The organism is Streptomyces sp. NPDC045967 (assembly GCF_056430495.1).
The window spans coordinates 115343-230685 of record NZ_JBWKLE010000010.1 but is presented as its reverse complement, the minus strand read 5'-3'; the positions used below and the strand labels follow the sequence as shown (position 1 = coordinate 230685).

Genomic DNA, 115343 nt, shown 5'->3' with positions numbered 1-115343 from the left:
CGCGCACACCGCCGCCGTCGGCGGACCGGCGCTGGTCCTCCCGGCCGAGGAGATCTTCTCCGACGACGGCGGGCGGCCGTACCTGCCCCGGATCCCGGCGGAGGTCGCCGAGGAGATCACCCCCGACTCCCTCGCCTACATCCTGTTCACCTCCGGGTCCACGGGCGCGCCGAAGGGCGTGGCGATGCCGCACCGCTCCCTGGCCCACCTGGTCGCCTGGCAGAACGGCGTACCCACCGGGGTCGTCGGCGGGGTCACCGCCCAGTACGCCCCCTTGAGTTTCGACGTCTCCTTCCAGGAGATCTTCTCGACCCTGGCGGGCGGCGGCACCCTGCTGCTGCTCTCCGAGGACGAGCGCCGCGACATGCCCGCCCTGCTCCGGCTGCTCGACCGCGCGGGCGTGGAGCGGATCTGCCTGCCGTACGTCGCGCTCCAGCAGCTGGCCGAGACCGCCGACGCGCTCGGGCTGGTCCCGCGCTCGCTGCGGGCCCTGCTGTCCTCCGGGGAGCAGCTGCGCGTCACCGACGAGATACGCCGGCTGTGCGCGGCGCTGCCGGGGGTGATCCTGGAGAACCAGTACGGGCCGACCGAGTCGCACGTGGTGACCGCGTACACGATGCAGGGCGATCCGGCCGGGTTCCCCGCCCTGCCGCCCATCGGCCGGGCCGTCGCGGGCTCGGCCGTCCACGTCCTGGACGACCGGCTGCGGCCGGTGCCGGCCGGGGTGCGCGGCGAGCTGTACCTGTCGGGTGCCTGCCTGGCGGAGGGCTACGTCGGCCGCCCCGATCTGACCGACGAGCGGTTCGTCCCGCACCCGTCCGCCGAGGCCGCCGCCGCGGGGCTGCGCCTGTACCGCACGGGCGACCTGGGATTCGTGCTGCCGAGCGGTGACGTGGTGTGCCTGGGCCGGGCCGACGCGCAGGTCAAGGTGCGCGGCTACCGGGTGGAGCCGGCCGAGGTGGAGCTGGCCATCACCCGCTTCTCCGCCGGCCATCCGGGCATCGCGGAGGCGGCGGTCGTCGCCCGCCGCCGGGAGGGCAACGACTCCTTCCTGGCGGCGTTCCTGACGGGCGACCCCGACGGCGCGGACCTCACGCTGCTGCGCAAGCAGCTGCGGACGGTACTGCCCGACTACATGATGCCCTCGCACTTCGAGTGGCTGGCGGCGCTGCCGCTGACGCCCAGCGGCAAGCGCGACGACAAGGCGCTGCGCGCCGCCCCGCTCAGCTCCGGGGCCGCCGCCGACGCCGCCGCGGCTCCGCGCGACGCGTACGAGGAGACGCTGGTGGAGATCGTCGGCGATCTGCTCCAGCTGCCCGCGCCGGGGGTGCACGACAACATCTTCGACCTCGGTGCGACCTCGCTGACGGCGATGCGCCTGGTGGTGCAGATCGAGCAGGCGTACGGGATCAGCGTTCCGCTCTCGGAGTTCGTGTCGGCGCCGACGGTGGCGGAACTGGCCGCGAGGTTGCGCTCGGGCGAGGCGATGACCGCCTTCGACCCGCTGGTGGCCATCCGTCCGGACGGCTCCAAACGCCCGATGTTCTTCGTCCACCCGATGGGCGGGAACGTGCTCTGCTACATCCGGTTCGCCAAGTACCTGGAGGAGGACCAGCCGTTCTACGCCCTCCAGGCGGCGGGCGGCGATCCCGGGACCGAACCGCTGCGCAGCGTCGAGGAGATCGCGGCCAGTTACATCGAGGCGATGCGCCGGGTGCAGCCGAGCGGCCCGTACGTCGTCGGCGGCTGGTCGTTCGGCGGGTTCGTGGCCTTCGAGATCGCCCGGCAGCTGCGGGCGGCCGGCGAGGAGATCGCCCGGCTGGTGCTGCTGGACACCACCGCCCTCAATCCGGGCCGGCGCCTGACCACGGACGACGAGGCGCTGCTGGGCTGGTTCTTCTGGGAGTTGCTGTGGCTGCGGCGCGGGGGCGACTCCCCGCTGGAGCTGATCCCGGACGGGCTGACGACGCTCGAGGAGAAGTTCGACTTCATCGCCCGGCTCGCCATCGAGGAGGGCGTCCTGCCCGCGGGGAGCACCGGGGCGGTCGTGCGACGCCTGTTCCACGTCTACGAGGCCAACTGGAAGGCGGCGTTCGCCTACCGGCCCGAGGTCGTGGATCAGGACATGGTCCTGATCCACGCCGCGGAGCCGCTGCCCGGGGTCCTCAACTCGATGCACACGGCCATCGAGAGCATGCACGCGGACCCGAGCAACGGCTGGGGCGAGCGCACCAGCGGCACGCTCGAGGTCGTGGACGTACCCGGCGACCACCTCACGATCATGGAGGAGCCGTACGTGGCCCACATGGTCCGGGTCGTCACCGAACTGATCGGACAGTGAGATGACACGCATGACGAACCGCAGGAAGGCCCTGGTGATCGGTGCGGGGATCGGCGGCCTGACCGCCGCCGTCGCCCTGCGCGAGGCGGGCCTGGACGTCGAGGTATACGAGCGGGCGGGCGAACTGCGCGCGGCGGGCTCCGGCCTGTCGGTGATGAGCAACGCCGTCGGCGCGCTGAACTCGCTGAACGTCGGCATCGACCTGGAGAAGCGCGGGGAGGCCCTGCGTTCCTACCACGTCAGGACGTCCTCGGGCCGGCTGATCCGCGAGTTCCCCTTCCCCGAGATCATCGGCAGGCTGGGCGTGCCCAGTGTGCTGATCACCAGAGCGGACCTCCAGCAGTCCCTGCTGGAGGCGGCCGAGGGCATCCCGCTCCACCTCGGCGCGGCGGCCACCGGCTTCGAGACGGAAGGGGTGCCGGGCGGCGGCGTGCGGGTGGCGTTCGAGGACGGGACCACCGCCGAGGGGGACGTGCTGATCGGGGCCGACGGGTTCAACTCCGTGGTCCGCAGGCAGCTGGTGGGTCCGGAGGACTCGCAGGACAGCGGCTACATCTGCTGGCTCGCGGTGGTCCCGTTCTCCCACCCGCGCTTCACGCCGGGCTCGGTCACCCACTTCTGGGGCAGCGGCAGACGGTTCGGACTGGTGGACATGGGCGCGGGCCGGCTGTACTGGTGGGGCACGAAGAACATGCCGGCCGAGCTCTCGAAGGGCTGGAAGGGCGGCAAGGCCGAGGTCCTGCACGCCTACGAGGGGTGGGCCGAGGAGGTGCGGCAGGCGATCCTGGCCACCCCGGAGGAGTCGATCATCGCCGTGCCCTCCCGGGACCGGGCGTTCCTGGAGCGCTGGGGCCGGGGGCCGGTGACCCTGCTGGGGGACGCCGCGCACCCGATGCTGACCAGTCTGGGCCAGGGCTCGGGCATGGCGATCGAGGACGCCGTGGTGCTCGGGCGGGCCCTGAAGGACGCGGCGGACCTGCCGCGGGCCCTGCGCCGGTACGAGGACGAGCGCCGTGAGCGGACCCGGGGGATGGTGGCCGCCTCGCGCGGCATCAGCACCTTCGAGCAGTCCGAGGACCCGTTCCGCCGGCCGGTGCGGGACGCGTACTTCCGCTTCATGCCCCGGGGCCGGCTCACCCGCACCCTGGAGGACGCCCTCACGTTTCCGGCGGTGGCCGGATGAGCGCCCCCGACTCCCGTGGGAGATTCCCCGTGCCGATCGCTTCGCACCGCTCCGCCCTGTCGCCGCGCGGCAGGTCCGTCCTGGTGACCGGGGCCTCGTCCGGCCTCGGCCGGGTGTGCGCCCTGCAGCTGGAGGAGGCGGGCTTCCGGGTGTTCGCCGGCGTCCGCAAGGAGGCCGACGCCACGGCGCTCGCCGAGGCGGGCGCGCACGGGCGGATCGTCCCGGTGCTGATCGACGTGACCGATGAGAAGTCGGTGGCCGCGGCGGCCGAACGGGTCGCGTCCGAGGTCGGAGAGGACGGCTTGTGGGGGCTGGTGAACAACGCGGGCATCTGCGTCTCGGCCCCGCTGGAGTGCGTCTCGCCGCAGCGGCTGCGCGAGCAACTGGACACCAACGTGGTCGGGCAGCTGGCGGTCACCCAGGCGTTCCTGCCGCTGCTGCGGCGCACCCGCGGCCGGGTGGTCAACGTGACCTCGGGCCTGGGCAGCGTGGCGATCCCCTTCCTCGGGGCCTACGCGGCGGCGCAGTTCGCCAAGGAGGCGCTGACGGACGTCCTGCGGCGGGAGCTGGCCCCGCAGGGGGTGGACGTCGCCCTGGTGCAGCCCGGGGCCATCATGACGCCCATCTGGGGCAAGGTCTCCGACGTGGCGCGGGCCGCCATGGACGGTGTGCCGGAGCAGCTCGCGGAGCTGTACCGCATCCCCTTCAACCGGTTCCTGCACCAGAACGAGGGGCAGGCGCGGGAGAGTCCCACCCGTCCGGAGGACTTCGCGCGGACCGTCCGCCAGGCCCTGACGGCACGGCGGCCCCGGACCCGCTACCGGGTGGGCCCGGACGCCCGGAAGGTGAGCGTGCTCGCGCGGGTGCTGCCCGACACGGCGCTCGACCGGTATCTGCGGCCGATCACCGAGTAGCCGCGGCGGCCGGCGGACGCCGGCCCGAGTAATGGGTGCGGCCGGGGTGGAGGCCGTACAGAACAAGCCAGTTGGCATGCCCGCCGGGAGGCGGCGAGCGGTGGTATCGCGCCAGATGGTGGCCGATAACGGCAGGGAGTGCGCGATACGCACCTCGCCCCACTGCGACCCGTCTGCCCGGCGGGCGTGCCCAACACCCCGGATCCCGGCCCGATTTCGGCCGCCTCCCCCACCGGCCGACTGCCCGTCGTACCACCCCCTCGCCGCCCGGCGGTGTGAACGGCTCGTCACATCATCCGATGACCTGACTCCGCCGTGGGTGCGAACCAGCCGAACTAGCGTGATCACCGAGGCTTTCCGGACTCGGCGATCCCGGACCGGACCGACCCCTACGTTCGACGAAGGATGAGGACCATGGCGCACACCGTGCGGCCGCCCGTTTCCGCAACCCGCGCCGACGGCGGCGCGTTGACCCGATTCACCGCCCGGCACGGCAGCACCCTGGAACGGGCCCGCGAGGTGGTCCGCACCCGCGAGCACTGGTCGCCGTACCCGGAGGACCCCGACGACCCGCACTACGGCCCGGGGGCGAGAACCGCCGGCGAGGCCGCCTTCCGGCGGCTCCTCGGCCGGCCGTTCGACCTCGGACAGCCCGGCCGCGACGGCAGCGTGGGCCCGGCCCCCGAAGACGGCGGCGAGCGCTCCCCCTACGGCGGCTCCCTGGACATCTCCTACCCGCACTGCGACCCCGACGTCCTGCTGACCGCCATGGGGGCCGCCCTGCCCGTCTGGCGGGACGCGGGCCCCGAGGCGCGTGCGGCGGTCTGCGCCGAGATCCTCCACCGGATCAACGCCCGCAGCTCCGAGTTCGCGTACGCGGCCGTGCACACCAGCGGCCACAACTTCCTGATGGCCTTCCACGCCGGGGCCGTCCACGCCCAGGACCGCGGGCTCGAGGCGGTGGCCTGCGCCCTCGCGGAGCAGACCCGGCTGCCGGCCGCCCCGCTCTGGCGCAAGCCCCGGGGCGACGGCCGGACGATCACCCTGGCCAAGACCTTCCGCACGGTGCCCCGGGGCATCTCCCTGGTCATCGCCAACAGCGTCTTCCCCACCTGGAACAGCTACCCGGCCCTCTTCGCCTCACTGGCCACCGGCAACCCCGTCCTGGTCAAACCGCACCCGGCAGCCGTGCTGCCCCTCGCCCTCACCGTCCGGACCGCCCGCGAGGTGCTGACCGAGGCCGGCTTCCCGGCCGACCTGGTGTGCCTGGCGGCCGAACGCCCCGGCGAGGGCCTGGCCCGCGACCTCGCCACCCGCCCCGAGGTCCGCCTCGTCGACTACGCGGGCGGCACCGCCTTCGGCGACTGGCTGACGGACAACGCCCGCCAGGCCCGCGTCTTCACCTCCGGTTCCGCCGTCAACACCCTGCTGGTCGAGTCCACCGGCGACTACCGCGACATGCTCGCCAACCTCGCCTTCTCGGTCTCCCTCTACAGCGGGCAGCTGTGCACCAGCCCGCAGAACGTGCTGATCCCCAGGGACGGCATCAGCACCGACGAGGGACACCGGACGTACGAGGAGGTCGTCGCCGACCTCGGGACGGCACTGGCCGCCCTGCTCGCCGACGACACCGCGGCCGCCGGCATCCTGGGCGCGCTCCTGGGGCCCGCGGTCCTGGAGCGGCTCGAACGGGTGGGGGCGGGGCAGGCCGGGCCCGTGGCCGTCCCCTCCCGCGCGGTATGCGACCCCGCGCACCCGGAGGCGGTGATCCGCACCCCCGCCGTGGTGACCCTCGACGCGAACCGGGCCGCCGACCGGGAGGTGCTGCTCGGGGAATGGCTCGGCCCCGTGGTCTTCGCCGTCGCCGTGGACTCCGTCGCCGACGCGGTCGCGCTGGTCTCCCGTACCACCCGTGAGTGCGGCGCGCTGTCCGTGGGGCTGTACTCCACGTCACCGCAGGTGGAGGCGGCGATGGAGGAAGCCTGCGCCGAGGCCGGGGTGATGCTGTCGATGAACCTCATGGGCGACTGGTACATCTCCCAGTCGGCCGTCTACTCCGATCTGCACGGCACGGGGATGAACCCTTCGGGAAACGCGGTCCTCTGCGACGCAGCGTTCGTGTCCGCGCGCTTCCACACCGTCGGCGTACGCCGCTACGGCGGCGCGATATGAACAGCACCCTCACCCACATGCCGCTGCGCGGGCGCGAGCGGGAGCTGCGGATCATCCGGGAGGTGCTGGAGTACGGACGGCGCTCGGGCCCCGCCGTCCTGTCGATCGAGGGGATGCCCGGCATCGGCAAGACCCGGCTGCTGCGGGAAGCCGCCCTCCTCGCCGACGGCTTGGGCTACCTGGGGCACCACCCCGATCGGTGGGGCGATCCCCGCCGTCCCCGGCGGGGATCCGCTCCGGCCCGGCACACCCTCGGCCGGCCCGGCCGCTGCCACGCCCCGACGGGGCCCGTACTCGTCCTGGTCGACGACACCCGCCGGAGCGTGGACGGGCCGCCCCGGATGCCCTTCACGCCCCGTGAGCGGGCCGGCGGCGACCCGGTGGTCTGGCTGGTGGCCCACCGGCCCGGCGAGGGGCCACCCCTGCCGGCCGGCCTCACCGGCCGCAGCGAGCGGTTGGTGCTGGGCCCGCTGGGCCCCTCCCCCTCGCTGGGCCTCGCCCGCGACCTGCTGGGCGCGCCGCCCTCCCCGGCCCTGGTCCGGCTCCTCGACCAGGCCGGCGGGCACCCTCGGCTGCTGATCGAGCTGCTCACCGGACTCCAGGAGGAAGGCTCCGTGGAGACGGCGGGCGGGGAAGTCCGCCTGCTGACCGCCCGGCTCCCCGCCCGCCTGTCCACCCGGGTACGGGCCACCCTGGAGCGCTTCTCCCCCGGCTGCCGCCAACTGCTGTGCGTGGCGTCGCTGCTGGGCTGCGAGGTCGTCTACGAGGACCTGGCGCTGATGCTGCGCACGTCGGTGTCCGCCCTGCTCCCGGCCCTGGAGGAGGTGGAGGCCACCGGCGTGGTGCGCGGTGACGGCGGTCGGGCGGTCTTCTCCAATCCGCTGCTGCGCCGGCTCATCGCGGACTCCATGCCCGACTCGCTGCGCCTGTCGCTCCAGCGGGAGGCGGCGGCGCTGCGCGCCACGGCGGGGCTCGCGGAGGCGCCGGCCGCCGGCCCGGAACTGAGCGAGCAGCAGCGGGTGCTGGTGGGGCTGGTGCGCGACGGCCTCACCAACCAGCAGATCGCCCGGCGCCTCGCGCTGTCCCCGCACACCGTCAACTACCACCTGCGCAAGCTGTTCAAGACCTACGGGGTGAGCTCGCGGATCGACCTGCTGACGGCGGCCGAGCACCTGGACCCCGCCGGCCGGGCCGCCCGCGCCCGCCAGAACTGACCACCGACCCACCGCACCCCACCACCAACGCACCGCACCGCACCGCACCGCACCGACCGTGGAGATCCGTACCCGTGACCGTGACCGCTCCCGACCTCGTCCTGGCCGGTACCTGGCCCCGCCCCGACACCCCGCCCCCGGCCCGGCGTTCCGGCTGGCTGCGGGACGCCCTGCACGCCGAACCCGACGACGGGCGCTCTCCGCAGCTGCTGGACGAGGTGCGCTGCGACGTCCTGGTCGTGGGCGGCGGTTTCACCGGTCTGTGGACCGCCCTGGAGATCCTGCGTCGGGCCCCGGGCACGGACATCGTGCTGATCGAGGCCGACGTGTGCGGCGGCGGGGCCAGCGGCGCCAACGCCGGTTTCCTGATGCCGATGTGGGCCCGCTTCAGCAGCCTCGTCGCGATCGGCGGGTACGAGGAGGCCCGCCGCCTGGGCGAGGCCTCCGCCCGGGCCGTCGACGACATCCTCGCCTTCACCGAGACCCACGGCATCGACGTCGGGTACACGCGCGGCCCGTGGCTGTGGGCCGCCTCCTCACCGGCCCAGCGCGGGGCGTGGGACCAGACCCTGGAAGACCTGCGGCGGGCCGGTACGCAGCCGCTGCAGGAGGTGTCCGCCGCCGAGTCGCGGCGGGCGGTCGGCACCCGCAACCACTTCGGCGGGGTCCTCGACCCGGGCTGCGCCACGCTCCAGCCCGCCGCACTGACCCGCGGGATGCGCCGGGTGGCGATCGACGCGGGTGTCCGCCTCCACGAGCGCACCCCGCTGACCGCCCTGCGCAGCGCCTCCGGCGGCGCCACCACCGCCCACACCCCCTACGGGCGGGTGCACGCGGAGCGGGTCGTACTGGCCGTCAACGCCTGGGCCGGGCAACTGGAGGACCTGGGCCGCCGGATGGTCACGGTGGCCAGTGACACCGTCCTGACCGAACCCGTTCCGGAACTGCTCGCGGACCTCGGCTGGGACGGGCGCACCTCGGTCTGCGACTCCCGCCGCAGGCTGAACTACTACCGCACGACCCCGGACGGCCGGCTGCTCTTCGGTAAGGGCGGTTCCGGCGTGGCCTTCGGTTCGAGCGGCGCGGACACCCTGTGGGGCGGCCCGCTGCGGCCGGCGGAGCTGCGGCGCCAGCTCACCCGGCTCTTCCCCGAACTCGCCGGCGCGCCGGTGGCCGCCGCCTGGACCGCGCCCGTGGAGTACTCGACCACCTCACTGCCCTTCGCCGGATGGCTGAAGTCCGTACCGGGGGTCTGCTACGCCACGGGCTACTCCGGCGACGGGGTCGGTCCCTCCCGGCTGATGGCCAAGGTGCTGGCCTCCCTCGTGCTGGGCACCAAGGACGAATGGTCGGGCTCCGCCTTCACCCGCCCGCCGGGCGGCTGGATCCCTCCGGAACCGGTCCGCTACCCGGGAGCCCGGCTCGTCATCCCGGCGCTGCGCGCGGTGGAGCACCGCGAGGACCGCGGCCTGGGCGTACCGGCCCTGGTGAAGCGGCTGGCGTCGGTCGACCCGTCGAACTTCCGCCGGTGACCGCGCCCCCGCCAGGACAAGCGGGGTCCCGGCTTCCTGGGTAGCGTGGAGAAGGACGCGCCGGACCACCGCGGGCAGGTCGCACCGGCGGCGCGTTCTGCCGGAGGCGTCCCGGACCGGACCCGCAGGGGGCGCCGCCCGCGGTGGCCTCCCGTCCCCGTCCTCTGCGCCGCACGCGCGCCCGGGCCCGGCAGTCGCGTCCCACCTCTCCGTGCAAGGAGGCGCCCGCGCATGTCCAGGCCACCCCCGCCACCGCCGCCGCCCCCGTCGCCCCCCGGCCCCGACCCCCGGCGGGGACCGAGCGCACGGACGGGGCCGCCAGGCGGCCCTCCTCCCGGCTGGGGCCCTCCGCCCGGCTCGGCCCCACCGCCGGGCTGGGGCGCGCCGCCCCCACCCCAGCTCCCGCCCCCGTCGGCGTCCCAGCAGACGAACGTGCTGGCCGTCGTGGCGTTCATCATGGCGATCGTCTGCGCGATACCGCTGGTCCCGCTGATCCTCGGCGTCCTCGCCCTCCGGCAGATCCGCGAACGCGACGAAAGGGGCCGGGGCTTGGCCATCGCGGCCATCGTCATCCACGCCGCGACCCTCCTGCTCTTCGCGCTCGCCCTGGGCCTGGGATCCACCGGGGTGCTGGACGACGCCCCGAAGCGCGACGCGAGCGGCCGGGTCACCGCACCGGGGTCCGCAGGACTGGAGGACATCCGCGAGGGGGACTGCTTCGACACGGACGACGACCTGACCCGCTACGACGACGAGAACGGCACCGACGCCACTCCCTCACTGCGCATCCTGCCCTGCGACCAGCCCCACAAGGGCGAGGTGTACGCGGTCTTCGAGCTGGACGACGGCCCGTACCCCGGTGAGGAGCAGATCGTCTCCCTCGCCGGCGAGAGGTGCGGCGAGACCGCGATCACCGACTACACGGGCCCCGAGACGCCGACCTCCTGGCGCTTGAGTTCGTACTACTACTTCCCGTCGACCGGCACCTGGTCCACCGACCACCGCCAGGTGGTCTGCTTCCTGGGCGACCCCGACGGCGGCACGACCACCGGCCCCCTGCGCACCCCGGCCCCCTGACCCGCGCGAGACGGCGATCCGGGCCGAGCGGGACGTGGCGCGACGGCCTGATCCGGAAGACACGCCCTATCCGTGGGCCGGGAGTAGGCCGCGCAGGGGCCAGGAGGTGTCGATCACCGCGTCCGGGGTGCCCTGGCGGCGGAGGTAGGACTGGAAGTCCCGGGCCCAGCGGGCGTGCCAGCTGCCCTGACGGGCGTGCAGGTCGGCCGGGGTGAGGGCGGCGACCTCGGGATGGCGTGCGGCTATCGCGCGGGCGACCTCGACCGCGGCCAGGGCGTCCGCACCGGCGTCGTGCGCGGCGTCGAGGGTGACTCCGTACACCCCGCAGACCGCCTCGAGGGTGCGCTTGCCGCGCCGGTAGCGGTCGACGGCCCGGTCGATGGTCAGCGGGTCCACCACCGGCCCGGTCGCCGTCCCGCCCAGCCGGTCGGCCAGCGACGGCAGCCCGTGCCGGGCCAGTTCCGCGGAGAGCAGGGTCAGGTCGAAGGCCGCGTTGTAGGCGACGACCACAGCGCCCCCGCGCCAGTGCGCTACCAGGGCCTCGGCCACCTCCTCGGCGACGTCCCGCACCGGGCGGCCCTCCGCGACGGCCCGTTCCGTGCTGATCCCGTGGATCGCCGCGGCCCCCGCCGGAATCGGTATCCCCGGATCCGCGAGCCAGCCGCGCCGCTCGCCCACCTCCCCGCCCCGCACCTCGACCAGCGCCGCCGTCACGATCCGCGACTCCCCCGGCTCCGTGCCGGTCGTCTCCAGGTCGAATCCGATCAGCACACCGCCGTGCCAGTCCCCCATCACGCGCCCTTCCCCCCGTACACCTTCGGTCAACGGCTTTCAGCCTGTCACGGGCCACTGACAGGCCGGCCGCCGGGTCGCGACGGGGCCACGGCACGGGCACGGCGCGGCCCGGCGCCGGGGCGACCCGGCACGGCGCGCGGGCGGCGGCGCGGGCGGCGTCACGACACCGGCCGGGAGTCCTCCCACACCGATTCGAACTCCTCGCGGTAGGTCGTGAACAGGCCGTGGTCGGCGTCCTTGGGCACGCCCCGCCCGCCGCCGCGCAGCACCAGGACGGGCGACTCCATGCCGCGCGCCCGGCGCAGGTAGGACTGGACCACGGCGATCCCCGAGGACTGGCCCTCCACCAGGTAGGCGGTGAAGCGGGGGGTTTCGTCGAAGACGTGGATCTCGAAGCGCGAGGGGTCCCGCAGGCCCGCCCGGACCCGGCGGACGTGCAGGATGTTCATTTCCACCGAGCGGCTCAGCTCGCCCTTGCGCAGCCCGAGCTCCCGCTCGCGCCGTTTGACCGCGCTGCTCGCCGGGTTCAGGAACAGCAGCCGCACCCGGCAGCCGGCCTCGGTGAGCCGGACGAGTCTTCGGCCGGAGAAGTTCTGGACCAGCAGGTTGAGGCCTATGCCGATGGCGTCGAGCCGCCGCGCGCCGCCGAACAGGTCCTCGGCGGGGAGCTGGCGCTGCAGGCGCACCCGGTCGGGGTGGACCGAGATGACGTCCGCGTACCGGTCGCCCACCAGGTCCTCGACGGCGTCGATCGGCAGCCGGTCGGCCGACGGGCTGCCCGAGCCGCCGCCCAGCACCTCCAGCAGCCGCGCCGAGGCCCGTTCCGCCTGTTCCAGGACCGCCCGTGACAGCGCCCGGTTGCGGGAGACGACGTTGCGGGTGACCTCCAGCTCGTCCAGGGCGAGCTCGATCTCGCGCCGGTCGTCGAAGTAGGGCTCGAAGCAAGGCCAGTGCTGCACCATCAGCTCCCGCAGCTGCGGGAGCGTCAGGAAGCTGAGCACGTTGTCGTCGGCCGGGTCGAGCAGGTAGCCCTTGCGCCGGCTGACCTCGCGCACGGCCACCGCCCGCTGCACCCACTCCTGCCCGGCGGGGCCGGCGGCCGCGACCACCCAGTCGTCCCCGGCGTGCACCGGCTCGTAGACCGGCCGCAGCACCGCACCCACCACCGACCGCAGCCGCTGCTCGATGAGGTTCAGCCAGATGTACGCACGGCCGGCCCGCTGGGCCCGGGTGCGGACCTCGCTCCAGGCCTCCGCGCTCCAGTCGAGCTCGGCCCCGGCCGGGGCGCCCTCGGCCGCCTGCGGGGCGAGCGACACCGCCCCGGCCGCGACCCCCGCCGACGGCGCGTCCGCGGGGCCGCCCTCGTGACCGCTGTCACCAGGGGGCAGCTCCAGACCTCCCGAGCTCACCCGTGCACCGCCTTCTGCGTCTGGACGCCCGTCTCCAGTGATCACGGAAGGGTACTCCGCGCGCACGGCCCGGTGCAGCCCGATGGCCCGTACACACGCTGCCGGTTGACCCATTATCCGATGCCCACACAGTCGTCCCACCCGCATATCAGCTCGGTGGGTCACCCGGAGGGACCGACCCAAGTCCACGCGTGAGGCCCCTCTTTCGGGGAAGATCTGGCAGTGGCGCGGTCCAGCCGGATCAGCCGGAGCAGGATGGGAAGAGTTGTTGGCTATGCAGGTCTGGCCGGGACAGGCGTATCCGCTCGGTGCCACGTACGACGGCGCCGGGACCAACTTCGCGGTCTACTCCGAGGCCGCCCGACGCATCGAACTGTGCCTGCTCCACGACGACGGCTCGGAGACCGCCGTGGAGCTGCGCGAGACGGACGCCTTCGTCCGGCACGCCTACCTGCCGGGCATCATGCCCGGCCAGCGCTACGGGTTCCGCGTGCACGGCCCCTACGAGCCCGACCGGGGCCGCCGCTGCAACGCGGCGAAGCTGCTGCTCGACCCGTACGCGCGGGCCATCAGCGGCCAGGTGAACTGGAACGAGGCGGTGTACGGCTACCACTTCGGCCGGCCCGACTCGCGCAACGACCTGGACTCCGCCCCGCACACCATGACCTCCGTCGTGGTGAACCCCTACTTCGACTGGGCCAACGACCGGCCACCGCGCCACGAGTACCACCACACCGTGCTCTACGAGGCCCATGTGAAGGGCCTGACGATGAGCCACCCCGAATTGCCCGAGGAACTGCGCGGCACGTACGGGGCACTGGCGCATCCGGCGGTCATCGGGCACCTGACCAAGCTCGGGGTGACGGCGCTGGAACTGATGCCGGTGCACCAGTTCGTCAACGACCACCGGCTGGTCAACGACGGGCTGAGCAACTACTGGGGCTACAACACCATCGGCTTCTTCGCCCCGCACAACGGCTACGCCTCGGGCGACCGCGGCCAGCAGGTGCTGGAGTTCAAGTCGGCGGTGCGGGCGCTGCACGAGGCGGGCATCGAGGTGATCCTCGACGTGGTGTACAACCACACCGCCGAGGGCAACCACCTCGGCCCGACGCTGTCCTTCCGCGGCCTGGACAACGCCTCGTACTACCGGCTGACCGAGGACCAGCGCCACTACATGGACACCACGGGCACCGGCAACTCGCTGCTGATGCGCTCCCCGCACGTACTCCAGCTGATCATGGACTCGCTGCGGTACTGGGTGACCGAGATGCACGTGGACGGCTTCCGCTTCGACCTGGCGGCGACGCTGGCCCGCCAGTTCCACGAGGTGGACCGGCTGTCCTCGTTCTTCGACCTGGTGCAGCAGGACCCGGTGGTCAGCCAGGTGAAGCTGATCGCCGAGCCCTGGGACCTGGGCGAGGGCGGCTACCAGGTGGGCAACTTCCCGCCCCTGTGGACGGAGTGGAACGGCAAGTACCGGGACACCGTGCGGGACCTGTGGCGCGGGCAGCCCCGCACGCTGGCGGAGTTCGCGGGACGGCTGACCGGCTCCTCGGACCTCTACCAGGACGACGGGCGGCGGCCCCTGGCCTCGATCAACTTCACCACCTGCCACGACGGGTTCACCCTGAACGACCTCGTCTCCTACAACGAGAAGCACAACGAGGCGAACCGGGAGGGCAACCGGGACGGCGAGACCCACAACCGGTCGTGGAACTGCGGGGTGGAGGGGCCGACCGAGGACCCCGAGGTGCTGGAGCTGCGCGAGCGCCAGATGCGCAACTTCACGGCCACGCTGATGCTGTCCCAGGGCGTGCCGATGCTCAGCCACGGTGACGAGTTCGGCCGCACGCAGGGCGGCAACAACAACGCCTACTGCCAGGACAACGAACTGTCCTGGGTGCGCTGGCCCGAGCCCGGCAAGCCGGCGCCCGCGCTGCTGGACTTCACCCGGCAGATGGTGTGGCTGCGCCGCGACCACCCGGTGTTCCGGCGGCGCCGCTTCTTCCACGGGCGGCCGGTCGAGGGGACGCACGACGAGCTCTCCGACATCGCCTGGTTCACCCCGCACGGCGAGCAGATGCGGGCCCGTGACTGGCAGGCGCAGCATGCCCGGGCGCTCACGGTGTTCCTCAACGGGGAGGCGATCTCGGAGCCCGGAACCCGCGGGGAGCGGATCACCGACGACTCGTTCCTGCTGATGTTCAACGCGGGCGCCGAGCCGCAGGAGTTCACCGTCCCGCCGGGGCACGGGACGCAGTGGCGGCTGGTGGTGGACACGGCCCGACCGGACGTACTGCCACCCGGCACCGGGCCGCAGTTCGCGGCGGGTGACCGGGTGGCGCTGACGGGCCGGTGCCTGGTGGTGCTTCAGCGCCCGGCGTAGGCGGAGCCGCCGCCCGCGGGCGCGGGGGCGGCGGGCCGGGCCGCGAGCGGGGCCCCGCCGTGGGTGCGGGTCTCCGGCACCCGGGTGAGGAGGGCGAGGGTCAGGCAGAGCGCGGCGGCCCCCACGGCCACGGCGAAGGCGGCGGCGGGCCCGTGGGTCTCGGCGAGCCGCCCGGCGAGCGGCAGCGCGAGGGCCTGCCCGGCGACCAGGGAGCTGGCGGCGAAGGCCGTCGACTCGGCGAGCCGGGCGGGCTCCACGACCCGCTCGGTGAGGGCGAACGCGGTGATCAGGTGCGGGGCGTAGGCGGCGCCGAGGACGGTGACGACGAGGTACAGCGGCCACAGGCTGCCGGTGAAGAGCAGCGGTACGGAGAGCACCAGCGCGGCGGCCGTGGCCGCCCGCCAGCGCAGCCGCAGTCCGAAGCGGGCGGGCAGGGCGCCGAGCAGGATCCCGACGACGGCGCTGACGACGCCCATGGCGGCATAGACCACGGCGGCCTGCTCGGGAACGCCGAGGCGCATGGTGAGCGCGGCGATCCCGGCCTGGCAGGCGCCGAACATGGCGCCCTGGAGGGCGAGGGAGGCGCGGACGGCGTGCACCACGCGCGGCTGCCGGGCGACCGGGCGGCCCTCGGCGCGGGCGGGTGCGGGTCGCCCGGCCGTGACGGCGGCGGTCGGGTGCAGTGCGAAGGCGGTGCCGAAGACGACCACGAGACCGGCGGCGCCGGAGAGCGCGACCGCCGGGTGCGCGACGATCGCGGCCAGTCCGACGAAGGCCGGGCCCAGCACGAAGGAGACTTCGTCGAGCGTGCCCTCGAGCGAGTGGACGGCGCCGACCACGCCCTCGTCGGACCCGGCGCGGCGCGCGAGGGCCACGGAGCGGGTCCGGGCGAGCGGTCCGATCAGCGGGATGGAGGCGCCCGCGACCGCCGCGACGGCGGCGAGCGGGAGGGTGGCGAGGTGGCCCAGCGCCCCGGCCACCAGGGCGCCGGTCGCGACGGCGTTGACCGCGGCGGCGATCAGGACGACGGGCCGCTGGCCGCGGCGGTCGGCGAGCCGGCCGAGGACGGGTCCGAAGACCACCTGGCCGGCGGAGAGGGTGCCGCCGACGATGGCGCCGGTGGCGATCGAGCCGCTGGTCTGGGCGACGAGCAGCACGCTGCCGAACTGGGACATCGCGACGGGCAGGCGGGCGAAGAAGGAGACGAACGGGAGAAGGGGCCCGGTCAGGGCGATGACTCTTCGATAGGTGTTGACGGTTCCGACCACTCGAGCAACGCTAACGCGCCGCAGTCACTCGTATGCATTGGGTCATGGCACGGAATCCGGCAGGCTGGGTACGTACGTTCTCATGAGCCTGCCGCGGACACCCAGCCAGTCGGAATCTGATGTTCCGACACCTGCCACTCCGACGTCGACCTACCGCCTCCAGCTGAATCCCGAGTTCCCCTTCCCGGCGGCCGAGGCGGCCGTGCCGTACCTCGCCTCCCTCGGCGTGTCGCACCTGCACCTGTCCCCCGTGCTGGAGGCCGTGCCCGGATCGGGGCACGGGTACGACGTCACCGACCACTCCCGGGTGCGCGAGGAGCTGGGCGGCGAACCGGGCCTGCGGTCCCTGGCCGCCGCCGCCCGGGCGCACGGACTGGGCCTGGTGCTCGACATCGTGCCGAACCACATGGCGGTGCCGACGCCGCTGCGGCTCAACCGGCCGCTGTGGGAGGTCCTGCGGGAGGGCCCGGACTCGCCGTTCGCCCGCTGGTTCGACATCGACTGGGAGGCGGGCGGCGGACAGGTCGTGCTGCCGGTCCTGGCCGGTCCGGCGGAGACCTGCGAGCTGAAGGCCGACGGGGAGGTGCTGCGCTACGAGGAGCAGGAGTTCCCGCTGCGCGAGGGGACCGCCGGGCTGGAGCTGCCCGAGCTGCTGGCCGCGCAGTGGTACCGGCCGGCCTGGTGGCGGGAGGCGCGGACCGCGCTGAACTACCGCCGCTTCTTCACCATCTCGGAGCTGATCGGCGTCCGGGTGGAGGATCCGGAGGTGTTCACGGCCACGCACGCCAAGGTGCTGGAGCTGGTCCGGGACGGGGTGGCGCAGGGGCTGCGCGTCGACCACGTGGACGGCCTGGCGGACCCGGAGGGGTACCTGCGGCGGCTGCGGGCCGCGGCGGGGCCGCACTGCTGGGTGGTGGTGGAGAAGATCCTGGCCCGGGACGAGCAGCTGCCGACCGGCTGGCCGGTGGCGGGCACCACCGGGTACGACGCGCTGCACCGGGTCGACGGGGTGTTCACCGACCCGGACGGCGCGGCGGAACTCGCCGGTCAGTTCCGAGAGTTCACCGGGACGCCCGAGTGGGAGCGGGTGGCGGAGGCGTGCGCGCGGGAGGTGCTGACCGGTGACCTCGGCTCGGAGCTGGCCACCCTGGAGCGCTGGGCCGGCCTTGAACTCGCTGCCGCCGTGCGCGAATTGCTGATCGCCTATCCGGTCTACCGGCCGTACCCCGGCGACCCCGAACCCGATCCGCGGGCCGTGGCACGGGCGGCCGCGGTGGCCGGTGCGGAGGCAGTGGAGGGCGTACGGGAACTGCTGCTGCGGGATCCCGCGTTCGCCGCCCGCTTCGCCCAGACCTCCGCCGCGCTGCGGGCGAAGTCCCTGGAGGACCGGGCCTTCTACCGGTACGCGCCGCTTCTGTCGGCCACCGAGGTCGGCGGGGAGCCCGGACAGCCGGCGGTCTCGCCCGAGGAGTTCCACGCGTACTGCGCCCGCCTGGAACGGGAGTGGCCGCACTCGGGGACCGTGCTGTCCACGCACGACACCAAGCGCAGCGCGGACGTCCGGGCCAGGATCTCGGTGCTCTCCCAGGCGCCGGAGCCGATGGACGGGGCGGCGGCCGGTCCGGATCCGGCCCTGGCCTGGACGGCCCGGCAGACCGCGCTGGGGCTGGGCGAGGTGCCGCAGGCCGTGCCCCGGTTGGCCGGGGCGCTGCTCAAGGGGGTCCGGGAGGCGGCCCTGCGGACCAGCTGGATGGAGCCGGACGAGGCGTACGAGGCGGCGGTGGCGGAGTACGTCCCGCGGCCGCTGGACCTGCCGCCGGAGCTGGCGGAGGCGGCCCGGGCCAACGTACTGGGCATGGCGCTGCTGCACCTGGCGATGCCGGGGGTGCCGGAGGTGTACCAGGGCGCGGAGACGGAGTACCGGGCCCTGGTCGATCCGGACAACCGGCGTCCGGCCGTCTTCCCGCGGGAGGCGCTGGCCCGGCTCGACGCGGGGGGCGCCGCGGACGGCCCGGCCGAGGAGAAGCTGGCGCTCACGGCCGCGGTGCTGAGGTTGCGGCGGGACCGGCCGGAGCTCTTCACCGGGTACGCCCCGCTGGCGGCGCGGGGGCCGGCGGCGGACCACTGCCTGGCCTTCCGCCGCTCCCCCGGCCTGCTGGTGGTGGCCACGCGGCTCGCCCACCGCCTGGCCCTCGCGGGCGGCTGGCGCGGGACCGTCCTGCCGCTGCCTCCGGGCCGCTGGGTGCCGCCGGCGGGGGGCGGGCCGTACGAGGGGGAGGTGGCCCTCCCCCTCCTCCTGTCCACCTCCCCGGCCGTCGCCCTCGTCCGCGCCTGACGCCCCCTCGGGCTTCGTCTCCCCGCAGGAGCCGGAGCCCCGCGGGGCGGCGGGTGGGGGTGGGCCGGGGTCGTGACGCGCACGGGGTCGAGCGCGGCGCACCCCCCGGGGCTCCGCCCCGCACCCCGCGCCTCAAACGCCGGCGCGGCTGAATTTGCCCCGCCGCCACTCACGTACGCCACCCGCCCAGGGGCGGAGGCCGGCGGGGCGGGGCCGGGGGGCAGAGCCCAGGGGCGGAAGGGGCGGGGGCAGGGGGCGGAGCAAGGGCGGACCCGAGGCGCGAGGCGAGGGGTCAGGGAGCAGGGCCCAGGGGCACAGGGGCGGGAGCCCAGGGGCGGAGCAGGCCCAGGGGCGGAGCAGGGGCGCTAGGGGTCAGGGGCGGAGCCGGAGCGGAGCCGAGCCAGGACGGGGCCCGGGGGCGGGGCCGGGGGCGAGGGGCCAGGGGAATTGTGTGGGTTGGGCAGCAGTACCGGTGGGGTCGCGCGGGCATGGCATCCCTTGTGAATCTCCTCCGCGACGCCCGCTACCCCACACCGCACGAGCTCGCCCTCGCCGCACAGGCCCTCGCGGACGAGCACCCCGCCTCGGCCCGCCTGCGCCGGGCCGGCACCTCGCGGGCCGGGCAGCCCCTCTGGCTGCTCTCCCTCGCGGCCATCGGCGAGACCCGCCGGGAGGTCCTCGTCGTGGCCGGGGCACACGCCAACGAACCCGTCGGCGGGGCCACCGTCCTCTCCCTCGCCCGGCGCCTCCTGCGCGAGCCCGGGCCCCGCACCGGCTGCGGCTGGCACTTCCTGCTCTGCGCCGACCCCGACGGCGCCGACCTGCACCGCACGCCGCGGCCCTGCTCGCTCCTCGACTACCACCGGCACTTCTTCCGGCCCCCCGGCCCCGAACAGCCCGAGTGGGCGCCCTCTTTACTGCCCCCCGACCGGCTGCCGCCCGAGACCCTGGCCCTGACCGCGCTCATCGACGAGCTGCGGCCCGTCCTGCAGGTCTCGCTGCACGCCACCGACCTCGGCGGCTCCTGGGTCCAGCTCACCCGGGACATCACCGGCCTCGCCGAGCCCTTCGGCAGGTCCGCCGCCGAGCTGCGCATCCCGGTGGAGAACGGGGCCTCGGACGCCGCCGGCTGGCCCTCCCCCGGCCCCGGGATCTTCGTGATCCCGCAGCCGGGCAGCGAGGCCGCCGGGGCCTCGCACCCCGAGGACACCCGGCTCAGCACCTGGTTCCACGCCCACCGCTACGCCGGCACCACCGCGATCGTCGAAGTCCCCATGTGGGCCTCGGACCTGGTGGACGACCCCACCCCGCACCCCGACCCGCGCGGGGCCCTGGCGCTGCTGGCCGCGCGGCTCGGCGCCGACACCGCACGCGTGACGGCCGTACGGGACGGGCTCCGCCGCGACCCGCTGCCTCATGACGATCCGGCCGCGGCGCCCCTGCTGCGCGCGGTGGACTGGACGCTCGCGCTGATCCCGCGGATCACCGCCGAGTGGGCGGGCGACGGGGCTCCCACCGAGGCCACCGCGGCGTACGTCGCCAGCATCGACGCCTTCGGACGGCGCCTGTCACTGCGCGCCGCCGCGATGCTGCTGCGGGTGCTGCGCACCCAGGGCCACCCCTCGGCGCCCGCACTGGACCGGCTGGTCACGGCCTGGTGCGCGGACTTCGCGGCCCGCTTCCACGCCCGCTGGGTGCCGGTCGGCAGCCAGGTGGAACACCAGTCCCGGACCGTCCTGGCCGCCTACGAACGCCTCACCGCCCCGTAGGCGCCGTCGCCGGAGCGCCCCCGGAGGCGTCCACCGGCAGGGCGTACCGGCGCTTGGGCCGGCCGGTGGCGCCGAGCCGGTCGTAGAACCGGATCGGCGTCCACCGGCAGGGCGTACCGGCGCTTGGGCCGGCCGGTGGCGCCGAGCCGGTCGTAGAACCGGATCGCGCCCTCGTTCCAGTCCGGGGTCTGCCACTGGACCTCGCCGAGCCCGAGCTCACGGGCCAGCTCCCGCACGGCGTGCACCAGGGCGGCGCCCAGCCCGTGGCCGCGGGCGTCCTCGGCGAGGTAAAGGCAGTCCATGTGCAGGTAGTGGCCGGCGTCCCAGAAGGAGAACTCGGCCGAGCAGGCGGCGTACCCGGCGACCTCGCCGTCCGGGGCCAGCGCGAGGAGCGCCCAGACCCGGGCGTCCTCGGCGAACAGCTGCGGCCCGAGCCGCTCGGCGAGGCCCGGCGGCCGCGGCGCCGACTTCTCGTGGGCGATGTGCTCGTGCACGAGCTCGACCAGCCGGGGCAGGTCATCGGGGCGGGCGCGGCGCACGGCGGGCAGGTGGTCCATGGCCCCACCCTGCACCACGGCGCGGTGGCGGGCACCGGGTGGGACGGGGGTTCAGCTCGACGACAGCCGGAAGGTCATCTTCCCGAAGCCGACCTGGTCGCCGTCCCGCACCACGGCGGAGCCGGTCACCCGGCGCCCGTTGACGGTGGTCCCGTTGGTGGAGCCGAGGTCCTTGAGCACCCACACCCCGTCGCGCAGGCTCAGCTCCGCGTGCGCCCGGGAGACGGTCTCGTGGCTGAGCCGCAGCCCGTTGCCCGGGTCGCGGCCGATCCGCAGGCCCCCGGCGGCGGGGTGCGGCAGCAGCAGCTTGGGCAGCTTCTCCGCGGCCCAGGCCCGCCGGACCCCGACCGAGACGGCGGACACCCGCCCGACCCAGCCGAACAGCCGACGGGTCCAGGGGCTTTCGGAGCCCTCCCGCGTCTGGAGGTCGGCGGTGAGGACGGCGAGGTCCTCGGAGCGGCGGGCCACCAGGGCGAGTTCCATCCGGCGCAGGAACGTGTCATGGGACAGCTTCCCGAGGGCGGCACCCTCCCTGAGCTGGCCGAGCGCCCGGTCGCGCTCGGCGTCGGAGAGCCGCGGCACGGGGTAGGCGGGGAACTCGAAACTCGACGTCACAGGGTGATTGTCGGCCCGTCGGGGCCGGAGTGTCCAGAACTCCCCCGCCGAGCCCGGAATGATGGGCAGGATACGCATGCTGGCAGCGCCGCAGACGAGGGGAACGTCCGTGCAGTTCGAGGTGTGGGCACCGCTGACGGGTCGGGTCGCCGTGCGACTCGACGACGCGACGTACGAGATGGCGCGCGATCCGGAGCGCGACGGCTGGTGGATCGTCCAGGCGCCGGCCGCCGACGGGAGCCGGTACGGGTTCCTGTTGGACGGCGAGGCGGTCCCGCGGCCCGACCCGCGCGGCCGGCGGCTGCCGGACGGCCCCGACGGCCTGTCGGCGGTGGTCGACTTCGCGCTCCTGCCCCGGCCGGGTGCGGGCCCGCGCACCCGGCTGCAGGACGCGGTCCTCTACGAACTGCACGTCGGCACCTTCACCCCCGAGGGCACCTTCGACGCCGCGGCCGCCCGCCTGGACCACCTCACCGGCCTCGGCGTCACGCACGTGGAGCTCATGCCGGTCTGCCCGTTCCCCGGCCGGCACGGCTGGGGGTACGACGGGGTCGCCCCCTGGGCGGTGCACGAGCCGTACGGCGGCCCGGCCGGGCTGGCCCGGTTCGTGGCGGCGGCCCACGGCGCCGGACTGGGCGTGGTCCTGGACGTGGTCCACAACCACTTCGGCCCGTCCGGCAACCATCTGCCCGCCTACGGACCGTACTTGACCGAGACCCACCAGACCCCGTGGGGCGCTGCGGTGAACCTGGACGCGGCCGGTTCCGACGAGGTGCGCGCCTACCTGCTGGACAGTGCGCTGTCCTGGCTGCGCGACTACGGGATCGACGGGCTGCGGCTGGACGCCGTGCACGCGCTCGCCGACGAGCGGGCCCTGACCTTCCTGGAGGAACTGGCCGCCGCCGTGGACGAGCTGGCGGCCGAGACCGGCCGGCCGCTCTTCCTGGTCGCCGAGTCCGACCGGTGCGACCCGCGGACCACGACCCCGCGCTCCGAAGGGGGCCTGGGGCTGCACGCGCAGTGGAACGACGACTTCCACCACGCCCTGCACTGCGCGCTGACCGGCGAGTCCCAGGGCTATTACGGCGATTTCGCGCAGGCCCCGCTGGCTGCCCTGGGCAAGACCCTGACCCGGGCGTTCTTCCACGACGGGAGCTGGTCCTCGTTCCGGGGCCGGCACCACGGCCGCCCGGTGGACCGCCGGCGGACCCCGGCGCACCGCTTCCTCGGCTACACCCAGACCCACGACCAGATCGGCAACCGGGCGCTCGGCGACCGGCTCGCGGCCTCGCTCTCCCCCGGGCTCCTGGCGTGCGCCGCGACCGTGGCGCTGACGGGGCCGTTCGTGCCGATGCTGTTCATGGGCGAGGAGTGGGGCGCCGGCACGCCCTGGCAGTACTTCACCGACCACCCCGACCCCGAGCTGGCCGAGGCCGTGCGCACCGGGCGGCGGCAGGAGTTCGCGGCGCACGGATGGAAGGCGGAGGAGATCCCCGACCCGCAGGATCCGGCGACCCGCGACCGCTCCTGCCTGGACTGGGCGGAGCGGGAGCAGGCCGAGCACGCCCGCCTGCTGGACTGGTACCGCACCCTGGTCGCGCTGCGCCGCACGCTCCCGGACCTGCGCGACCCGGACCTCGCGGCGGTCCGCGTCGCCCATGACGAGGAGCGGCGCTGGCTCACCTTCCGGCGGGGCGACGTACGGGTGGCGGTGAACCTGGCCGCGGAGCCGGTGACGATCGCGCTGGGCCGCAACGGCGTCCGGGTGCTGGCGGCCTGGGAGCCGCTCGAACACCCGGGCCCGGACGGCCGGATCCGCCTGCCGGGCGAATCCGCCGTCGTGCTGGGGCCGTGAGGGCCGCTACTCGACGATCGCGAGCTCGCGGGGGGCGTTGTTGAGACGGCGCCCGCCGTCCTCGGTGACGGTCACGATGTCCTCGATGCGGACGCCGAACCGGCCGGGCAGGTAGATGCCCGGCTCCACGGAGAAGCACATGCCGGGGACCAGCGGCTGCTCCTCGCCCTCGACCATGTACGGCGGCTCATGGGTGGTGACCCCGATGCCGTGGCCGGTGCGGTGGATGAAGCGGTCCCCGTAGCCGAACCCGGTGATCACCGCGCGGGCCGCCCGGTCCACCTCCTGGCAGGAGACGCCGGGCCGGACGGCGGCCACCCCGGCCTGCTGGGCCTCGCGGACCACGTCGTGGACGCGCTGCTCCTCGGCGGTCGGCTCGCCCACGTGCACGGTGCGGGAGATGTCGGAGCCGTAGCCGTACCGCAGGCCGCCGAAGTCGAGGACGATCATGTCGCCGTGCCGGATGACCCGCTCCCCGGCCTCGTGGTGCGGGTTGGCGCCGTTGGGTCCGGAGCCGACGACGGTGAAGTCGACCTGGGAGTGGCCGTGGGCGCGCAGCAGCGCGGCCAGGTCCTCGGCCACCTCGGTCTCGCGGCGGCCCGCGAAGGGGACGTGCAGGATCTGCGCGTAGGCGGCGTCGGCCGCGGCGCCCGCCGCGGCCAGGCGCTCCAGCTCCCGGTCGTCCTTCACCGCGCGCAGCATGGGCAGCGCATCGGTGAGGGGGGCGTAGGAGGTGGCGGGCAACTCCCTCTGCAGTCCGAGGAGGTGCAGGGCCCAGGTGTTGTCGCTCACCCCGAAGCGCCCGGTGGTGTCCAGCAGCGGGGCGGCCAGCGCGTAGGGGTTCTTCCCGTCGGTCCAGTCGCGCAGGGTCAGCGCGGCGGCGCCGGGGGCCTTGGCGGCGTCCGGGGCCTCCAGTGCGGGCACCACGAGCACGGGTTCCCGTCCGACGGCCAGGACCAGCAGGGTGAGCCGCTCGGTCTCGGCGGTGGGGCGGTAGCCGGTGAGGTGCGTCAGGTCGGGCCCGGGCGCGATCAGCAGCCCGGCCAGTCCGGCGTCGGCGGCCGTCTGCGCGGCGGCCCCCATCCGGGCGGCGTAGTCCTCGGTCGTGAAGGGTGCGGGTTCACGGGTCATACGGGTGATCCTGCCGTGGGCCGCGCGGCGGGGGGAGGGGCCGCGCCGGGCCCGCGCCGCTCGCGCGCCCACCCCGGCCCGGTGCCGCTGTGAGCGGGGCCACACCGCGGGCGGCGTCCCGCCCGTCCGGCGATAAGGCGTCGCGGGAGCACCCCGCTGATCGGCTATGCTGTGCATGCACGTCGAACGGGTGGTCCGCCGCCCTTCGTGGTGGGTGTAGCTCAGTTGGTAGAGCACCTGGTTGTGGTCCAGGTGGCCGCGGGTTCAAGTCCCGTCACTCACCCTGTAGAGCCCGTGAGGGGCACGAGGTTTTCTCGTGCCCCTCACGGGCTTTTCTGCGTCCGCACAGCACTAGGCGCGCAGGAACGACTCCACCTCGGTGGCGAAGGCGACGGGTGTCTCGTGGGGTGGGTAGTGGCCCGCGCCGGGGAGGGTGCGGACGCGGCAGTTCGGGTACCAGACCTGCCAGGTGGCGCGCATCACGTCGGCGGTCAGCGCGAGGTCGTACTCCCCCGTGAGGACCAGCACCGGCACGGTGCTGCCCTTGACCGCCGAGGACAGGTCGAGCGGCTGCCAGCTCGCCAGGTAGGCGGCGAAGGCCTCGGGCCGGGAGACCTCCCGGGAGTGGGCGACCATGCGGTCGATCCAGTGGCGGCTGGCCCGGTTCCCGGTGACGAGGTCGAGGATGACGCGCCGGCTCTCCGGGTCCTCGGCGGCGCTGTGGAAGAGGGTGTGGGTGGCGTCGTCCATCTCGTAGGGCCCGGCCGGCACGGGGGCGAGCCCGACCAGCTTCTCGACCCGCTCGGGGGCGCGGACGAGGACCTGCTGCATGGCCTTGCCGCCCATGGAGTGGCCGAGGAGGGAGAAGGTCCCCCACCCGAGCTCGTCGGCGAGCCGCAGCACGTCGTCGGCGATCTCGGGCAGGTCGTAGCGGCCGGGGACGTCCCGGCGCAGGCCGTAGCCGCGGTAGTCGAGGAAGGCGTACGAGAACTCCCGAGGGTCCAGGCAGTCGAGCGCCGAGCCCCAGTGGGCGGAGGTGCCGAACCAGTCGTGCAGCACGATGACGCGGACGGGTCCGGTGCCGATCCTGCGGTGGGCGATGGCCATGCGTTCTCCCTCGGTGACGGGACTGCGAGCTGACGACGCCGTACGTTCTGCCCAGCGCGCCTGCCGTCACACCGCCCGGCCGCCGCCGGGGCCGGAGCGGCCCCGGCGGCGGCGCCGGTCCCGCGGGCGAGTGGCGGGCGGGCGGCGTTCAGACGGTCTTGATCGCCGGGTCCGAGAGGCCCGGGGCGCCCGTCTCCACGTGGCCGGCGAAGCGGCGCAGGAAGCCGGCGTCCCGGTCGGAGACGACCGTGACGTCGTACCAGCGGGCCGTGCCGCGCAGGTCCACCGTGTGGGAGAGGGTGGCGCCGGGAGCGACCCGGAGGGTCTGCGCCGCGCCGCCGTAGGCGTTGGTCACCGTCAGGTTCACCGCGACGGCGCCGGGGTTGGTCAGGGTGAGGGCCAGGTTGCCGGTGGCGTCCACGTGGCGGGCCGTGGCCTCGGGGCCGGCCGTCTTCGTCGGGCCCTTCCAGGTGCGCAGGAAGCCGTTGGGCCCCCAGACGGTGAGGTCGATCCGGTTGCCGGTGGAGCTGCTGGTGCTCCAGGTGTCCGAGAGGGTCCTGCCCGCCTCGACCGTGTAGGGCCAGGGGCCGTCCGTCCGGTTGCCCGAGGTGCTGTGGAAGTGGGCGCCGAGGGTGGGGCCGGAGGAGAAGGTCAGGGTGAACGTGCCGGTGGAAGTGGTGCGGGCGCCGTCCACGTAGGGGCTGTAGCCCAGCGCCCGGGTCGGCTTGGATCCGGCCTCCTGCCGGGGCAGGGTGCCGGTGGCCGGCGGGGTCGGGTGGTAGGAGGGGTGGCGGTTCCTGTCCGGCGGGACGTATCCGGCGGTGGAGGGCAGGGCGGCCGGCGCGGCGTCCGCCCGGGTGAAGTCGAACGCCGAGGTCAGGTCCCCGCAGACGGCGCGGCGCCACGGAGAGATGTTGGGCTCCTGCACGCCGAAGCGCTTCTCCATGAACCGGATCACCGAGGTGTGGTCGAAGGTCTCGGAGCAGACGTAGCCGCCCTTGCTCCACGGGGACACCACGATCATGGGGACGCGCGGCCCGAGCCCGTAGGGACCGGCCGCGTAACCGCCGCCGCCCGGGTAGAGGTCGCGGGTCACGCTCGCCGTGGACAGGCCCTGGGCCGCGGAGGCGGGCGGGTACGGCGGCACCACGTGGTCGAAGAAGCCGTCGTTCTCGTCGTAGGTGACGAACAGGGCGGTCTTCGCCCACACCGCCGGGTCGGCCGTCAGCGCGTCCAGCACCTTCGAGATGTACCAGGCGCCGAAGTTCGTCGGCCAGTTGGAGTGCTCGCTGAACGCCTCGGGGGCCGCGATCCAGGAGACCTGCGGCAGGCGGCCGTTCACCACGTCGGCGCGCAGCCGGTCGAAGTACCCGTCGCCCGCCTTGACGTCGGTGCCCGTGCGGGCCTTCTCGTACAGGGGGCTTCCGGGCGCCGCGTTGCGGTAGGAGTTGAAGTACAGCAGCGAGTTGTCGCCGTAGTTGCCGCGGAAGGCGTCGTTGATCCAGCCCCAGTGGCCGGCCGCGTCCAGGCCGTCGCCGATGTCCTGGTAGACCTTCCAGGAGACGCCGGCCGCCTCCAGCCGCTCGGGGTAGGTCTTCCAGCCGTAGCCGGCCTCCTGGTTGCCCAGGACGGGGCCGCCGCCGGTCCCGTCGTTGCCGGTGTGGCCCGTCCACAGGTAGTAGCGGTTGGGGTCGGTGGCGCCGATGAAGGAGCAGTGGTAGGCGTCGCACACCGTGAAGGCGTCGGCCAGGGCGTAGTGGAACGGTATGTCGTTCCGGGTCATGTACGTCATGGTGGTGGCCGTCTTCGCCGGGACCCACTTGTCGTACTTGCCGTTGTTGTAGGCCCGGTGGCCGCCCGCCCAGTCGTGGTCCAGGCCCTCGAGGAACTGCATCCCGAGGTCCGCGACGCGCGGGTTGAAGGGGAGGACGTCCTTGGTCCCGTCGGACTGGTGGAAGACGGACCTGCCGTTGTCCTGGAGGACCGGCCGCGGGTCCCCGAAGCCCCGGACGCCCTTCATCGCGCCGAAGTAGTGGTCGAAGGAGCGGTTCTCCTGCATCAGGACGACGATGTGCTCGATGTCCCGGATCGTGCCCGTGGTGCCCTGGGCCCGGACGGCGGCGGCCCGCGCGATGCTGTCGTTCAGCATCGTCAGCGCGGCGGCGCCGCCGGCGATGCTCAGGAACCTGCGACGGTTGAGTTCTGCCATGGCGTGACGACCTCTGCGGGGTGAGGGGCGGGGGCGCCCCAAGGACAGCGCCCCCCGGGAACCGGACGGAGATCCTTGTCCGACACATGGCCGTACAGCCGGAGAACGCCAGTGGTCACGGCCGGCGGCCCGCGCGTCTGGCGAAGACGGTAGGTGAACCACCCGCCGTGCAACAGCCCTCGGCAGCAGTCCACTTCGAGGTCAGCGCCCCGTGCGGGAGTACTCATCCGGCCCGTGCTCCGATCTGAGCATCCGTACTCAGGCCCGGGACGGGCCGGCTTGCCAGGGTGGGGGCATGCCCTTGAAGTCACCTGACCGGCGGCCGCGCGCCGGGATAACCGCCGTCGGCAGCCTGCTGCCCGCCGAGGTCCTCTCCTCCGACTCCCTCCAGCGCGAGGTGGCCCTGCGCGCCGGCCTCACACTGCCGCCCAAGCTGCTGCGCCAGGCCACCGGGATCGTCTCGCGCCGCGTCGCCGGGCCCGGGGAGTACGCCTCCACGCTCGCCGTGGGCGCCGCCCGCCGGGCGCTGGACGCCGCCGGGCTGAGCCCGCTCGACATCGACCTGCTGCTCTTCGCCTCCGCCTCCCGCGACGTGGTCGAGCCCGCCACGGCGCACATCGTGCAGGCCGAGCTGGGCTCGCGGGCCCACGCCCTGGACGTCACCAACGCCTGCAACAGCTTCGTGAACGGCATCGACCTCGCCCGGTCGATGGTCCTGGCCGGGCGGGCGCGGCGGGCCCTGGTGGTCACCGGGGAGACTCCGAGCCGGGCGGTGCGCAGGGACCCGGCCGGTGCGGCGGAGTTCCGCAGCGGCTTCGCCGGCTACACCTTCGGGGACGCGGGGGCCGCCGTGGTCGTGGAGGCCGTGGAGCGCGGCGGGATCCTCGACGTGGACTGCGAGACCCACTCCGAGCACTGGGAGGTCGGGGGCATCCCCGGCGGCGGTTCGCGCCACCCGCGCGGGGACGAGCACACCTACTTCCGCGGCGACGGGCACGAACTGCGGGGCGTCTTCGAGAAGGTCGGCACCGCCGTCATCGACCGGACCCTGCACCGGACCGCGATGGACTGGGACGGCTTCGCCAAGGTGCTGGTGCACCAGGTGACGGTGCCGTACCTGGAGCGGTTCGCGGAGCTGACCGGCGTGCCGGCCGGGAAGCTGGTGGTGACGGTGCCCGAGCTCGGCAACGTGGCGAGCGCGAGCATCGGCGTCCAGCTGGACCGGGTGTTCGGGGAGCTGGAGCCGAGGCAGCGGGTGCTGTTCGTCGGACTCGGCGGAGGCATCAGCATCATGACGATGGTGTGGGAGAAGTCGTGAGCCCGTCCCTGTGGGTGGTCGTGCCCGCGCACGAGGAGGAGGCCCGCCTCGCGCAGACCCTCCAGGCCCTCGCCGCCCAGCGCGACCGCGACTTCACCCTGCTCGTCGTCGACAACGCCTCGGCGGACCGGACGGCCGGCATCGCCCGGGAGTTCGCGGCGGGCGCGCCGTTCCCGGTCGAGGTGATCGAGGAGCCGGAGAAGGGGGTCGGCTCGGCCGTCGACACCGGTTTCCGGTACGCGATCGCGCGGGGCGCGGCCCTGCTCGCGCGCACGGACGCCGACTGCCTGCCCCGGCCCGGCTGGACGGCCGCCGCGCGGGCCGCCCTCACCCGCCGGCCCGGGCTGGTGTGCGGCCGGATCGTCGCCCGGCGCGACGAGCACGGCCCGCTGGGCCGGGCCGGCTTCGCCGTGCTCGTGGCGCTCGCCGCGCTGTTCGGCCGACTGCGGCCCGGGCACGCGCGCCGCAACGGGTTCCGGGCCCCGTACCGCATGCACGCCGGGAACAACATGGCCATCACCGCCGAGCTGTACCTGGCCGTGGGCGGCATGCCCCGCCGGCCCTCGCCCACCGACCGGCTCTTCCTCAACGCCGTACGCCGCCACACCGACCGGATCGCGCACTGCCGGGAGATGGTCGTGGAGAACTCCACGCGGCGCCTGCGGGCCTACGGGATCCGCGGCACCGCCCGCTGGTACCTGGACCAGGGCAGCGGCACGCACGGAACGGACCCCCGCTGATGCTCGACCGCCTCGACCACGCGCTGCGCAGTCGCCCCGAGCGCCCGGCCGTGCTCACCGCCGGCCGTACCGGCGCCACCCGGGTCCGGGCCCGGCGTGGGGAACTCGCCGAACTCTCCGACGCGTTCGCCGCCGGCCTGCACGCGCGCGGGCTGCGCGCCGGGGACACCGTCGGGGTCGCGGTACGGCCCGGCCCCCGGGCCCTCGCGGTCCTGCTGGCCCTGTGGCGGCTCGGGCTGCGCGGCGCCGTGCTCGACCCGGGTGCCGGACCGGACGTGCTGCGCGCCCGGCTGGCCCTGGCCCGGCCCGCGCTGGTGCTGGCCGACGCGGCCGCGCAGGCGGTGGCGGGCTGGGCCCGGCCACTGGCCCGCCGGGCGGGGCTCGCCCTGCCCGACCTGGCCGGGCTGGGCCCGGTGGCCACCGTCGGACCCAGGCTGCCGGGCTGCGCGCCCGCGCTGGACCTCGGGGCCGCCCGGACGGGGGTCCCGGTGCACGGGGACCACGACGGGGACGCGGTGATCGTGTTCACCTCCGGGACCACCAGCCGGCCGCGCGCCGTGGTGCACACCCGGTCGAGCCTGGCCGCCGGGATGGCCAGCGTCGCCTCCCTCTTCGACGCGGCCCCGGACCAGCCCGTGCTCGGGGGCACCTTCTTCGTCCTGGTCCCCTCGCTGACGTGCGGCGCCCCCGTCGCGCTCCCGGCCCGCGACCCCCGGGTGCTGGCCCGCCAGCTCCACCGGCTGCGCCCCCAGGACACCTATCTCACCCCGCCCGGGCTGCGGGACGCGCTGGACGCGGGAGCCCGCTTCCACGGCCGGGTCTGGACGGGCTCGGCCCCGGCCGACGCCGCCCTGCTGGAGCGGGTACGGGAAGCGGGAGCGGCCCGGGCCTGGGGGGTGTACGCGCTCACCGAACTCTTCCCGGCCGCCGCCGTCGAGGCCCGGGAGAAGTCCGCCTTCGAGGGCCCGGGGGACCTGGTCGGCACCCCGCTGCCGGGGGTCATCGCCCGGACCGGCGCCGACGGCGAACTGCTGCTGACCGGGGCAGCGGTACGGCACCGCTACCTCGGCGAGGAGCCCGACGCGTGGGTCCGTACGGGCGACCGGGCGCGGCTGGACGGCGCGGGCCGGATCGTCCTGGAGGGCAGGTGCAAGGACATGGTGCTGCGCCGGGCGGAGAACATCTATCCGGGGCTGTACGAGCCGGCCCTGCACGTGCCGGGGGTCGAGCTGGCCGTGCTCGTCGGGGTTCCGGCGGGCGACGGCGACGAACGGCTGGTGGCCGTCGTGCAGCCGGGGCGCGGCGCGGACGAGCACGGGCTGCGCGGCGCCCTGTCGGAGCCGCTGCGCCGGATGGGAGCGGCGCGCCCCGACGCCCTCGTCTTCGCGCGCATCCCCCTGTCGGGGCGCTCGCGCAAACCGGACCGGGTGGCCGCCTCCGCCCTGGCGGCTCGGCGCCTCGGCCCGACGCCATGACCCCCGCGCCCGGCGGCCCGGCCGCCCGTCCCCTTTCCGCCCCCGCCGTCCCATGGAGCGCGCAGCCGATGAACGACCCGTCCCACGCCCGGGCCCGGCGGCGCGACCGCCGCGTCTACCTGGGCAGCCACCCCGTGCTGTTCGGACTGCTCGCCGCGACCCGCGGACGGCCCGTCCGCCGGATCGGCGGCACCCTCCTGGTGCACGGGGCGGACGCCTACCGGCAGGCGCTGACCCGGCTGCCGTTGGACCGGACCGCCGAGGGCACCACGGGCGGCGCGGCGCGCTCCGCCCTGGCGGGCGACGGGGGTGTGCTCTTCGACCAGGAGGGCAGGGGGCACCGGTCGGACCGGCGGGACCTGGCCGGGCAGCTCTCGGCCGCCGGGGTGGCCCGGCTGCGGGCGGGGTGGCAGCCGCTGCTCGCCCGGCGTCTCGAACCCCTCGCGCACGGCGGGGCGGTGGACGTGGTCGGGCTCGCCCGGGAGCTGGCCGGCTCGGTGGTGTGCGCACTGCTGGACACCGGCGCCGATCCGCGGGCCGTGGCGGAGGCGGCCGCCGAGGCGGCGGCCGCCTCCGTACGCAGCCACCTGCCCGGGCCGCGCCGCCCGGGCGCCGGGGCCGCGGCCGCCCGCGCCGCCGCCCGGCTGCGCGAGCTGCTGACGCCGGCGCCGGGGCGGCCGGTGATCGACGGCACGACGGGCCCGCGACCGCCGATCGACGGCGCCTTGGCCGCGATGGTGGCCGTGGCCGCCGTGAACACCACGGTGGCGGCGCTGCCCCGGGCGGTGGCCTGGTGCGCCGACGCCGGCCTGTGGGACCAGGCCGCCGAGCAGTCCTCGCGCCCGGCGCTGGCGGCCGAGCTGCTGCGGGTCACCGCGGCCTCGCCGCTGCTGCCGCGGGTGGCCGCAGCGGACGGCGAGGTCGGCGGCTGCCCGGTGCGGGGCGGCGACCGGCTGCTGCTGGTCGCCCGGCACGCGGCCGGGGCGCACCGGCGGGACCCCGACGCCCGGTGCCCGGCCGGGCCGGAGACCGCCCGGCTGGTGTTCGGCTCCGGACCGCACGCCTGCCCGGGAGCGCGGCTCGCCGAGGCGCAGCTGGCCGATGTACTGGCGGCGCTGGCCCCCGCCCGGCCGGTGGTGACGCGGGCCCGGGTGGACCGGCGGGCGGCCCTGCCGGGCTGGCGGACGCTGCTGGTGGAGGCCCGCGCATGAGCGTGCGGATCGCGGTCACCGGGGCGAGCGGTTTCTGCGGCGGGCACGTGGCGCGGGCGGCCGCCGCGGGCGGGGCCGAGGTGGTGTGCGTGGGCCGCCGGCCCGGCCCGGTGGGCGAGCACCGTTTCTGGGACGCCGCCCGGGGTGGTCCCGACCTGACGGGGGTGGACCTGGTGGTGCACTGCGCGGCCGCCGTCGGCGACCCGGCGCCCGGCTCCCGGGCGGAGGCGCTGATGCACGCGGTCAACGTGGACGGTACGCGGCGGCTGCTGCGGGCGGCGGGCGGCCGGCCCGTGGTCTGGGTGAGCAGCGCCAGCGTCTACGACCCGCGCAGCGACCGGAGCCTGGTCACCGAGGACCACCCGCGCGCGGGCCAGCTGAACGCCTACGGCCGCACCAAGGCGGCGGGCGAGGCCCTCGCCCTGGCCGGGGGTGCGGTCGTCCTGCGCCCGCGGGCGGTGTACGGCCCGGGCGACACCCAGCTGCTGCCCCGGCTGCTCTCCCGGGTGCGGGCCGGCACCCTGCTGCTGCCGGGCCCGGACGTCCCGCTCAGTCTGACGGCGGTGGAGAACCTCGCCGACGCCTGTCTGGCCGCGGCCGGCTGGCCGGCGGGGGCCTACAACGTGGCCGACGCCCGTCCGTACGCCCGCGACCCGGCCGTGGCGGAGGTCCTGCGGGCCCACGGGGTGCGGGCCCGGATCCGCCACCTGCCGCTGCCGGTGGCGCGGGCGGCGGCCCGGTGCGCGGAAGCGCTGCCGACGGCCGAACCCGCGCTCAGCCGCTACGCGGTGGACCAGCTGGCCCACCCGGTGGTCCTGGACACGACCAGGGCGCGGTCCCTGGGCTGGACCGCGCAGCGGACCCTGACGGACTACCTGGCCTCGGTGCGCCGGGTACGGCCGCGGTGACGGCGCCCGTGCGGTCAGGCCGTCGCCGCGGCCGCCGCGTCCGCGATGAGCCGGTCGAGCAGCGCGAGCAGGCAGGCGCGCACGTCGGGGCGGGAGCGGGCGTCCAGCATGAGGACGGGGGTGCGGGGGTCACGCAGGTGCAGCGCCGCCGCGATCTCCTCGGCGGTGTAGAGCTGTTCGCCGTGGAAGCAGTTCGCGCCGACCACGAACGGCAGTCCCCGGCTCTCGAAGAAGTCGACCGCGGGGAAGCCGCGGTCCAGGCGCCGCGTGTCGACCAGGACGATCGCGCCGAGCGCTCCGTCGAGGAGGTCGTCCCACAGGAACCAGAAGCGCTCCTGGCCCGGCGTGCCGAACAGGTAGAGCACGACGCCGGCGTCGGTGAGGGTGAGGCGGCCGAAGTCCATCGCCACGGTGGTCGCCGACTTGGACTCGATGCCGTCGAGGTCGTCGACGCCGACACCGGCGGCCGTCAGCCGCTCCTCCGTCCGCAACGGCTCGATCTCGGAGACGGTCTCGACGAGTGTCGTCTTGCCGACCCCGAACCCCCCGGCGACGAGGATCTTGACGGGGGCCGCTTCCCGCGGGACGGGACTGTCATATCCGGGCAAGGTTGTCCCTGATTCTCATGAGCAGGTGGACGTCGGTGGTCCCGGCAGCGTCCAGGGGCGGCCGGTGGTGGATCAGCCCGCGGTCCGCGAGTTCGCCCAGGAGCAGCGTCGTCGGGGTCAGGCGCAGGTGCATCCGTGCCGCGACCTCGGCGACCGCCAGGCCGCCGGGTGGCGCGCAGAGGGCGAGGACTTCCCGCCACTCGGTGGGCAGGCCGCCCCGGGTCCGCGCGTCGGCCGCCGCCGTGACGGTGGTGTCCATGGTGAGGCCGGTGCGCGGCGCGGCCGTACGCCCGTCGGTCAGGGCGTACAGCCGCGTGCGGCGGCGGCGCGGCGCGGGCCCGGGCTCGTCCTGCGGCATTACGCGGTCGGCAGCTGGCCGCGCTCCGGGGTGCCCAGCCATTCGCCGAGCGCCTGGGCGGTCCGTACGGCCTCACCGCCCAGCTCGCCGAGGCGCGCCTTGCGGGAGGTGACCACGACGAGCGTGCTTCCCTCGCCGCATCCGACGATGCACAGGTACCGGTCGTCCATCTCGACCAGCTGGCGGATCACACGGCCGCCCCCGACCTCCCGGGACATCGCCTTCATCGTGGCGGCGATGCCGGAAGCGGCGGCCGCCATGCGCTCGGCCTGGGGCTCGTCCAGCAGGTAGGCGCTGCGCTTGATGCCGTCGTTGGACAGCAGCACCGCCCCCTGGATGCCGGCGATCCGGTTGAGGTTGTTGTCCAGGACTCCGTAGATGGCGGTGTCGGTCGCTGCGTTCGATGAGGTGGTCATGGCCGTTCCCGTCGGATCTCTTCTTCCACTGTCTGGGTCCCGCGTTCGTAGTCGGCCCAGGCGTCGGCCACTTCTTCGGGCGTCTGCGCGTCCGGCCTCGGGGGTGCCTCCGGGGCGCGGGGCGTCCGGAGCTGCTCGGCGATGTGGGTCTGCGGGACGCGCTCGGGGAGCGAGGGCCGCGCGGGTGCGGCCGGCAGGGCCGGCCGGACATCGGGGGCGGGGGCGGCCGCGGACACCGGCACGGGCGTCACGGGCGCGGGCTTCACCGGGCGGGTGGGCAGTCCGGCGGCCGTGTGCGCGACGGGTCCGGGCCGGCGTTCCATCGAGGGGCGCGGCGCCGGGAGGGCGGGCGGCTCCTGGACCGGCGGCGCGGACGGTTCGGGCGGCGCGGGCGCGGTCCCGGGCGCTTCCCCGTCGGCCGCGGCCACCAGGAGTCCCCCGGGCAGGACCACCACGGCGGAGGTCCCTCCGTACACCGAGCGGCGCAGGGTGACGGCCGCGCCGAGCTGGTCGGCGAGATGGCCCACCACGAAGAGCCCGAGCCGGTGCGCGTTCTCGGCCAGGACGGAGTACGGCGGCGCCTGGTGCAGGCGCGCGTTCATCTCCTCGTACCGCTCGGGGCTCACCCGCGGTCCGCGGTCTTCGATCTCCACCGACAGGCCGTCCGCGACCGTCTCCGCCCGGATGACCACCTTCGAGCGCGGCGGGGAGAACCGGGTGGCGTTGTCCAGCAGCTCGGCGAGCAGGTGGCTGATCTGGCTGATCGCGTGCGGCTCCACACTGATCTCGTCCAGGGCGTGGCGCTCGATGCGCCGGAAGTCCTCGACCTCCGCAGCCGCTTCGCGCAGCAGGTCGGCGATGCGCATGGGCTCGGTGTGCGGGTCGGGGACCTCGCCGCCCGCCAGGATGAGGAGGTTCTCGATCTGCCGCCGCATGCCGACCGTGAGCTGATCGGCGCGCATCAGCTGGGCGAGCAGGGCCTCGTCGTGGCCGAAGGTGTCCTGGAGGTCTTCGGTGAGGCTCAGCTGACGGCTGACCAGGTTGCCGGTGCGCGAGGCGATGCCCGTGGCGAACAGGCCGAACCCGTGGCGCTCGGCCGCGAGCTGCCGGTGCCCGTCGACCGACACGGCGACGGCCCGGGCGAAGGCGTCGCTGACCCGTCCGACCTCGTCCCCGTCCCCGCGCACCGCCGGCAGGAGCCGCTCGTCGACGGGCTGCCCGCGCCGGAGCCGGGCGACGACGTCGGGCAGGGTCTCCTCGGCGACGGCCACCGTGCGCTCGTGCAGGTCGTCCAGCCGGCGCAGCAGCGACCGGGTGGTGAACACGACGACGGCGAGGACGGCGAGCAGTCCGCCGCCGCTTCCCCCGACGAGCCAGGCCACCTCGGTGTCGAGCTCCGCGGCCCTGACCTCGCCGAGCGCGAGCACCGTGCGCGCCCGGTCGACGGTGAGGGTGGCCGTCTGCACCGAGAAGTTCGCGTGCGCGGACCGCCAGCCGCCGACCTCCGCGGGCAGCCTGACGCCGGATGCGACGTCCGTGTGCCCGGAGATGATCGCGCTCTCGATGCGGAGCTTGGTCTGCCAGTCCGGGGAGGCGACGATCCGCTCGTAGAACCGCCGGTCGCGCTCGGGCAGGTACGGCACGATCCACGTCTCGTACAGGTGCCGGTGGGCGCCCACCACACTGACGAACTGCTCGAAGTCGGCGGAGCTGAGCTGCCTGGACGGTCCGGCCAGGGACAGGATCGTGTCCTCGCGGGCCAGCATCTCGGTGGCGGCGAGCAGGGACACCACCGGTCGGTTCTCCTGGACGAGGGCGGCGTCGTCCGCGTGGTCGAACTCGTGCTGGTAGGCCCGGATGACCGCGTCGATCACCCCGGTGTAGTAGGCGAGGGTGCCGTCGGCGCCGCCGGTGCGGGCGTCCGCGCGCTGGCGGTACGCGGCCAAGCCCTCCAGCCGCCGGTTCACGTCGTCGAACGAGGCGTTGCCGGGGGCCGCCAGCCGGCGGAAGGCGCTCACGCCGTGGTCGGTGGCCTGGCGCCGGACCCGCAGCTCCTCCTCGGCCCCGGCGGTACCCGCCCACAGCCCGGCGGTCGTCGTCCGCTCGGCCTGCAGGTCGACCATGAGCGTGTAGAGGGGCACGCCGACCCGTTCGGCGGCCGCGACATCGGCCCGCAGGTGCGCGGACTGTGCCAGCAACCGCTGGGCCGTCACCACCACGTGGGTGCCCATCGCCGCGGTGGGGATCACCGCCAGCCAGACGAGCAGGGTGCGCAGCCGCACCCGGCGCCGGCGTCGTGCCGTCGGCCGCCCGGGGACGCCGGCGGGTTCTATCGGAGACATCGGACCTCGGGAACGGGGCGGCGGGGGCAGCCGGACAGCCGGACCTGCCACAACCGGGCCGACTGCGGCGGGATATGAGGATGCCGATCATAACCAGCCATCCCGGGGAAACAGATAGGTGTCTTCCGCGGCCGGAACGTGCTATCGGTGGCGCGCGCGGCGGGCGGCAGACCCCCTCGGGACCCGCCCGGAGCCCCCCGTACCTGAGCGGGCCCCCGGCCTGGTGCCGGGGGCCCGCTCCGGTGCCGCTGCGGGTCAGGTGCCGTCGGAGGCCGGGGTCAGGCGCAGCGAGATGGAATTGATGCAGTAGCGCTGGTCGGTGGGGGTCGGGTACCCCTCGCCCTCGAAGACGTGGCCCAGGTGGGAGCCGCACGTCGCGCAGCGGACCTCGGTGCGGACCATGCCGTGCGAGATGTCGGCTATCAGCTCGACCGCTTCGGTGTCCTTCGGGTCGTAGAAGGACGGCCATCCGCAGTGCGAATCGAACTTCTCCGTGGAGCGGAACAGCTCGGCGCCGCAGCCGCGGCAGGAGTAGACGCCTTCCGTCTTGGTGTCGGTGTACTCACCGCGGAAGGCCGGCTCGGTGCCCGCGAGGCGCAGCACCTGGTATTCGGACGGGGTCAGCTCCGCCTGCCACTGCTCGTCCGTCTTCTCGACCTCGTACGACATGACTCTTGCGCTCCCTCAGTTCGACAGGCGGGCGAGGATGGCCGGACCAAGGTCCGTGACGTCGCCCGCGCCCATCGTGAGAACGAGATCACCGGGCTTGGCCATTCCCGCGATGACGTCGGCGACGGCGCTCTTGTCGTGCTCGGCGGTGACGTCGGCGCCCGCGGCCCGGGCGGCGGTGATGATGATCTCGCTGGTGATGCCGGGCAGCGGGTCCTCGCGGGCCGGGTAGATGTCCAGGACCACGGAGGCGTCGGCCAGGGCCAGGGACCGGCCCATCTCCCGGCCGAGCTCCTGGGTGCGGGAGAACAGGTGCGGCTGGAACACGACGAGGATCCGGGAGTCCCCGGCGGCGCCGCGGATGGCCTCGAGGTCGGCGGTCATCTCCGTGGGGTGGTGCGCGTAGGAGTCGATGACCTGGACCCCGGCCGCCTCGCCCTTGAGCTGGAGGCGGCGGTTGACCCCGGTGTACTTGCCGAGGGCGGAGGCCAGGTTGTGCGCGGGGATGCCGAGGGCGACGCCGGCGGCGAGGGCCGCGACGGCGTTGTGCGCGTAGTGGCGGCCGGGGACGGAGACGGTGAAGGTGAGCATCCGCCCGCCGAGGACGACCGTGACCTCGCTGGTCAGCCCACGCGGGGTGATCTTGGTGATCCGGACGTCGGCGTCGGCCTCCTCGCCGTAGGTGACGACGTTCAGGCCCTCGCGTCCCGCGACCCGCCGGGCGATCTCGGCGGCGCCCTCCTGGCCGTGGGCGACGACCAGGGTGCCGCCGGGCACGATCTTGGAGACGAAGGTCTCGAAGGACTCGTAGATCTCCTCGATCGACGCGTAGTTCGCGTGGTGGTCGAGCTCCGCGTTGAGGATGATCGCGACCTGCGGGGTGTACTTGTGGAAGGTGCGGTCGCTCTCGTCCGCCTCGGCCACGAAGATGTCGCCCTCGCCGTGGTGCGCGTTGGAGCCGGGGGCGTCCAGGTCGCCGCCGATGGCGTAAGAGGGGTCCAGGCCCAGGGCCGACAGGGAGACCGCCAGCATCGAGGTGGTGGTGGTCTTGCCGTGGGTGCCGGCGACCGCGATCGGGCGCAGGCCGTCCATCAGGGCGGCGAGGGCGTCGGAGCGGTGCACGACGGGGATGCCCAGCTCCGCGGCGCGGGCCAGCTCGGGGTTGTCGGCGCGGATGGCGCTGGAGACGACCACGCAGGTGGAGTCGTCGGCGAGGTTGCCGGGGGCGTGGCCGCCGTGGACCGTGGCGCCGTGGGCGCGCAGGGCCTGGGCGGTCTCGGATTCCCCCCGGCTGTCGCTGCCGGCGACCCGCGCGCCGCGCTGGGCGAGGATCTTCGCGATGCCGGACATGCCGGCGCCGCCGATGCCGATGAAGTGGGGCCGTTCCATGGCGGTCGGCAGGCCGGGCTTCATTCAGTTCGCTCCAGGGTCGAGGGGGTGCGGAGGGCTCTGTCGGCCCCAGCCTATTCGTTGTGGGCGAAGAGCTTGAGCACCGGAACGCCGACCTTGTGACGGGCGCGCGAGGCCCAGTCCCGGTGGAAGAACTCCTCCACGAAGTGCGGGGCGGTCAGGACGATCACCTCGTCGGCGCCGGTCTCCTCGACGACGGCCTTCAGCTTGTCGAGCGGATGGTCCTCGATGATCTGCCCGATGACGTTGGCGCCCTTCGTGCGCAGGGCCGCCATCGAGTGCTCCAGGGCCAGCTCGGCGGGGCCGCGGGCGGCCTCTCCCTCGGGCAGGTCGCCCTCGCGGATGGCCTCGGGGAGCTCACCGAGCGCCACGTCGTCGATGGCGCGCAGCAGTCGGTCCTGGTCACCGCGGGGTTGCATCAGGACGACGAAGGAGACCGAGTCGTCTCCGTGCAGGGTGGTGACGAAGTCCACGTCCACCGTGGTCAGCGGCTGCTCGATCATCAATACGCTCGTGAACACGGACGCCCTCTCCTTCATGGGCCGGGGCCGGCTGGCCGGCCCCTGCGGAAACCATCCTGCCCCGCACTCGCGCAGGGCCTTGCGCAGGTATATGTGCCCAGGTTCGCGTCCGGCAGAAGCTAAGCGGAACGATTAGCTCCGCTCCCCTGGTCAGATCCGACGGTAGCTCGTGAAGAGGAAGCCGGCCTCTTCCAGCACGGAGGCCGGCGCGAGCCGGTGCGGAACCGTGACGCTGGGCCCTCCCGCGATCCGCTGGGCGTCCCCCGCCACGAGCATCGGAGAGACCGTCAGGCACAGCTCGTCGAGCGCGTCGGCGGCGACCAGCTGGCCCAGCAGCCGCGGCCCGCCTTCGGTCAGCTGACGGCGCAGCCCCCGCCCGGCGAGTTCCCGCAGGGCGCGGACCGGGTCCACGGCGGCCCCCTCGCCCGCCACCACGACCTCGGCGCCGGCCCGGACGGCCTCGGCGACCCGGTCGGCGGGCGCGGCGGCCCCGGTGACGACCAGGGTGGGCACCAGCGGGGAGGTGAACAGGGGCAGGCCGAAGTCCAGGTCGAGGCCGGCGGTGACCACCGCGATGGCGGGGGCCGGGCCCTGTCCGGCGGCAGCCCGGCGGGCGGCGAAGGCGTCGCGGGCGCGGGCCGGGCGGTAGCCCTCCTGGCGAACCGTTTCCGCTCCCACGACCACCACGTCGGCCAGCGCCCGCAGGGTGCCGAAGATCCGCATGTCGGTCTCGCCGGAGATCGGATGGGAGCGGCCCTCGTGCTGGGCGGCGCCGTCCAGGGTGGAGACCATGTTGGCCCGCAGCCAGTGGGCGCCGTCGTCCAGCCGGGGGTACGCGTACGCCTCCGCGAGATCGTCCAGGGACCACTCCCGGTCGGCCGTGGCCAGGGACGGAGCTGATGTCTGATCGGTCACAGGGAACAGGCGTCGCATCGGTGCAGTGTGCCACGGCCCGTAGAGTTGAGTGCTGTGTCGACATCACTCTCCCCCTCCAGTGCCACCTCCGGCCGGCCGCAGACAGGCGATGCGGGCCCCCAGGCCCTGTGCGCACGCGAGCCCCGGGTGCCCGCCGAACGGCTGGTGGCGGAGATGGTGCCGCCCCCGCGTTTCGACTCCGTGCGGTTCGACACCTACGACCCGGACCCCTCCCAGCCGAGCCAGGCGGAGGCGGTCACCGTCCTCAGCGGCTTCGCGGCCGGCCTGGGCGGGGCGCACGCGAGCGGAGCGGGCAAGCGGCGCTGGTTCAGCAAGAAGCCCGCGGCCGCGGCAGCCCCGCGCGGGGTCTACCTCGACGGCGGGTACGGCGTCGGCAAGACCCACCTGCTCGCCTCCCTGTGGCACGCCACCCCGGCCGATCCCGCGCTGAAGGCCTTCGGCACCTTCGTGGAGCTGACCAACCTGGTCGGCGCGCTCGGCTTCCAGCAGACCGTGCAGACCCTGGGCGGGCACCGCCTGCTGTGCATCGACGAATTCGAACTGGACGACCCGGGCGACACCGTCCTGGTCTCCTCCCTGCTCAGCCGGCTGGTCGAGCAGGGCGTGGCGCTGGCCGCGACCTCCAACACGCTGCCCGGCAAGCTCGGTGAGGGCCGCTTCGCCGCCGCGGACTTCCTGCGGGAGATCCAGGGGCTCTCGGCGCACTTCCGGCCGCTGCGGATCGACGGGCAGGACTACCGCCACCGCGGGCTGCCGGAGGCCCCGGCGCCGTTCTCCGACGAACAGGTCACCAAGGCCGCGTACGCGACCGACGGCGCCAGCCTGGACGACTTCCCCGGCCTGCTCGAGCACCTGGCCCGGGTGCACCCGAGCCGGTACGGCGCGCTGACGGACGGGATCACGGCGGTCTGCCTGACCGACGTCGGCCCGGTGCCGGACCAGTCGACCGCCCTGCGGCTGGTGGTGCTCGCCGACCGGCTGTACGACCGCGAGGTGCCGGTGCTGGCCTCCGGTGTGCCGTTCGACCGGCTGTTCAGTGAGGAGATGCTGGGCGGCGGCTACCGGAAGAAGTACTTCCGAGCCATATCGCGGCTCACCGCGCTCGCGCGCGACGCGAAGCCCCTGGTGTCGCAGTAGGTTTGGGGACGCCGGGCGCCCTGGCGGGTGTCCGGCCGTTTCCACTTCTGCGAAGGGATCACCATGGCCACCACGCGTCACGCGCACACCGTCTGGGAAGGCGACCTGCTGAAGGGCAAGGGCGTCGTCACCCTGGACTCCTCCGGCCTCGGCTCGTACGACGTCTCCTGGCCCGCGCGCACCGAGGCCGCGAACGGCAAGACCAGCCCCGAGGAGCTGATCGCCGCCGCCCACTCCAGCTGCTTCTCGATGGCGCTGTCCCACGCGCTCGCGGGCGCCGGCAACCCGCCCGCCCGCCTGGAGACCAAGGCCGACGTCACCTTCCAGCCGGGTGAGGGCATCACCGGCATCCACCTCACGGTGAGGGGCGATGTCCCGGGCATGGACGCACAGGCGTTCGCCTCCGCCGCCGAGGACGCGAAGAAGAACTGCCCCGTCAGCCAGGCACTGACCGGTACGACGATCACGCTGAGCGCCGAGCTCGCCTGATCACCCGCGGGACCCGGCGCGGCCGGGCGGGACGGAGCCGGCCCGCGCCGGCCCCCTCCCCGGCCCCCGGCACCGCCGGACGGCGCCCCGGGACCCGCACGGCGTCACGCACCCGGCCCCGCACGGCGTCACGCACCCGGCCCCGCCCGACGGCGCGCCCCGGCCCCGCCCGACGGCGCGCCCCGGGGCCGCACGGCGGCGCGCCCCGGGTCCGGGCAGCGTCGGGCACCCGGCCGCGCGGGCACCGGCCGGCGGCGGCGCGGCAGGGCGGTCGGCCCGGCGCGGCGGCCCGGCGCGGGCGGCGCCCCGTGGTACCAGTTGCCGATGTCCGTCACCCGACGCAGTCTGCTCGCCGCCGGCGGGATCGCCTTCAGCGGGGCGCTCGGCGCCCTGTTCACCAGCCGGGCCGCGGCCGTCCGGCCGACGCGCGGGTACGGGCCGCTCCTGCCCGACCCGCGCGGCCTGCTCGACCTGCCCGCCGGGTTCTCCTACCGGGTGCTCTCGCGCGCGGGCGGCGCGCTGCGCTCCGGCGAGGGCGCCGTCCCGGCCAACTGCGACGGCATGGCCGCCTTCGCCGCGGGCGGCGGCCGCGTACGGCTGGTCCGCAACCATGAGAACCGCGCGACGGCCGCCCTGCGCGTGCCCGCCGTCGCGGGGCTGACCTACGACCCCGGGGCCCTGGGCGGTTGTACGGCGCTGGAGCTCGGCCCGGACGGGCGGGTCACCGGCGAGCGGGTCGCCCTCGCCGGCACCGCCGTCAACTGCGCGGGCGGTCGGACCCCTTGGCACACCTGGCTGAGCTGCGAGGAGACCGAGGAGCGGGCGGGCTCCTCGGGTTACGCGCGGGACCACGGCTACGTCTTCGAGGTGGACCCCGCGGAGCCCCACCGCTCGGGAGCGGTCCCGCTGACCGCGATGGGCCGCTTCGCGCACGAGGCCGTCGCCGTGGACCCGTACCGCGGGGCGGTCTACGAGACCGAGGACGCCTTCGACCCGCCCTTCGGCCTGTTCTACCGCTTCCTGCCCGACCGGCCGCTGGGCGGCCCGCGGTCGCTGCGGGCAGGCGGCGTGCTGGAGGCGATGCGCGTGCCGGGCCTGGCGGACCTGGCCGTGGTGGACCGGCCCGGGGCGCAGTTCCCGGTGGAGTGGGTGCGCGTACCCGACCCCTCGGCGGCCGGGACCGGGATCCGCTTCCAGGACTTCGGGCCGGGCGGGGTCACCCACGCGCAGAAGCTGGAGGGCTGCTACTGGGGCGGGGACGGCGTCCACTTCGTCTCCAGCTACGCCCGCCGCCGCGAGGGCGCGGGCGCCGATCACCACGGGCAGGTCTGGTTCTACGACCCGGTCCGCGCCCGGCTCCGGCTGGACGTGCTGTTCGGCCCGGCCGCCGACGCCGCCCTCCTGCCCGGGGACTCACCCGACAACATCTGCCTGGCCCCGGACGGCGGGCTGATGGTGTGCGAGGACGGCGGCGGGGCGCAGTACGTGTTCGGCGTGACCGTCGGCGGCGAGGTGTACCCGGTGGCGCGCAACGCCGAGGACATCGGCCGGCCGGGCGCCCCGGAGTACGGGGAGTTCGCCGGGGTCACCTTCTCCCCCGACGGGCGGACCATGTACGTCAACGCCTACGCGCCGGGCACCACCTTCGCGGTGACGGGGCCGTGGCAGTGACCGGGCGGCCGCTGCGGGAGCTGCTGCGCGTGCCGCCCGGTGCGGTCGACCTCGCCCGCCACGACCCGGGCGGGCGCCCGGCGGGGCCCCCGGACAAGGCGGCCGGGCGTGCGGCCACCGCCGCGATGTCGCAGGCACTCGCCTCCCTCCAGGAGCGGCTCTACGCGGCGAGCACCGCGGGTGACCGGCGACGCCTGCTGCTCGTCCTCCAAGGCATGGACACCAGCGGCAAGGGCGGCACCGTCAAGCACGTGGCCGGTCATCTCAACCCGTCCGGCTGCCGGGTCAGGGCCTTCAAGGCGCCCACGGAAGAGGAACTGGCGCACCCCTTCCTGTGGCGGGTGCGCAAAGCGCTCCCGGAGCCGGGCGAGATCGGCATCTTCGACCGTTCGCACTACGAGGACGTGCTCATCGCCCGCGTGCGCGGACTGGTGCCGCGCGATGTGGTCGAGCGCCGCTACGCGGAGATCAACCGGTTCGAGGAGTCCCTCGCGGACGACGGCGTGACCGTGGTGAAGGTCTTCCTCCACATCGGTTACGAGGAGCAGCGCGAGCGGCTCCTGGCGCGGCTCGACGACCCGGACAAGCACTGGAAGTTCAGCCCCGACGACATCGACGCCCGCGCCCTGTGGCCCGCGTACCAGGAGGCGTACGAGCTGGCCCTGGAGCGCTGCTCGACCGGCGCCGCGCCCTGGTTCGTCGTTCCCGCGAACCGCAAGTGGTACCGCGACTGGGCGGTCAGCAGGCTGCTCCTCGAACACCTGGAGGACATCGGCCCGCGCTATCCCCCGGGTGACTTCGACGTAGGGGAGTGCCGCGCACGGCTCCTTGCCACATAGTCATATATTTTGCCCATGTGACCATTTCCGTGCGCAAAGCGGCGTCCGTAGCCGCACTCAGTGCCGCCCTCGGTGCCGCCCTCGCGGGATGCGGGGGCGGCGCCGGTCCGTCGGACACCGGCCGCGAGGCCCGGCTGGGAACTCCGGCCGCGTCCGCTTCCCCGTCCGCCTCCGCGTCCGGCGCGCCGCCGGCGGCCGGGGCCGCGCCGCGCGGCGGCGCCCCCGCCAAACCGCCTACCCTCGCGCCCGGGCCCGGCGGCCTGACCGCCGTCTTCGAGCGGGCGCGGCAGCACACCGACAAGACCGTGGCGCTCACCTTCGACGCCGACATGACCGCCGATCAGGGACCGCGCGCCGCCGGCGGCGAACGCTTCGACAACCCCGGGCTGATCACCACCCTGCGCACGCTCCGCGTACCGTCGACGATCTTCATGACGGGCCGCTGGGCCGAGGAGTACCCGGACCAGGCGAAGGTCATCGGCACCGACCCGAACTTCGAGGTCGCGAACCACTCGTACAGCCACCACGCCTTCACCTCCCCCTGCTACGGCCTGCCCGCGCTGGACGCCGCCGCCGCCCGCGCCGACGTGGACCGGGCCTTCGCCGCGTTCCGCACGGCCGGCGCGCTCAACACCGTTCCCTACTTCCGCTTCCCCGGTGGCTGCTACGACGACCGGGCGCTGCGGGCGCTGTCCACCGCCGGGGTCACGGCCGTCCAGTGGGACGTGGTCAGCGGGGACGCCTTCGCCACGGACCCGGACGCGGTGGCCGAGCAGGTGCTGGCGGGGGTCAAGCCCGGCTCGGTGGTGGTCATGCACTGCACGCGCAGCGCGGCGCCGGTCACCGAGGAGGCCGTCCGCAGGATCGTCCCGGAGCTGCGCAAGCGGGGCTTCCGGTTCGTGAAGGTCTCCGACCTGATCGGCACGTAGCGACGCCACGCATCCGGCGAAACGATTCGCCCGCGCGGAGCCTCAGCCCGAGCAGGCCGTGCGCTGCGCTTCCTGCCACTCGCACACCGGGCACAGCACCACGCCCGGGGTGGCGACCCCGTACTCGGTGGGCTTGCCGCACGCCAGGCAGTCCGCGTAGGGCGGTCCCTCCACCCGCCCGTCCGGGGCGGCGGGGGCGGGGGCGGGGCAGTACGACGGGTCCGGGTCCGGCTGGTCCATGCGAACGAGCCTACCCGGGAGTCTGGTAGGAAACTTTCCTTCCTGTTAGTCTCCCGGGCGGCGGCTTGGCGCGGTGCCCCGTCCCCGTGGGCATGACGCGCTCAGCGAGAGCTCTGACCCGGCCGCCGTGCACCGCCCCCTGCCCGCGCGCGGGTTGGGACGCGCTGCTCCGCGCCAGAGTCCAGCTCTCGCCGCCCCCAGGACAGGGAGTCCAGGTATGCACCTGAACACTTCCGCTCCATCCCCCTCGCCCTCCCCCTCGTTCCGCGGCCGGGTCCGCACCCTCCTCCTCACGGGCACCGCCGTGCTCGCCCTCGTCGGCGGGCTGCTCCTCGCCTGGCCCGAACGGGCCGGGGCCGCCGCCGACCCCGTCATATCGCGCGGGAAACCGGCCACCGCCTCCTCCGTGGAGACCTCCTCGCTCGGCGCGAAGAACGCCTTCGACGGCGACCCGGCGACCCGCTGGGCCAGCGCCGAGGGCAAGGACCCGCAGTGGATCCGGGTCGACCTCGGCGCCGCCGCCACCGTCTCGCGGGTGCGCCTGAGGTGGGAGGCGGCCTACGCGAGGGCCTACCGCGTCGAGGTGTCCGCCGACGGCGCCTCCTGGACCGCGCTCGCCACCGAGACCGCCGGCAACGGCGGTGTCGACGACTTCACCGGCCTGGCCGGCAAGGGCCGCCACCTGCGGATCCACGGCACCGCGCGCGGCACCGTCTACGGCTACTCGCTGTTCGAGGCGGAGGTGTACGGCACCCTCGACGGCGGCCCGCCGCCCGGCGGCGCCTTCACGGTCGTGGCGGCCGGTGACATCGCCGCGCAGTGCACGGCCTCCGACAGCGGCTGCGCGCACCCGAAGACCGCCGCGCTCGCCCAGCGGATCGACCCGAGGTTCTACCTCACGATGGGCGACAACCAGTACGACGACGCCCGGCTCTCGGACTACCGCAACCACTACGACAAGAGCTGGGGCGCCTTCAAGGCCAAGACCCGCCCCGTACCGGGCAACCACGAGACCTACGACCCGGCCGGCTCCCTCGCCGGCTACCGGTCCTACTTCGGGAGCATCGCCTTCCCGCAGGGCAAGAGCTGGTACAGCTACGACGAGGGCAACTGGCACTTCATCGCCCTCGACTCCAACTCCTTCGACGAGTCCGCCCAGATCGACTGGCTCAAGGCCGATCTCGCCGCCAACTCCAAGCGGTGCGTCGCCGCCTACTGGCACCACCCGCTGTTCTCCTCCGGCGGGCACGGCAACGACCCGGTCTCCAAGCCGGTCTGGAAGCTCCTGTACGCCGCGAAGGCGGACCTCGTCCTCGGCGGCCACGACCACCACTACGAGCGGTTCGCCCCGCAGGACCCCGACGGCAGGGCCACCGCCGACGGGATCGTGCAGATCGTCGGCGGGATGGGCGGCGCCGAGCCCTACCCGATCGAAGAGGTCCAGCCCAACAGCCAGAAGCGGGTGAGCGGCCCGTACGGCGTGGTGAAGCTGGACTTCACCGACTCCGGCTTCGGTTGGACGTACGTCGCCACCGACGGCCAGGTCAAGGACACGAGCCCCACCTACAGCTGCCACTGATGTACCTGGCCGCCAACGGCCGCCCGGACGCGCCGCCCCGCACCCCCGGGGCCCGGCGGCGCGTCCCCGCCGCCGTCCTCGTGCTCGGCGCGGTCAGCCTGGTCACCGACGTCTCCTCGGAGATGGTCACGGCCGTCCTGCCGCTCTACCTCGTCCTCGGACTCGGTCTCACCCCCCTCCAGTTCGGCTTCCTCGACGGCATGTTCAACGGGGCGACCGCGCTCGTACGGCTGCTCGGCGGACGGCTCGCCGACCGCGGCGGCCACCACAAGCGCGTCGCGGGGAGCGGCTACCTGCTCTCCGCGCTGTCCCGGCTCGGGCTGCTCCTCGCCGGCGGCGCCACCGCCGGGATCGCCGCGGCGCTCGCCGCCGACCGGCTCGGCAAGGGCATCCGCACCGCGCCGCGCGACGCGCTGATCTCGCTCAGCGGGCCGCCGGAGTCACTCGGCCGGTCCTTCGGCGTGCACCGCGCCATGGACACCACGGGCGCCCTGCTGGGACCGCTCGCCGCGTTCGCCGTGCTGTGGGCCACCGCCGACGCCTACGACGCGGTCTTCGCCGTCAGCTTCTGCGCGGGCCTGCTCGGCGTGCTCCTGCTCGCCCTGTACGTCCCGGCCGCCCCCACGTACGCGGGCGCCCCCGCGCACGCGCCCGCCCCCGCACGCGCGCCGACCTCCCCGCCGCCGCGGGGGACCGGCGCGCTGCGCGACCCCGCGTTCCGCCACGTCCTGTACGCCACCGCCCTGCTCGGCGGCACCACCATCGGCGACGCCTTCCTCTACCTGCTGCTCCTGCGCGGTCTCGACCTGCCGCCCGCCCTGTTCACGCTGCTGCCGCTCGGCGCCGCCGCGGTCTACCTCCTGCTCGCCCTCCCGGCGGGCAAGGCCGCCGACCGCTACGGGCGCCGGCCGGCCTTCCTGCTCGGGCACGGTGCCCTGCTTGGCGCGTACGCCGTGTTGCTGGCGCCCGTCTCCTGGCCGTCCGTCGTCGCCGTACTGGTCCTGCTCGGGGTCTTCTACGCCGGCACGGACGGGGTCCTGATGGCACTCGGCGCGCCGCTGCTCCCGGCAGCCCGCCGGGCGGGTGGAATCGCGCTGCTGCAGACCGGCCAGGCGCTGGCCCGGCTGGTCGGCGCCGCCGGGTTCGGCGCGGCCTGGACCCTGTGGGGGCAACGCCCCGCCCTGTGGGCCGCCGCCCTCGCGCTGGCCGCGGCGCTCGCGGTCGCCCGGCGCGTCCTGCCCTCCCCGGGAGCCTCCCCCTCCCCCGCCGGCACCTCCACCCCGGAGCCCTCATGAACCTCCGCCACGGGCGGCTGCGCCTCGCCTTCGTCGTCACGGCCGTCCTCCTCCTCGCGGGCGGCTCCCTCGGTTACGTCCTGCACGCGCGGCAGCGCGAACGGCCGGCTCGGCCGGCCGGGGCCGCCGCCTCGTTCGGCCTCGCCGAGCCCGGCCTCTACCACCTGGACGCGGCCACCGGACGGGTCGCCCGCCGGTCCGCGCCCGAGGGCCCCGGCGTGGCCGAGGGCCCCTCCTGCGACCGCTTCCACGCCGCGGGCGGACACGCCCTGTGCCTGCGCAGGCTGCCCGGCGTCCCGGCCCGCGCCGAAGCACTCGTCCTCGACGGGCGGTTGCGCGAGATGCGCCGGGTGATCGTGCCCGGCATCCCCAACCGGGCCCGCGTCTCCGCCTCGGGGCAGGTCCTCGCCTGGACCACCTTCACGACCGGGGACTCCTACAACACCTCCGCCTTCTCCACCCGGACCGCGATCCTGGACCTGCGCACCGGCTACCTGGTCAAGTCCATGGAGCAGATCCCGCTGACCCTGGACGGCACGCGGCACCACGACTCCGACGTCAACTACTGGGGCGTCAGCTTCGCGGCGGACGACAACCGCTTCTACGCCACCGTCTCCACCCGGGGCCGCACCCACCTCGTCGAGGGCGACCTGCGCGACTGGTCCGCGAAGGCGCTGCGCGAGAACGCCGAGTGCCCCTCGCTGTCACCGGACGGCACCCGCCTCGCCTTCAAGAAGAAGGTCTCCGACGACACCCGGGCACCCTGGCGGCTGTACGTCCTGGACCTGGCGACGATGCGGGAGCGGCCGCTGGCCGAGCCGCGCAGCGTCGACGACCAGGCCGCCTGGCTGGACGGGGCGAACGTCGGCTACGGCCTCGACGGCGACGTCCGGTCCGTCCCCGCGGACGGGAGCGGCGCGCCCCGCCTCCTGGTGCGGGGCGGCTCGTCACCCGCGTACGTCGGCGGGCCGCCTCCCCGGTGACGCCGCCCGCCCGGGCACCCGGCCCCCCGCGGGGCCGCCCGGGAGGGGGAGGCTGGCATCCTTGGCGGGATGAGCAGCCAGCACACGAACGACACCCCGCACGCGCCCGCGGTCGGCGCGGACAGCCCCTTCCGCCAGGAGCACGCGCCGCGCGACGAGGCCCCGCAGTTCGTCCTGCCGCTGGTCGTGCGGATCGAGAAGACCGAGCCCCCGGCCCGGACGGACGCGCTGGAGACGGCGGCCCGCGCGGTGCTGGTCCTGCTGACCGACGAGCGGTCGCGGGGCGAGGGCGAGTGGGCCGCGGCGGTGCGGGACTGGCAGGACGCTCGGATCCGCAAGGTGGTCCGGCGGGCACGGGGTGCGGAGTGGCGCAAGGCCGGCGCCCTGCCGGGCGTCACGGTGCACGGCGGCACCTCGGAAGTCCGGGTCTTCCCGCCGGTGCCCCTGGACGGCTGGCCCAAGGAACTGGCCAAGCTCCAGGTGTCCGGCACCGACCTCGACGACCCGCGGCCCGCCGACGCGGTCAACGATCCGGAGCTGCCCGTCCTGTGGCTCAACCCCGGTCTCGCCATGTCCGCCGGGAAGGCCATGGCCCAGGCCGGGCACGCGGCCCAGCTCGCGTGGTGGGAGCTGGCGGACGCGGAGCGGGCCGCCTGGCAGGCGGCCGGATTCCGGCTGGCCGTACGGACGGCGCCGCGCGAACGGTGGGAGGAGCTGAGCGGCAGCGGGCTGCCGGTGGTCCGCGACGCCGGTTTCACGGAGATCGCACCGGGCAGCGCGACGGTGGTCGCCGACCACCCGGCGCTGCGGGCCCGGCGGTGAGGGCGGCCGTGCGGGGCGGTGGGGGCGGCCGCGCGCAGACGGTGAGGACGGCCGCGCGGGCGCAACCTCAAATGTTGCTCTGAAAGTCCCCCTTCTGGGTTGGCCGGACTCCGCCGGGGCCATCATCGGCACACGGCGCGCGAACCGCGTGCCCAAGGGGGGTGGGGAACATGAAGCCCATGGCACACCTGGGGGTGGGCATCGGCTGGCGGCCGGAGATCGCGGACGCGGTCTCGCGGCTGCCGGGCCTGGACTGGGCCGAGGTGGTGGCCGAGAACATCTGCCCGGGCCACCTGCCGGAGGCGCTGCTGCGCCTGCGCGAGCGCGGCGTCCGCCTCGTCCCGCACGGGGTCTCGCTGGGCCTCGGCGGCGCCGACCGCCCCGACCCGGCGAAGCTGGCGGCCCTCGGTGAGCGGGCCGTGGCGCTGGGGGCGCCGCTGGTCACTGAGCACATCGCCTTCGTCCGCAGCTCCTCGCCCGCGCTCGAGGCCGGGCACCTGCTGCCGGTGCCGCGCACCCGCGACGCGCTCGACGTGCTGTGCGCGAACGTGCGCATCGCGCAGGACGCGCTGCCCGTGCCGCTGGCGCTGGAGAACATCGCCGCGCTGTTCTCGTGGCCGGAGGAGGAGCTGACCGAGGGGCAGTTCCTGACGGAGCTGGTCGAGCGGACGGGCGTACGGCTGCTGGTCGACGTGGCCAACCTGCACACGAACCGGGTCAACCGCGGCGAGGACCCGCTCGCCGTGCTGGACGCCATCCCCCTGGAGGCGCTGGCGTACGTGCACGTGGCGGGCGGCGTCGAACGGGACGGCGTCTGGCACGACACCCACGCGCACCCGGTGCCGCCGGCGGTGCTGGAGCTGCTGACCGCCCTGCGCTCCCGGGTGGATCCGCCGGGCGTCCTGCTGGAGCGGGACGCCGACTTCCCGCCGGAGCCGGAGCTGGCGGCCGAGCTGGAGACGATCCGCGCGGCGGTGGCCGCCGGGCCGGCCGTGGCGGCGGCCGCGCGGCCCGCGGCCCGGGAGGACCGGCACGAGCCGCAGGCCGGCGAGGACGTCCGGACGCGGGTGGGACTGGGGCAGGCCGCCCTGCTGTCGGCGCTGGTGGCCGGGACGCCGGTTCCCGAGGGTTTCGACCGGCAGCGGATCCGGGTGCAGTCCCGGGCCCTGGCCGCCAAGCGGGCGGACGTGGTGGCCCGGCTGGCTCCCGAGCTGCCCGGCATCCTCGGGGGCCGCGGGGCGTACCGCACGGCGTTCCTCGGCTATGCCAAGGGCCGCCCGATGACGGCCGGCTACCGCCGGGACGCGCTGGACTTCGCCGAGCACCTGCTGATCCAGGACCTGCCGGCCGACCCCGCCGCCCGGCGCCGGCTCACCGCGTGGTGGCGGGAGCGGGCCGGAGCCCGGCCGCCCCGCCGGGTCGTGCGCTGGGCCCGGGCCCTGGTGGGGAGGGCGGCGTGAACCTGCTCGCCCTCGCGGTCTGGCTCGCCGTCGCCGCCTCCAGCGGCCTGCTCGTCCTCGGCCTGTACCGGGCCCGGCCCCGGTCGGCCGGTCCGGCCCCCCTCCTCCACGACCTGTCCGAGGCCGCTTTCATCGCGGGCGGACCCGGCGCCGTCGTGGACACCGCCCTGGTGTCGATGCTGGGGGACGGCCGGCTGATGGCCGGGGGCCCGGGCATCGTCCACGTGCGGCCCGGGGCGCGGGCGCTCGACCCGGCCGAGCGCGCCGTGCTCCAGGCCCACGCCGGGGCTCCCTCGGGCTGGTTGTACCAGGTGCGGTACGCGGCCATGACCGACCCGGCCGTCCAGGAGACCGGGGACGGGCTGGCGGCCCGCGGGCTGCTCGCGCCGCCCGGCTGGGGGCGGGTCTGGCGACGCTGGGGCCTGGTCCAGGCCACGGTGTGCGGACTGCTGGTGCCGCTCTCGCTGCCGCTGACCTTCGTCGCGTTCGTGGTGGACCCCGACGGGCAGGTGCCGTTCATCGTCAAGGTGCTTCCGGTGCTGCTCGGCGGGGTCCTGGTCGGGGCGCTGTGCGCCGCGGCGGCCAACCGGCGGATCACCCCGGCGGGACGGCGGGCGCTGCGCGGGATCCGCGCCCACTACGCGAACGACCGGACCCCGCACGTGCAGACCGCGCTGTTCGGGCTGCGCGGCCTGCGGGACCCTTTCCTGCGCGGGCAGTTGGTGCCCGCCGCACGCGGCACCCGGCTGGCCGCTGCGCAGTCGCGGTCCCGTCCGGTGCGCCACTCCGGCTCCTCGTCGCCGTCCGACGCCGCGTTCGTGCCGGTGGTGTGGTGCGCCGGGAGCGACGGTGGCGGGGCGGGATCCGGTTGCGGTTCCGGCTCCTCCTGCGCCGGGCCCGGCGGCGGCTGCGGAAGCGGCGGCTCGAGCTGCTCCGGCGGCGGTTCCGGCGGGTCCGGCTGCGGCAGCTCGTCCGGGTCCAGCTGCAGCAGTTCCTCCGGGTCGAGCTGCAGCAGCTCGTCCGGGTCGAGCTGCTCCAGCAGCAGCTGCTGACGCTTCGCCATCGGCGTCACGGCGGTTTCTGCGGCGACGGCACCCTCGACCGGGCCTATCAACAGACTATAGAACTCACCCATGTTCTGGGTTCTGTTCCTGCTGGCGGCCTGGGCCGGGGTGCTGACGTCGTGCACGCTCCTGCTCAGGGCCGCCGCCCACGCCGCACAACCGCCCGCCGGCGCCGCCGCGCACGACCGCGCCGAACTCGACCCGTACGAGGCCGCCTACCTCGCCGGCGGCCCGGCGCGGGTGGCCGACCTGACGCTGCTGTCCATGCACCGACAGCGGCGGCTGCTGCTGGCCCCCACCGGCTGGGCGACGGTCCTCGACCCGGTCGGCCGGGACCCGCACGAGCGGTCCGTGCTCGGGGCGTTCGGCCCCGACGGGCAGTCCCCGGTGCCCGAGCTGCGGTCGGCCGTCGCGGCGGACACGGCGGTACGGGCCCTCGCGGAGCGGCTCGGCGAGGCGGGCCTGGCTCTGCCCGCCGGCACCCTGCTCGGCGTCGGCAACGGGGTACGGGCCGTCCGCGCGGCCACCCTGCTCGCCCTCGCCATGGCCGTCGCCGCGCTCGCCGTCCCGACGGGTGGCAGCACCCCGGCCGCCATCCTGGCCTGGTTCGCCCTGCCGCTGGTGCTGGGCGCGGGCTGCCTGGCCATCGCCCGCTTCGAGACGCATCCGTACTCCCGCTGGGCCTCCCCGGCGGGGCAGCGGCTGCTGAACACCCTGGAACGCGAGCACGGGGCGGGTGAGTCGCTGACGGCGGTGGCCGTGCGCGGGGTGCGCGCCGTCGCCGACCCGGGGCTGCGGGCGGCGCTGGGCTGCGGCAACCGGGGGTGGGTGCCCCGGCCACGGGGCCGCTGACCCGGCACTCTCCGGGGGCCGTTCGCTTCCCGGTCCGATGCCTTTCGCACCCTGACGGTGACACCGCCGCGTGGCGTGTCACGTGGGCGCCGCATCCGGAGCCCGCACCGGTGTCGCTGGACGACCGGGCAGCACCTGCCCGCGGGGCGGTGCTGCCGCTTGTCGTCTGAACTTCCGGGCGGGGTCCGGCTGCGTCGTTTCGGGGGCAGGGCCTCCCGATCCGCCGGAGGAGGTCATTCCTCCGGCCCTTCCCCCCAGGGGAGGTCTCAGGCGAGCCCGGCCACCAGATCGGCGACGGACTTGCGGCGCCCGGTGTAGAAGGGCACCTCTTCGCGCACGTGCATACGGGCCTCGGAGGCGCGCAGGTGACGCATGAGGTCGACGATGCGGTAGAGCTCGTCGGCCTCGAAGGCCAGCAGCCACTCGTAGTCGCCCAGGGAGAAGGAGGCCACGGTGTTGGCGCGGACGTCCGGGTAGCCGCGGGCCATCTTGCCGTGGTCGGCGAGCATGCGGCGACGGTCCTCGTCCGGCAGCAGGTACCAGTCGTAACTGCGCACGAAGGGGTACACGCTGACGTAGTCGCGGGCCACCTCGTCGGCCAGGAAGGCCGGGATGTGCGACTTGTTGAACTCGGCCGGGCGGTGCAGGGCCATGTTCGACCAGACCGGCTCCAGGGCGCGGCCCAGCCGGGTGCGGCGGAACAGGTTGTACGCGGTCTGCAGCTCGTCGGCGGTCTCCGCGTGCCACCAGATCATGATGTCCGCGTCGGCGCGCAGGCCGGAGACGTCATAGGTGCCGCGGACGGTGATGTCCTTGGCGGCCAGCTGGTCGAACAGCTCCTGGACCTCGTCGGCGAAACCGGCGCGGTCCTCCGGCAGGACGTCCTTCAGCTTGAAGACGGACCACAGGGTGTAGCGGATGACCTCGTTGAGGTCCTTCGCCTTCTTCCCCGCGTTGGGAATCTTCTCTGGTGCAGTCATGTGCCTATTGTCCCGTGCGCTGATCAGTGGTCTGCGCCAGGGGTGCGGATCCCGCGCCGAGGGCGGCGACCACCGCCTGGACCGCGGTGCCGGCGCCGGCGATGCACGCCGGGATGCCCACGCCCTCGTAGAGCGCGCCGCACACGGCGAAGGCGGGCAGGGCCGCCACGGCCGCGCGGATCCGGGCCACCCGGGCGAGGTGGCCGACGGGGTACTGGGGCAGCCCGCCCTCCCAGCGGGTGACGGTGGAGGCCACCGGCCGGGCCGCGAGGCCCACGGCCTCGCCGAGGTCGCGGAGGGAGACCTCGACCAGTTCCGCGTCCTCGCGCGCCAGGTCCGCCTCGTCGCCGTGGCGGCCGACGGAGGTGCGCAGCAGGAAGAGGTCGGGATCGGTTCCGGCCCAGGCCCACTTGTTGCTGGAGAACGTGGAGGCCTTGATGGTCCTGCCGTCGACGGGCGGCACCAGGAACCCGCTCGCGCCGCCGTCCGCGAGGGCGGCGGGCAGCTCGGAGCGGCGGAAGGCCATGGTGATCAGGGCCATGGAGGCGTACTCGACCCCGCGCAGCTCGGCCGCGGCGGCGGGGGCGAGCGCTTCGAGCAGCCGGGCCGCGGGTCCGGCGGGGGTCGCGAGGATCACGCCGTCGGCCTCGACGGCCTCGGCGGCGGTCACGACGCGCCAGCCCGCGGGCGTACGGACCAGCTCGCGGACGGGCGCGTGGGTCACGATCCGGGCCCCGGCCGCGCGGCAGGCGTCGGCCACCGCCGCCGGAAGCCGTCCGATGCCGCCGTCGATGCCGGCGAAGACCGGTCCGGCCGGCTGGGGGCCGTCCTGTGTGCGGCGCTGCAGGTCGCATACGCCGTCACCGAGCAGCGCGTGCGTACGGGCCGCCTCGAAGAGCTGGGGCACGGCGGCGCGCATGGAGATGCGGTAGGCGTCGCCCGCGTACACCCCGCCGAGCAGCGGTTCGACGAGCCGGTCGACGACCTCGCGGCCCAGCCGGGCGGCGACGTACGCGCCGACGGCGACGTCCTCGCCGATCTCGGTGGGCGGCAGCGTGGGTTCGGCCTCGATCCGGGCGAGCCCCTCGGGGGACAGCACGCCGGAGGCGGCGAGCGGTCCGAGGTCGCCGGGGACGCCCATGACGTGCCCGCGCGGCATCGGCCGCAGCGCCCCCCGGGTCCACAGGTGGGCGGTGGCGGTGGCGGGTGGCTGGAGGGCGTCGCCGAGGCCCACGGCCCGGGCGAGGCCCACGGCTTCGGGGCGGCGGGCCAGCAGGGATTCGGCGCCGAGGTCGACGGGCAGGCCCGCCAGTTCACCCGAGCGGAGTTTGCCGCCGAGTCGGGAGCCCGATTCCAGCAGCGTGACGCGGACGCCCTCGGCGAGCAGCTTGTGGGCCGCCGCGAGGCCCGCGATGCCGCCGCCGACGACGACGACGTGCCGGGTCGGCCCGGGGCGATCCGTACGCATGTCCGCTTCGTGCATGGACACATCGTCTCAGACCGATCACCGGCCGCACGCCGAGGCCGGACCGTGACCGCATCGGGACCGGCCCGGAACCGCCCGGGCGAAACCCGTGACCGCACCCTGTACGTCCAACGGGCAACACCAGCCCAATACCGGGGGTTTGACTTGATGCACCGTTCCGCGGCGGCCCTGGCGGCCGCCCTCTCCCTGGCCGGGGCACTCGCGCTCACCGGCTGTGGCGCCTCCGGCGAGGGCCGGCACTCCGGGAGCGACAAGGCGGCGGTCGCGCCCGCCCAGGGCGGCAAGGCGCCGGAAGGGGCGCCGGGGGCCGCGGCGGCGCCCGGCACCGCCCCCGCCGACAAGAACGGGCAGCAGCAGCCCGCCGTCCGCCCCCACGTCATCCGCACGGCGACGCTCGGCATCGAGACGCCGGACGTGCAGAAGACGCTGTCCGCGGCCCGCACGGCTGCCGACGGGGCGGGCGGCTACGTCGGCAGCGAGTCGACCAGGCGCCGCGAGGACGGCCGGATGACTTCCACGCTCACCCTGCGGGTGCCGGGCGAGCGCTACGACGCGGTGCTCGGCGCCCTGGAGGGCAGCGGCACGCTCCTGCACCGCAAGGTGGAGGCACAGGACGTCACCGAGAAGGTGGCCGACATCGGCAGCCGGGTCGCCTCGCAGCAGGCGAGTGTGGCCCGGGTGCGGGAGATGATGGGCAAGGCCACGGCGCTGAGCGAGGTGGTGATGCTCGAGAGCGAGCTGAGCCGGCGTCAGTCGGACCTGGAGTCGCTGCTGGCGCAGCAGACGGCGCTGAAGGACCAGACCTCGCTGGGCACGATCACGCTGGAGGTCACCGAGCCGGCGCAGAAGCCGGCGGCGCGGGAGGAGAAGAAGGAGCCGACCTTCACGGGCGCCCTGCGCGGCGGCTGGGAGGTCTTCACCAGGATTGTGCGCTATCTGACGGTGGCCGTCGGCGCCGTGCTGCCGTTCGCCCTGGCCGCCGCGCTGGTGGCGCTCGCGTTCCGGCTGTACCGGAGGCTGCGCCCGGCCCGGTCCGCAGCGCGCCCGGCCCGCCGGACGCCCTGGACGAGCGCAGCGGGCCCGGCGCCGAAGGGGGGCGCGGGGGCGGCGAAGCGGCCGGAGCCGCGGGAGACCGCGGTCCCGGCGGCCCGGACGGCGCCTCCAGCCCCGGCCGCGCCCTCGGCTCCGGACGCGCCCTCGACCCCGGGCGGGGGCGCCGGGACCGGCGTGCGGGACTGAACGCCCGTTCGGCCGTAGCGTGTCCACCATCCGGTGGGCGGCGGCGAAGGGGCGGTGCGGACGATGGCGGCGACGAGGGAACGCCTGGTGGTGGTCGGCGGTGACGCGGCGGGGATGTCCGCCGCGTCACAGGCCCGGCGGCTCAAGGGCCCGGCGGAGCTGGAGATCGTCGCCTTCGAGCGCGGGCACTTCACCTCGTACTCCGCGTGCGGCATCCCCTACTGGGTCGGCGGCCTGGTCGCCGAGCGGGACGACCTGATCGCCCGCACCCCGCAGGAGCACCGCGCGCGGGACATCGACCTGCGCACCCGCACCGAGGTCGTGGAGCTCGATCTGCCCGGCAGGCGGGTCCGCGCCCGCGATCTGGACACCGGATCCGCGTACTGGACGGGCTACGACAAGCTGGTCCTGGCGACGGGCGCGCGCCCGATCCGCCCCCGCCTCCCCGGGATCGGCGCGCACGGCGTCCACGGCATCCAGACCCTGGACGACGGACACCGCCTGATGTCGGATCTGGAGCCCGACGAGGACGCCCCGGCGCGATCGGGGAGCCGCCGGGCGATCGTCGTCGGCGCGGGCTACATCGGCGTGGAGATGGCGGAGGCCCTGGTCGGGCGGGGGTACGAGGTCACCGTCCTGCACCGTGGCGAGCAGCCGATGGCCACCCTGGACCCGGACATGGGCGGCCTGGTGCACCGCGCGATGAACGGCATGGGGATCCGTACGGTGGCCCGCGCCGAGGTGACGGAGATCCGCACGGACGAGCGGGGCCGGGCCCGCGCGGTGGTCACGGCGGCGGGCGAGGAGTATCCGGCGGACGTGGTCGTCCTCGGGATCGGCGTGGAGCCGCGCACGGCCCTGGCCCGCGCCGCGGGCCTGCCCCTCGGCCCCTCGGGCGGCATCCTGACGGACCTGTCGATGCGGGTGCGGGGTCACGAGGACATCTGGTCGGGCGGCGACTGCGTGGAGGTCATGGACCTGATCGCGGGGCGGACCCGGCACATCCCGCTGGGCACGCACGCCAACAAGCACGGCCAGGTCATCGGTTCGGGCGTGGGCGGCGGCTACGCGACCTTCCCGGGCGTGGTCGGCACGGCGGTCAGCAAGGTCTGCGAGCTGGAGATCGCCCGGACGGGCCTGCGCGAGCGGGACGCCCGGGAGGCGGGCCTGCGCTTCGTGACGGCGACCATCACCTCCACCACCACCGCGGGCTACTACCCGGGCGCGGCGGAGATGACGGTGAAGATGCTGGCGGAGGTGCGCACCGGCCGGCTGCTGGGCGTGCAGATCGTCGGCGCGGCGGGCTCGGCGAAGCGGGTGGACATCGCGGCGGTGGCCCTGACCGCCGGTATGACGGTGGAGCAGGTGGTCTCGCTGGACCTCGGCTACGCCCCGCCGTTCTCCCCGGTCTGGGACCCGATCCTGGTGGCGGCCCGCAAGGCGGTCGCGGCGGTGCGGGCGGCGGGATAGGCCGGGTCTCCCCCGGGGGTGGCCCCCGGGGGTGGCCCCCGGGGGACGCGTCGACCGTGCGGAGCGCCGTCCGCTCAGCGGGCCGTGCGGGTGTGGACGTAGTCCACCAGGCGGGTCAGGGCGTCGGGGTCCGTGGTCGGCAGGACACCGTGGCCCAGGTTGAAGACGTGGCCCTCCAGGCCGGCGGCGGCCGCGAGGACCTCGTCCGTCTTGGCCTCGACGGCCTCGGGGGTGGAGAAGAGCACGGCGGGGTCCAGGTTGCCCTGGAGCGCCTTGCCCGGACCGACCCGGCGGACGGCCTCGTCCATCGGGATCCGCCAGTCGACGCCCATGACGTCCGCGCCGGCCTCGCCCATCAGGCCCAGCAGTTCCCCGGTGCCCACGCCGAAGTGGATCCGCGGGACGCCGTAGGAGGCGACGGACTCGAAGACCTTCGCCGACGCCGGCATCACCGAGCGGCGGTAGTCCGCCGGGGCGAGCGCGCCGACCCAGGAGTCGAAGAGCTGGATCGCGGAGACCCCGGCCTCGATCTGGACCTTCAGGAAGGCGGAGGTGATCTCCGCGAGGCGGTCCAGCAGGTCCGCCCAGAGCTCCGGGTCCCCGTACATGAGGGCCTTGGTGTGCTCGTGGTTCTTCGAGGGACCGCCCTCGACGAGGTAGCTCGCGAGGGTGAACGGCGCACCCGCGAAACCGATCAACGGCGTGGCGCCCAGTTCACCCGTGAGCATGCCGATCGCCTCGGTGACGTACGAGACGTCCTCAGGGGTGAGGTCGCGCAGCTGTGCGAGGTCCTCGCGGCGGCGGATCGGCTGGGCGACGACCGGGCCGATGCCCGGCTTGATGTCCAGGTCCACGCCGATGGCCTTCAGCGGGACCACGATGTCGGAGAAGAAGATCGCCGCGTCCACCTTGTGGCGGCGCACCGGCTGGAGCGTGATCTCCGTGACCAGGTCGGGCCGCATGCACGACTCGAGCATCTGGGTGCCCTCGCGCACCTTGCGGTACTCGGGGAGCGAGCGCCCGGCCTGCCGCATGAACCACACGGGGGTGTGCGGCACCGGCTCGCGTCGGCACGCCTTCAGGAAGGCGGAATCGTACGTCTGACTCGGCTGGCCCTCGAAGGGGGTCTCCCCCGCGCCGGCGGAGCCGTGCGCGAGGGGAAGGTCTTTGGCGCTCACGACCCGAATCTTCGCACGTATGAAGAGTTGCCCGGCCCGGTGCGGGTGTCCCTGCGCCGCAGGGGCGCCCGTTCCGCCTAGTCTTCCCCGCATGGCTGCGGCTCAGGGACGATTTTCAGATGGCGCCGACGGTACGGACGGCGCGGAGGAGAGCTCCGTCCCGCTCCCGTTCCGCCGGGCGGTCGACGGCTTGAAGAAGGCGCGGCTGCGTCCGGGCATCGAGATCGACCCCACGAAGCCGCCCCAGAGACTCGCGCCGTACGCCTACGCCCTGGAAGCCGCGGTCGTGGACGGCGAGGACGACCTCGCCGACGGCCGGCTCATCCTGCTCCACGATCCGGCCGGGCACGACGCCTGGCACGGCACCTTCCGGCTGGTGACGCTCGTACGGGCGGAACTCGAGCCGGAGATGGCCGCGGACCCGCTCCTGCCCGAGGTGTGCTGGTCCTGGCTGTCCGGGGCGCTGGAGGCGCGCGGGCTGGGGTACGGCGAGGCGAGCGGGACGGTGACCATGGCGAGCTCGCACTACTTCGGCGGGCTCGCGGAGCGGCGGCCGGCGACGCAGATCGAGATCAGGGCCTCGTGGACACCGCGTGAGGGCGGGGGCGGGGTGCCGGACACCTCGGCGCACCTGGCGGCCTGGTGCGAGCTGCTGTGCCAGATCGCGGGGCTGCCGCCGGTGGGGCCGACCGACAGCGTCACGGGTGTGGTCTCCCTGCCACAGCGGCGCGGCCCGCACCAACCGTAGGCGTGGGGCCGTTCGGCCGCCGGGCGGTCCCCGGCGGCCGGAGGGCCGCGCGGGCCGGGTCGGCCGCGTGTCGCAATGGGGCGCCCGTTGCGGGCTTCTGATCAGCCTATGATCGATCATGCGTCCGAATTGCCCGAATTGTTACTCACCAAATCGTGATCATTCCCTAAAGCCGGGCGGGTGACGTGCCGAAGGAGTCAGTGACCATCCGCACGGTTCGCACCGGCTTCCTTCCCCGAGCCGGCCGTCCCGCCACTCCCCCAGGAGGCCTAGGTGTCCGTTCTTCTCGAGCAGCCCGCAAGCCTGGTCGCCTACCGCCCGAACAAGCCGACGGCCATGGTCGTCGTGGCCGACCCGCGCGTCCGTTCCACCGTGACCCGCCATCTGTGGGCCCTCGGAGTACGTGACGTGATCGAGGCGTCGTCCATCGCGGAGGCCCGCCCCCGCGTCGGCAGCCCGCGCGACATCTGCGTGGCCGACGTACACCTGCCCGACGGTTCCGGACTCACCCTGCTCTCGGAGACCCGCGCCGCGGGCTGGCCGAACGGCCTGGCCCTGTCCGCCGCCGACGACATCGGTGCCGTGCGCAACGCCCTCGCGGGCGGAGTGAAGGGCTACGTCGTCACCGGCACCCGGACCAACATCGGGCTGCCCGGCCGGCCCGGCGCCGCCCCCATCGGCGCCGCCGCCGCCCGTATGCACCGCCGCCCCCCGGGTGCCCCGAGCCACCCGGGCGGCTACCGCGAGCTCTCCGGCCGCGAGGTCGAGGTCCTGCGCCTCGTCGCGGAGGGCCAGTCCAACAAGGCCATCGGCGTCTCGATGGGCCTGTCCGCCCTGACCGTCAAGTCCCACCTCGCCCGGATCGCCCGCAAGCTGGGCACCGGCGACCGGGCCGGCATGGTCGCCGTCGCCCTGCGCACCGGGATCATCCACTGACTCCACCGACTCTGCTTCCACGGCTTCCGGGCTCATGCCGGGGAGACCCGGAAACGTCCGCCTCCCCCCCTCGCGCCCGTCGACGGATCGTTCCGGCGACGGGCGCGTCGCATCCACGGATACCCTTGACCGGTGACCGACGCCCAAGAGACCGCAGCAGACCTGCGCACCACCACCGGGGGCGGCCCCCCGGACGACGTCGTCAGTTCGTCCGATGGGCCGCCGATTCCCCTGCTGGAACCCCGCGAGGGGATCCCCCCGGTCGTCGCCGACGCCGACGCCTTGGCCCGCGTGGTCGCGGCCTTCGCCGCGGGCACCGGCCCGGTGGCCGTGGACGCCGAGCGCGCCTCCGGATACCGCTACGGCCAGCGCGCCTACCTGGTGCAGCTGCGCCGCGAGGGCGCGGGATCCGCGCTCATCGACCCGGTGGGGTGCCCCGACCTCTCCGCACTGGGCGAGGCCCTGTCCGGGACCGAGTGGATCCTGCACGCGGCCAGCCAGGACCTGCCGTGCCTGCGCGACATAGGCATGGCGCCCACCTCGCTGTTCGACACCGAGCTGGCCGGCCGCCTCGCCGGCTTCCCCCGGGTCGGGCTCGGCGCGATGGTCGAGAGCGTTCTCGGCTACGCGCTGGAGAAGGGGCACTCCGCCGTCGACTGGTCCACCCGCCCGCTCCCCGAGCCGTGGCTGCGCTACGCCGCCCTGGACGTGGAGCTGCTGGTCGACCTGCGGGACGCGCTGGAGGAGGAGCTCGACCGGCAGGGCAAGCTGGAGTGGGCCCACCAGGAGTTCGAGGCCATCGCCGCCGCACCGCCCGCGCCGCCGCGCAAGGACCCCTGGCGCCGTACGTCCGGCATGCACAAGGTGCGCCGACGCCGGCAGATGGCGGTCGTACGGGAGCTGTGGGAGTCGCGGGACCGGATCGCCCAGCGGCGGGACGTCTCCCCGGGCAAGGTGCTGGGTGACGCGGCGATCGTCGAGGCCGCCCTGGCCCTGCCGACCACCGTGCAGCACCTGTCCGCGCTGCCCGGCTACGGCCAGCGCATGGGCCGGCGCCAGCTGGAGCAGTGGATGGCCGCGGTGGACCGAGCGAGGGCCCTGCCCGAGAGCGAGCTGCCGCAGCCCGGCGCGACCCCGGCCGGTCCGCCGCCGCCGCGCTCCTGGGCCGACAAGGACCCGGCCGCGGCGGCCCGCCTGGCGGCGGCCCGTACGGCCGTCTCGGCGCTGGCCGAGGAGCTGAACCTGCCCCAGGAGAACCTGATCACCCCGGACACGGTCCGCCGGCTGTGCTGGGAGCCGCCGCAGCGGCTGGAGGCCGACGCCGTGGCGCAGGCACTGGCCGGTTACGGAGCCCGCCCGTGGCAGATCGAGCAGGTCACCCCGGCCCTGCTCACGGCCCTCGCCGCGACCGCCTGACCCGACCGCCCTCGCGAACACCCCCGGCCCCGCGGCCGGGGGTGTTCTGTTTCGCCGGGGGTGTTCTGTTTATCGGGCTCGCTCCGACGGTCGGGGTCGCCGACCCGTGTCCACGGGGCGTGGCCGGTCCGCGGGCCGGTGCGCAGCGGGCCGGGGCGCACCCGTGGCAGTGTGACCTTCGCCGCTCCTCGGGGTGGGGGTGTCCACATGGGTTACCCGCAAGTAGCATGGGCCGGGTGAGCGGGCGCTCAGCACTGCGTGCCGAGCCGCCCCCGCGCAGCAGTGCACACCCGCACCTGGAGGAGAGCCAACGTGCCTCGTACCGTCAGGGACGTCGTCTTCGTCGACGGCGTCCGCACCCCGTTCGGCAAGGCGGGCCCGAAGGGCATCTACCACGAGACCCGCGCCGACGACCTCGTCGTGAAGGCGATCCGGGAGCTGCTGCGCCGCAACCCGGACCTGGACCCCAAGAAGATCGACGAGGTCGCCATCGCCGCGACTACGCAGATCGGCGACCAGGGCCTCACGCTGGGCCGTACCGCGGGCATCCTCGCGGGCCTCCCCCAGTCCGTCCCGGGCTACTCCATCGACCGCATGTGCGCCGGCGCGCTGACCGCCGTGACCGCCGTCGCGGGCGGCGTGGCCTTCGGCGCCTACGACGTCGCCCTCGCCGGCGGTGTCGAGCACATGGGCCGCCACCCCATGGGCGAGGGCGTCGACCCGAACCCGCGCTTCGTCTCCGAGAAGCTGGTCGACGAGTCCGCCCTGTTCATGGGCATGACCGCCGAGAACCTGCACGACCGGTACCCGACGATCACCAAGCTCCGCGCCGACGAGTACGCCGTGCGCTCGCAGGAGAAGGCCGCCAAGGCGTACGCCGACGGCAAGATCCAGCAGGACCTGGTGCCGATCTCGGTGCGCAACACCAACGAGGCGGCCGGTGAGACCGGCTGGGGCCTGGTCACCACCGACGAGCCGATGCGCCCGGGCACCACGCTGGAGAACCTGGCGGGCCTGAAGACGCCGTTCCGTACGCACGGCCGGGTCACCGCGGGCAACGCCGCCGGTCTCAACGACGGTGCCACTGCCGCGATCATCGCGTCCGAGGACTTCGCCCGCGAGAACAACCTGCCGGTCAAGATGCGCCTGGTCTCGTACTCCTTCGCGGGTGTCGAGCCCGAGGTGATGGGCTACGGCCCGATCCCGGCCACCGAGAAGGCCCTCGCCCAGGCCGGCCTGTCCATCGAGGACATCGGCCTGTTCGAGATCAACGAGGCGTTCGCCGTGCAGGTGCTGGCCTTCCTGGAGCACTACGGCATCGCCGACGACGACGCGCGCGTCAACCAGTACGGCGGCGCCATCGCGTTCGGCCACCCGCTGGCCTCCTCCGGCGTGCGCCTGATGACGCAGCTGGCCCGCCAGTTCGAGGAGCAGCCGCACGTCCGCTACGGCCTGACCACCATGTGCGTCGGCTTCGGCATGGGCGCCACGGTCATCTGGGAGAACCCGAACTTCAACGCCGAGGGAGACTCCAAGTGAGCACCACCGCTGAGCTCCTGAAGGGTGCGGCCGAGCTGTTCCCGGACGAGGTCGTCACGTCCGCGCACGTCCGCCACCTGGACCTGCCGTTCGGCGCCGGGCGCTTCGCGCTCATCACGCTGGACAACGGCTTCGACCACACCAAGCCGACCACCTTCGGCCCGCAGTCGCTCGCCAACCTGAACGCGGCGATCGACCAGGTCGAGCAGGAGGCCACCGCCGGCACCATCGTCGGCGCGGGCATCACCGGCAAGCCGTTCATCTTCGCGGTCGGCGCCGACCTCAAGGGCGTCGAGCTGCTGAAGAAGCACGACGAGGCCCTCGCCATCGGCAAGGGCGGCCACGACGTCTTCAAGCGCCTCGCGGCGCTCGCCGTCCCGACGTTCGCGTACTACAACGGCGCGGCGATGGGCGGCGGTGTCGAGGTGGGTCTGCACTGCACCTACCGCACCGTCTCGAAGGCCATCCCGGCCTTCTCGCTGCCCGAGGTCTTCCTCGGCCTGGTTCCCGGCTGGGGCGGTTGCGCCCTCCTGCCGAACCTGATCGGCGCGGAGCGCGCGGTCTCGGTCATCATCGAGAACTCGCTCAACCAGAACCGGCAGCTGAAGGGCAGCCAGGTCTTCGAGCTCGGCATCGCCGACGCGATCTTCGAGGGTGCCGACTTCCTGGAGCAGTCGCTGCTGTGGACCGCTCGCGTCCTCAACGGCGAGACCGAGGTCGTACGCGCCGAGGTCGACCGCGGCGAGGCGTGGGACGCGGCCGTCGCCAAGGGCCGCTTCATCGCGGACTCCAAGGTCCACGGCGCCGCTCCGGCCGCCTACCGCGCGCTGGACATCATCGCCGCGGCCAAGGACGGCGACCTCCAGGCCGGCTTCGACGCCGAGGACACGGCCCTGGCCGACCTCATCATGGGCGGCGAGCTGCGCTCGGGCATCTACGCCTTCAACCTGGTCCAGAAGCGCGGCAAGCGCCCGGCCGGCGCCCCGGACAAGTCCCTGGCCCGTCCGGTCACCAAGGTCGGCGTCGTCGGCGCGGGCCTGATGGCCTCGCAGCTGGCGCTGCTGTTCCTGCGCCGCCTGGAGGTGCCGGTGGTCCTCACCGACATCGACCAGGAGCGCGTGGACAAGGGCGTGGGCTACGTCCACGCCGAGATCCAGAAGCTGCTCGGCAAGGGCCGCATCAACCAGGACAAGGCCAACCGCCTGACCGCCCTGGTGAGCGGTGTCCTGGACAAGGCCGAGGGCTTCGCGGACGCGGACTTCATCATCGAGGCCGTGTTCGAGGAGATGTCCGTCAAGCAGAAGGTGTTCGCGGAGGTCGAGGCCGTCGCTCCGGCGCACGCGATCCTCGCCACCAACACCTCCTCGCTGTCGGTCTCGGAGATGGCCTCCAAGCTCCAGCACCCGGAGCGCGTGGTCGGCTTCCACTTCTTCAACCCGGTCGCGATCCTCCCGCTGCTGGAGATCGTCCGCGGCGAGCAGACGGACGATGCCTCGCTGGCCACGGCCTTCGGTGTCGCCAAGAAGCTGAAGAAGACCGCGGTCCTCACCAAGGACGCCCCGGCGTTCGTCGTGAACCGCATCCTCACCCGCTTCATGGGCGAGATCCAGAACGTCATCGACGAGGGCACCCCGGTCGCCACCGCCGAGAAGGCCATCGAGCCGCTCGGCCTGCCGATGTCGCCGCTGGTGCTGCTGGAGCTCGTGGGCCCGGCGATCGGTCTGCACGTCTCCGAGACCCTGAACCGGTCCTTCCCGGAGCGCTTCACCGTCTCCCCGAACCTCAAGCGCGTCGTCGAGGCCGGCAAGCGCGGCTTCTACGTCTACGACTCCGGCAAGCCGGAGCTCGACCCCGAGGTCGCCGCCCTCCTGGTCCAGGGCGACTCCGTCCTGACGGAGGAGCAGGTCCGCGACCGAGTCCTGGACGCGGTGGCGCAGGAGATCGGGCTGATGCTGGAGGAGGGTGTCGTGGCCGAGGCCCAGGACATCGACCTCTGCCTCATCACGGGCGCCGGCTGGCCCTTCCACCTGGGCGGCATCACGCCGTACCTGGACCGCGAAGGCGTCTCGGAGCGCGTGAACGGCAAGAAGTTCCTCGCCCCCGGCCTCGCGAGCGTCCCGGCGTAAGTCCGGGTCGCAGAGGGCTGTTCGACGGCGTGGCCCGCCTCCTGCGGGAGGCGGGCTTCGGCCGTTCGAATATCTGTCTAAGATTCACCCCCATGACGGACACGCACGCGCGGCCCAGGCGCCGCCGACGCCGCATTCTGCGGATCACCCTGCTGCTGGTCGCCGTGCTCGTCCTGGGCGCCGCCGGGGCCGGCTGGTGGGCGTACAGCCACCTCGACGGCAACCTCTCCAGCGTCGACCTGGACCAGGCGATCGGCGACAACCGGCCCGCCAAGGTGGCGGCGAACGCGCAGAACGTCCTCGTCCTCGGCTCCGACTCGCGCGCCGGGGCCAACGGCGACCTCGACCACGGCGATGTCGGCGGCGCCCGCTCGGACACCGCGATGCTGGTGCACATACCCGAGGGCCGGGCCAAGGCGACCGCGGTGAGCATCCCCCGCGACACCCTGGTCACCCGGCCCGAGTGCCGGGGCAAGGACGGCAAGACCGTGCCCTCCGCGAAACGGGTCATGTTCAACTCGGTCTATTCGCTGGCCGGTCCGGCCTGTGTGGTCAACACCGTTGAGCAGCTCTCCGGGATCCGCGTGGACCACTTCGTCGAGGTGGACTTCGCCGGCTTCAAGGGGCTCGTCGACGCCCTGGGCGGGGTCACCGTCACCCTGGACAAGCCGATGAGCGGCGCCAAGGGCGGCCTGAAGCTCGACGCGGGCACGCACCGGCTGAACGGCACCGACTCGCTGAAGTTCGTCCGGACCCGCTACGGGTACGGAGACGGCAGCGACCTCGGCCGCATCGGGCTCCAGCAGCAGTTCATGATGGCGATGCTGTCCGAGATAAAGAAGCAGGACGCCTTCGGCAACCCGGCGCGCCTGTACAAGCTCGCCGACGCCGCGACCAAGTCGCTGACCACCGACTCCGACCTCGCCTCGCTGACCGCGCTCTCCGATTTCGCGCGGAGCATGAAGGGCGTGGACCCGGACACGATGGAGACGATCATGCTGCCGGTCGCCTACGACAAGGTCGACCGCAACCGCGTGGTCGTGGCCGAGCCGCAGGCGACCCGGTTGTGGGAAGCCCTCCGCGCAGACCGACCGGTTCCGGCCTCCGCGAAGGACTCCCCCGCCAAGGGCTGACGCCGGGCTAGTACTTCGCGTCGGGCCCGGAGCGGCCCAGTCGGCTGTGGCTGCGTCCGTACGCGAAGTAGACGATGACACCGATCACCATCCAGATGGCGAACCGCAGCCACGTCTCGGCCGGCAGGTTCAGCATCAGCCAGACCGAGGCGGCGATCGACAGGATCGGCACCACCGGCACCCACGGGGTGCGGAAGGACCGCGGCAGGTCGGGGCGGGTGCGGCGCAGGATGATCACGCCGAGCGCCACGACGACGAAGGCGAAGAGCGTGCCGATGTTCACCAGGGTCGCCAGTTCGTTGATGCTGGTGAACCCGGCGACGATCGCGATGATGACGCCGAGCAGGATCGTCGGCCGGTACGGGGTGCGGAACTTCGGGTGGGTCACCGAGAAGAACCGCGGGAGCAGGCCGTCGCGGCTCATGGCGAAGAACACGCGGGTCTGGCCCAGCAGCAGGATCATGCAGACCGTGGTGAGGCCCACCGCGGCGCCGAAGCTGATGATGCCGCCGTACACCGGGTGCCCGGCGGACTTGAAGGCGTCCGCCAGGGGAGCGCTCACCGACAGCTCGCTGTAGTGCTGCATGCCGGTGACCACGAGCGAGACCGCCACGTACAGCACGGTGCAGATCAGCAGCGAGCCCAGGATGCCGCGGGGCATGTCCCGCTGCGGCAGCTTGGTCTCCTCGGCGGCCGTGGCGACCACGTCGAACCCGATGAAGGCGAAGAACACCACCGAGGCCGCGGTGAAGATGCCCATGACACCGAAGTTGGTCGGCTCGTAGCCGAAGATCAGCTGGACCAGCGGAGCGTCGAAGCCCGCGCCGCCCTCCTGTTTGACCGCCTCGGGGATGAAGGGCTTGTAGTTGCTGCCCTTGATGAAGAACAGGCCCGCGATGATCACGATGAGGACCACCGTGACCTTGATCGCGACGACGATCGCCGTGATCCGCGCGGACAGCTTCACCCCCACCACCAGGATGGCGGTCAGGACCAACACCAGGATGAAGGCCAGCAGGTCGAAGCTGCCGCCCGGGACGTCCGGGCCCTGTAGGAACACCGGCAGGTGGATGCCCGCGTTGTCCATCAGCGAGCGGACGTACCCCGACCAGCCGACCGCGACCACCGCCGTGCCGAGCGCGAATTCCAGGACGAGGTCCCAGCCGATGATCCAGGCCGGGAGTTCGCCGATCGAGGCGTACGAGAACGTGTACGCCGAACCGGCGACGGGGACGGTCGAGGCGAACTCCGCGTAGCACAGGGCGGCCAGCGCGCACACCACGCCGGCGGCCACGAAGGCCAGGGCGGTGGCGGGACCGGCAGTCTCCTTGGCGACCTTGCCGGTGAGGACGAAGATGCCGGTGCCGATGATGACGCCGACGCCGAAGACGGTCAGGTCCCAGGCCGAAAGGGACTTCTTGAGCGCGTGTTCCGGCTCTTCGGTGTCCCGGATCGACTGCTCGACCGACTTGGTGCGGAATTGACTGTTCATATCCGTACTCACCAACGCACCTCCACACAAGGTGACGCACGCGAACGGGCCGGGAGGCCCACCCACTCAAGGGTGATCTCCCGGCCCGTGGCGTGCAACCGCGCGTCGGTCCGCCGAGCGGTGTCCCGCTAGTCGACGGCGGTGGCCCGCTCGCTGTCGTAGCGTCCGTCCAGCTTGGCCACCAGGCCGGTGACCTGCCGGGCGATGTCCGGGGCGGTCAGCCCGATCTCGGCCATGACCTCCTTGCGGGAGGCGTGGTCGAGGAAGCGCTGCGGGATGCCGAAATCGCGCAGCGGCACGTCCACACCGGCGTCCCGCAGGGCCTGGGCGACGGCGGAGCCGACACCGCCGGCGCGGCTGTTGTCCTCGACGGTGACGACCACGCGGTGGCGGTCGGCGAGCGGGGGCAGCGCCTCGTCCACCGGCTTGACCCAGCGGGGGTCGACGACGGTGGCGGTGATGCCCTGCTTGTCGAGCAGGGTGGCGATCTCCAGGCACATCGGGGCGAGTGCGCCGACCGAGACGAGCAGGACGTCCGGCCGAGTGACCTCGGGGGCCGGGGCGCGCAGCACGTCCATGCCTCCGATGCGGCCGACGGCCGGGACCGCCGGGCCGACGACGCCCTTGGAGAAGCGCACCACGGTCGGCGCGTCCTTGACCTGGACCGCCTCGTTCAGCTGGGCGCGCAGCTGCTCCGCGTCGCGCGGGGCAGCCAGGCGCAGGCCGGGGACGACCTGGAGGATGGACATGTCCCACATGCCGTTGTGGGAGGCGCCGTCGGTGCCGGTGACACCGGCGCGGTCCAGGACGAAGGTGACCCCGCACTTGTGCAGGGCGACGTCCATCAGCACCTGGTCGAAGGCGCGGTTGAGGAAGGTCGCGTACACCGCGAAGACCGGGTGGGCGCCGCCGGTTGCCAGGCCCGCCGCCGAGGTGGCGCCGTGCTGCTCGGCGATGCCGACGTCGAAGATCCGGTCGGGGAAGGCGTCGGCGAACTTCTTCAGGCCGACCGGCTGGAGCATGGCCGCGGTGATCGCGACGATGTCCTTGCGCTCCTTGCCGAGCTTGACCATCTCGTCGGCGAAGACCGAGGTCCAGCTGGCGGCGTCGGTGCTGACGGGCAGGCCGGTGTCCGGGTGGATCACGCCGACCGCGTGGAAGCGGTCCGCCTCGTCCTGGACGGCCGGCTCGTAGCCGCGGCCCTTCTGGGTGAGGCAGTGCACGATGACGGGCCCGCTGAAGCGCTTGGCGCGCTGCAGGGCCGACTCCAGGGCCTCGATGTCGTGGCCGTCGATGGGGCCGATGTACTTCAGGCCCAGGTCCTCGAACATGCCCTGCGGGGCGATGAAGTCCTTCAGGCCCTTCTTGGCGCCGTGCAGGGTCTCGTAGAGCGGCCTGCCGACGACCGGCGTACGCTCCAGGAGGTCCTTGCCGCGGGCCAGGAAGCGCTCGTAGCCGTCCGTGGTGCGCAGGGTCGCCAGGTGGTTGGCGAGGCCGCCGATGGTGGGGCCGTAGCTGCGCTCGTTGTCGTTGACGACGATGACCAGCGGGCGGTCCTTGGCGGCGGCGATGTTGTTCAGCGCCTCCCAGGCCATGCCGCCGGTCAGCGCGCCGTCGCCGATGACGGCGGCGACGTGGTGGTCCTCGCGGCCGAGCACCTCGTTGGCCTTGGCGATGCCGTCGGCCCAGCCCAGCACCGTGGAGGCGTGCGAGTTCTCGATCACGTCGTGCTCGGACTCGGCGCGCGAGGGGTAGCCGGACAGACCGCCCTTGGTGCGCAGGCCGGCGAAGTCCTGGCGGCCCGTGAGCAGCTTGTGGACGTAGGCCTGGTGGCCGGTGTCGAAGAGGACCTTGTCCTTGGGCGAGTCGAAGACCCGGTGCAGGGCGATCGTCAGTTCGACCACCCCGAGGTTGGGGCCGAGGTGCCCGCCGGTCTTGGAGACGGCGTCGACGAGGAAGGACCTGATCTCGGCGGCGAGCTGGTCGAGCTCCTCCTGGCTGAGCCGGTCCAGATCGCGCGGTCCCTTGATGCGGGTCAGCAGCACCCGTGCCTCCTTGCAGTTGCTCGCTGGTCTGTCGAGTCTAATGTTCCGTCGGCGGGCTCGGTCATCGGGCCGTCCCCGGACGGTCACACCTTTGCCATACATGCGCGCGGGGTCCATTGGCCACACCTCGCAAACGGGGGTATACCCGCACAGGAGTGCGCCGCCGCGCACGCACGGGTGCCCGGTGCCACGCGAAGTGGCACCGGGCACTGTGACGGGTCTTACCGGGCGGCGCGCTGGTGCGGCCCGGCCGACCGGGCGGGCGTCAGGCCCGTCCGGCCGTCTTCTGCGTCTTGCGCGTGACCGAGTCGATGACCACGGTGGCGAGCAGGACCGCGCCGGTGATCATGTACTGGACCGGGGTCGCGATCCCCTCCAGGGCCAGGCCGTACTGGATCGAGGTGATGACCATGACGCCGAGGAGGGCGTTCCAGGTCCGGCCCCGGCCGCCGAAGAGGCTGGTGCCGCCGATGACGGCCGCCGCGATCACGTTCATCAGCAGGTCGCCGGCGCCGGCGCTCTGGTTGGCCGCCGCGATCTTGGAGGCCCAGAAGAGGCCGCCGATGGCGGCGAAGGTGCCGGCGATGGCGAAGACCGCGATGCGGATGCCGGTGACGTTGATGCCCGCGCGGCGGGACGCCTCGACGCTGCCGCCGAGTGCGAAAACGTTTCGGCCGAAGGTCGTGCGGCGCAGGACGAAGTCCGTGGCGACCAGGGCCGCCACGAACAGCACCACCGCGAGGGGCAGGCCCTTGTACTGGTTGAACACGATCGCGGGGCCGAAGGTGAACACCGCGAGCAGGCCGGTGCGCAGCAGGATCTCGCCGAGCGGCCTGGAGGGCACCCCGGCGGCCTCGCGGCGGCGGTTGTCGAAGAAGGTGGCGAGGAAGTACCCGGCCACCGCGAGGGCCGCCAGACCGTAGCCGACCGCCACGTCCGAGAAGAAGTACGTGGTCAGCTGGCCGACCACGCCCTCGGAATCGAGGTTGATCGTGCCGTTGCTGCCGAGGATCTGCAGCATCGCGCCGGACCAGAAGAGCAGGCCCGACAGGGTGACCGCGAAGGCCGGGGCGCCGATCTTGGCGAAGAAGAAGCCGTGGATGCAGCCGATCAGGGCGCCGCCCGCGACGGCCGCGAGGATGGCCAGCCACTCGTTCACGCCGTGGGTGACGGCGAGGACGGCGACGATCGCGCCCGAGACACCGCTGACGGAGCCGACCGAGAGGTCGATCTCGCCGAGCAGCAGCACGAAGATGATGCCCACGGCCATCATGCCGGTGGCGACCATCGTGATGGCGATGTTGGAGAGGTTCTCCGGGGAGAGGAAGTTCGAGTTCAGGCCCTGGAAGATGGACCAGATGATGATCAGGCCGAGGACGACCGGGATGGACCCGAGGTCGCCGGCCTTCATCTTGCGCCCGAACTCGCTCAGGTACCCGGACAGGCCCTGCTCGCGCACGAGCAGGCGGGGGTCGACGGCCGGGATGGCGTCCGCCGCCGCGGCCGGATTGACGACCTCGTGCTCCACGTCGCTCGCGGCCGCCTTGTCGAGCGGGTCGGCGGCTGGGTTGTCGGTGCTCACTTGCGAGCCTCCCCGGTGCGGGCCGCCCGGCGGGTCACGGCGTTGTCCGTGGCTCCCGTGATGGCGGAGATGATCTCTTCCTGCGAGGTGTCGGCGACGGTGAAGACGCCGTTGTTGCGGCCCAGCCGCAGGACCGCCACCTTGTCGGCAACGGCCTTCACGTCGGCCATGTTGTGGCTGATGAGGATGACGGCGTGGCCGCGCTCGCGCAGCCGCTCCACCAGGTCGAGGACCTGTGCGGTCTGCTCGACGCCCAGGGCTGCGGTGGGCTCGTCGAGGATGACGAGCTTGGGCTCGCCCAGCATCGAGCGGGCGATGGCCACGGTCTGGCGCTGACCGCCGGAGAGCGAGGCGATGGGGATCCGGACACTGGGGATCCGGATGGACAGCGTGGTCAGGAGCTCGCGGGCACGGCGCTCCATCTCCACCTCGTCCAGGACACCGCGGCGCTTGAGCTCGCGGCCCAGGAAGAGGTTGCCTACGACGTCGATGTTGTCGCAGAGGGCGAGGTCCTGGTAGACCGTCGCGATGCCCAGGTTCTGGGCGTCGTGGGGCTTGCCGATGGTGACCGGGCGGCCCTCCCACTCGATGACGCCGTCATCGATGGGATGCACGCCGGCGATCGTCTTGACCAGCGTGGACTTGCCGGCGCCGTTGTCGCCGACGAGGGCGACCACTTCACCGGAGTGGATCTCGAGTTCTACGTCGGTCAGGGCCTGGACGGCGCCGAACCGCTTCGAGACCCCTCGCAACGCCAGCACGGGCGCAGCGGACACATGAACCATCTCCTTCGCCGCCTGACCGGCGGGGATGTCGTGCAAAAGAGCAGGAGCGGGGCGAATGGGGGAAAGATCTGGAGGAGCGTTTCTGCCCGGCGCCCCGCGGGTGGCGGGGAAGAAGGGGCGGGGCGCCGGGCAGGCACGGGGGGTCGCCGCTCGGGCGACGGGGGCCTACTTGAGGCCGAGGGTGGCGCAGGCGGCCGCGTACTTCTCGGTGCAGATCTCGTCGACCGTGTAGACGCCGTCCTTGACGACGGTGTCCTTGATGTTGTCCTTGGTCAGCGAGACGACCGGGATCAGCACGGACGGGATGCCCTTGGCGCTCGGGCTGTCGACCGTGGAGGTGGTGACGCCGGTGACCTTCTCGCCCTTGGCGAGGGCGACGGCCATCTTCGCGGCGGCCTCGGCCTCGGGGGCGTACGGCTTGTAGACGCTCATGAACTGCTCGCCCGCGACGATGCGCTGCACGCCGGCGAGTTCGGCGTCCTGGCCGGTGACCGGGGGCAGGGTGGACAGGCCGGCGGCCTTCAGGGCGGTGATGATGCCGCCCGCCATGCCGTCGTTGGCGGAGTAGACGCCGACGACCTTGTCCTTGCCGAGTGCCGAGAGGGCGGCCGCCATGTTGGTGTTGGCGTTCTCCGGCTTCCACTCGACGGTGTCGTACTCCTTGCCGATGTTCACCTTGCCGTCGAGGACGGAGTGCGCGCCGGACTTGAAGAGCTTGGCGTTCGGGTCGGTGACCGAGCCGTTCATCATGACGATCTGGCCGTCCTTGGCCTTGTCGCCCAGCGCCTCGAGCAGCGCCTTGCCCTGGACCTTGCCGACCTCTTCGTTGTCGAAGGAGGTGTAGGCGTCGATCGGGCCCTCGGCCAGGCGGTCGTAGGCGACGACCGGGATGCCGGCGTCCTTGGCCTTCTTCACCGAGCCGGCGATGGCCTTGGAGTCCACCGCGTCCACGATCAGGACGTTCACCTTGTTGGTGATCATCGTGTCGACCTGCGAGTTCTGGGTGGTCGCGTCCTGCTTGGCGTTCGCGTAGACGACCTGGCCCTTGCCGCCGGTGAGCTCGGCGACCTTCTTCTCGATGAGCGGCTTGTCGAACTTCTCGTAGCGCGCGGTCTGGTTCTCCGGGAGCAGGAGACCGACCTTGATGACGTCGCCCGCGGCGGCGCCGGACTCCTTGGTCTTGTCGCCGGCCTCCTTGGCACTGCCACAGGCGGCAAGCGAGACGGCCATGGCACCGGCGGCGACGGCTACGGCGACTCTGCGCATACGCGTGTTCATTACTTGAACCTCCCTGACGAGGCCGCAGCACTGCGGCCGAGGTGGATGTGAGTCAACCCCGGCCGCGTTTTGCCGTCAAGGAGTGAATCCTTAACGAGATGACAACGGTGCCATCCGTTATCTAACTGAAGACATGGCGGCTGGAGTTCGCACTCCACCTCCATGGTCCGACAAAAGCGTCGAATCGCCCATCTCGCTGAGCACCAGGGCGAGCGCCCCCAGGACCTCCGCCCGGCCGCCCAACGAGCCCGTGAGCACCGAGAGCTGGCGGGCGGCGCTCGGAATCGCATACCTCCCCACCGATTCACGGATGGGAGCCAGGACGAGTTCACCGGCCTCCGCCAGCGACCCGCCGAGGACCACCCGGCTGGGGTTGAGGAGGTTGCACAGGCTCGCCACGCCGCTGCCGACGTGGCGGCCCACATCGGTGATCACCCGGCGGCAGCCCGGGTCCCCCTCACGGGCCAGCTCGACGACCCGTTCCATCGTCAACTCCGGCCCGTGGCTGCCCTGGAGGAGGGGGAGCACGTAGCGGGCCGCGGCGAAGGTCTCCAGGCAGCCGCGGTTGCCGCAGCGGCAGACCGGGCCCGATTCGTCGAGGGTGATGTGCCCGATCTCGCCCGCCGTGCCGCCCGGCCCGCGGTAGATCTGACCGTTGATCACCAATCCGGCTCCGACACCGCTGGCCACCTTGATGTAGGCGAGATCCTTCACTCCGCGCCCGCTCCCCCAGACGAGTTCACCGAGGGCTCCGAGGTTCGCGTCGTTGTCGACGTGGACCGGCACGCCGAGGCGCCGCGAGAGCTCCTCGCGCGGGTTGATCCCGGCCCAGCCCGGCAGGATCGCGGTCGATCCGAGGGTGCCGGACTCCACGTCGATCGGGCCGGGGACGCCGAGGCCCACCCCGATGGCCTTGTCCAGACGCACCCCGATGCCCGCGATCAGGCGTCCGACCAGTGCTTCCGCCCGGTCGAAGCCCTCCACCCAGGAGGCGTCCACGTCCAGCGGCTCGGCCTCCTCGGCGAGCACCTGGTGGGCGAGGTTGCCGACGGCCACCCGCAGGTGGGTGTGGCCGAAGTCCACGCCGATCACGATGCCCGCGTCGCCGCTGAGGGACACGCTGCGGGCCCGCCGGCCGCCCGCGGAGGTGTCCGTGACCTCGACGGTCCCGCCCTCCTTCAGCTCGCGGACGATGTTGGAGACCGTGGCCGCCGACAGTCCGGTGGCGCGGGCGATCTCCGCCTGGGTCAGCGAACCCGCCAGGCGCACCGCCCGCACGACCCGTTCGAGATTGGCGCGATGCAGTGAGGACTGCGATCCGGGAGTCTGCACGACTCATCCACTCCTGCCCATAAGCGACGGCCAGCCGTCGCCCCCCGGCCGGGGGAACGGCGCTGCGCTCCGAGACCCCGGCGTCTCTCCAACTTGTGAACCTTAAGTCGAGCCTTTGCGCATCCAGACGTCAAGAGGCTGACACAGGACGAAACCACCACATCGGCCATAAGAGGGAGAGAACGGGCGCGGAGATCGCGTCACGGTCGCTGGGGCGCCGGTCCTCTGCGGCCTTCCGGCCGGACCGCGCCCCGCCATGACAGCACGATGCGAGGAGCTGTTCGGGACGAGTCCCGATCGAAGTCCTTGCCGTGCTCTCGCCGCCGTCGGCTGATCCGCCGGTCTCCTGATCCGTGTCCTGACCCTCCTGTCAGGCATACGTCATCCCTGCCCTCGGCGCATCCCGTGGCCCGTCCGCGGCCCCTGCGCCGACGCGTGACCACTCCACGCGACCGCGCGGCTCCGTGCCGCCTGGACGCCTGGACGCCTGGACGCAGGTTGGAGGTGCGCGGGGTGAGCACGGTCATGGGGAGCCTGACCGGGCTCAGTGCCCGCCCGAGCACGGCGGCGGCCCCGACGCCCCGGGCCGGCCCGGCCCGGCCCGGCCCCGCTACTTGAGGGTGGCGGAGGTCAGGCCGGCCTGGATCTGGCGCTGGAAGGAGAGGTAGACGGCCAGCATGGGGATGACGGCGATGGTCGCACCGGCGAACAGCACCGGCAGGTCCGTCTCGTAGCCCATCTGGTACTGGAGCTGGATGAGCCCCTGCGTGAGCATGTAGCGCTCGGGCTCGCCGCTGGTCTGCGGCTGCATCAGCACGGCCGGCAGGATGTACTGGTTCCACTGGCCCAGGACGTTGAAGATCCCGACGCTGATCAGGCCGGGCTTGGCCATCGGCAGCATCACCTGGAAGAAGATCCTGGTGTCGGAGGCCCCGTCGATGACCGCCGCCTCGTGGATCGCGGTCGGCAGCGTCCGGAAGAAGGAGTGCATGAAGAAGACGGTGAACGGCATCGAGTAGGCGACGTACACCAGGATCAGTCCCTGGTAGGTGTTCAGCATGTCGAAGCGCTTGACCATGAAGAACAGCGGGACGAGCGCCAGGAACACCGGGAACATCGCCCCGCTGACGAAGAAGTAGTAGATGACCCGGTTGCCCTTGAAGGGGTAGCGGGCCAGCACGTAGGCCGCCATCGAGCCGAACAGCATCGTCAGCGGCACCGAGAACACCAGCACGATGAGGGTGTTGGCGAAGTAGCCGCCGATGCCCTTGTCCCAGGCCCGGCCGAAGGCGTCGAAGTTCCAGTTCGAGGGCCAGCTGAGGGCCGAGCCGCCGATCTGCGCGTCGGTCTTGAAGGCGCCGAGCGCGAGCCAGATCAGCGGGAGCACGATCATCACGGCCCAGAGGACCAGGAACCCGTGCGAGAAGACGTTGAGGACCACGCCGTCGGAGCGGCGCCCGTCCCCCTCCCCCGGCCGGCCGGCCTTCCCGGCCCGCTCCGCGGCGTCTTCGCCCGGAGCCTTGATCACTGTGGTCTGTGCAGCCATCGTGGGACTCCGCTCAGAACTCGATGCGCTCGCGGCGGGTGGCACGCAGCGTGATGACAGAGAGGATCATGGTCAGGACGAGCATGACCACGCCCATGGCGCAGGCGTAGCCGCTCTTGCCGAAGTACAGGAAGTTACGCATCAGCACCGTCGCCATGACCTCGCTGTGGTGGTCGGGTCCCCCGCCGAACTGGCCGGAAGTCATCGTCGACACGAGGACGAACATGTCCATCGCGGCGATGCCCAGGTAGACCGCGGAGGTCTGCACAGAATCCCACAGCAGCGGCAGCGTGACCTTGAAGAACGTCTGGGCGCGTCCGGCCCCGTCGAGCAGGGCGGCCTCGTAGATGTCCTTGGGGACGGACTGCATGGCGGCGGAGAACAGGACGAGGTAGAAGCCGACGCCGTGCCAGACGACCACGAAGAGCAGGCACCAGAGCACGAAGTTCGGCTCGTTGAGCCATTCGACCGGGTGCTGCGGGGAGATCAGGCCCAGCTTGACGAGGAAGCCGTTGAGCAGGCCGCCCTCGTCGCTGCGGTAGATCGCGCCGAAGAGCACCGCGAGGATGGCCAGCGAGAGGACCTGCGGGAAGAAGTAGACGACCTTGTAGAAGCGGGAGCCGCTGACGCCCTGCACGCCGCCGGCCCCGCTGCGCCCTCCCGCGTTCACCATGAAGGCGAAGAAGAGGGCGAGCAGGATGGTGATGACCGGGACGAACACCAGGAGCAGCAGGTTGTGCCACAGCGCGCCGCGGAAGACCTCGTCGTTCAGCAACGTCGCGTAGTTGTCCAGTCCGACGAAATCGAACGTCGGGGACTGGCCGGACCAGTTGGTGAAGGAGTACCCGAACGTCTGCACGTACGGCCAGATGACGAAGGTCAGGTACAGCGCGAGGGGCGCGAAGAGGAAGCCGGTGATGAAACCGGCCCGCCCCCTGCCCTGGGCTACGTGGCTCATGGTGTCCGTCCCTGCGGTGTCAGCTGCGGCGGTTGTTCTTGGCGTTCGGGTCCTTGGCCGCCTTGTCTACCGCAGCTTGGGCCCGCTTGATCCACTCCTTCGGCTGGATCCGCTGCGCCATCAGCTCATTGGACGCGTTCTGGATCTCGGTGTCCATTTCGCTGTACCAGTCGGGGTAGCGGTAGCTGAAGGTGTTGTCACCGGCGGCCTTGAGCGCGTCCACCGCCGACTGGGTGCCGGGCCGCAGCTTCACGCTCGGGTCGACGCCGTCCTTGACGACGGTGAGCGAGTTGGCCTGCTGGGCGAAGATCGTCGACCATTCGCGGGACAGCATCGAGCGGAGGAACTCCATGCCCGCGGCCTTGTTCGCGGCCTTCTCGGGCACGATGAAGGGCTCGTCGACGCCGGCCCGGACGGCCTCCGCCGGCAGCTTGCTGTCGGCGAGCAGCGGGACCGGCAGGAACTTCATGTCGAAGTCCTCGGGCGTCTGCTTCAGCTGCTCGTTCTCCAGCCAGGAGCCGGAGGGGATGAAGGCGGCCTTGTACTGGTTCCAGGCGGTCTGGGACTCCGTGTGGGTGAGGCCGTTGGTGCCGGGCATCAGCAGGCCCTTCTCCACCACCTCGTAGACCGCCTCGACCGCGGCGAGGGCGGCCGGGTTGCCCGCGAAGGCGTTCGGCTCCAGGTGGTCGATCGCCTTCATGGCGTCCAGACCGCCCTTCTTGGCGATCAGGTCCATGATGACCACGTTGATGTAGTACGGGAACTTCCCCTGGTGGGCGAGGCCGCCGATGCCCGCCTCCTTGGCCTGGGTGCAGACGGCCAGGAACTCGTCCCAGGTCTTCGGCGGGGTCCAGCCCTTCTCCTTGAAGAGCTTGCCGGAGTACCAGAGGCCGAACACCGCGTAGACGTACTTCAGGGTGACGAACTTGCCGCCCAGCATGCCCTGTTCGACAGCGCCGGGGACCAGCGTGTCGCGCACCTTCTTGGTCGGGTCGTCCAGCGAGGGCGCGTCGAGCACGGCGGTGAGGTCGGCGAGCTGGTTGCCCTTGGCGAGCACGTCCAGCTTGATCTGCTGGGCGCCGGAGTCGTCGACGACGTCCGGCGGGTTGCCGCCGTTGAAGCGCGGCTGGAGCTTGGCGGTGATCTCCTGGGTGCCCAGGTGGGAGCTGGTCGTGCCCCACTTCTTGTCGAAGGCGGCCTCCCATGCCTTGGCGTAGTCGTCGCCGAAGCCGCCCTTGAAGACCACGACGTCCAGCTTGCCGCCCTTGGCCACGCCGAAGGGGTTCTCCTTGGAGACGACGCCCTTGTCGGGGCCCTTCGTGCTCTCCTCGCCGCCGGAGGCGCAGGCGGACAGGAAGCCCATCGTCGGCACCGTGATCAGTCCGAGTGCTGCGGAGCGCTTGATCAGATCACGGCGCCCGACGCCCTCACCAGTGGATCCCATGCTCATGTCCTCGCCTTCGTCAGAAGTGTGAAGGAGGCCGGGGATTCACGGCGGCTGCCGTGCGTGCGGGCATCGCCGCAGGTCCCCGCCCATCCCCCCGGTCCGGGCCGCTCGTCTCGCGGTGATCCGGACGGGCACAGGTATAGTCCACTTCCGCTCACGTGAGCAAGATCATGCACACGTATGGCGCCCGGCTTTTCCGAGTTGAGACCTGGCCGTCATCTGCGGCGGGTGCCGGGCAAGCGGAAGGGCCGCACCCCCTTCGACGGGGATACGGCCCTTCGGCGGTGGTCCGGAGCCGGACCGCGGGGTGCTCAGCCGCGGATCAGGTTGCGGAGCACGTACTGCATGATGCCGCCGTTGCGGTAGTAGTCCGCCTCACCCGGCGTGTCGATGCGGACGACCGCGTCGAACTCCACACCGGTGTCGGTGGTCACCTTGACCGTGCGCGGGGTGGTGCCGTTGTTCAGCTCCTCCACACCGGTGAAGGAGAAGGTCTCCTCGCCGGTCAGACCCAGGGTGGCGGCCGAGGCGCCCTCCGGGAACTGCAGCGGCAGGACGCCCATGCCGATCAGGTTGGAGCGGTGGATGCGCTCGTAGGACTCGGCGATGACGGCCTTGACGCCGAGCAGCGCGGTGCCCTTGGCGGCCCAGTCGCGCGAGGAGCCGGAGCCGTACTCCTTGCCCGCCAGGATGACCAGCGGGATGCCGGCGGCCTGGTAGTTCTGCGAGGCGTCGTAGATGAAGGAGACCGGCGCGCCCTCGACCGTGAAGTCGCGGGTGAAGCCGCCCTCGGTGCCCGGCGCGATCTGGTTGCGCAGGCGGATGTTGGCGAAGGTACCGCGGATCATGACCTCGTGGTTGCCGCGGCGGGAACCGTAGGAGTTGAAGTCGCGGCGCTCGACGCCGTGCTCCGTGAGGTACTTGCCGGCCGGGGTGTCGGCCTTGATCGCACCGGCCGGGGAGATGTGGTCGGTGGTGACCGAGTCGCCCAGCTTCGCCAGCACGCGGGCGCCGGCGATGTCGGAGACCGGGGTGGTCTCCATGGTCATGCCCTCGAAGTACGGGGGCTTGCGGACGTAGGTGGACTGCGGGTCCCACTCGAACGTGTTGCCGGTCGGGATCGACAGCGCCTGCCACTGGGCGTCGCCCGCGAAGACGTCCTGGTAGGACTTGCTGAACATGTCCTCGCCGATGGCGTTCGCCACGACGTCGTTGACCTCGGCCTCGGAGGGCCAGATGTCCTTGAGGAAGACCGGGTTGCCCTCGGTGTCGACGCCGATGGCCTCGGTGGTGATGTCCACCTTCATGGAGCCCGCGATGGCGTACGCGACGACCAGCGGCGGGGAGGCCAGGTAGTTCATCTTGACGTCGGGGTTGATCCGGCCCTCGAAGTTGCGGTTGCCGGAGAGCACCGAGGTGACCGCGAGGTCGTGCTCGTTGATCGCCTTCGAGATCTCCTCGTCCAGCGGACCGGAGTTGCCGATGCAGGTGGTGCAGCCGTACCCGACGAGGTTGAAGCCCATCTTGTCGAGGTACGGGGTCAGGCCGGCCTTGTCGAAGTAGTCGGTGACGACCTTCGAGCCCGGGGCCAGGGTGGTCTTGACCCACGGCTTGCGGGTCAGGCCCTTCTCGACCGCCTTCTTGGCCACGAGCGCCGCGGCGACCATGACGTAGGGGTTCGAGGTGTTGGTGCAGGAGGTGATGGCGGCGACGGTGACGGCGCCGTGGTCGATCTCGAAGGACGAGCCGTCGGCCAGGGTGACCAGGGTCGGCTTCGACGGGGTGCCGTTCGGGTGGTTCGCCGGGGCGTCGGAGGCCGGGAAGGACTCCTTGCCCGCCTCGTCCACGTCGTCCACGTAGTTGCGCACGTCCTGGGCGAACTGCTGGGCGGCGTTGGCCAGGACGATGCGGTCCTGCGGGCGCTTCGGGCCGGCGATGGAGGGGACGACCGTGGAGAGGTCGAGCTCCAGCTTCTCGGAGAAGTCCGGCTCGGCGGCCGGGTCCAGCCACAGGCCCTGCTCCTTGGCGTACGCCTCGACGAGCGCGACCTGCTGGGCGTCGCGGCCGGTCAGGCGCAGGTACTTCAGGGTCTCGTCGTCGATCGGGAAGATCGCGGCGGTGGAGCCGAACTCCGGCGACATGTTGCCGATGGTGGCGCGGTTCGCGAGGGAGGTGGCAGCGACGCCCTCACCGTAGAACTCGACGAACTTGCCGACGACGCCGTGCTTGCGCAGCATCTCGGTGATCGTCAGCACCAGGTCGGTGGCGGTGGTGCCGGTGGGCAGCTCGCCGGTCAGCTTGAAGCCGACGACGCGCGGGATCAGCATGGAGACCGGCTGGCCGAGCATCGCGGCCTCGGCCTCGATGCCGCCGACGCCCCAGCCCAGCACGCCCAGGCCGTTGACCATGGTGGTGTGCGAGTCGGTGCCGACGAGGGTGTCGGGGTAGGCCTGGCCGTTACGGACCATGACCGTGCGGGCCAGGTGCTCGATGTTGACCTGGTGGACGATGCCGGTGCCCGGGGGGACGACCTTGAAGTCGTCGAAGGCGGTCTGGCCCCAGCGCAGGAACTGGTAGCGCTCCTTGTTGCGGCCGTACTCCAGCTCGACGTTCTGCGCGAAGGCGTCCTTCGTGCCGAACTTGTCGGCGATGACCGAGTGGTCGATGACCATCTCGGCGGGCGAGAGCGGGTTGATCTTCGCCGGGTCGCCGCCGAGGGCCTTCACGGCCTCGCGCATCGTGGCGAGGTCCACGACGCAGGGGACACCGGTGAAGTCCTGCATGATCACGCGAGCCGGCGTGAACTGGATCTCCTCGCTGGGCTGGGCCTGCGAGTCCCAGTTGCCGAGCGACCGGATGTGGTCGGCGGTGATGTTCGCGCCGTCCTCGGTACGGAGCAGGTTCTCCAGCAGGACCTTCAGGCTGTAGGGAAGGCGGGCGGAGCCCTCGACCTTGTCCAGCTTGAAGATCTCGTACGACTCGTCGCCCACCTGCAGCGTGCTGCGGGCGTCGAAGCTGTTCGCCGACACGACAGTCTCCTTCATGCATGAATTTCGCGCGTATGACCGCATCCTGCCGCCACGCCCCTTGGCCAATCCGCTAAGGTCAGGCTAAGTTAGGTAACCCTTACCAGCGGGGGCGGCTGCGGTACGTCTTCGGCAGATATCTCGATGTCGAGATAACTCTAGTACATGTCGGCGGGCCGGGACGAGGTGCGCACCCGGTGAGATGCGGGGGCCGGGCACCGGCCGGGTGATTCCGCATGCCCCGGTGTGTTCGACGTGACCAGCGCGGACGCCGCGAACCCGGCAATCCGTTCGGGAGCGGGGGTGACGGTGGTCACGGCCGGACTCCGCCGCCGGGCACGCCGGGGCCCTCACCCGCGCGGCCCAGTGGGGCGGGCGGCTGGCGCCGCCGGCCTCGAAGCGGATCCCGAGCGGACGCCGACCGGGCCGCGAGCGGCAACGGCGCGCGCGTCGCAGGCGGGGCGGCAGCCGGGCCGGCGGGGCCGGTGCGTCGAGGGCGTCGAGTGCGCTCAGTGGCCCGTGCAGGCGATCCTGGCAGGTGACCCGCGTACCCCTGCCGCAAAAAGGGCAGACGACCAGAAATGGCACCGGCCGCGCCGTCCCCTCCCGCCTGGCCCAGCAGGGGATCTGACGATCGGTAACACCCGTTCGGCCTACCCCCGCGCGATCAACATCTCATATCTGAGATACGGTGCAGCCATGGCAGACGACTACCTCGTACGCATCGGCAAGCTCATCCGTGACGCCCGGCAGCACCGGGGCTGGACACAGAGTCAGCTCGCCGACGCACTCGGCACCAGCCAGAGCGCCGTGAACCGGATCGAGCGCGGGAACCAGAACATCAGCCTTGAGATGATCGCCCGTATCGGCGAGGCCCTCGACAGCGAGATCGTCTCCCTCGGTTACGCCGGCCCGATGCACCTGCGCGTCGTCGGCGGCCGCCGGCTGTCCGGTGCCATCGATGTGAAGACGAGCAAGAACGCCTGTGTCGCCCTGCTGTGCGCCTCGTTGCTCAACAAGGGCCGTACGGTCCTCCGGCGCGTCGCCCGCATCGAGGAGGTCTACCGCCTCCTCGAGGTACTCGGCTCCATCGGGGTGCGCACCCGCTGGATCAACGACGGCGTGGACCTGGAGCTGATCCCCCCGGCCCGCCTCGACATGGAGTCCATGGACGCGGACGCCGCCCGCCGGACCAGGAGCATCATCATGTTCCTGGGCCCCCTGCTGCACCGGATGGACAAGTTCCGCCTCCCGTACGCGGGCGGCTGCGACCTGGGCACGCGCACGATCGAGCCGCACATGATCGCCCTGCGCCGCTTCGGCCTGGACATCACCGCGACCGAGGGCATCTACCACGCCCAGGTCGCGAGCGGGATCTCCCCGGACCGCCCGATCGTGCTGACCGAACGCGGGGACACGGTCACCGAGAACGCCCTCCTGGCCGCCGCCCGGCACGACGGCGTCACGGTCATCCGCAACGCCTCCTCCAACTACATGGTCCAGGACCTGTGTTTCTTCCTGGAGGCGCTGGGCGTCAAGGTGGAGGGCATCGGCACCACGACCCTGACCGTCCACGGCGTCCCGAACATCGACGTGGACGTGGACTACTCCCCCTCCGAGGACCCGGTCGAGGCGATGAGCCTGCTCGCCGCCGCCGTGGTCACGGAGTCCGAGCTGACGATCCGGCGCGTCCCGATCGAGTTCATGGAGATCGAGCTCGCGGTCCTGGAGGAGATGGGCCTGGACCACGACCGCTCGGCGGAGTACAGCGCGGACAACGGCCGCACCCGCCTGGTCGACCTCACGGTCCGCCCGTCGAAACTCGAAGCGCCGATCGACAAGATCCACCCGATGCCGTTCCCCGGGCTGAACATCGACAACGTCCCGTTCTTCGCGGCCATCGCCGCCGTGGCGCAGGGCCAGACCCTGATCCACGACTGGGTCTACGACAACCGCGCCATCTACCTGACCGACCTCAACCGCCTCGGTGGCCGCCTCCAACTCCTGGACCCCCACCGCGTCCTGGTCGAGGGCCCCACCCGCTGGCGCGCCGCGGAAATGATGTGCCCCCCGGCCCTGCGCCCCGCGGTGGTCGTCCTCCTCGCGATGATGGCGGCGGAGGGCACGTCGGTCCTGCGCAACGTCTACGTCATCAACCGCGGCTACGAGGAACTGGCCGAACGCCTCAACTCGGTGGGCGCCCAGATCGAGATCTTCCGCGACATCTGACACACCGCCGCCACCCGCGCCACACCGGGGCGGCACCCGAGGCCCCTCCCCCTCTGACCACAGAGCGGAAGGGGCCTCTTCGGCGTGGGGCGACGTCACCATGTCACCCCACTTTCCGCACTTGCCCATACGGTCTTCAACTTTCTCGGTAGTCTCTCCAGCCCATCCCCCGGCCTGTCCCCTGCACCACGCCCCCGCAGTTTCGATCCTCGCGATCCTGGAGAGCCGTGTACCCGCCGCCGCGCCCCTACCCACCCATGCCCGCGCCCGCGCCCGTCCGGCGCTGGTGGCACCATCCCGCGCTCGTCATCACCGCCCTCGTCCTCATACCTCCGGTCGGCATGGCCCTGCTCTGGACGGGTCGCTGGGGCAAGGGCAAGAAGATCGTCGCCACGGTCCTCGCGGGGCTGTGGTTCGTCACCCCCTTCCTCGGCGACCCGCCGAAGGAGGCCGAAGCCGATGCGAAGCCGCAGGCGGCCGCCTCCCCCGCGCCGAGCTCCAGCCCGAGTCCCGCCCCTCCGCCCAGCTTCGTCGGCCAGAACCTGAGGGCGGCCAAGTCCGCGGCTTCCGCGGCCGGGTACGACGCGGTCTCCCACGATGCCGCCGACAGTGACGCCGGACAGTGGGACGACGACAACTGGAAGGTGTGTTTCCAGGCCCCGGCGGTCCATCGGATCGGCAGCCTCCCGACGCTCGACTTCGGTGTCGTCCGCAACGAGGTCCCCTGCCCTGCCAAGGACGGCGAGCCGATCCCCTACCCGAAGACGCCGAAGGTGATCGGCCTGACCTTCGCGAAGGCGTCCGGGGCCCTCGGGCCGATGGGTTTCGGGACGATCGAGCCGCTCAGCGCCTACACCGACGTCACCCTCCCCGCAGCCGTGGACGACTGGACCGTCTGCTTCCAGGACCCCGCCGAAGGCAAGGAGGTCCGGAGCCCGAAGTCCACGACCGCCCGCCTCACCCTCACCGGACCCGGCACGCCCTGCCCCGCCGACGCGCACAGCGAGCTGCACCCCGACCCGACCCCGCCACCGCCGCCGCCGAGCCGCGACGATGACGGCTCCGGCGGGGCTTCCACGGAGGGTGGCGGCAGCGTCTCCTACAAGAACTGCACCGCCGTCCGCGCGGCGGGAGCCGACCCGATCCGGCGCGGCGACCCCGGCTACGGCAGGCACCTCGACCGTGACGGCGACGGCGTGGCCTGCGAGTGAGGGAGACGGGGGCCGGCGCCCCGGGCAGCGTTCGGGCCTGAACGGCCCGGCCCCCGCCGGTCCGGTTGCGTCGTCGGTATCCGGCCGTTTTGGCCGGGATCCTCGCCCGCACCGGGCGGTGACCGGCAGAATCGGGCTTTGCGGACACGGCTGCGGGGACTGGGGGCGGCGGGACATGGTGGTCGGGGTGGGTTCGGGGCGGGGTGTGCAGGCGCCGGTCCTGGCGGGGGCGCCGGTGGTGGGGTCCTTGTTCGCCCTGCGGGACGACTCGCTCGGGACGTATCTGCGGGCCCGGCAGGAGCACGGGGAGGTCGTGCGGATCGTGGCCGGGCCGCCCGGGCTGCGCGCCGAGTTGTACTGCGTGTTCTCCGCCGAGGGGGCGCAGCAGGTGCTCGCCTCGGAGGCGGCCAACTTCCGCAAGGACAACCGCTTCTACCAGGAGATCCGGGACTCCCTCGGCAACGGGCTGCTGACCAGTCAGGACGAGGACTACCTGCGCCAGCGGCGGCTGGTACAGCCGTTGTTCACGCGGCGCCGGGTGGACGGGTACGCGGGGGCGGTCGCCGCCGAGACCGAGGCGGTCCTCTCCGCCTGGGAGGGGGCCGCGGGTGGCGTGGTCGACCTGTCCGGCCAGATGATGCACCTGGCTCTGCGCGCGGTGGCCCGGATCCTGTTCGGGACCGACGTGGAGGCCACGGTCGATGTCGTGGACCGGTGCTTTCCGGTCATCACGCAGTACGTGCTGCGCCGCGGGTACTCCCCCGCCAGCGTCCCGCGCGGCTGGCCCACTCCGGGCAACAGGCGGGCCGCCGCCGCGATGGACGAGCTGCACGCGGTCTGCGACCGGATCATCGGGGAGCGGCGCGCCGGCTCCGCGGCCGGTGAGGGGGAGGACCTGCTGACGCTGCTCGCCGCCGCGAGGAGCGAGGACGACGCGGAGTTCGACGCCGTGGAACTGCGTGACCAGGTGCTGATCTTCCTGCTCGCCGGGCACGAGACGACCGCGACCTCGCTCGCCTTCGCCCTGCACCTGCTGGCCCGTAACCCCGAGGAGCAGCGCCGGGCCCGCGCGGAGATCACCCGGGTCCTGGGCGACCGGACGCCCGACGCCGCAGACATGGACCGGCTCCCCTACCTCACCCGGGTCCTGAAGGAGACCATGCGGCTCTACCCGGCCGCTCCGGTGATCGGTCGCAACGCCGTCGCCGCCGCCGAGGTCGGCGGGTACACCATCCCGGCGGGTGCGAACGTGATCCTGGCGCCGTGGGTGACGCACCGCGATCCGCGGCACTGGCCGGCACCGGACCGCTTCGACCCGGAGCGTTTCACGCCGGAGGCGGAGGCCGGCCGGCCGCGTTACGCCTGGTTCCCGTTCGGCGGCGGGCCGCGGGCCTGCATCGGGCAGCACTTCTCGATGCTGGAATCGGTGATCGCGCTGGCGATGATCCTGCGGGCGTACGAGTTCGAGGCCGTCGACACCGATGTCCCGCTCGGCGCGGGCATCACGCTGGGCGCCAAGGGTCCCCTGCGCTGCCGGGTGCGCCGACCGGCGTCCTAGGTCCTGTCGTCACAGTGGCGCCGGTCAGGTCCGCGGCGTCCGGTGCCGTGCATCGCACGGCGGAGGGGCGCCCGTGTACTGGGCGTACTCGCGCCCCGACAACGCGGCGAGGTGCGGTGCCGGGCGTCGCGGGCCAGGCGCGACTTCGACGACAGGGCCCAGCTTGGCCGGGGCTCAGTCGACGTACGACTCGAGCGTGCCGCGGCGTCGGACGTCGAGGGTGGCGCAGTGGAACGAGCCGGCGAACGGCGCGTAGTGCAGCAGGTCGCAGGGGATCGGTTCGAAGCCCCACCGCTCCAGTGCGCGCAGCATGCCGGTGTGGTGCCGTTCCGCGATCACCCGGTGCTCGTCGACCATCAGCACGTTCATGCTGAGCCACTTGCCGCACATCGAGGTGATCCGCAGCAGGCGGTCGTCGATCGGGTCGGGCTCGGGCGCGGTCAGCACGTCCCACGATCTCAGGACCTCGGGCAGCCGGTCGACGTCGATGTACTCGGGATTGACCAGCACCTTGCCGGGGGCGAGCGGGACGAACGTGGTGTCGATGTGCATCGGCGTGCGGCAGCGGCTCTCGATCTCGTGGATGCGGTAGCCGGGTCCGAGATGGCGGCGCAGCCACTCGATGCCCATGCGGTTGGTGACGTTGCTCCGGGTGACGAAGAGGTCGCGGCCGGCGCGAACGAAGTCCGCCGCGTCGAAGACCGGTTCGAACTCGGTGAGGATGTACCGCATGGGTTCGCCGGCCCGGGGGATCCGGAAGTCCTCCTCGAACAGTTCGTCGGTGAGCTGCGGCTTGGGCGCGGACGTCCAGCGCGCGCCGCGGCGGAAGTAGTCCTTGAGGACCGTGCGGTAGGAGTGCGTCTCGAAGTACCGGCACGGCCAGGCCATCGGGGTTTCGATGATCTCGTCGCCGATCACGAGCATGCTGTCGCGCGGGCAGGTGTTGGAGAACCCGCGCGAGGACCAGTCGGGAGTGGCGAAGCGCTGCCCGTGGTCGACCGCGTCCGGCCGCCGGACGGTGACGCCGAGGCTCTGGAGGAGGTCGACGAACCGGTCGAGTTCGTCCTGCGCCGGCCCGATCAGCATGCGCGGGTACTTCAGCCCGGCGGCGAGTCCCTGGAGCCGGGCGCCCCACGGTGGGATGTTGCAGGACACGACCGGGTGCTTGGAGGGGATGGTCACGCCGTCGAGCCGCCCGACGAGCACCTCCTCCAGGGGGTCCCACTCGTTGTGCGAGCTGACCGGCGAGACGGGAGGCTCGGGGACGGGTTCGGGGTGGAGGGCGGATTCGGGGTCGGAGACGGGGTCGGATTCGGGGACGGGGACACATTCCGGGGCGGGTTCCCGGACGAGGGCCGCAAGCGGCTCCGCGCCCGGTCCCGCACCGCGTTCTGCCATCGGTTCCGTTGCCATGGTCAGACCTTCGCCGTGGTGTGGTTGCCCTGGAGGCGTTCGAGGTCCGAGGGCCGGACCTGGATCACGAACAGTGCGATCAGTGCTCCGACGAGGGTGAACAGGGCGGCCACGGTGAAGGCCGCCCCGATGCCCGAGGTGAGCACCAGGTCGCTCCAGGGTTTCGGGAACTGTCCGGTGCGTACGAATGAGGCCCGCTGTTCGGGGTCGGCCGTGCGCAGGAAGTCCGGCACCTGCGCCTTGGCCTCGTTGCGGCTGACCGTGCCGAAGACGGTCACCAGGATCGACAGGCCGAGCGAACCGCCCACCTGCTGCGTGGCGTTGAGCAGGCCGGACGCCGCGCCCGACTCCCGGTCGGGGACGTTCGACAGGGCCATCAGCGTCAGCGAGACGAACTGCAGGCCCATGCCGAGGGCGAAGAGCAGCATGGGGCCCAGGATGCTGCCCAGGTACGTCGAGTGGATGTCGACCTGTGTCAACCAGCCGAGTCCGGCCGCGGAGCTCAGCGCGCCGCCGACCATGAACGGCTTGGGGCCGAACTTCGGCAGCAGGTGGGAGGTGAGCGCGGCGCCCACCGCGATCACGGCGCTCACCGGCAGGAACGCGAGGCCGGCGCGCAGCGGACTGAAGCCGAGCACGAGCTGCACGAACAGCGTCAGGAAGAAGAACATGCCGAAGATCGCGCAGGCGAGGAACAGCATGATCCCGTACGTCCCGGCCCGGTTGCGGTCGGCGAACATGTGCAGCGGGGTGATCGGCTGGGGCGACCGCCGCTCGTTGAGGACGAACAGGGTCAGCAGGACCACCGCGACGCCGAAGGAGGCCAGCGTCCAGGGGTCGCGCCAGCCCTCCTGGGCCGCGCGGATGAACCCGTACACCAGTGCGACCATGCCGACCGTGGACAGCAGCGCGCCCGCGAGGTCGAAGTGGCCCGGGTGGCGTTCGGACTCCCGGATGACCTTCGCGCCCAGGACGGCGATGAGGACGGCGATCGGGACGTTGACGAAGAGCACCCAGCGCCAGTCGAGCCAGGTGACCAGCATGCCGCCCGCGAGGAGGCCGATGGCGCCGCCGCCGGCCGAGACGCCGGCGAACACGCCGAACGCCCGGTTGCGGGCGGGCCCTTCGGGGAAGGTCGTGGTGATCAGCGCGAGGGCGGTCGGGGAGGCGATGGCCCCGCCGACGCCCTGCAGGGCCCGGGCGGCCATCAACTGGCCGGGGCCTTGCGCGAATCCGCCGAGGAGGGAGGCCAGGCCGAAGAGCAGGATGCCGAAGATGAAGACCCGTTTGCGGCCGAGGATGTCGCCGGCGCGCCCGCCGAGCAACAGCAGTCCGCCGAAGGTGAGCGTGTAGGCGTTGACCACCCAGGAGAGGTCCTCGGTGGAGAAGTCGAGCGCGCTCTGGATGTGCGGCAGCGCGATGTTCACGATGGTGATGTCGAGGACCACCATGAGCTGGCAGCACGCGATGACGAAGAGCGCGAGTCCGTTCCCGCTTCTTCGGACCGTGCCGTCGGTCCCGGCGCTGGTGGGCGGAGTGTTCGGGTCCACCCTGTCGACGCTAAGCCCGTACGCGGGGGGTCACCACTCGAACGGTCTAGTCCCGGTGATATTTCACATGTCACACTACGGCAATGGATGACTTCCTCAGGCTCTCAGCGAGCACCGCCCGGTACACCCACGGTGCCCCCCGCGCCTTCGCCTTCGGCGACGACGGCCGGCTGCTGTGGTTCCTCCGGTCGACCGGCCCCACCGACCCGGTCGACTCCCTCTGGGCCCTCGACACGGCCACCGGCGTCGAATCCCTCCTCGCCGATCCGCGGGAACTGGCCCCTTCCGGCGGTGAGTTGCCGCTCGCCGAGCGCCGCCTGCGCGAACGGATCCGGCTGGTCGCCGCGGGCATCGGCTCCTACGCGCTGTCGGGCGACGGGCGCAGCGCCGTCTTCGCGCTGTACGGGCGGCTCTACCAGGTCAGTGCCCGCACGGACGGCGCGGAGAGAACGGCCCCGGGCGCCCGCCGGCCCGCGCCCGTCCCCGAGGTCACCGGACCCGCTCTGGATCCGCGCCCCAACGCCGACGGCTCCCGCACCGCCTACGTCAGCGGCGACGCCCTGCACGTCGCCCCGGGTGGCCGGGTCAGCCCGGACGACGGGGCCCGCTGGGGCGTGGCCGAGTTCGCCGCGGCCGAGGAGCTCGGCCGCTCCCGCGGCCACTGGTGGTCCCCGGACGGGGCGACCCTGCTGGCGGCGCGCGTCGACGAATCCGGCCTCCAGCGGCGGTACTTCGCCGATCCCGCGCGACCGGAGCTCCCGGCCGAGGACTTCGCCTACCCGCAGGCGGGCGGGCCCAACGCCGATGTGCAGCTGTGGGTGCTGCGCCCGGACGGTGAGCGGATACGGCTGGACTGGGACGCCGAGACCTACCCCTACGTGTCCGACGCGGGCTGGGAGTCGCCGCAGGAGATCCTGCTGACGGTCCAGGACCGCCTCCAGCGCACCGTCCTGCTGCTCTGCGCCGATCCGGCGACGGGCCGCACCCGGGAGCTGTCCCGCACCACGCACCCGCGGTGGGTGGATCCCCTGCCCGGCACCCCGGCGCGGCTCCCCGACGGACGGATGCTGACCGCCGCCGACACCCCCGCGGGCGCCGCCAGGGCCCTCGCGGTCGACGGGAAGCCGCTCACCGGCGACGGGACGCAGGTCCGCCGGGTGGCCGGCATCCACCGGGACCGGCTGCTGATCGAGGCCGGCCTGCGCGATCCCGCCGAGCAGCAGGTCCTGCTGCTCGACCCGGCGACCGGGGAGACGGCTCCGCTCGCCGACGGCCCCGGCGTGCACGGCGTCCAGGCCGGCGGTGGAACCCTGCTGCTCACCTCCGCCGACGCCGGGGGCGTCCGGCGCCTGGTACGGACCGCCGACGGGCGGGAGTTCGTCCCCCGGGACCTGTCCCAGCCCCTGCCGTACCGGGTGGCGCCGGTCCTGGAGCGGGTCACCGAGCACGGTGTCCCCACCGCCCTGGTCCTTCCCCGCGACCACGTACCGGGGCGGCGACTGCCCGTCCTGGTGGACGGCTACGGCGGCCCCGGCTTCCAGGACGTGTCCGCCGAGCCGCGCCGCTGGCAGGCCCGGCAGTGGTGGGCGGACCAGGGCTTCGCGGTGGTGACGGCCGACAACCGGGGGACCCCGCACGTCTCCCCCGCCTTCACGCACGCCGTGTACCGCGGCTTCAGCGAGGTCACCCTGGAGGACCAGGTCGCGGCGCTCCGGGCGCTCGGCGCCCGCCACCGCGATCTGGACCTCGGCCGGGTCGGCATCCGCGGCTGGTCCTACGGCGGCTACCTCGCGGCCATGGCGGTGCTGCGCCGCCCGGACGTCTTCCACGCGGCGGTTGCCGGGGCCGCCCCGACCGACTTCCGGTACTACGACACGGCGTACACCGAGCGCTACCTGGGCCTGCCGCAGGAGAACCCGGAGGTCTACGACCGGGATTCGCTGCTGCCCGACGCCCCGAGGCTGACCCGCCCGCTCCTGCTGGTCACCGGGCTCGCCGACGACAACGTCCACCCCTCCCACACGCTGCGCCTGTCCCAGGCCCTCACGGACGCGGGCCGCCCCCACCAGCTCCTCGCCCTGCCGGGCGTCACGCACATGACCCCGGGCGGGACGCGCGAGAAGGTGATGGCCCAGGAACTGGCCTTCTTCCACCGCGAACTGGCCTGACGCCACGCAGGGGCCCCGGAAGACGCCGTTGTCTCCGGGGCCCCCTCTTCCCGTGGATCCCCGTCAGTCACCCGGGAAGTGGCAGGCCACCTGTCGTGAGGCGGCGGTTTTCAGGAGCGGTCGGTCGGTGCGGCAGATCAGCTGGGCCTTCGGGCACCGGGGGTGGAAGGTGCAGCCCGGTGGCGGGTCGGCCGGGCTCGGGGGGTCGCCGAGCAGGACGATCCGCTCCCGGCGGCGTTCCGCGGCCGGGTCGGGGAGGGGGACGGCCGACAGCAGAGCCCGGGTGTAGGGGTGCTGGGGGTCGGCGTAGAGGGAGTGCTTGTCCCCGATCTCGACGATCCGGCCGAGGTACATGACGGCGACCCGGTCGCTGACCCGTTTGACGACGGACAGGTCGTGCGCGATGAACACGTACGCCAGGCCCAGTTCGGCGCGCAGCCGCTCCATCAGGTTGACGATCTGGGCCTGTACGGAGACGTCGAGGGCGGAGACCGGCTCGTCGGCGACGACCAGGCGGGGGCTGGTCGCCAGGGCGCGGGCGATGCCGATGCGCTGGGCCTGGCCGCCGGAGAACTCGTGCGGATAGCGGTCGATGTGCTCGGGGATCAGGCCGACCAGGTCCATCAGCTCCGCCGCGCGGCGGCGGGCGTCGGCCGCGCTCCAGCCCTGGACCAGCAGGGGGTCGGAGATGACGCGGGCGACGGTCTGGCGGGGGTTGAGGGAGGAGTGCGGATCCTGGAAGACCATCTGGATGTTCCTGCGCAGGGGCCGCAGCTCTCTCTGGGAGAGGCGGGTGATGTCCTCGCCCTCGAAGGCGACCCGCCCCGAGGTGGGTTCCAGGAGGCGTACGAGCATCCGGCCCGTGGTGGACTTCCCGCAGCCCGACTCCCCCACCAGGCCCAGGGTCTGGCCGGGCCCCAGATCGAAGGAGACCCCGTCCACGGCGCGCACGGGCGCCCCCCGGCGCCCGGTCGCGGAGCGCTTCCCGGGGAAGGTCATGGTGAGGTCCCGTACGGACAGGAGTGGTTCGGTCGTGGTCATCGGGCCGCCTCCTCGACGGGACGGGCGCCGGCGAAGTGGCAGGCCACCGTCCGGCCGGGGGTGCTCCCGTGCCCGCGCAGCTCCGGGCGTTCCCCGGTGCAGCGCTCGGCGGCGAGCGGGCAGCGCGGGGCGAAGGCGCAGCCCGGGACGGGCAGGAGCAGGGAGGGCGGGGAGCCGGGGATGGACGGCAGCGGCTGGTCCTCGGCGCTGTCCAGGCGGGGCAGCGAGTCGAGCAGGCCGCGGGTGTAGGGGTGCGCGGGCCCGGTGAACAGGTCGTCGACCGGGGCCTGTTCGGCGGCCCGGCCGCCGTACATGACCAGTACCTCGTGGGCGACGCGGGCGACGACACCCAGGTCATGGGTGATCATCACGACGCCGAGCCCGCGCTCCTGCTGGAGCCTCGCGATCAGCTCCAGGATCTGGGCCTGGACGGTGACGTCCAGGGCGGTGGTCGGCTCGTCGGCGATGAGCAGCTCGGGCTCGCAGGCCAGCGCCATGGCGATCATCGCGCGCTGGCGCATGCCGCCGGAGAACTGGTGCGGGTACTCTCCCGCGCGGCGGGCCGGCTGCGGGATGCCGACCTCGCCGAGCATGTCGATGGCGCGTCGGCGGGCGGCGGCCCGCCCGGCCTTGAAGTGCACCCGGACGTGCTCGGCGATCTGCTCGCCGACGGTGTAGTAGGGGTGGAGGCTGGAGAGCGGGTCCTGGAAGATCATCGCCATGCGGCGGCCGCGGATCCGGGCCAGTTCCCGTTCGCCGAGGCCGGTCAGCTCCCGTCCGGCCAGCGCCACGGAGCCCGTGACCTCGGCTCCGTCCCGGTGCAGGCCCATCAGGGCCAGCGAGGTGACGGACTTGCCGGAGCCGGACTCGCCGACGATGCCGAGCGTGCGGCCGGCCTCGACGGTGAAGCCCAGCGAGTCGACGGCCCGTACGGTGCCGCGCGGGGTGGTGAAGGTGACGCGCAGGTCGCGGACCTCCAGCAGCGGAGCGGTGGTTGCGGCGGCCATCAGTACCTCACCCTCGGGTCGACGACGGCGTAGAGGAGGTCGACGACGAGATTGGCGACGACGATGAAGAAGGCGGCGAGCAGGGTGACCCCGAGCACCACGGGCTGGTCGGAGCTGACCAGTGCCCCGTAGAACAGCCGTCCGACGCCGGGCAGTCCGAAGATGGACTCCGTGATCACCGCTCCGGCGAGCAGTCCGCCGAGGTCCATGCCGAAGATGGTGAGGACGGGGGTCATGGCGGAGCGCAGTCCGTGCTTGACGACGACGGTGCGCTCGGGCATGCCCTTGGCGCGGGCGGTACGGATGTACGGCTCGGCCATCGCCTCGATCATCGAACCCCGGCTCTGGCGGGCGTACATGGCGGCGTAGAGCAGCGCGAGCGCGGTCCAGGGCAGCAGGAGGTTGGCGGCCCAGCCCAGCGGGTCGTCGGTGAACGCCTGGTAGGTGGGGTAGGGCAGCAGGCCGGCGATGCGGATGACTCCGTAGATGAGCATCACGGAGGTGAAGTAGACGGGCAGGGAGGCGGCGGCGACGGCGCCGACCATCAGGGCCTTGTCGGTGGCGGTGTCCTTGCGCAGGGCGGCGGTGACCCCGGCGCCGAGGCCGAGGACGAGCCAGAGCGCGGCGGCGCCGACGGCGAGGGAGGCGGAGACCGGGAGCCGGTCCATGAGCAGGTCCCAGACGGGCAGGGAGTTGTCGTAGGAGTAGCCGAGGCAGGGGAAGTCGCACTGGACGGCGTACTGGCCGGTGCCCAGGGTGCGGCCGGTGAAGATGCCGGTCAGGAAGTCGGCGAACTGCCGCCACAGGGGCTGGTCGAGGCCCAGGTGGGCCCGTACGTCGGCGAGCCGTTCGGCGCTGCAGGTCTTGCCGCAGGCAGCGGCGGCCGGGTCGGAGGGCAGGACGTAGAAGATGAGGAAGGTGACGGCGGCGATGGCGAGGAGCACGCCGGCCAGCGCGAGGAGCCTGCGGGCGAGGTAGAGGATCACGTGCGGCCGCCCCTCGGGTCGAGGATGTCGCGCAGGGCGTCGCCGAGCAGGGTGAAGGCGAGCACGGCGAGGAAGAGGAAGAGGCTCGGGATGACGAAGTACATGGGGTCGGTCTCGTAGAAGGCGACGGACTCGGCGATCATCTGGCCCCAGGAGGGGGTGGGAGGGCGGACGCCCACGCCGAGGTAGCTGAGCGCGGCCTCGGTGCTGATCATGCCGGGGACGAGCAGGGTGGTGTAGGCGATGACCGGGCCCGCCACGCCGGGCAGGATGTCGCGGGTCAGGATCCGCCACGCGCTCGACCCGCCGACGCGGGCGGCGTCCACGTACTCCCGGTGTTTGAGGGAGAGCGTCTGGCCGCGGACGACGCGGGCGACGCCGGGCCAGCCGAAGACCCCGATGACGGCGGTCATCAGGACCATCCGGTTCACGTCCTTGGCCACGGACAGCATCGCGATCATGAAGATGAGGGACGGGAAGGACATGGTCAGGTCCATCAGCCGGGACAGCACCGCGTCGGTGCGGCCGCCGAAGTAGCCGGCGGCGATTCCCGCGGCGGTACCGGCGAGCACCACGATGGCGGTGGCGGCGAAGGCGATGAGCAGGGAGACCCGGGCACCGTGGACCACCCGGGCGAACAGGTCGCGTCCGGTGACGGGTTCGACGCCGAGCCAGTGCTCGGGGCTGATCCCGCCGAAGGAGCCCAGCGGCAGGCCGCCCAGGTAGGGGTCGACGGCGGTCTTGTCGAACTCCTCGGGCGACCAGCCGCCGAGCGCGCCGAGCCAGGGGGCGGTGACGGCCATGAGGACGAAGAGCAGGACGACGCCGAGGCTGACGCGGACGGCGGGGCGGCGGCGCAGTTCCCGCCGGGCGAGCTGCCAGGGGCTGCTGCCGGGCGGGGTCGCGGCGGGCGGCCCGTCCTGGGCGGCGCCGGGGGCCGGTGCGCCGCCCGGGACCGGGGCCGGGGGCGGGGACGCCTGGCCGCCGGCGCCCGGTGCGGTGGTGGTCATGGTGTCGGGGGCTCCGTCTTCCTCAGCCCTGGCTCTTCGAGGGGTCCTTGAGGCCGACGGTGGCGTAGTCGATGGTGCCGGTCCACACCGGGTGGCCGAAGGCCCCCGCGATGTTGGGGCCGACGAGCAGCGGCTTGCGCTCCAGCAGGACCGGGACGGCCGGGGACTTCTTCATGAGCTCGGCGTCGAGTTCGGCCCAGGCCCGGTTGGCCTGCTGGGCGTCGGCCATGGCGTTGATCTCGTCGATGCGCTTCATGGTCGCCTCGTCGCGGAACTGGCTGTAGTTGCCCTGGTTGCCCTTGTCCTTGATGGTGCGTCCGTCGAAGACGAAGGGGATCCAGGTGGAGCCCGAGGGGTAATCGGGGCACCAGCCGCTGAGGGTCATGTCGGGGGTGGTGGCGAGGTCGCCGATGACGTCGTAGTAGGCGCCGGGGTCGACGGTGTCGACGACGACCTCGATGCCGACGCGGGCCAGGCCCTGCTGGATGGCCTCCGCCTTGCCCTTGTCGCCGGTGGAGACGGCCAGGGAGACCTTGAGCTTGTCCTTGCCCGCGGCCTTGAGCAGCTCCCGGGCCTTGGCCGGGTCGCCTGCGGGGGCGATCTTCAGGGTGTCGGCCTGCTTGCCGCCGGAGAGGGCCGGGGGCAGGTAGGCGGTGGCGGCCTCGTTCAGGGCCGGGCCGCCGCCCGCGGTGATCACGGCCTCCTTGTCGACGGCGTACTGCATGGCCTCGCGGACCTTGGGGTCGTCGAACGGCGCCCGGGAGTTGTTCAGGTGGAGCATCTCGGTGCAGCCCTGGGACTCGGCGAGCAGCCGCGCCTTGACCTCCGGCTTGGGGAGCACCTTGGGTGCGCTCTCGGGCCGCATGTCCGCGTACTGGACGGCGGAGGCGTCGGGGCCCTCGCCGGCGATGATCCGGTCGTCGATCTGGCCGCCCTTGAGGCCCATGACGACGACGAACCGGTCCGGGTATGCCTTGCGCACGGGGTCGGTCGCGGCGTCCCAGTGCTCGTTGCGGACCAGGACCAGCTTCTTGTCGCGGTCGTAGGACTCGATCTTGTACGGGCCGGAGGAGAACGGCCGGGCGTCGTACTGGGTGCCCTTCTCCTGGGACTGGGGGACCGGCGCGAAGGTGGGCAGGGTGGCCGTCGCGGAGAACTCGGCGACGGGCCGCCGCAGTTCGAAGACGATCGTGCGGTCGTCCGGGGTCTTGACGGAGTCGAGGTGCTGTCCTTGGAGCGGGCCCTTGTACCCCTCGGCGCCGGCCAGGTACTGGGCGGCGTAGTCCGGGCCGCCGGTGAGGTCGGGGGCGAAGGAGCGCTCGACGTTGTACTTGACGTCCTGGGCCCTGACGGGTGAGCCGTCCTCGTACTTGACGCCTTCCTTGAGCGTGAAGGTCCAGGTGCGGCCGCCGTTGGACGGGGTGCCGAGGTCCGTGGCGAGGTCGGGGACGAGTTCGCTGCCGGCCTTGCCCGGTTCGGCCTTGAAGGTCACCAGGGTGCGGTAGAGCAGCCGGGTCCCGAAGTCCATGGTCGGCATGACCCAGTTGCGGGCGGGGTCGAGATGGGCGAAGTCCTGGTTGGACAGGACGGTGAGGGTGCCGCCCTTGACCGGGGTGCCGCCGAGGACCTTGCCGTCGTTGGCGGCCGCGGGGTTCTCGGCGGCGCCCCCTCCCTGGCCCTTCTTCGCGGTGCCGGAGCAACCCGAGACGCCGAGTGCGAGAGCGGCCACCACCGTGGTGGCGAGGGCGAGTTGGGTGCGCTTGGTCATGGGTCACTCCAGTGAAGGGCCGCGCTCTATGATGTGACCGGTAACATAGTAATGTGAAATTGCACTGACAAGGGGTTGGGCTCGCCGTTATCCAGCCGTGTCCAAAGGGCGGGCCCGGCAAGCGAGTTGGGCCCGGACCAGAACGGTCCGGGCCCTCGGGGACGGGCGGCGGTCGGCGGTTGCGGCGGTCAGCCCCTGGCGGTGCCTCCGAGGCCGCCGGGGGTGCGGCCCACCGGCTCGTCGCGGCCCTGGGCCCACAGCGAGCGGACGTGGCCGAGATGGCGGAGCATGCACGCCTCGGCGGCTCCGGCGTCACCGGAGAGCATCAGGTCGAGCAGTTCGAGGTGCTCCTGCGCCGAGGACACCAGCTTGCCGGCCTCGTCCAGACCGGTCAGCCCGTACAGCCGGGAGCGCTTGCGCAGGTCGCCGACCGTCTCCACCAGGCGGTCGTTGCCCGACAGCCCGAGCAGGGTGAGGTGGAAGCGGCGGTCGGCCTCCAGGTAGCCGATGAGGTTGTGCTCGCGGGCGCTGGTCACGATCTCCTCGGCGATGGGGCGCAGCGCCTCCAGCTGCTCGGCCGTGGCGGTCTCGGTGATCCGGCCGATGGTCGGTACCTCGATCATCGTGCGCAGCTCGGTGTACTGGTCGAGGTCGCGCTCACTCACCTCGGTGATGCGGAACCCCTTGTTGCGGACGGGCTCGACCAGGCCCTCGCGGGCGAGGTCGAGCATCGCCTCGCGCACCGGGGTGGCGGATACGCCGAGTTCGGCCGCGAGGCCGGGCGCCGAGTAGACGCTGCCGGGGCGCAGCTCACCCGCTATCAGAGCGGCTCGCAAGGCGTGGCCGACCTGGTCCCGGAGCCGTTCCTGGGCCTTGATGAGACTGTGCTGCTTCAGGTCACCCATTGCTCTTCCTCCGCGACGCCCGACACTCCCCCGGCTGCCGCCGGGGCACCTTCAGCTCTGGGCAGAGGAACAGCGTACAATGTCACGTTTCTCTGCTGGCTCCCGCGGTCTCGAACACCGCGACCGCCACGGCAAGATCCTCCCAGGCCATGCCCACGCTCTTGAAGAGCTGTGGACAACCGGGCGTCCCGGCCGCCGGCAGCCGCCCCGTGACGAGGTCGGCGAGGGTACCGGTGATGTGCCCGGGCCCGATGGCGCCCTCGGCCTCCGGAACCAGCAGGTCCCCCGCCTCGCGCAGGGCCGCAGCCCGCGACTCCACGTACACCGCCGCGCGTCGCACGAGGGCGGTGTCCGTCTCCCGGGCCGTCGGCTCGTGGGAACCGACGGCCACGACCGTGGCCCCGGGGCCCACCAGCCGCCCGTCGAAGAGGGGCTCGCGGGCGGTGGTGCAGCAGATGACCAGGTCGGCGTCGGCCACGTCCCGCGCGGTGCCGGTCCGGGCGGTGAGGCCGAGGGCGCGGGCGTGCCCGGCGAGCTCCCGCGCGCCCTCGGGCCGCCGGGCGACGACCACCACCTCCGCCAGGTCCCGCACGGCGAGGGTCGCCGCCAGGTGCCCGTACGCCTGGGGGCCCGAGCCGAAGAGCACCAGCCGCAGCGGCCGCCCGGCCGGAGCCAGGTGGCGCAGCGCCAGGGCCGAAACCGCCGGGGTGCGCAGGGCGGTGAGGGCCGCGCCGTCGAGCAGGGCGAGCGGGCGCAGGGTGGGCCCGTCCAGCAGCAGGAAGGTGCCGGTGATCCGGGGCAGCCCGCGGGCGGGGTTCCGCGGGGACACCCCGACGGCCTTCACCCCGGCGTACGAGCCGGAGGCGGCGGGCATCAGCAGCAGTTCGCCGCCGGGCACCCCGAGCACCGTCCGGGGCGGGCAGCCCTCCGGGTCCAGGCCGGCCCGCAGCGCGCCGGCCAGGGCGTCGGCGGCGGCCGCCGGAGTGAGCAGCTCGGCCATGTCGGCGGCGCCGAACCACGGTGGCGCGCTCACAGGGGGAACCCCGCCCCGAGGGGGTCGTGCGGGTCCACCGTGAAGACGTGTTCGCCGGTGCGGTAGGCCGTGCCGGTCACCTCCGTGACGCCGTCGGCGAGCATCCGTCCGGTGAACACCGTGCCCGTCACCGACTCGTGCAGCAGGTCCTCGCCGGGACCCGGCCGGCCGTCCTCCGCGAGCAGCGCGAGCCGCGCCGAGGTGCCGGAGCCGCAGGGCGAGCGGTCGATCTGCCCGTCGGCGAAGACGGTGACGTTGCGCTGGTGCGGACCGAAGGGGGTGTCGGGGAGTTCCTCGTACAGGACCACCCCGTAGACCCCGGACAGCAGCGGGCCGCCGGGGTGCCAGGCGGCGGGGTGGGTGGCCAGCGCGGCCCGGATCTCCCGCCCGGCCCGCACCAGTTCGGGCAGCGCACCGCGGTCGACGCCGAGGCCGAGGTCGCGGGCGGCGAGCGAGGCGTAACAGGCCCCGGCGTGCGCGATGTCGACCTCCGCCATGCCGAGGGTGGTCGCCACGGGCACCTTGCGGGCCCCGACCCGGGCGGGGACGTTGCGGAAGGTGACGCCGGTGGTGCGGCCGCCGTCCCGGTGCACGGTGGCGGTGACCCGCCCGGAGGGTACGTCGATGCGCACCTGGGCGTCGCCGTCGTCGGGGGCCGCGACCCGGCCGGTGTCCACGGCCCACGCGCCGAGGGCCATGGTGCCGTGCCCGCAGGCGGTGGAGAAGCCGTCCTTGTGCCAGAACAGCACGCCGAAGTGCGCCCCGTCGTCATCGGGCGGGACGACGAACCCCCCGTACATCCCGGCGTGGCCGCGCGGCTCCTGGACGAGCATCCGCCGTACGTCGTCCAGCGCACCCCGGCGCGGGGCGGTCCCCGAGCCGCCGGGCCCGACGGCGGTGGCGCAGCGTTCGGCGACGGTGTCCCCGGGGACGGGCCCGATCCCCTCGGCTGCGGCGTCGACGATCCGGAAGGGCTCTCCGGCGGTGTGGTAGTCCGTGGTGCGGACGGTGATCACAGGAGGAATCCTCCGGGGAAGGGGTCGGCCGGGTCGAGGAAGTACTGGGCCGTGCCGGTGATCCACGCCCGGCCGGTGACGGTGGGGACCACGGCGGGCCGCCCGGCGACGGTGGTCTCGCTCACCAGCCGGCCGGTGAACTCGCTCCCGATGAAGGACTCGTTGACGAAGTCCGCGCCGAGCTCCAGTTGCCCGCGGGCGTGCAGCTGGGCCATGCGCGCGCTCGTGCCCGTTCCGCACGGCGAGCGGTCGAACCAGCCCGGGTGGATGGCCATGGCGTGCCGGGAGCGGCGGGCGTCGGAGCCGGGGGCGGCCAGGTAGACGTGCTTGACCCCGGCGATGGAGGAGTTCTCGGGGTGGACGGGCCGGTCCGCGCCCGCGTTGACCGCCGCCATGACGGCGAGCCCCGCCTCGATCAGGTCGCCCTTGCGGGCGCGGTCGAAGGGCAGGCCGAGCTCGTCGAGTTCCACGAAGGCGTAGAAGTTGCCCCCGTAGGCGAGGTCGTAGCGGACCGTGCCGAAGCCGGGGACCTCGGTCTTCAGGCCGAGGCCGACGCAGAAGGAGGGGACGTTGGTGAAGGTGACGGCCGTGGCCGCCCCGTCCTCGACGCGGACGTCGACGCTCACCAGTCCCGCCGGGGTGTCGAGCCGGACGGTGGTGACCGGTTCGACGACGGGCACCATGCCCGTCTCGACGAGGACCGTGGCGACGCCGATGGTGCCGTGCCCGCACATGGGCAGCAGGCCGGACACCTCGATGTAGAGCACGCCGAAGTCGGCGTCGGGGCGGGTGGGGGGCTGGAGGATGGCGCCGCTCATCGCGGCGTGCCCCCGCGGCTCGTACATGAGCAGGGTCCGCACCCGGTCCATGTGCTCGATGAAGTGGAGCCGCTTGTCGGCCATGGTGGCGCCGGGGACCACGCCGACGCCGCCCGTGATGACGCGGGTCGGCATGCCCTCGGTGTGCGAGTCCACCGCGTGGTAGACGTGTCGCGTGCGCATGGTTCTTCCCGTCTGCTAGTCGAGGCCCTCGGCCAGGGCCTTCTCGGTGGCGGCGCGGACGGCGGCCTCGGTGTCGCCGGTCAGGGGGGAGCGCGGCGGGCGGGTGGGCCCGCCGGGGCGGCCCGCCAGGTCCATGGACAACTTGATGGCCTGCACGAACTCGGTCTTGGAGTCCCAGCGCAGCAGCGGGTGCAGGGCCTTGTAGAGCGGCAGTGCGGTGTCGAGGTCGCCCGCGACGGCGGCCCGGTAGAGGCGGGCGCAGGAGCGCGGGAGGGCGTTGGGGTAGCCGGCGATCCAGCCGACGGCGCCGGCCAGGGCCAGTTCGAGCAGGACGTCGTCGGCGCCGATGAGCAGGTCCAGGCCGGGGGCGAGTTCGGCGATCTCGTAGGCGCGGCGCACGTCGCCGCTGAACTCCTTGACGGCGACGACGGACCCGTCGGCGTGCAGGCGGGCCAGCAGCGCGGGGACCAGGTCCACCTTGGTGTCGTGGGGGTTGTTGTACGCGACGACGGGCAGCCCGGCGCGGGCGACCTCCGCGTAGTGGGCGCGCACGGTCTCCTCGTCCGCCCGGAAGGCGTTGGGCGGCAGCAGCAGGACGGAGCCGGCCCCGGCCTCGGCGGCCTGGTCGGCCCAGCGGCGGGCTTCGGCGCTGCCGTAGGCGGCGACGCCGGGCATGACGCGGGCGCCGTCGCCCGCCGCCTCCACGGCGGTGCGCACGACCCGGGCCCGCTCCTCGTCGGTGAGGGTCTGGTACTCGCCGAGGGAACCGTTGGGGACCACGCCGTCGCAGCCGTTGGCGATCAGCCAGGCCACGTGTTCGGCGTAGGCGTCGTAGTCGACGCCGAGGTCTTCGCGCAGCGGGAGGGCGGTGGCGACCATGATGCCGTGCCAGGGGCGGGTGCGGGTGTCCGGGCCGGGGGTCGTGCGGGGCGCGGGGGTGGGCGCGTCGGTCATGTGATGACTCCCTAGTGTGGTGTGTGACATTTTACTAGCGGGTGCAAGGTGGCCACAAGGGGCGGGACGGTCCGATCAGTCGGTGTCCGGGGGCAGTTCGGCGAGCCGGCGCAGCGGAACCGGGCAGGACAGCGGCCGCCGGTCGGCCACCGGGGCCTCCCCGGCGAGGGCCGCAACGGCAGGAGCGCACATCCGGCCCTGGCACCAGCCCATGCCCGCACGGGTGAGGAGCTTGACCGTACGGGCGTCGCGTGCGCCGAGCTCACCGGCGGCCTCGCGGATCCGGCCGGCCGGCACCTCCTCGCAGCGGCAGACGACGGCGTCGTCCCGCAGCCAGCCGGTCCATCCGGAGCCGGGCCGGTGGGCGGCGCCCATCACCCCGGCGAAGGCCCGCAGGCGCGTGCGGGAGCGGGCGAGGCGGGAGGCAGGGGGCGGGAGGGCCCTCCCGCCGCCGCGCAGGGCGTCCGCGATGGAGTGGGCCGCCAGTTCGCCCTCCACCAGCGCCAGTCGGGCCCCGCCGACGCCGCCGGTCTCCCCCGCGGACCAGATGCCGGGGACGGAGGTCCGCTGCTCGGCGTCCAAGTCCAGGGCGACGGTGCCGTCGGGGCTGCGGAGGGTGGCGCAGCCGACGCCGGTGGCGAGTTCCAGCTGGGGCACCAGGCCGTGGCCGACGGCGAGGGCGTCGCACGGGATCCGGCGGGCGGTGCCGGGCAGCGGGCGCCAGTCGCGGTCGAGGCGGGCCACGGTGACGGCTTCGAGGCGGTCGCCGCCGTGGGCCTCGGTCACGGCGTGCCGGCTGAGGAGCCGGACGCGATGCCGGGCCAGGGCCGCGCCGTGGACCGCCCCCTCGACGAGCTTGCCCGGGTTGCGCAGCAGGACCGGGGTCCTGGCGGCGTACGCGGTGTAGGCGGCGGCCTCGACCACCGCCGCAACGGTGGCTCCGGCGGCGGCGAGCGAGCCGGCCACCGCGAGCAGCAGCGGTCCGCTCCCGGCGACGACCACGCGCCTGCCGGGCAGGACCAGCCCGCCCTTGAGCATCGCCTGCGCCCCGCCGGCCCCGACGACCCCGGGCAGCGTCCAGCCGGGGAAGGGCAGCTGGCGTTCGTGGGCCCCGGTCGCGAGCAGTACGGCCCGGGCGTGGACGGCGGCCGGTTCCCCGTCCGCCCCGAGGGCGTGCAGGGTCCACCGGCCGGCGGACCGCGAAGGGTTGTCCGCCGCCGGGCCCGGGACCACCGTCCACACGTGGCGCCCCGGCAGGTACGTGATCCGGCCCGCCGACTCGTGCGCGCGGAAGGCGGCTTCGCGGGTGGCGAACGCCGACCAGGCGTGGTGCAGCGCCTCGGGGCGGGCCGCGCCGAGGCCGGGCGCGGGCCGGCGGTAGAACTGCCCGCCGGGCCGCTCCCCGGCGTCGAGGACGGTGACGCGCAGGCCGAGGCCGGCGGCGGTGACGGCGGCGGCGAGACCGGCCGGGCCGGCGCCGACGACCGCGAGGTCGACCGGGGCCGGGCGGGGCGCCGCGGGCTGTGCGGGTTGCGTGGGCCGCGCGGGGTACGGCGGCCGCGCGGGCTCAGACGGCGAGGTCGGCATGGCCGGTCCCTTCCTGCGTGGTGACGGTGTCGCCCTCGCGGGCGGGAACCAGGCAGGCGCGCTGGTTCGGGCGTCCGTTGACCGTGACCAGGCAGTCGTAGCAGCTGCCGATCCCGCAGAAGGCGCCGCGCGGGGCGCCGCCGTCGCGGGTGGTGCGCCAGGCGAGGATCCCGGCGGCCCACAGCACGGCGGCGATGGACTGCCCGGCCTGCACGGGCAGTTCGCGTCCGTCGAACCGGATGGCGTACACGGCCGCGGGGGCGCCGCCGACCAGGGAGCGGGGGGTGCGCATCAGGATCTCCTCCTCGGGCGGGGTGGTGCGGCGGCCCGGCCGGGTCGGCGCGCGGCGCTCACGCGAAGCGCTCCGGGCGGAACGGCGCGAGGGGCAGCGGGGGTTCGGCCCCCGTCAGGGCCGCCGCGACCAGCAGGCCCGTGGCCGGGGCCAGGCCGATGCCCGCTCCCTCGTGGCCGCAGGCGTGCAGCAGGCCGGGGCGGCGCGGGTCCTGGCCGATCGCCGGAAGGTGGTCGGGGAGGTAGGGCCGGAAGCCGTGGTAGGCGCGCAGGACGTTCACGTCCGCCAGCACGGGGAAGAGCGCCGCCGCCTGTGCGGCCAGCCGGCGCAGCGCCTCGGTCGACAGGCCGCGGTCGAAGCCGACGCGCTCGCGGGTGGCCCCGATCAGGACCGGCCCCGAGGGCGTGCCCTCGACCACGGCCGAGGACTGCAGCGCGGCGGAGCCGCTGGCGACGTCCGCGATGTAGTCGGCGGCGTAGACCTTGTGCCGGACCACCCTCGGCAGCGGCTCCGTCACCAGGACGAAGCCGCGGCGCGGCAGAACCGGCAGGGTCACGCCCGCGAGCTCCGCGACGGCTCCGGCCCAGGTGCCCGCCGCGTTCACCACGGCGGGGGCGAGCAGTTCGCGGTGCGCGGTGCGGACCCCGCGGACCGCCTCGCCGGAGCGGACGAAGCCCGTCACCTCCTCACCGAGGTGGACTTCGGCGCCCGACGCGGCCAGCAGCCGGGCGGCCGCCTGGGCGGGCTGCACCTGGGTGTCCTGCGGATAGTGGAATCCTCCCGCGAGGCCCCGTGCCAGATGGGGTTCCAGGTCGCGCAGGTCGTCCGGGTCGGCCTCGACCGCCTCGACGCCGGCCGTGCGCTGGCCTTCCGCGAAGGTCCGCAGGGCCTGGAGCGAAGCCTGGTGCGGGGCGACGACGAGGCCGCCCTTGGCCTCGTACTCGATCTCCTGGGGGAGGACGGCCGCCAGCTCGCGCCAGAGGCCGGCGGAGAGCAGCGCGAGGTCGAGCTCGGGGCCGGCCTCCTTGTCGGAGACGAGCAGGTTGCCCTCGCCGGCGCCCGTCGTGCCGCCCGCGACGGGACCGCGGTCGACCACGGCCACGCGGAGGCCGGCGCGGGCCGCGTAATAGGCGCACGCCGCTCCGACGACGCCGGCGCCGATGATGACGGCGTCCAGGGGGTGTCTCTTGAGCACGGCAGTAATATGTCACATTCTTTAGTAGCTGCCCAGACGGCCGCCCGGACCGGCCCGGGCAGGGGCCGGTCCGGTGCGGGATCAGCTGCGGAGCGGGCCCTCGCAGCTGTAACTCGACGTGCCGGCGGTCTTGTTCGTCCAGATCTCGACCGGCCCGAAGGAGCAGTTCATGTCGGCCAGGTTGGTGGAGGCGGCGCCCGCCCGGTCGAGGATGAAGTAGTCGACCGTCTCTGACATGTCCTTGAAGTTCTGGTCGTCGCTCCGCCAGTTCTTCAGGTTCGCGCTGATCCGCCCGGTGCAGGTGAAGCGGCGCTTGCCCGCGTCGCCGTTCTCGACGCAGTCCGGGGTGTTGTACGTGGCGGTGGCGAAGGAGGACTTGACCGAGGCCAGCGCCGCGTCGCGCAGCTGGTCGTTCGGGGTGAAGGTGGTGTTCGGCACGAAGAGCTGGTCCACCTTGGCGATCTGCGCGTCCAGGAAGCGGTCGTAGGCGCGCTGGAGGTAGGTGTCGGAGCCCAGGCGGTGGCGCCAGCCGTCGTAGGCCGCCACGTCATCGGCCCGCAGGTGCGTGTACATCTCGCGCAGCAGGCTCGGCTTCTCGGTCCACAGGAACTCGAAGAAGGTGCCGGCGTAGCTGTAGAAGCGGAAGCCGTCGCCGTCGTAGGTGGCGTTCAGCACCTGCTCGACGGTCATCCGCGGACCGCCGTTCGCGGTGTCGTTGATGATGCTCTTGACCAGCGACTTGCGGACGGCGATGCCGTTGTCGCGGGTGGCGCCGTCGAAGAACTCGGCCGTGCCCTCGTCCATGGCGGTCGTGCGGTCGCCCTCGTACCAGGGGCCTTCGCCGAAGAAGCCGGGGACAGCGAAGCGGCCGTTGAGGTAGTGGGTGTACTCGTGGCGGAAGAGCTCCTCGAGGGTGAGCGAGGAGTCCTGCGGGACGCGGCGCTGGTAGGTGTAGAAGGTGGCGCCGTTCTCGATGTAGATGCCGCCGTTGTTCGTGTCGTAGCCGGTCAGGACCGGGTGGTAGTTCTCGTAGTCCGCGCGGGAGGCGTACAGCACGATGTTCAGCGTGGTGTTGGGGTCGCCGGCCAGCGGCTGATCGGTGCCGACCACCCGGTGGAACTGGCTCTTGACCTGCTTGCTCGCGTAGTACAGCTGGTCGACGGTGGCCCGGTCGAGGGCGGTGCGGACCTTGATGGCGCCGTTGTCGTAGACGTAGGTGTGGGGGAAGATCTGCCGCTCGATGTCCTCCTTGCACACTCCGTACGGCTTGCACGCCCCGTAGAAGTCGAGCCAGGAGACGACCTTGGCCCACGGCCCGGTGCCGAGCGCGGCCTTGACCGGCTCCAGCATCGCGCCCAGGTCGGCGACGACCTGGTCCCGCAGGCCCTCGACCTGGCCGAACCGGCCGTACTCGCTGAGCGCGTCGCGCGCCACCCAGGCGTTGCCCGTGTCCTTGAGGTGGGTGTGGCCCGCGAAGGCCTTGAAGGCGGCGCGGTAGGGGGCGTTGCCGGCGACCGCGGCGTGGAAGGCGGCGTCCTGGTTGCCGGGGTAGACCCCGAGGTAGTTGACGGAGAGCGCGGCGAGGGCGGCGCCGGCCCAGGCGGCGTCGTGGTGGGTGGCCGGGTGGGCCGGGCCCATCGTCGCCAGGACCTTGGTGATGAGGCCGAGCTGGTGCTGGCGCAGGCCGGGGGCGCTGCCCGCGTACAGGGCCTCGCGCAGGGTGCGGGCGTTGGACGCGGTCACGTCGAAGGTGCGGGCGGCGGCGGCGAAGTCGGCTATGGCCTGGCGCATGGCGGCCACGGTCGGCGCGTCGGTGGCGTCGACCTCGGAGCGGGAGTGGTCGTGGTAGGCGACCGCGTGCAGGTAGGTGAACATCTCCTCCAGGTGGGAGGAGTTGCGGCCGTCGTGGGCGGCGGCCAGGCTCGATATCCGGCGGGAGACGGCCTGGACGTGGGCGTCGGACATCACCGGCGCCAGCCGGGCGTCCCAGGTCCAGACGAGGCCGCGCAGGCAGCCGTCCGCGAGCACGGCCTGGTCGGCGAGGAAGTCGGCGAACTGCTCCGGGCCGAGGCCGGTGATCCCGTCGAGGGTGCAGGGGACGCCGGCGCCGACGCTGCGTGCGGTGGGGGCCGCCTGGGCGACCGCCGTTCGGCTCTTCTCCGTGCGCTCGGCGGGCGCGGTGGCGGCCGTGGCCGCGCCGGGGACCTGCCCGGTGATGGCCTGCCCGCCCGGGGCCGGCGCGGGGGCGGGAGTGGCGTCGGCCGCGTTGGCGAGGTGGTCGACCTCGTCGAAGGGGTTCGGCGCGGACGCCGGGGCGGCCAGCGGGGCCCGGGCGCCGGTGAAGGCGGCCGGGACCGGGGCCTCGGCGGCCTGGGTGACGGCCTGGCCGGCCGAGGCGAGGAGGGTCACCGCGACGGCGGAGGCGAGGAGGGACGAACGCACGACTCTGTGCATGGACACCGGGAACTCCTGGTGGGAGAGGCGGGGTGGGGGGTGGTGCGGTGAACGGCCCTGCATCACACGGCGTTTGACGGGGATTAACGTGCCGGAGTGTGAGCTGTAACATAGTAATGTGAAATTGCACTGACAAGACCCGTGCGCCCACCAGTTCGCACCTTCTTGAGGAGCATCCCGTGACCGACACCCCTCCCCGCCTGCACACGGGGAGCCACGACCTCCCGGTATCCCCGGAGTTGTCCCGGTTCATGGCGGACCACTGGGCCGCCTCCCCGCTGCCCGGCTCCGACCGGGTGCCCGCCCACGCGGTCACCCCGGCCCGCCGGGCGCGGCTTTCGGCCCGCTTCCCCGGCGAGCGGCTGGTCATCCGGGCCGGCACGCTGAAGGTCCGCTCCAACGACTGCGACCACCGCTTCCGGCCGCACAGCGCGTACGCGTGGCTGACGGGCCTGACGGGTGAGGACCAGGCGGGGCACGTCCTGGTGATGGAGCCCTCCGGACCGCACGCGCACGAGGCGGTGCTCTACCTGCGGCCGCGCTCCCCGCGCGCGGACGGCAACGAGGAGTTCTTCCGCGACCGCCGCTACGGCGAGTTCTGGGTGGGCCGCCGCCCGGACCTCGCGGAGGCGGAGCGCCTCACCGGCCTGCGCTGCGCCCACCTGGACCTGCTGGGCTCACCGACCGGCCGCGACGCGTCCGATGATCCGGAACTCGCTTCGGCGCTCTCCGAGTTGCGGCTGGTGAAGGACGCGTGGGAGGTCGTACAGCTCCAACTGGCGGTGGACCACACGGCGGCGGGCTTCGAAGACGTCGTACGGGCGCTGCCGCGCGCCCTGGCCCACCCGCGCGGGGAGCGGTGGGTCGAGGGGGTGTTCAACCTCCGGGCCCGGGCGGAGGGCAACGGCACCGGGTACGAGACGATCGCGGCGGCGGGCGCGCACGCCTGCACGCTGCACTGGATCCGCAACGACGGCCGGCTGGACGGGGACGAGCTGCTGCTCCTGGACGCGGGTGTGGAGACGGACACCCTGTACACGGCGGACATCACCCGCACCCTCCCGCTGTCCGGACGCTTCAGCTCCGTCCAGCGGCAGGTGTACGAACTGGTCCTGGCCGCCCAGGAGGCCGGCATCGCCGCCCTGCGGCCCGGCGCCAGGTTCGGGGACTTCCACCGGGCCGGGATGCGGGTGATCGCGGAGGGCCTGGCGGAGTGGGGCGTCCTGAAGCACGCGGAGGGCGACCTGCACCGGCGGTACACGCTGTGCAGCAGCGGGCACATGCTGGGCCTGGACGTCCACGACTGCGCGAAGGCGCGGGCGGACGCCTACCTGGACGGGGTCCTGGAGGAGGGCCAGGTCCTCACGGTGGAGCCGGGGCTGTACCTCCAGCCGGACGACGAGACCCTGCCGCCGGAGCTGCGCGGCATCGGGGTCCGCATCGAGGACGACCTGGTCGTCACGGCGGACGGGGCACGCCTGATGTCGGGCGCCCTGCCGCGCACGGTGGCGGGCATCGAGGAGTGGATGGGGCGGCTGCTGGAGGGTTGAGCCGGAGGTGACGGGCGGGTGCTGTGACCGGACGGGTTCACAGCACTAGCCGCTGATCGGGGCGGTGAGGAGGGTCGTGAGTTCCTCGACGAAGGCTTCGAGGTGGGGCGGGCGCGGGCCGGTCCGGGTGGCGCAGAACCAGGTGCGGGTCAGCGGCTCCTCGCCGATGCGGACGAGCGCGAGGCCGTGCGAGGAGACGTACGGGGCGGCCACCCAGTTGGGGAGCACGGTCACGCCCTGGCCGCCCGCCACCATCTCGATCACCAGGTCGGTCACCACCGGCATGGTGGTGATCCGGCCCGGCCGGGCCCCGGCCGGGATCGGCAGCGGCATCGACGGGATGCGGTTCTGGTCGTAGCCGTCGTAGAGGACCAGGTCGGCGCCGTCGAAATCACGCGCGGTCAGGTGCCCGAGGGAGGCCCACGGGTGTGCGGCGGGCACCACGGCCATCATCTCGTCGTCGAACAGCTTGGTCAGGGACACCCGGTCCATCTGCAGGTCCGGCTTGGTGACCAGCGCGACGTCGACCAGGTCGGCGAGCAGCGCCGGGATCGGGGCGTCGTCGGCGACGGCCTCGATGCGCACGTCGATGTCCGGCTCCCGCGCGCGGAAGGCGCGCAGCACGGGCGGCAGCCACGGGAAGGTGGTGCTGCACTGCGCGGTGAAGCGGACCCGCCGGCCGCGCCCGTCACGCATCTCCCTCAGGTCGCGGGAGGCCGACTCCAATTCGCCGAGGATCTGGCGGGCGGCGACCAGCAGCCGGCGGCCCGCCGCATTGGGCACGAGGCGGCGGCCCTTGCGGTCGAAGAGCTGCATGCCGAGCCGGGCCTCCAGCCGGGTGAGCCGCTGGCTGAGGGCCGGCTGGCTGACGTACAGCCGCTCGGCGGCGGCCGTCAGGGACCCGGCCTCGGCGGTGGCGTCCAGGAGCTCCAGGTCACGCAGGTCCACATCCATAACCTGGGATTATCACACGCTCCAATCTACGTCGTGGTGTTATGGGTTGGGGGTCCATAGGTTCTGAGGTGTCAGCCGGACGGACCAGTCCGGCAACCCGCCCCGAAAGGCACCCGCCATGACCACTGCTCTCGTCACCGGTTCCTCCAGCGGCATCGGCCTGGACATCGCCCGGGCCTTCCTGGCGAGCGGCGCGAACGTCGTTTTGAACGGCCGCGACGCCGACCGCCTCGCCAAGGCCGCCGCCGGCCTCGGCCATCCGGAGCGCACCGCGTGGGTCGCGGGCAGCATCGCCGAGCGGGAGACCGGCGAGGCCCTCGTGCGTACGGCTCTGGAGCGCTTCGGCCGCGTCGACGTCCTGGTCAACAACGCCGGCACCTTCGCCCCCAAGCCCTTCACCGAGGTCACCGAGGCCGAACTCGACGGCTTCCTGACGGGCAACCTCAAGGGCACGTACCTCACCACCCAGGCCGTGGTGCGGGCCCTGCGCGCGCAGGGCGAGGGCGGCAGCATCGTCAACATCGGCACCGTCCTGGTGGACCACGGGCTGGCCGGCTTCCCGGCCAGCGCGCCGGTGGTCAGCAAGGCCGGTGTGCACGGGCTGACCACGAGCCTGGCCGCAGAGCTGGCAGCCGACGGCATCCGCGTCAACCTCGTCTCGCCCGGCATCATCCGCACCCCCCTGCACGAAAGCTCCGACGTGGACGCCTTCGGCGGGCTCGCCCTCCTCAACCGGGTCGGGGAGGCCTCCGAGATCGCCGAAGCGGTGCTGTACCTCGCGGGCGCCGGCTTCGTGACGGGCCACGCCCTGCGCGTGGACGGCGGCCACGTCACCGGCCGCTCCTGACCACTCCCCACCCCCCTCTCCGGAAGGACTTCCGCCATGCCGTACGTCAACGTCAAGATCACCCGTGAGGGCGCCACCGCCGCCCAGAAGGCCGAGATCATCGCCGGTGTCACCGACCTGCTGGTCAGGGTCCTCGACAAGGACCCGGCGACCACCTTCGTCCTCATCGACGAGGTCGCCCTCGAGGACTGGGGCGTGGGCGGCGTCCCCACCGACGAGTACCGCCGCCGCCAAGCCCGCGGCTAGGGCTGCGGCCGGAAAGGTTTGCCGGGTCGCGGTGTCCGGTGCGCTGCATCGCAAGACGGAGGGGCGCGGCTCGTACCGGACGTACGTGCGCGGTCCGACAACGCGGCGAGGTGCCGTGCCGGGCTCCGCGACGCGGTGAACCCTTCCGGTCACCGCACCAGGGCGTGCCTTTCGGATCGGGCCGCCGCAGCACGGAGCCGGTCACCTCCCGGCGCGGCGGGGCTCCGTGCTACGCGAGGACGGCCACGCCGTCGAGTTCGATCAGGGCCTGGTCGTCCCAGAGGCGGGTCACGCCGATGACGGCCATCGCCGGGTAGTCGCGGCCGGCCAGTTTCCGCCAGATGCGGCCGAGTTCGCCCGCGCAGTCCCGGTAGGCCGCCACGTCCACGGCGTAGACGGTGACGCGGGCCAGGTCCCCCGGCGCCCCACCGGCCTGCGCGAGGGCCGTCAGCAGATTGGACAGGGCCCGCTCGAACTGCTCCGGCAGGGTCTCCCCCACCACCTCGCCCGCCCGGTCCAGGGCCGTCTGCCCGGCCAGGAACACCAGCCGGGACCCGGTCGCGGCCACCGCATGGGAGAAGCCCGTCGCGGGGGACAGCTCCGCGGGGTTGATCCGTTCCAGGCTCATCGTGCGGCCACCCCCCGGTACAGCTCCTTCGCGATGATCGTGCGCTGCACCTCGCTCGCCCCTTCGTAGATCCTCGGCGCCCGCACCTCCCGGTAGAGGTGTTCCAGCAGGTGCCCCCGCCGCAGGGCGACCGCCCCGTGCAGTTGGACCGCGTGGTCCACGACGTACTGGGCGGTCTCCGTCGCCAGGAGCTTGGCCATCGCCGCGCGCCGGGGAACGTCCGGCGCACCGCCGTCGTAGGCACCGGCCGCCGCGTACACCAGCAGCCGGGCCGCCTCGGTGCGGGTGGCCATCTCGGCCACCCGGTGCGCCACCGCCTGCAGGTCGCTCAGCCGGCCGCCGAACGCCGCCCGGTCCGCGGTGTGGGCGAGCGTCGCGTCGAGCGCGGCCCGCGCCATGCCCACGGCGAACGCCCCGACGCTGGGCCGGAACAGGTTCAGCGTGTCCATCGCGACCCGGAAGCCCTGCCCGGGCTCGCCGAGCAGGTCCTCCCGGCCGACCGGGACGCCGTCGAAGGCCAGCGAGCCGATGGGGTGCGGGGACAGCATGTCGAGCGGCTCGCCGGTGAGCCCGGGGCGGTCCGCCGGGACGAGGAAGGCCGAGATCCCCTTGGCGCCCGGCCCTTCGCCCGTGCGGGCGAACACGGTGTAGAAGTCCGCCTCCGGGGCGTTGGAGATCCAGCACTTCTCACCGGTGAGCCGCCAGCCGCCGCCGGAGCCGGAGCCGGCGTCCGGCACGGCCGCCAGGCTCAGCGCCGCCGCGTCCGACCCAGCCCCGGGCTCGCTCAGCGCGAAGGCCGCCACCGCCCGCCCGGCGCGCACCCGCGGCAGCCACCGCTCGCGCTGCGCCCCGCT

At 73.4% G+C, this 115343-nt stretch carries 92 protein-coding genes and 1 tRNA gene (2 of these 93 running past the window's edge); 44 read left to right on the top strand and 49 right to left on the bottom strand.

All coding sequences use genetic code 11. The features are described from left to right. From AC07FY_RS21090 to AC07FY_RS21060, 7 genes are all read left to right on the top strand, one after another. On the top strand, positions 1–2341 hold the 3' portion of the coding sequence (locus tag AC07FY_RS21090; RefSeq protein ID WP_479008332.1) for an amino acid adenylation domain-containing protein. It extends 4910 nt beyond the left edge of the window; 2341 of the gene's 7251 nt are visible here — the last part of the coding sequence; its start codon lies off the left edge, out of view; the stop codon is at positions 2339–2341. 10 nt (positions 2342–2351) lie between these two features. Continuing rightward, positions 2352–3524: an FAD-dependent monooxygenase gene (locus AC07FY_RS21085; protein ID WP_479008330.1), complete on the top strand. Its 1173-nt coding sequence runs from the start codon at positions 2352–2354 to the stop codon at positions 3522–3524. Between the two features lie 35 nt (positions 3525–3559). Then, positions 3560–4438, top strand: coding sequence for an SDR family oxidoreductase (locus AC07FY_RS21080; protein WP_479008370.1), 879 nt, complete (start codon positions 3560–3562; stop codon positions 4436–4438). Between the two features lie 414 nt (positions 4439–4852). Continuing rightward, positions 4853–6610 (top strand): phenylacetic acid degradation protein PaaN, encoded by a 1758-nt coding sequence (gene paaN / locus AC07FY_RS21075; RefSeq protein ID WP_479008328.1) that lies wholly within the window; start codon positions 4853–4855, stop codon positions 6608–6610. Then, entirely contained in the window at positions 6607–7824 is a 1218-nt protein-coding gene (locus AC07FY_RS21070; RefSeq protein ID WP_479008326.1) for a response regulator transcription factor, read from the top strand. Before paaN ends, AC07FY_RS21070 begins: the two co-directional genes overlap by 4 nt. Positions 7825–7898: 74 nt before the next feature. After that, on the top strand, positions 7899–9356 hold the full coding sequence (locus AC07FY_RS21065; RefSeq protein WP_479008324.1) for an NAD(P)/FAD-dependent oxidoreductase: 1458 nt from the start codon (positions 7899–7901) through the stop codon (positions 9354–9356). A 432-nt stretch (positions 9357–9788) separates the two neighbouring features. Then, positions 9789–10433, top strand: a complete 645-nt coding sequence (locus AC07FY_RS21060; protein WP_479008322.1) for a DUF4190 domain-containing protein — start codon at positions 9789–9791, stop codon at positions 10431–10433. 66 nt (positions 10434–10499) lie between these two features. On the opposite strand, the gene AC07FY_RS21055 is transcribed toward AC07FY_RS21060, so the two are convergent. Beyond that, on the bottom strand, positions 10500–11225 hold the full coding sequence (locus tag AC07FY_RS21055; protein WP_479008320.1) for an exonuclease domain-containing protein: 726 nt from the start codon (positions 11223–11225) through the stop codon (positions 10500–10502). Positions 11226–11386: 161 nt separating this feature from the next. After that, complete coding sequence (locus tag AC07FY_RS21050; RefSeq protein ID WP_479008318.1) at positions 11387–12637, bottom strand: SAV2148 family HEPN domain-containing protein; 1251 nt, start codon at positions 12635–12637, stop codon at positions 11387–11389. A 274-nt stretch (positions 12638–12911) separates the two neighbouring features. Here AC07FY_RS21050 and glgX point away from each other — a divergent pair, with 274 nt between their 5' ends. Then, a complete protein-coding gene (gene glgX, locus AC07FY_RS21045; protein WP_479008316.1) occupies positions 12912–15026 on the top strand; it encodes a glycogen debranching protein GlgX in 2115 nt (704 codons plus the stop codon). Here glgX and AC07FY_RS21040 read toward each other — a convergent pair. Continuing rightward, the gene (locus tag AC07FY_RS21040) at positions 15011–16294 is read right to left on the bottom strand and encodes an MFS transporter (protein ID WP_479008314.1); all 1284 of its coding nucleotides are present in this window, start codon (positions 16292–16294) and stop codon (positions 15011–15013) included. The two genes, glgX and AC07FY_RS21040, sit on opposite strands and share 16 nt — an antisense overlap. 82 nt (positions 16295–16376) lie before the next feature. Between AC07FY_RS21040 and treY the strand changes: the two genes are divergently transcribed. Both treY and AC07FY_RS21030 read left to right on the top strand, forming a co-directional pair. After that, entirely contained in the window at positions 16377–18629 is a 2253-nt protein-coding gene (treY, locus tag AC07FY_RS21035; RefSeq protein ID WP_479008312.1) for a malto-oligosyltrehalose synthase, read from the top strand. A 500-nt stretch (positions 18630–19129) separates the two neighbouring features. Then, positions 19130–20398, top strand: coding sequence for a M14 family zinc carboxypeptidase (locus AC07FY_RS21030; protein ID WP_479008368.1), 1269 nt, complete (start codon positions 19130–19132; stop codon positions 20396–20398). Here the strand turns inward: AC07FY_RS21030 and AC07FY_RS21025 are convergent. Further along, positions 20374–20955, bottom strand: a complete 582-nt coding sequence (locus AC07FY_RS21025) for an N-acetyltransferase family protein (RefSeq protein WP_479008310.1) — start codon at positions 20953–20955, stop codon at positions 20374–20376. The genes AC07FY_RS21030 and AC07FY_RS21025 overlap by 25 nt on opposite strands. 51 nt (positions 20956–21006) lie before the next feature. Continuing rightward, positions 21007–21570 carry an FHA domain-containing protein gene (locus tag AC07FY_RS21020; RefSeq protein WP_479008308.1) on the bottom strand — a complete coding sequence of 188 codons (564 nt, stop codon included), beginning with the start codon at positions 21568–21570 and terminating at the stop codon, positions 21007–21009. Between the two features lie 109 nt (positions 21571–21679). Here AC07FY_RS21020 and treZ point away from each other — a divergent pair, with 109 nt between their 5' ends. Then, the gene (treZ, locus tag AC07FY_RS21015; RefSeq protein ID WP_479008366.1) at positions 21680–23425 is read left to right on the top strand and encodes a malto-oligosyltrehalose trehalohydrolase; all 1746 of its coding nucleotides are present in this window, start codon (positions 21680–21682) and stop codon (positions 23423–23425) included. A 6-nt stretch (positions 23426–23431) separates the two neighbouring features. Here the strand turns inward: treZ and AC07FY_RS21010 are convergent, their stop codons facing one another. Further along, positions 23432–24556, bottom strand: a complete 1125-nt coding sequence (locus tag AC07FY_RS21010; RefSeq protein ID WP_479008306.1) for a M24 family metallopeptidase — start codon at positions 24554–24556, stop codon at positions 23432–23434. Between the two features lie 210 nt (positions 24557–24766). On the opposite strand from AC07FY_RS21010, the gene AC07FY_RS21005 reads away from it, so the two are divergent. Further along, positions 24767–24839 (top strand) — tRNA-His (locus tag AC07FY_RS21005). A gap of 68 nt (positions 24840–24907) precedes the next feature. Here AC07FY_RS21005 and AC07FY_RS21000 read toward each other — a convergent pair. Further along, on the bottom strand, positions 24908–25663 hold the full coding sequence (locus AC07FY_RS21000) for an alpha/beta fold hydrolase (RefSeq protein ID WP_479008304.1): 756 nt from the start codon (positions 25661–25663) through the stop codon (positions 24908–24910). A 148-nt stretch (positions 25664–25811) separates the two neighbouring features. Beyond that, complete coding sequence (locus tag AC07FY_RS20995) at positions 25812–27872, bottom strand: phosphocholine-specific phospholipase C (RefSeq protein WP_479008302.1); 2061 nt, start codon at positions 27870–27872, stop codon at positions 25812–25814. A 295-nt stretch (positions 27873–28167) separates the two neighbouring features. Here AC07FY_RS20995 and AC07FY_RS20990 point away from each other — a divergent pair, with 295 nt between their 5' ends. From AC07FY_RS20990 to AC07FY_RS20970, 5 genes are all read left to right on the top strand, one after another. Beyond that, positions 28168–29190, top strand: coding sequence for a 3-oxoacyl-ACP synthase III family protein (locus AC07FY_RS20990; RefSeq protein ID WP_479008300.1), 1023 nt, complete (start codon positions 28168–28170; stop codon positions 29188–29190). Then, entirely contained in the window at positions 29187–29930 is a 744-nt protein-coding gene (locus tag AC07FY_RS20985; protein WP_479008298.1) for a glycosyltransferase family A protein, read from the top strand. The genes AC07FY_RS20990 and AC07FY_RS20985 overlap by 4 nt, the downstream gene beginning before the upstream one ends. Then, the gene (locus tag AC07FY_RS20980) at positions 29930–31405 is read left to right on the top strand and encodes a class I adenylate-forming enzyme family protein (protein ID WP_479008296.1); all 1476 of its coding nucleotides are present in this window, start codon (positions 29930–29932) and stop codon (positions 31403–31405) included. The genes AC07FY_RS20985 and AC07FY_RS20980 overlap by 1 nt, the downstream gene beginning before the upstream one ends. A gap of 68 nt (positions 31406–31473) precedes the next feature. After that, complete coding sequence (locus tag AC07FY_RS20975; protein WP_479008294.1) at positions 31474–32616, top strand: cytochrome P450 family protein; 1143 nt, start codon at positions 31474–31476, stop codon at positions 32614–32616. Further along, a complete protein-coding gene (locus tag AC07FY_RS20970) occupies positions 32613–33524 on the top strand; it encodes an NAD-dependent epimerase/dehydratase family protein (RefSeq protein WP_479008292.1) in 912 nt (303 codons plus the stop codon). Before AC07FY_RS20975 ends, AC07FY_RS20970 begins: the two co-directional genes overlap by 4 nt. A 14-nt stretch (positions 33525–33538) precedes the next feature. Here AC07FY_RS20970 and AC07FY_RS20965 read toward each other — a convergent pair whose 3' ends face one another. From AC07FY_RS20965 to AC07FY_RS20930, 8 genes are all read right to left on the bottom strand, one after another. Next, a complete protein-coding gene (locus AC07FY_RS20965; protein WP_479008290.1) occupies positions 33539–34132 on the bottom strand; it encodes a GTP-binding protein in 594 nt (197 codons plus the stop codon). Continuing rightward, complete coding sequence (locus AC07FY_RS20960) at positions 34119–34490, bottom strand: DUF742 domain-containing protein (RefSeq protein WP_479008288.1); 372 nt, start codon at positions 34488–34490, stop codon at positions 34119–34121. Before AC07FY_RS20960 ends, AC07FY_RS20965 begins: the two co-directional genes overlap by 14 nt. Further along, the gene (locus tag AC07FY_RS20955) at positions 34490–34906 is read right to left on the bottom strand and encodes a roadblock/LC7 domain-containing protein (protein ID WP_479008286.1); all 417 of its coding nucleotides are present in this window, start codon (positions 34904–34906) and stop codon (positions 34490–34492) included. The genes AC07FY_RS20960 and AC07FY_RS20955 overlap by 1 nt, the downstream gene beginning before the upstream one ends. Beyond that, positions 34903–37248 carry a sensor histidine kinase gene (locus AC07FY_RS20950; RefSeq protein WP_479008284.1) on the bottom strand — a complete coding sequence of 782 codons (2346 nt, stop codon included), beginning with the start codon at positions 37246–37248 and terminating at the stop codon, positions 34903–34905. Before AC07FY_RS20950 ends, AC07FY_RS20955 begins: the two co-directional genes overlap by 4 nt. Positions 37249–37503: 255 nt before the next feature. Continuing rightward, complete coding sequence (gene msrB / locus AC07FY_RS20945) at positions 37504–37917, bottom strand: peptide-methionine (R)-S-oxide reductase MsrB (protein ID WP_479008282.1); 414 nt, start codon at positions 37915–37917, stop codon at positions 37504–37506. 15 nt (positions 37918–37932) lie between these two features. Then, positions 37933–39330 carry a UDP-N-acetylmuramate--L-alanine ligase gene (gene murC, locus AC07FY_RS20940; protein WP_479008280.1) on the bottom strand — a complete coding sequence of 466 codons (1398 nt, stop codon included), beginning with the start codon at positions 39328–39330 and terminating at the stop codon, positions 37933–37935. A 50-nt stretch (positions 39331–39380) separates the two neighbouring features. After that, entirely contained in the window at positions 39381–39848 is a 468-nt protein-coding gene (locus AC07FY_RS20935; protein WP_479008278.1) for an indole-3-glycerol phosphate synthase, read from the bottom strand. Between the two features lie 150 nt (positions 39849–39998). Continuing rightward, positions 39999–40781: a pyrimidine reductase family protein gene (locus AC07FY_RS20930; protein ID WP_479008276.1), complete on the bottom strand. Its 783-nt coding sequence runs from the start codon at positions 40779–40781 to the stop codon at positions 39999–40001. A gap of 36 nt (positions 40782–40817) precedes the next feature. Here AC07FY_RS20930 and zapE point away from each other — a divergent pair, with 36 nt between their 5' ends. The 5 genes from zapE (at position 40818) to AC07FY_RS20905 (ending at position 45849) form a co-directional block, all read left to right on the top strand. Continuing rightward, entirely contained in the window at positions 40818–41921 is a 1104-nt protein-coding gene (zapE, locus tag AC07FY_RS20925; RefSeq protein WP_479008274.1) for a cell division protein ZapE, read from the top strand. 63 nt (positions 41922–41984) lie between these two features. Beyond that, positions 41985–42410: an OsmC family protein gene (locus tag AC07FY_RS20920; protein ID WP_479008272.1), complete on the top strand. Its 426-nt coding sequence runs from the start codon at positions 41985–41987 to the stop codon at positions 42408–42410. A 324-nt stretch (positions 42411–42734) separates the two neighbouring features. Beyond that, positions 42735–44081 carry an alkaline phosphatase PhoX gene (locus AC07FY_RS20915; RefSeq protein WP_479008270.1) on the top strand — a complete coding sequence of 449 codons (1347 nt, stop codon included), beginning with the start codon at positions 42735–42737 and terminating at the stop codon, positions 44079–44081. Further along, positions 44072–44920, top strand: coding sequence for a PPK2 family polyphosphate kinase (locus tag AC07FY_RS20910; protein WP_479008268.1), 849 nt, complete (start codon positions 44072–44074; stop codon positions 44918–44920). The genes AC07FY_RS20915 and AC07FY_RS20910 overlap by 10 nt, the downstream gene beginning before the upstream one ends. A 17-nt stretch (positions 44921–44937) precedes the next feature. After that, a complete protein-coding gene (locus tag AC07FY_RS20905; RefSeq protein WP_479008266.1) occupies positions 44938–45849 on the top strand; it encodes a polysaccharide deacetylase family protein in 912 nt (303 codons plus the stop codon). A gap of 42 nt (positions 45850–45891) precedes the next feature. Here AC07FY_RS20905 and AC07FY_RS20900 read toward each other — a convergent pair whose 3' ends face one another. After that, positions 45892–46089, bottom strand: a complete 198-nt coding sequence (locus AC07FY_RS20900) for a hypothetical protein (RefSeq protein WP_479008264.1) — start codon at positions 46087–46089, stop codon at positions 45892–45894. 217 nt (positions 46090–46306) lie between these two features. On the opposite strand from AC07FY_RS20900, the gene AC07FY_RS20895 reads away from it, so the two are divergent. The 7 genes from AC07FY_RS20895 to AC07FY_RS20865 all read left to right on the top strand — a co-directional run bounded on the left by AC07FY_RS20895 (position 46307) and on the right by AC07FY_RS20865 (position 54144). Next, the gene (locus AC07FY_RS20895; RefSeq protein WP_479008262.1) at positions 46307–47668 is read left to right on the top strand and encodes a discoidin domain-containing protein; all 1362 of its coding nucleotides are present in this window, start codon (positions 46307–46309) and stop codon (positions 47666–47668) included. Beyond that, on the top strand, positions 47668–48963 hold the full coding sequence (locus AC07FY_RS20890; RefSeq protein WP_479008260.1) for an MFS transporter: 1296 nt from the start codon (positions 47668–47670) through the stop codon (positions 48961–48963). Before AC07FY_RS20895 ends, AC07FY_RS20890 begins: the two co-directional genes overlap by 1 nt. Continuing rightward, the gene (locus AC07FY_RS20885) at positions 48960–49946 is read left to right on the top strand and encodes a hypothetical protein (RefSeq protein ID WP_479008258.1); all 987 of its coding nucleotides are present in this window, start codon (positions 48960–48962) and stop codon (positions 49944–49946) included. The genes AC07FY_RS20890 and AC07FY_RS20885 overlap by 4 nt, the downstream gene beginning before the upstream one ends. A gap of 69 nt (positions 49947–50015) precedes the next feature. Next, positions 50016–50768: an aminoacyl-tRNA hydrolase gene (locus AC07FY_RS20880; protein WP_479008256.1), complete on the top strand. Its 753-nt coding sequence runs from the start codon at positions 50016–50018 to the stop codon at positions 50766–50768. Between the two features lie 179 nt (positions 50769–50947). Beyond that, the gene (locus tag AC07FY_RS20875) at positions 50948–52228 is read left to right on the top strand and encodes an MbnB/TglH/ChrH family RiPP precursor modification enzyme (protein WP_479008364.1); all 1281 of its coding nucleotides are present in this window, start codon (positions 50948–50950) and stop codon (positions 52226–52228) included. After that, positions 52225–53280, top strand: a complete 1056-nt coding sequence (locus tag AC07FY_RS20870; protein WP_479008254.1) for a TIGR04222 domain-containing membrane protein — start codon at positions 52225–52227, stop codon at positions 53278–53280. The genes AC07FY_RS20875 and AC07FY_RS20870 overlap by 4 nt, the downstream gene beginning before the upstream one ends. Positions 53281–53361: 81 nt before the next feature. After that, the gene (locus AC07FY_RS20865; protein ID WP_479008252.1) at positions 53362–54144 is read left to right on the top strand and encodes a TIGR04222 domain-containing membrane protein; all 783 of its coding nucleotides are present in this window, start codon (positions 53362–53364) and stop codon (positions 54142–54144) included. Positions 54145–54410: 266 nt separating this feature from the next. Here the strand turns inward: AC07FY_RS20865 and hemQ are convergent, their stop codons facing one another. Together hemQ and hemG are read right to left on the bottom strand one after the other, a co-directional pair. Beyond that, on the bottom strand, positions 54411–55124 hold the full coding sequence (gene hemQ, locus AC07FY_RS20860) for a hydrogen peroxide-dependent heme synthase (RefSeq protein WP_443301455.1): 714 nt from the start codon (positions 55122–55124) through the stop codon (positions 54411–54413). Positions 55125–55128: 4 nt separating this feature from the next. Then, a complete protein-coding gene (gene hemG, locus AC07FY_RS20855) occupies positions 55129–56607 on the bottom strand; it encodes a protoporphyrinogen oxidase (RefSeq protein WP_479008250.1) in 1479 nt (492 codons plus the stop codon). 150 nt (positions 56608–56757) lie between these two features. Here hemG and AC07FY_RS20850 point away from each other — a divergent pair, with 150 nt between their 5' ends. Both AC07FY_RS20850 and AC07FY_RS20845 read left to right on the top strand, forming a co-directional pair. Next, positions 56758–57849: a DUF4349 domain-containing protein gene (locus tag AC07FY_RS20850; RefSeq protein WP_479008248.1), complete on the top strand. Its 1092-nt coding sequence runs from the start codon at positions 56758–56760 to the stop codon at positions 57847–57849. Positions 57850–57912: 63 nt separating this feature from the next. Further along, on the top strand, positions 57913–59319 hold the full coding sequence (locus AC07FY_RS20845; RefSeq protein WP_479008246.1) for an FAD-dependent oxidoreductase: 1407 nt from the start codon (positions 57913–57915) through the stop codon (positions 59317–59319). A 74-nt stretch (positions 59320–59393) separates the two neighbouring features. Here the strand turns inward: AC07FY_RS20845 and hemE are convergent, their stop codons facing one another. Next, positions 59394–60401, bottom strand: coding sequence for a uroporphyrinogen decarboxylase (hemE, locus tag AC07FY_RS20840; RefSeq protein ID WP_479008362.1), 1008 nt, complete (start codon positions 60399–60401; stop codon positions 59394–59396). 187 nt (positions 60402–60588) lie between these two features. On the opposite strand from hemE, the gene AC07FY_RS20835 reads away from it, so the two are divergent. From AC07FY_RS20835 to AC07FY_RS20810, 6 genes are all read left to right on the top strand, one after another. After that, positions 60589–61245 (top strand): DUF3000 domain-containing protein, encoded by a 657-nt coding sequence (locus AC07FY_RS20835; RefSeq protein WP_479008244.1) that lies wholly within the window; start codon positions 60589–60591, stop codon positions 61243–61245. Between the two features lie 273 nt (positions 61246–61518). After that, a complete protein-coding gene (locus AC07FY_RS20830; protein WP_219668082.1) occupies positions 61519–62181 on the top strand; it encodes a helix-turn-helix transcriptional regulator in 663 nt (220 codons plus the stop codon). Between the two features lie 132 nt (positions 62182–62313). Beyond that, positions 62314–63597, top strand: coding sequence for an HRDC domain-containing protein (locus AC07FY_RS20825; RefSeq protein ID WP_479008242.1), 1284 nt, complete (start codon positions 62314–62316; stop codon positions 63595–63597). Between the two features lie 312 nt (positions 63598–63909). Further along, complete coding sequence (locus AC07FY_RS20820) at positions 63910–65136, top strand: thiolase family protein (protein WP_030234769.1); 1227 nt, start codon at positions 63910–63912, stop codon at positions 65134–65136. Beyond that, entirely contained in the window at positions 65133–67262 is a 2130-nt protein-coding gene (locus tag AC07FY_RS20815; RefSeq protein ID WP_479008240.1) for a 3-hydroxyacyl-CoA dehydrogenase NAD-binding domain-containing protein, read from the top strand. The genes AC07FY_RS20820 and AC07FY_RS20815 overlap by 4 nt, the downstream gene beginning before the upstream one ends. A 92-nt stretch (positions 67263–67354) precedes the next feature. After that, positions 67355–68395: an LCP family protein gene (locus AC07FY_RS20810; RefSeq protein ID WP_479008238.1), complete on the top strand. Its 1041-nt coding sequence runs from the start codon at positions 67355–67357 to the stop codon at positions 68393–68395. Between the two features lie 7 nt (positions 68396–68402). On the opposite strand, the gene AC07FY_RS20805 is transcribed toward AC07FY_RS20810, so the two are convergent. From AC07FY_RS20805 to acnA, 10 genes are all read right to left on the bottom strand, one after another. Beyond that, positions 68403–69887: an amino acid permease gene (locus AC07FY_RS20805; RefSeq protein WP_479008236.1), complete on the bottom strand. Its 1485-nt coding sequence runs from the start codon at positions 69885–69887 to the stop codon at positions 68403–68405. Positions 69888–70015: 128 nt separating this feature from the next. Then, positions 70016–71932 carry a 1-deoxy-D-xylulose-5-phosphate synthase gene (gene dxs, locus AC07FY_RS20800; protein WP_479008234.1) on the bottom strand — a complete coding sequence of 639 codons (1917 nt, stop codon included), beginning with the start codon at positions 71930–71932 and terminating at the stop codon, positions 70016–70018. A 265-nt stretch (positions 71933–72197) separates the two neighbouring features. Then, positions 72198–73460 (bottom strand): sugar ABC transporter permease, encoded by a 1263-nt coding sequence (locus AC07FY_RS20795; RefSeq protein WP_479008360.1) that lies wholly within the window; start codon positions 73458–73460, stop codon positions 72198–72200. 50 nt (positions 73461–73510) lie between these two features. After that, positions 73511–74299: an ATP-binding cassette domain-containing protein gene (locus AC07FY_RS20790; protein WP_479008232.1), complete on the bottom strand. Its 789-nt coding sequence runs from the start codon at positions 74297–74299 to the stop codon at positions 73511–73513. 165 nt (positions 74300–74464) lie between these two features. Next, positions 74465–75577, bottom strand: a complete 1113-nt coding sequence (locus AC07FY_RS20785) for a sugar ABC transporter substrate-binding protein (RefSeq protein ID WP_479008230.1) — start codon at positions 75575–75577, stop codon at positions 74465–74467. Positions 75578–75694: 117 nt separating this feature from the next. Then, positions 75695–76909 (bottom strand): ROK family transcriptional regulator, encoded by a 1215-nt coding sequence (locus AC07FY_RS20780; RefSeq protein ID WP_479008228.1) that lies wholly within the window; start codon positions 76907–76909, stop codon positions 75695–75697. A gap of 610 nt (positions 76910–77519) precedes the next feature. Next, positions 77520–78455 (bottom strand): carbohydrate ABC transporter permease, encoded by a 936-nt coding sequence (locus AC07FY_RS20775; protein WP_479008226.1) that lies wholly within the window; start codon positions 78453–78455, stop codon positions 77520–77522. 13 nt (positions 78456–78468) lie between these two features. Beyond that, entirely contained in the window at positions 78469–79413 is a 945-nt protein-coding gene (locus AC07FY_RS20770; protein ID WP_479008224.1) for a carbohydrate ABC transporter permease, read from the bottom strand. Between the two features lie 19 nt (positions 79414–79432). Then, the gene (ngcE, locus tag AC07FY_RS20765; protein WP_479008223.1) at positions 79433–80857 is read right to left on the bottom strand and encodes an N-acetylglucosamine/diacetylchitobiose ABC transporter substrate-binding protein; all 1425 of its coding nucleotides are present in this window, start codon (positions 80855–80857) and stop codon (positions 79433–79435) included. 314 nt (positions 80858–81171) lie between these two features. Further along, entirely contained in the window at positions 81172–83889 is a 2718-nt protein-coding gene (gene acnA / locus AC07FY_RS20760) for an aconitate hydratase AcnA (RefSeq protein WP_479008358.1), read from the bottom strand. 696 nt (positions 83890–84585) lie between these two features. Between acnA and AC07FY_RS20755 the strand changes: the two genes are divergently transcribed. The 3 genes from AC07FY_RS20755 (at position 84586) to AC07FY_RS20745 (ending at position 88884) form a co-directional block, all read left to right on the top strand. Then, on the top strand, positions 84586–86115 hold the full coding sequence (locus AC07FY_RS20755; RefSeq protein ID WP_479008221.1) for a helix-turn-helix domain-containing protein: 1530 nt from the start codon (positions 84586–84588) through the stop codon (positions 86113–86115). 257 nt (positions 86116–86372) lie between these two features. Further along, the gene (locus tag AC07FY_RS20750; protein WP_479008219.1) at positions 86373–87326 is read left to right on the top strand and encodes an excalibur calcium-binding domain-containing protein; all 954 of its coding nucleotides are present in this window, start codon (positions 86373–86375) and stop codon (positions 87324–87326) included. A 175-nt stretch (positions 87327–87501) separates the two neighbouring features. Then, a complete protein-coding gene (locus AC07FY_RS20745; protein WP_479008217.1) occupies positions 87502–88884 on the top strand; it encodes a cytochrome P450 in 1383 nt (460 codons plus the stop codon). Between the two features lie 174 nt (positions 88885–89058). Here AC07FY_RS20745 and AC07FY_RS20740 read toward each other — a convergent pair whose 3' ends face one another. Beyond that, complete coding sequence (locus AC07FY_RS20740) at positions 89059–90297, bottom strand: amidinotransferase (protein ID WP_479008215.1); 1239 nt, start codon at positions 90295–90297, stop codon at positions 89059–89061. A 2-nt stretch (positions 90298–90299) separates the two neighbouring features. Further along, entirely contained in the window at positions 90300–91847 is a 1548-nt protein-coding gene (locus AC07FY_RS20735; protein ID WP_479008213.1) for an MFS transporter, read from the bottom strand. Positions 91848–91930: 83 nt separating this feature from the next. Between AC07FY_RS20735 and AC07FY_RS20730 the strand changes: the two genes are divergently transcribed. Then, positions 91931–94015: a S9 family peptidase gene (locus AC07FY_RS20730; RefSeq protein ID WP_479008211.1), complete on the top strand. Its 2085-nt coding sequence runs from the start codon at positions 91931–91933 to the stop codon at positions 94013–94015. A 63-nt stretch (positions 94016–94078) separates the two neighbouring features. Here the strand turns inward: AC07FY_RS20730 and AC07FY_RS20725 are convergent, their stop codons facing one another. The 14 genes from AC07FY_RS20725 to AC07FY_RS20660 form a co-directional block, all read right to left on the bottom strand. After that, positions 94079–95056: an ABC transporter ATP-binding protein gene (locus AC07FY_RS20725; RefSeq protein WP_479008210.1), complete on the bottom strand. Its 978-nt coding sequence runs from the start codon at positions 95054–95056 to the stop codon at positions 94079–94081. Then, positions 95053–96063, bottom strand: a complete 1011-nt coding sequence (locus tag AC07FY_RS20720; protein ID WP_479008208.1) for an ABC transporter ATP-binding protein — start codon at positions 96061–96063, stop codon at positions 95053–95055. Before AC07FY_RS20720 ends, AC07FY_RS20725 begins: the two co-directional genes overlap by 4 nt. Next, complete coding sequence (locus AC07FY_RS20715) at positions 96063–97049, bottom strand: ABC transporter permease (protein ID WP_479008206.1); 987 nt, start codon at positions 97047–97049, stop codon at positions 96063–96065. Before AC07FY_RS20715 ends, AC07FY_RS20720 begins: the two co-directional genes overlap by 1 nt. Further along, positions 97046–98059: an ABC transporter permease gene (locus AC07FY_RS20710; protein ID WP_479008204.1), complete on the bottom strand. Its 1014-nt coding sequence runs from the start codon at positions 98057–98059 to the stop codon at positions 97046–97048. Before AC07FY_RS20710 ends, AC07FY_RS20715 begins: the two co-directional genes overlap by 4 nt. 22 nt (positions 98060–98081) lie before the next feature. Next, positions 98082–99827 carry an ABC transporter substrate-binding protein gene (locus AC07FY_RS20705; protein ID WP_479008202.1) on the bottom strand — a complete coding sequence of 582 codons (1746 nt, stop codon included), beginning with the start codon at positions 99825–99827 and terminating at the stop codon, positions 98082–98084. Positions 99828–100015: 188 nt separating this feature from the next. Further along, positions 100016–100732: a GntR family transcriptional regulator gene (locus tag AC07FY_RS20700; protein ID WP_479008200.1), complete on the bottom strand. Its 717-nt coding sequence runs from the start codon at positions 100730–100732 to the stop codon at positions 100016–100018. Positions 100733–100814: 82 nt separating this feature from the next. Continuing rightward, on the bottom strand, positions 100815–101732 hold the full coding sequence (locus AC07FY_RS20695; protein ID WP_479008356.1) for an ornithine cyclodeaminase family protein: 918 nt from the start codon (positions 101730–101732) through the stop codon (positions 100815–100817). 29 nt (positions 101733–101761) lie between these two features. Continuing rightward, a complete protein-coding gene (locus AC07FY_RS20690; protein ID WP_479008354.1) occupies positions 101762–102790 on the bottom strand; it encodes a proline racemase family protein in 1029 nt (342 codons plus the stop codon). Then, the gene (locus tag AC07FY_RS20685) at positions 102778–103782 is read right to left on the bottom strand and encodes a proline racemase family protein (RefSeq protein WP_479008198.1); all 1005 of its coding nucleotides are present in this window, start codon (positions 103780–103782) and stop codon (positions 102778–102780) included. Before AC07FY_RS20685 ends, AC07FY_RS20690 begins: the two co-directional genes overlap by 13 nt. Positions 103783–103797: 15 nt before the next feature. Further along, positions 103798–104736 (bottom strand): dihydrodipicolinate synthase family protein, encoded by a 939-nt coding sequence (locus AC07FY_RS20680; protein WP_479008196.1) that lies wholly within the window; start codon positions 104734–104736, stop codon positions 103798–103800. Between the two features lie 75 nt (positions 104737–104811). After that, positions 104812–106323 carry an FAD-dependent oxidoreductase gene (locus tag AC07FY_RS20675; protein ID WP_479008194.1) on the bottom strand — a complete coding sequence of 504 codons (1512 nt, stop codon included), beginning with the start codon at positions 106321–106323 and terminating at the stop codon, positions 104812–104814. Then, on the bottom strand, positions 106304–106618 hold the full coding sequence (locus AC07FY_RS20670) for a (2Fe-2S)-binding protein (protein WP_479008352.1): 315 nt from the start codon (positions 106616–106618) through the stop codon (positions 106304–106306). Before AC07FY_RS20670 ends, AC07FY_RS20675 begins: the two co-directional genes overlap by 20 nt. A gap of 55 nt (positions 106619–106673) precedes the next feature. Then, the gene (locus AC07FY_RS20665; RefSeq protein ID WP_479008192.1) at positions 106674–107810 is read right to left on the bottom strand and encodes an NAD(P)/FAD-dependent oxidoreductase; all 1137 of its coding nucleotides are present in this window, start codon (positions 107808–107810) and stop codon (positions 106674–106676) included. Positions 107811–107891: 81 nt separating this feature from the next. Next, the gene (locus AC07FY_RS20660; protein ID WP_479008190.1) at positions 107892–110270 is read right to left on the bottom strand and encodes a collagenase; all 2379 of its coding nucleotides are present in this window, start codon (positions 110268–110270) and stop codon (positions 107892–107894) included. Positions 110271–110443: 173 nt separating this feature from the next. Between AC07FY_RS20660 and AC07FY_RS20655 the strand changes: the two genes are divergently transcribed. Then, entirely contained in the window at positions 110444–111814 is a 1371-nt protein-coding gene (locus AC07FY_RS20655; protein WP_479008188.1) for an aminopeptidase P family protein, read from the top strand. A gap of 45 nt (positions 111815–111859) precedes the next feature. Here AC07FY_RS20655 and AC07FY_RS20650 read toward each other — a convergent pair whose 3' ends face one another. Further along, entirely contained in the window at positions 111860–112768 is a 909-nt protein-coding gene (locus AC07FY_RS20650) for a LysR family transcriptional regulator (protein WP_479008186.1), read from the bottom strand. Between the two features lie 118 nt (positions 112769–112886). Between AC07FY_RS20650 and AC07FY_RS20645 the strand changes: the two genes are divergently transcribed. Both AC07FY_RS20645 and AC07FY_RS20640 read left to right on the top strand, forming a co-directional pair. Further along, positions 112887–113615: an SDR family NAD(P)-dependent oxidoreductase gene (locus tag AC07FY_RS20645; protein ID WP_479008184.1), complete on the top strand. Its 729-nt coding sequence runs from the start codon at positions 112887–112889 to the stop codon at positions 113613–113615. A gap of 36 nt (positions 113616–113651) precedes the next feature. Further along, positions 113652–113861: a tautomerase family protein gene (locus AC07FY_RS20640; protein ID WP_479008182.1), complete on the top strand. Its 210-nt coding sequence runs from the start codon at positions 113652–113654 to the stop codon at positions 113859–113861. A gap of 229 nt (positions 113862–114090) precedes the next feature. Here AC07FY_RS20640 and AC07FY_RS20635 read toward each other — a convergent pair whose 3' ends face one another. Together AC07FY_RS20635 and AC07FY_RS20630 are read right to left on the bottom strand one after the other, a co-directional pair. Further along, positions 114091–114489, bottom strand: coding sequence for a RidA family protein (locus tag AC07FY_RS20635; RefSeq protein ID WP_479008180.1), 399 nt, complete (start codon positions 114487–114489; stop codon positions 114091–114093). Next, positions 114486–115343: the 3' portion of an acyl-CoA dehydrogenase family protein gene (locus AC07FY_RS20630; RefSeq protein ID WP_479008178.1), read on the bottom strand. 282 nt of this gene lie beyond the right edge of the window; the window shows 858 of its 1140 coding nt (coding positions 283–1140); its start codon lies off the right edge, out of view; its stop codon occupies positions 114486–114488. The genes AC07FY_RS20635 and AC07FY_RS20630 overlap by 4 nt, the downstream gene beginning before the upstream one ends.

Excerpts from the sequence above, each read along its gene's own strand:
- AC07FY_RS21085 (WP_479008330.1), top strand. The coding sequence starts at position 2,352 with ATGACGAACCGCAGGAAGGCCCTGGTGATCGGTGCGGGGATCGGCGGC.
- paaN (WP_479008328.1), top strand. The coding sequence starts at position 4,853 with ATGGCGCACACCGTGCGGCCGCCCGTTTCCGCAACCCGCGCCGACGGC.
- AC07FY_RS21070 (WP_479008326.1), top strand. The coding sequence starts at position 6,607 with ATGAACAGCACCCTCACCCACATGCCGCTGCGCGGGCGCGAGCGGGAG.
- AC07FY_RS21055 (WP_479008320.1), bottom strand. The coding sequence starts at position 11,225 with ATGGGGGACTGGCACGGCGGTGTGCTGATCGGATTCGACCTGGAGACG.
- glgX (WP_479008316.1), top strand. The coding sequence starts at position 12,912 with ATGCAGGTCTGGCCGGGACAGGCGTATCCGCTCGGTGCCACGTACGAC.
- treY (WP_479008312.1), top strand. The coding sequence starts at position 16,377 with ATGAGCCTGCCGCGGACACCCAGCCAGTCGGAATCTGATGTTCCGACA.
- AC07FY_RS21025 (WP_479008310.1), bottom strand. The coding sequence starts at position 20,955 with ATGGACCACCTGCCCGCCGTGCGCCGCGCCCGCCCCGATGACCTGCCC.
- AC07FY_RS21010 (WP_479008306.1), bottom strand. The coding sequence starts at position 24,556 with ATGACCCGTGAACCCGCACCCTTCACGACCGAGGACTACGCCGCCCGG.
- AC07FY_RS21000 (WP_479008304.1), bottom strand. The coding sequence starts at position 25,663 with ATGGCCATCGCCCACCGCAGGATCGGCACCGGACCCGTCCGCGTCATC.
- AC07FY_RS20995 (WP_479008302.1), bottom strand. The coding sequence starts at position 27,872 with ATGGCAGAACTCAACCGTCGCAGGTTCCTGAGCATCGCCGGCGGCGCC.
- AC07FY_RS20990 (WP_479008300.1), top strand. The coding sequence starts at position 28,168 with ATGCCCTTGAAGTCACCTGACCGGCGGCCGCGCGCCGGGATAACCGCC.
- AC07FY_RS20980 (WP_479008296.1), top strand. The coding sequence starts at position 29,930 with ATGCTCGACCGCCTCGACCACGCGCTGCGCAGTCGCCCCGAGCGCCCG.
- AC07FY_RS20975 (WP_479008294.1), top strand. The coding sequence starts at position 31,474 with ATGAACGACCCGTCCCACGCCCGGGCCCGGCGGCGCGACCGCCGCGTC.
- AC07FY_RS20970 (WP_479008292.1), top strand. The coding sequence starts at position 32,613 with ATGAGCGTGCGGATCGCGGTCACCGGGGCGAGCGGTTTCTGCGGCGGG.
- AC07FY_RS20960 (WP_479008288.1), bottom strand. The coding sequence starts at position 34,490 with ATGCCGCAGGACGAGCCCGGGCCCGCGCCGCGCCGCCGCCGCACGCGG.
- AC07FY_RS20955 (WP_479008286.1), bottom strand. The coding sequence starts at position 34,906 with ATGACCACCTCATCGAACGCAGCGACCGACACCGCCATCTACGGAGTC.
- AC07FY_RS20950 (WP_479008284.1), bottom strand. The coding sequence starts at position 37,248 with ATGTCTCCGATAGAACCCGCCGGCGTCCCCGGGCGGCCGACGGCACGA.
- msrB (WP_479008282.1), bottom strand. The coding sequence starts at position 37,917 with ATGTCGTACGAGGTCGAGAAGACGGACGAGCAGTGGCAGGCGGAGCTG.
- murC (WP_479008280.1), bottom strand. The coding sequence starts at position 39,330 with ATGAAGCCCGGCCTGCCGACCGCCATGGAACGGCCCCACTTCATCGGC.
- AC07FY_RS20930 (WP_479008276.1), bottom strand. The coding sequence starts at position 40,781 with ATGCGACGCCTGTTCCCTGTGACCGATCAGACATCAGCTCCGTCCCTG.
- AC07FY_RS20920 (WP_479008272.1), top strand. The coding sequence starts at position 41,985 with ATGGCCACCACGCGTCACGCGCACACCGTCTGGGAAGGCGACCTGCTG.
- AC07FY_RS20915 (WP_479008270.1), top strand. The coding sequence starts at position 42,735 with ATGTCCGTCACCCGACGCAGTCTGCTCGCCGCCGGCGGGATCGCCTTC.
- AC07FY_RS20900 (WP_479008264.1), bottom strand. The coding sequence starts at position 46,089 with ATGGACCAGCCGGACCCGGACCCGTCGTACTGCCCCGCCCCCGCCCCC.
- AC07FY_RS20895 (WP_479008262.1), top strand. The coding sequence starts at position 46,307 with ATGCACCTGAACACTTCCGCTCCATCCCCCTCGCCCTCCCCCTCGTTC.
- AC07FY_RS20890 (WP_479008260.1), top strand. The coding sequence starts at position 47,668 with ATGTACCTGGCCGCCAACGGCCGCCCGGACGCGCCGCCCCGCACCCCC.
- AC07FY_RS20885 (WP_479008258.1), top strand. The coding sequence starts at position 48,960 with ATGAACCTCCGCCACGGGCGGCTGCGCCTCGCCTTCGTCGTCACGGCC.
- AC07FY_RS20880 (WP_479008256.1), top strand. The coding sequence starts at position 50,016 with ATGAGCAGCCAGCACACGAACGACACCCCGCACGCGCCCGCGGTCGGC.
- AC07FY_RS20875 (WP_479008364.1), top strand. The coding sequence starts at position 50,948 with ATGGCACACCTGGGGGTGGGCATCGGCTGGCGGCCGGAGATCGCGGAC.
- AC07FY_RS20865 (WP_479008252.1), top strand. The coding sequence starts at position 53,362 with ATGTTCTGGGTTCTGTTCCTGCTGGCGGCCTGGGCCGGGGTGCTGACG.
- hemQ (WP_443301455.1), bottom strand. The coding sequence starts at position 55,124 with ATGACTGCACCAGAGAAGATTCCCAACGCGGGGAAGAAGGCGAAGGAC.
- hemG (WP_479008250.1), bottom strand. The coding sequence starts at position 56,607 with ATGCACGAAGCGGACATGCGTACGGATCGCCCCGGGCCGACCCGGCAC.
- AC07FY_RS20850 (WP_479008248.1), top strand. The coding sequence starts at position 56,758 with ATGCACCGTTCCGCGGCGGCCCTGGCGGCCGCCCTCTCCCTGGCCGGG.
- AC07FY_RS20845 (WP_479008246.1), top strand. The coding sequence starts at position 57,913 with ATGGCGGCGACGAGGGAACGCCTGGTGGTGGTCGGCGGTGACGCGGCG.
- AC07FY_RS20835 (WP_479008244.1), top strand. The coding sequence starts at position 60,589 with ATGGCTGCGGCTCAGGGACGATTTTCAGATGGCGCCGACGGTACGGAC.
- AC07FY_RS20810 (WP_479008238.1), top strand. The coding sequence starts at position 67,355 with ATGACGGACACGCACGCGCGGCCCAGGCGCCGCCGACGCCGCATTCTG.
- AC07FY_RS20805 (WP_479008236.1), bottom strand. The coding sequence starts at position 69,887 with ATGAACAGTCAATTCCGCACCAAGTCGGTCGAGCAGTCGATCCGGGAC.
- AC07FY_RS20790 (WP_479008232.1), bottom strand. The coding sequence starts at position 74,299 with ATGGTTCATGTGTCCGCTGCGCCCGTGCTGGCGTTGCGAGGGGTCTCG.
- AC07FY_RS20785 (WP_479008230.1), bottom strand. The coding sequence starts at position 75,577 with ATGAACACGCGTATGCGCAGAGTCGCCGTAGCCGTCGCCGCCGGTGCC.
- AC07FY_RS20775 (WP_479008226.1), bottom strand. The coding sequence starts at position 78,455 with ATGGCTGCACAGACCACAGTGATCAAGGCTCCGGGCGAAGACGCCGCG.
- AC07FY_RS20770 (WP_479008224.1), bottom strand. The coding sequence starts at position 79,413 with ATGAGCCACGTAGCCCAGGGCAGGGGGCGGGCCGGTTTCATCACCGGC.
- ngcE (WP_479008223.1), bottom strand. The coding sequence starts at position 80,857 with ATGGGATCCACTGGTGAGGGCGTCGGGCGCCGTGATCTGATCAAGCGC.
- AC07FY_RS20755 (WP_479008221.1), top strand. The coding sequence starts at position 84,586 with ATGGCAGACGACTACCTCGTACGCATCGGCAAGCTCATCCGTGACGCC.
- AC07FY_RS20750 (WP_479008219.1), top strand. The coding sequence starts at position 86,373 with ATGCCCGCGCCCGCGCCCGTCCGGCGCTGGTGGCACCATCCCGCGCTC.
- AC07FY_RS20745 (WP_479008217.1), top strand. The coding sequence starts at position 87,502 with ATGGTGGTCGGGGTGGGTTCGGGGCGGGGTGTGCAGGCGCCGGTCCTG.
- AC07FY_RS20740 (WP_479008215.1), bottom strand. The coding sequence starts at position 90,297 with ATGGCAACGGAACCGATGGCAGAACGCGGTGCGGGACCGGGCGCGGAG.
- AC07FY_RS20730 (WP_479008211.1), top strand. The coding sequence starts at position 91,931 with ATGGATGACTTCCTCAGGCTCTCAGCGAGCACCGCCCGGTACACCCAC.
- AC07FY_RS20725 (WP_479008210.1), bottom strand. The coding sequence starts at position 95,056 with ATGACCACGACCGAACCACTCCTGTCCGTACGGGACCTCACCATGACC.
- AC07FY_RS20720 (WP_479008208.1), bottom strand. The coding sequence starts at position 96,063 with ATGGCCGCCGCAACCACCGCTCCGCTGCTGGAGGTCCGCGACCTGCGC.
- AC07FY_RS20710 (WP_479008204.1), bottom strand. The coding sequence starts at position 98,059 with ATGACCACCACCGCACCGGGCGCCGGCGGCCAGGCGTCCCCGCCCCCG.
- AC07FY_RS20705 (WP_479008202.1), bottom strand. The coding sequence starts at position 99,827 with ATGACCAAGCGCACCCAACTCGCCCTCGCCACCACGGTGGTGGCCGCT.
- AC07FY_RS20700 (WP_479008200.1), bottom strand. The coding sequence starts at position 100,732 with ATGGGTGACCTGAAGCAGCACAGTCTCATCAAGGCCCAGGAACGGCTC.
- AC07FY_RS20695 (WP_479008356.1), bottom strand. The coding sequence starts at position 101,732 with ATGGCCGAGCTGCTCACTCCGGCGGCCGCCGCCGACGCCCTGGCCGGC.
- AC07FY_RS20685 (WP_479008198.1), bottom strand. The coding sequence starts at position 103,782 with ATGCGCACGCGACACGTCTACCACGCGGTGGACTCGCACACCGAGGGC.
- AC07FY_RS20680 (WP_479008196.1), bottom strand. The coding sequence starts at position 104,736 with ATGACCGACGCGCCCACCCCCGCGCCCCGCACGACCCCCGGCCCGGAC.
- AC07FY_RS20675 (WP_479008194.1), bottom strand. The coding sequence starts at position 106,323 with ATGCCGACCTCGCCGTCTGAGCCCGCGCGGCCGCCGTACCCCGCGCGG.
- AC07FY_RS20650 (WP_479008186.1), bottom strand. The coding sequence starts at position 112,768 with ATGGATGTGGACCTGCGTGACCTGGAGCTCCTGGACGCCACCGCCGAG.
- AC07FY_RS20645 (WP_479008184.1), top strand. The coding sequence starts at position 112,887 with ATGACCACTGCTCTCGTCACCGGTTCCTCCAGCGGCATCGGCCTGGAC.
- AC07FY_RS20640 (WP_479008182.1), top strand. The coding sequence starts at position 113,652 with ATGCCGTACGTCAACGTCAAGATCACCCGTGAGGGCGCCACCGCCGCC.
- AC07FY_RS20635 (WP_479008180.1), bottom strand. The coding sequence starts at position 114,489 with ATGAGCCTGGAACGGATCAACCCCGCGGAGCTGTCCCCCGCGACGGGC.